The sequence below is a fragment of the Pseudomonas sp. S2_H10 genome, from assembly GCF_054668285.1.
Map to the genome: position 1 here is coordinate 1,206,919 of NZ_CP162754.1, position 115,343 is coordinate 1,322,261.

Here is a 115,343-nt window from a genome sequence, read left to right on the forward strand (position 1 = left end):
TTTGCCACGCCGATCACTTGTCCGGGCTGGGCAGCAAATCCTTCATCGCCGAACTGATGCCGCGCCAGCCGCTGTACACCTGCCTGCTGACCGAACAGGCGCAGGCGGTGATCGGCAAGGCCCACCCCAATACCGAACCGGCCCGGAAAATCCTCAGCGCCGAAGGTTTTGCCCATCAGGGCTACATCGATATCTTCGACGGCGGGCCGGTCATTGAAGCCCCGGTCAGCGATATCCGCACCGTGCGCGACAGCCAGGCGCTGCTACTGGCCATTGGCTCGGCGGACGCTGACGATCCGCTCTGGCTGATTCACAATCGCCGCCTGGAAAACTGCCGCATTACCTGTGCCCCGGCCCGACAGGTGGGCAACTGCCTGGTGGTCGATCGCCTGACCGCCAAGCGCTTGCAGCTGCAACCCGGCGACCTGGTGCGCGCCGTGACGCTGCTCAATCAGCGGCAACAGGCCGTGGCAGCGTGACCTGGCAGGTCCATTGTTGCGACGTCAATCGGCCTGACCCAGCAAATTCGTCATCATTCTCCCGCTGCGCGCGTGATAGCCTTTTATTTCTTCGGCGTTGACACTTTTGCTCAAGCCCTTCCATTCCATTGGTGGAACTCATATGTCCAGGCTTTCCCATCAAGATTTGCGCCGCAATTTTCGCCAACTGTTCGCTTCTGACGCGTGCTATCACACGGCCTCGGTGTTCGACCCGATGTCGGCGCGCATCGCCGCCGACCTGGGCTTCGAAGTCGGGATCCTTGGCGGTTCGGTCGCCTCGCTGCAAGTGCTGGGCGCTCCCGACTTTGCCCTGATCACCCTCAGCGAATTCGCCGAACAGGCCACGCGCATCGGCCGTGTCGCCCAGTTGCCGGTGATCGCCGACGCCGACCACGGCTACGGCAACGCGCTCAACGTCATGCGCACCATCGTCGAACTGGAACGCGCCGGCGTCGCCGCGCTGACCATCGAAGACACCCTGCTGCCCGCGCAGTTCGGCCGTAAATCCACCGACCTGATCACGGTCGCCGAAGGCGTCGGCAAGATCCGCGCGGCACTCGAGGCCCGCTGCGACAAGGAAATGGCGATCATCGCCCGCACCCACGCGGGGATTCTGCCGGTGCAGGAAATCATCAGCCGCACCCGCCAATACCAGCAAGCCGGCGCCGACGGCATCTGCATGGTGGGCGTCAAGGACTTCGACCATCTGGAGCAGATCGCCGAGCACCTGAGCGTGCCGCTGATGCTGGTGACCTACGGCAACCCGCTGCTGCGTGACGACAAGCGCCTGGCCGAACTGGGCGTGCGCGTGACCATCGACGGCCATGGCGCGTACTTCGCCGCGATCAAGGCGACCTACGACAGCCTGCGCGAGCAACGCCAGATCCTCACCCAGACGTCGGACCTGAGCGCGACCGAGCTGACCCACACCTACACGCAGCCGGAGGAATACATCCGCTACGCGGAAGAATTCATGAGCGTGAAGGAGTGATGGTTTAAACTGACACTCCGCCATCGCGAGCAGGCTCGCTCCCACAATGGATCGCGGGTAAGCGCAAATGAGGCGTTCACCGCAAACCCACTGTGGGAGCGAACTTGCTCCGGGCGGCGTTCCGACGATGAGGCCTTCACAGCCAACATCCATGTCGCCTGATACTCAGCCATCGCGAGCAAGCTCGCTCCCACAATTGATCGCGGGTAAGCGCAAATGAGGCGTTCACCGCAAATCCACTGTGGGAGCGAGCTTGCTTGCGATGGGGCCTTCACAGCCAACATCCCTGCCATCTGACACTCAGCCATCGTCGGAACGCCGCCCGGAGCAAGCTCGCTCCCACAGGTTTTGCTGTGGCCGGTCACACCGAGCCGAACAGTTCGCGACGGGGTTTGCCATTGCCGCAACAGATCACCCGGTTGCGCCCGGTGGTCTTGGCTTCGTATAGCGCATGATCGGCGTCGTTGAGCCAAAGCGTCGCATCGGTGTGGGCCGGGTTGAATGAGGCCAGGCCAATGCTCAGGCTGACTTTGAGCGCCGGATTCTGCTCGTAACCCAAGGTGGCGAAGCGATCACGCAGTGCATCCATGACCACGGCGGCGCGGTTCAGGGGCAGGTCCGGCAGGATCACGCAGAACTCGTCACCGCCGTAGCGCCCTGCCACATCGGTCGCGCGCAGGTTCTGCTTGAGCATTTTGCTCAGCTGACGCAAGACGATATCGCCGGCAACATGGCCGTAGGTGTCGTTGATGGCCTTGAAATGGTCGATGTCGATCAGGGCGATCGCCCCGCCTTTCTGTTGGCGCTTGCAACGCTGGAACTCGACCTCCAGCTGGTCTTTCCAGGTGCCATGGTTGAGCAGGCCCGTCAGGCTGTCGGTGCGGCTCAGTGCCAGCAGTTCACGTTTCTGACGGCCGAGGGTATGGGCCTGGCGAAAGCAGATCCAGCCCAGCGCCAACGGGTACAGGCACAGCAAGGGCAAACAGGCATAGAGCTGCAGCGGGCTGGTGGCGGGAATGAATGCCGGGGCGAAAAGCTGTAGACCGACACCGACGCCCAGCAATTGCGCGGCCGTCCCGGCCAACAGGAAGCGCATGCCGCCGATGGCCACGTTGTTCATGGCCATCATGGAAATGGTGGTCGCACTGGGCAGCGGATTGAAATGCATCGCGGCAATCCAGAAGCCGCCGAGAAAGGCATCGAGCAACAGATTGCGGTGTTCGGCGTGATAAGGCTTTTTCGCCCGGCGCGCCAATTGATACGCCAGGTGCGGCCAGATCAGGCCGTTGAACCACATGAATCCCCAGACCCATGGCGCCGGATCGAGTGGATACATCGCCGCGCTCACGCACACCAATCCCAGGGCCACCCCGAGGATTCGCGATGTATAGAGCCTCTTGGCCAATGAAAATCCTTTTCCTCCCGTCTTTACCATAGGGCCTCTGTGCCACTCGACGAAATGCGATTACAGCCTGAGCCTTTGCGTTGGAGTCTATCAGGGCGATCTTAAATAGCCATCACCGGCTGGCGGGCTGAATATCGCGACATCACGCGTGCATAAAAGCAAAAGCCTCGTCTCCAGAAACGGCTATACATGAAAGAAGGGGTTGATCGATGACCATAAGAGGAGGCCCATGCAGACCTTTCAAGTATTGATCATCGGCAGCGGGTTTGGCGGCCAATGTGCTGCAATCAATTTGCTCAAGGCCGGCATCGACGATTTCCGCCTGCTCGAACGCCGGGATTTCTTCGGCGGCACCTGGTGCCAGAACACCTACCCCGGCGCGGCAGTCGACGTTCCCTCGCCGTTGTACTCCTTGTCTTTCGCCCCGTATCGCTGGACGCAAATGTTCGCCGAACAGGCCGAACTGCACCGCTACACCCGCCACGTGGTGGAACACTTCGGCCTGCGCGACAAGGTGGAGCTGGACGCGAATGTCAAGCGCATCGAATGGGACGACACCGCCAAGCGCTGGACCGTATACACCGCCGGCAAGGGCACGTTCAGCGCGCAGTTCCTGATAAATGCGACCGGGCCGCTGAGCCAGCCGGTGGTGCCGCACTTCGAGGGACAGGAACGCTTTGGCGGAAAGACGTTCCACACCAACAACTGGGATCACGGCTATGACTACCGGCACAAACGCGTGGCCATCGTCGGCAGCGGCGCCAGCGCGGCCCAGGTGATTCCGGCGATTGCCGCGGATGTCGGGCACTTGCATGTGTTCCAGCGCACGCCGCACTGGGTGCTGCCCCGGACTGATCGCCGCTTTGGCCGCTTCCAGCGCTGGCTGCTGGGGCTCAAGCCGGCCTACAAGCTGCTGCGCTGGGGCATCTACTGGCAGTTCGAAACCCGGGTGATCGCCTTCAAGTATTCGAAGCCGGCGGTGCAGATGGTCCAGCGCCAGGCCCTGCGTTTTCTCAAGCGCCAGGTGCCGGACGCCGAGCTGCGGCGCAAGCTCACGCCGGACTACACCATCGGCTGCAAACGGGTGATCCTGTCCAGCACGCTGTACCCGGCACTGGCCCGCCGCAACGTGACATTGCACAGCCGCGAGCAGGGCATCGCGTCCATCGACGAAACCGGCATCGTCACCCTCGACGGCCAACACATCGACCTGGACCTGATCGTCTGGTCCACCGGCTACGACGCCACCGACGGGGTGATTTCCTACCCGGTGACGGGCAGGAACGGCACCCGTCTCAGGGAAGTCTGGGCACAATACCCGCGGGCCTACCTCGGCACCGCCCTGCCCGACTTTCCCAACCTGTTCATCGTCACCGGGCCGAACACCGGCATCGGCCACACCTCGGCGCTGTTCATCATCGAATCGCAGATGAATTACATCCTCGACTGCATTCGCACCTTGCAGACTCAAGGTTTGCGCAGCATCGAAGTTCGCCATGAAGCGGAACGTACCTACACTGAAATGATCCACCGGGAAATGGAACGTACCGTGTGGAAGTCCGGTGGTTGCCACAGTTGGTATCAAAGCAAGAGCGGTCATGTGATTGCGATGTTTCCGGGGTTCAGTTTCAGCTTTCATCGCTTGACCCGAGCGCTGAAACCCGCCGATCACATTTTGTCCTGAACAGATAGAAGGGAGACGCGTGATGCTTTTGTTGTTCGTCGTTCTCGCAGTTTTCGTCGCCTGGAGCTGGCTGACCTACCCGGCCGTCGGCTACTGGCTCTATGACCTGAACATGGCGGCCGAGGCCAAGCTGTACCGGCTGCACAAAATCGTCGTGCCCATCCCCGAGATGACCGTCTCGACCTGGCAAGGCGGGCCCTACGAAGCCACCAGCAGTGTGCTGATGCTGCATGGCTTCAGCGCCGACAAGAATCTCTGGCTGCGTTTCGCCCGGCATTTTGTCGGCAGCCATCGGGTGATCATCCCGGACATCGCCGGCCATGGCGAAACCGGCTTCAAGGCCGGTGGCGGCTACGACATCCCGTTGCAGGCCAAGCGCATGATCCAGCTGCTGGACGTGTGCGGCGTCGAGAAAGTCCATGTCATCGGCAATTCCATGGGCGGCTACATGGCGGCATGGCTCGCGGCCAATTACCCGGAACGCATCGTGTCCGTGGCGCTGATCGACCCGGCCGGGGTCACCGCGCCCGAACCCAGCGACCTGGAGCGGCATCTGGCCAAGGGCCACAATCCCTTCCTGATTCACTCGCGCGAAGAGTTCAAGCGTTTCTACGCCATGACCATGGCTTCGCCGCCCTGGGTACCCAAACTGGTGCTCGATGCCGTGGCCCAGCGCTATGAACAGTCCCGCGACGAGCTGGAAGAAATCTTCCGCGATTTCCGCGCCAGCCCGCCGATGGAGCCGCACCTGCCCGACATCATGGCCCCGGCGCTGTTGCTGTGGGGGCGCAAGGACCGGCTGATCGATGTCAGCAGCGTGGCGGTGTGGAGCAAGGGTATCGCCGACCTGCGGGTGCATATCTGGGACGCCATCGGGCACATGCCCATGGTGGAGGCGCCGACCGGTTCGGCGCGCCTGTATCGCGAGTTTTTGGCATCACTGCGATCGGAGAGCCCACAGGATCAACGACTGCACTAGGCATCCATGACTTTGCAGAATGAAGTTCGTCAGAAACTTCGTTTGTCGGCGTCGCTGAAGGCTGCGATCTTTCGTCCATCCTTTACGTCACCGCGCCAGGAATCCTGTTCATGAACCAGCCGAACTTCGTCAGCCCTGACCTGATCCGCCAACGCTTCTCCAAAGCGATGTCCGACATGTACCGCGAGGAAGTGCCGTTGTATGGCGCGCTGATGGAGCTGGTGGAGCAGACCAACCGTCACGTGCTCGACAGCGATCGGCAGGTCCTGCAGCAGCTCACGAGCACCGGGGAAATCGAGCGCCTGGACCTGGAGCGTCACGGCGCGATCCGCGTCGGTACGGCCGATGAACTGGCGACCCTCGCTCGCCTGTTCGCGGTGATGGGCATGCAACCGGTGGGTTACTACGACCTGACACCGGCCGGCGTACCCGTGCATTCCACGGCTTTTCGCGCAGTGCACGAAGCGTCGTTGCAGGTCAGTCCGTTCCGGGTGTTCACCTCGCTGTTGCGCCTGGAGTTGATCGAAGACCCGCAGCTGCGAGCGTTTGCCGAGTCGGTGCTCGAGCAGCGCGCGATCTTCACGCCCCTGGCCCTGACCCTCATCGACCGCGCTGAAAGCCAAGGTGGCCTGACCGAGCAGCAAGCCCCGGAATTCGTCGAACAGGCCCTGGAGACCTTTCGCTGGCACCACAGCGCCACCGTCACCGCCGAGCAGTATCAACAGCTCAGCGCCCAGCATCGGCTGATCGCCGACGTGGTGGCATTCAGGGGCCCGCACATCAACCACCTGACACCGCGAACCCTGGACATCGACATCGTCCAGGCGCAAATGCCGGCCCACGGCATCACCCCCAAAGCGGTGATCGAAGGCCCGCCCCGCCGGCAGTGCCCGATCCTGCTGCGCCAGACCAGTTTCAAGGCCCTGGACGAGCCGATTGCGTTCAGCGATCAACACGAGGCTCGCGGCAGCCACAGCGCCCGCTTCGGCGAGATCGAACAGCGTGGTGCCGCCCTCACGCCCAAAGGTCGCGCACTGTACGACCGCCTGCTGAATGCCGCGCGGGACGAACTCAAGGACTTCCCCAACGAAGCCAACGCCGCCCGTTACAACGCGCTCATGGCGCAGCACTTCAACGAATTCCCTGACACCTGGGAAGGCATGCGCCAACAGGACCTGGCTTACTTTCGCTACTTCGTGACGGAAAAAGGCCTGGCGGCGGGCGACCTGAAAAGCGCTGCCCTGGAAGAGCTGGTCAACGCTGGTTATCTGCGGGTTGAACCGCTGGTGTACGAAGACTTCCTGCCGGTCAGCGCGGCGGGGATTTTTCAGTCAAACCTGGGGGACGCGGCGCAAACCCGTTACGGCGTGCATTCCAATCAACAGGCATTCGAAAAGGCCCTGGGGCGTTCGACCATCGATGAGTTGGGGTTATATGCCCAGAGCCAGCAGCGTTCGATTGAACAGTGTTTCGCTGCATTGGGCCTGTAGGAGCCGGCTTGCCGGCGATGGACTCAAGTGCCCCGCGTTTAACCAGTTCATACGCGTTATCGTTAACGACCATCGCGAGCAGGCTCGCTCCTACGGGCGGGTGTCGCTCACAAGACCTGTAGGAGCCGGCTTGCTGGCGATGGACTCAAGTGCGCCGCGTTTATCCGGTTCATACGCGTTATCGTTAACGACCATCGCCAGCAAGCCGGCTCCTACATGGGACCGTGCCCACGTTCAAAATGAAGTGATCTCCAAGTCAGCGAAAGTCCCAAAAAAAGGGCGACCTGCAGGTCGCCCGTTTTTTATATTCGAAACTTTCAATACAGCAAATCAAAGTGTTCGCCCAGTGCAGTGGCCTCGGCAATCCATGCACTGGTAAAGAGCCGTAACACTGGGCGAACGGAAAGTATTCTAGTAGAAGAGAATTACTATGTCCGCATTGCAAAGATGAAATTTATCGACACAATATTTAATAAAATGTCGACTTAAATATTATGCAACCGGGCAGTAAAACCAACTATCCAGACCAAATGGGTTGATTATTCCTGTACAGAACTTGCACAAAAACAATCAACCCGTATAACGCCAGCATTCAATCTCAGTGCTTGCTGGTCACGGTCAATATGTCGGTGTAAACCACGTTGACGCTTTGCCCGACTTTCAAGTCCTTGAGTTTGGCCTGGACTTCAGGTCGCTTGACGTCGACGGTCTTGGACTTGCCTTCCGGGTTTTCGAAGGTCACCTGGTTTTTCTTCAGGTCAATGCCGGTGATTTTCAGCTGCACTTTCACCTGGCGATAAGCTTCGCCGCCAGGATTGGCGCTACCTGGCGCCGCGCGGATTTCACCGGTGGCTTCGGCGGTGCCGGGCAGGCCTTTGTCGACATCGGTGTCGAGGTAGGCGGCAACGGCGCTGGTGACCGTGATGTCGACCGTATCGCCAGCCTTGAGGTTATCGAGGTTTTTCGCCTTGTCGGTCAATTGCACCGGGAACTCATTACCCTGCGGGCCTTTAAGAACCACGGAATGGTTCGCGGCATCAACCGAAACGACTTTGGTGGAGACCTGATCAGCCACAACGACTTCGGACAACGGAATATCGGCGGCAACCGCGCCAAAACTGGCGGCAGACAGCAGGGTAGCGAGGGTGATGGCTTTGGTCAGTGCGTGGCGTTTCATAGGCAGAACATTCCCTGTGATAGATGGCAACAGACGACGTTGAAACCGGGTTCAACGCCATGTGTGCGAGTGAGCATAGACGCTGTTCTGCGAGTGGTCGCGCCGCAGCGGTGATTTTCCTTGCACGAGCGCCTAGTACCCGGTCATCTCCAGATAGCCCTGCCCTGCATGGCTGCCACTTAGGCGCACCGGGCCTTCCCAATAGGGAATGCGCAAATCCATCCAGGCCTGGGGATTGAGCGCGGTGATGACGATATCGAGATGTCTGGCGGGGATCTTTATCGACCAGCGCACGGGCATCTCGCGGCCGGCCACGCGGGCGGTGTCTTGCGGGGTGAGGCTGATGTCGCTGGCATCGAGCAATTGCGTCTGGCCCCGAGCGTCGATCCAGGTGCCGGTGAGGTACGGCTCGCCGTCCTTTTGCCGCATGCGATACAGCATCACCTGTTCGCCGCTGTCCAGGTGCAGGGAGAACCAGTCCCAGCCGCTCTGGTTGGCCGTCAGGGGCTGGCTGCTCCATTCGCGGTCGAGCCAGGCCGGGCCACTGACCGCAAAGGCCTGACCGTCGATGGTCAAGGTGCCGCTGGCCTGGAAAAACGGCTGGCTGTAGTAGTAGGAAGCCTGACCCTGCTCGGATTTCTGGCTGAAGCCCTTGTCCCCTTGCAGCACCAGCGGCCCTGTCGGGATCAACCGTAGCCGGTAGCTGAAACGCTGGTCGCTGGCGCTGAGTTGCAGGTCGGCCAACGGATCGTCGGCAGTCCCCTGGCTGCGCAGCTGCCAGTCGTCGATCCACGCATTGAACGGCGTGAGGCTGACGCCCGCCTGGCCGACGCCGCCACGGGCATAACGTTCGGCCGCGTGATGCACGGTCGCCGAGGTCACCGCCGCGTGGCCGAGCCAGATCGTCTGGTTCTGCCAGCCCGCCACTTCGGGGCTGGCTTTCAAGGCGCTGCGGAACAAGGTCCATTGCGCGCCGAACGCTTGCCCCTGCTCGTCCTTCAGGTTGGCCGTGATGTACCACCATTCGATGCGAAAGCCGTCGTGGGGGCCGTGATCCGCCGGGAAACCGAATACCCGACCGGGCACCACCGGGGTAAACGCAGCGGCCTGGTTGCCCAGCCCGGCAAAACCCTTTTCGACCGGTGCCGGTTGATCGCAACCGCTCGCCAGCAACGCCAGGAGCAAGACGCCGAACTTAATCTTCATGGGCGAATGTCCGCAGCAAATCCGCCGGTTGCGTGCGGTACAGGCGGTACAAAGGCCAGGCCGAGGCCAGCAATGTCGCCAGCAGCGCCAGCCCCATCAACTGCAACAGTTGCCATGGAAACACCCGCAACGGCAGACGCCAGCCAAAGGCCTGGACGTTGATCACCGTGTCCAGGCACCACGCCAGGGCGATGCCCAATGGCAACGCCAGCACCAGGGTCAGCAGCGCCAGCAACCAGGTTTGGCCGAGGTTGAGCAGCATCAATTGCTGGCGCGTCACGCCCAGCGCCCACAGCGGCGCCAGTTGCCCGAGACGGCTCTGGCTTTGCGTCAGCAAGCTGATGAACAGCGCCACCCCGGCCACGCACAGCGTCAGGCTGTTGAGCGCGGCAGTGGCGGCGAAGGTGCGTTCGAAGACTTGCGTGGACCAGCCCTTGAGCCGCGCCTGGTCGACGATGCGGCTGTCATCCAGGCTGAAACGCGTCTGCAACGCCGTCACGAACGCAGGGATCGACGCCGGTTCGATGCGCAGGTTGAAACGGCTCGGTGTCAGCTGCGGCCAGCCCCGCAGCAAGTGGCGAATGTTGACCAGGATGTGGCCCTTGGGATTGCCATAGTCGGCGTAGATCCCGACGATCCGTGGCGACCATGGGCCGGTGGGCGTCGGCAGCGTCAGGTGATCGCCCAGTTGCACTTTCAGGCGCCGGGCCAGTTGTTCGCTGATCATCACCGCGTCGTCCTTGGCCAGGCGCTGCCAAGGGTCGTCACCCAGGGCTTCGAGCAGCGGCCAGTGCTGGCGATAGGTCGGGTGGTCAATGATCCCGGACAGGTCCGTCGGCCAGCCCTGCAACTGGATCGACACTTGCCAGTTGGGCAGCACCGCCGCCAGTTTCGGCTGCTGGTTGAGCCAGCTCTGCAGCTCCCTGGCCTGGGCCGGGTTCTGCGGGTTGAGGTAAAGCTCGGCCGTCAGCCGTTGTTCGAGCCAGTCGCTGAAGGTCTGGCGAAACCCGGCGGTCATGCTGCCGGCGCCGATGTTCGCGGCCATGGCCAACAGCAGCGCCATCAAGGCCAGGCTCAACGCCGGCAGTTGCTGGCGGCAATCGGCGACAAACCATTGGCCCAACACCGAGCGACTGCGCTGCGAAGCCAGACCGAGCAGCGCACTGAGCACCACCGGCAACGCCAGCGCGGCACCGATCAACAGCGCCGCCATCAACACGAAACCACTGATCAGGCTGTCGCCGAAACCCAATGCCAACAGCGCGATCACCAAGGCCATGGCCGCCACCCAACCCTGTCGACGCAACCAGCGCGCATGGGCCTGATGCCAGGCCTGCGGGTCGGCCAGCGCCAACAATGGCAAGCGCGCCGCCCGCAGCAGGCTGTTGGCACCGGCCAGCAATGCGCCGATCAGGCTCAGGCCGATGCCGCTGAACCACCATAAGGGGCTGAGGCTCAACTGCCCCGCCACTTCGGCGCCATACAAACCACGCAGGCTGGCGGCGACATCCGGCAATAGCACGCCGGCCAGCAGGTAGCCGCTGACCACCCCGGCCAACCCGCCGAGCAGGGCCAACCCGGCCAGTTCGACGGCCAGGCAAGCGATCAGCATCCGCGCACTCACACCGCAGGCTCGCAGGGTCCGCAGCAAACCTCGCCGCTGCTCCAGCGCCAGCCCGATGGCGGCGTGCACGATAAACAGGCCGACCACGAACGACAGCACCCCGAGGGCATCGAGGTTCAGGTGAAAGCTTTCGGTCAGGCGCGTCAGGTTGTTTTCTTCACCGGCGCGCTTGAATTGCAGCTGCCCCTTGAACGCCTCCGGCAGCGGCGCGGTGAAATCCTTGGGCAACAGCAGCCGCGACAGTTGCTCCGGCAAGCCGAGCACCTGCTGGGCAAAACCGATGTCCACCAGCAGCACACCGGGCGCCATGTCAGCCTGCGCATGCAGCGGCGGCAGAGCCACGCCGGCCAGGTTCAACGGTCGGTCACCTTCACGCAAACCCAATGCCTGCAGGGTCTGCGGCGAAATCCAGGTGGTGCCCGGCGGGCTGAAAAAATCGACCACCTGTTCAATCGCCAGGGCCTGCCCGGCCACCGCCGCGCCCGCCGGCAACGACACCGGCTCGATGCCCATCAACTGCAGGCGCTGCGCTTCATGGCCCTTGAGCGTGATCCGGCCTTGCAGCACCGGTGACACGGGCCAGCCGGCGCGGCGCAGGTCGATGAACCATTGCTGCGCGAAGGTGCCACCACCCGGCGCGCCGAGGCTGGCCTGAGGTTCGCCGCCGATCAACTGACTGGCGCGGGCGTAACTGTCCCGCGCCTGGCTGTTGAGTGCCTGGACGCCGGTCAACAGGCTGGTGGCCAGCCACAACCCGGTCAGCACACTGAAAAACTGCACCGGGTGCTGTCGCCAATGACTGAGCAGCGCGCGCAGGGTTTCGCCGAAAATGCGCATGTCAGCGCTCGCCCGCACAGGCCAGTCGACCGCCGCTGAGCAAGGCTTTTTCCGCCAGCCGCGCCGCCACGCCGGGACTGTGGGTGACCATCAGCAGGCTGGTGGGACTGTCGTCGAGCAGCTCCAGCAATAACTGCAGCACCTCGGCGCCGGTGCTTTCATCGAGGCTGCCGGTGGGCTCGTCGGCCAGCAGCAATGGCGGCCGTGACGCCAGCGCCCGCCCCAGTGCGACCCGTTGTTGTTGGCCGCCGGACAGTTGCTCCGGGTAGCGCCGCAGCAGCTCGCCCAGGCCCAGGCGCCGCACCAGGTGCGCTTGCCAGCGAGGGTCATGACGCCCCGCCAGCCGTGCCTGAATCGCCAGGTTGTCTTCGACCCGCAGGCTGCCGATCAGGTTGAATTGCTGGAACACCAGGCCGATTTGCGTACGACGCCAGTGCGCCAGTTGTCCTTCATTCATCTGTTCCAGGCGATGCTCGCCACAGTGGATGCTGCCGCGATCGATCCTGTCCAGCCCGGCAATCAGGTGCAGCAAGGTGCTTTTGCCACTGCCCGACTCGCCCATCAGCGCCAGGCTGCTGCCGGGCCTGAGCGTCAGGTCGACGCCTTGCAGCACCGGCAGCGGCCCCTGCGCAGTGGCGTAGCTTTTGAAAACGCCGTGGACTTCAAGCATGGCTCACCTGTCGGGTATGCGAGGCCCAAGGATAGCGGCCCTGAATGGTTTTTGTCCGGTGACGCTCATCGCCCCGCCGCCCCACCACCCTACCCTCGAGGCTGGTCCAGCCATAACGATAAAAACGGAGACGCCATGCCTCGTTTCACCCTCAGCCCTCGCGGGCTGCTCGCTTGCCTGATCACTGCCTGCCTCGCACAAACGGTGGTCGCCGCCGATGCGCCGGTCGCGGTCAGCCCGCAGACCAAGGCCAGTAACGCCGCCGTGTTGCAACAACTGCCCTTCACCGACCGCACCGACTACGAGTCGGTCAGCAAGGGCCTGATCGCGCCGTTCAAGGGCCAGGTCAAGGACGCCTCGGGCAAGGTCATCTGGGACATCCAGGCCTACGATTTCCTCAGCAAGGACCAGGCCCCGGAGTCGGTCAACCCGAGTCTCTGGCGCCTGGCCCAGCTCAACGCCCACGCCGGTCTGTTCGAAGTCAGCCCACGCTTGTATCAGGTGCGCGGCCTCGACCTGGCGAACATGACCATCATCGAAGGCGACGACGGCCTGATCATCATCGACCCGCTGACCATGGCCGAAACCGCCAAGGCCGCGCTGGACCTGTACTACCAGAACCGTCCGCACAAACCGGTGGTGGCGGTGATCTACAGCCACACCCACGTCGACCACTTCGGCGGCGTGCGCGGGGTCATCGACGAGGCCGACGTCAAGGCCGGCAAGGTCAAGGTGTTCGCCCCCGCCGGGTTCATGGAACACGTGATGAGCGAGAACGTCTATGCCGGCACCGCCATGAGTCGCCGCGCGCAGTTCCAGTTCGGCAGCCTGCTGCCCCGTGGCGATCACGGCCAGGTAGACGCGGGCCTGGGCAAAAGCTCGCCGAGCGGCGGCACCGTCACCCTGATCCCGCCCACCGACCTGATCGACAAGGAACTGGAAACCCGCACCATCGCCGGCCTCGACGTGGAATTCCAGTTGACCCCGGGCACCGAGGCACCGGCGGAAATGAACCTGTACCTGCCGCAGTTGCGCGCCTTGTGCATGGCCGAAAACGCCACGCAAATGATGCACAACATCCTCACCCCGCGCGGCGCGCAAGTGCGCGACGCCAAGGCCTGGGCAGAGTACCTGGACAGCAGCCTGGCGCGTTACGGCGACAAGAGCGACGTGTTGTTCGCCCAGCACAACTGGCCGACCTGGGGCGGCGAACGCATCCGCACCTTCCTCGCCGACCAGCGCGACATGTACGCCTTCCTCAATGACCGCACCTTGCACCTGCTGAACCAGGGCCTGACCCCGCTGGAAATCGCCGACTCGATCAAGAAACTGCCCGGCAGCCTCGACCAGAAGTGGTACACCCGTGGCTACTACGGTTCCCTGAGCTTCAACACCCGCGCGGTGTATCAGCGCTACATGGGTTTCTATGACGGCAACCCGGCCAACCTCAATCCGCTGCCACCGGTAGAAACGGCCCGGCGCACGGTCGAGGCCATGGGCGGTGAAAACGCGGTGCTGGAAAAAATGCGTGGGGCGATCGCCAAGGGCGAATACCGCTGGGCCGCGCAACTGGGCAATCAGGTGCTGTTCGCCAACCCGGACAACGGAGAGGCGCGCAAAGCCCAGGCCGAGGCGCTGGAGCAAATGGGCTATCAAAGTGAAAACGCCACCTGGCGCAACATGTACCTGACCGGCGCCATGGAACTGCGCAACGGCGTGCCACCCCATGCGGGCACTTCGGTGTCGGTGGACATGGTGCGGGCGATGAGCCCCGAGATGTTCTTCGATTTCCTGGCGGTGCGCCTGGACAGTGAAAAGGCCGTGGGCCATGACCTGACCTTGAACTGGACCTTCGAAGACCTGAACAAAGACTTCAACCTGACCCTGCGCAATGGCGTGCTGACCCACCGTGCCGGGCTCAATGCTCAGGCGGATGCCGGTGTGAGCATGAGCAAGGCGACGCTGGAGCAGATCAGCCTCAAGCAGCTGGACATCCCGACGGCGATCCAGAAAGGCCTGATCAAGTTGCAAGGCAATGGCAAGAAGCTTGGGGAGCTGATGGGCAGCCTTGATACGTTTGCGCCGCAGTTCAATATCGTCACGCCTTGATACCGTCTTCGCGAGCAGGCTCGCTCCCACTGGAATCCATGCCGTTCACAGCATTTGTGAACGACACAGAACCACTGTAGGAGCGAGCCTGCTCGCGAAGGTCTGTCATTCGACGCTGGCTTGCGGGTGTACATATCCATTCCTGCGGTAACGGCCACCTAGGGTTCCGCCCTTACGGCGGGTGCCCACTGCGCAGAACCTGCGCTCGGCATCTCGATATAGGGCAAGAAAATCAAAAGCAAAAGCAAGGCGGCCGGATTCAACATCATCGTTGACTGACAGTCCGCCATCGCGGGCAAGCCCGCTCCCACAGGATCCCGGTTGTGCACAAAGATTTTGGCCGACACAGAACCACTGTAGGAGCGAGCTTGCTCGCGAAGGTCTGTCATTCGACGCTGGCTTGCGGGTGTACATATCCGTTCCTGCGGTACGGCCACCTATGGTTCCGCCCTTACGGCGGGTGCCCACTGCGCAGAACCTGCGCTCGGCATCTCGATATAGGGCAAGAAAATCAAAAGCAAAAGCAAGGCGGCCGGATTCAACATCATCGTTGACTGACAGTCCGCCATCGCGGGCAAGCCCGCTCCCACAGGGTCCCGGTTGTGCACAAAGATTTTGGCCGACACAGAACCACTGTAGGAGCGACGGTGCGGCGATCCGACTTGCTCGCGATGGCGGCCTGGCAGCCTGGCAGCCGCCCCAATACATCAAGGTGAGCGCCCCTCCCCAAAAATAGGCCGACCGGTAGGTCGCCTCGCTTTGGCTTTTGATTTGGCTTTTGATCTTCTTGCCCCATCGAGAGGCCGAGTGGAGGTTCTGCGCAGTGGGCAACCCGGCATGGATGCCGGGTTAGCCGCCCTCGGCCATGGATGGCCGATGGCGGCGGGCCCACGGAGCAGGACCGGAGCGAGGGAATGCCGAGCCTAGGCGAGGCACCGAACGAAAGGGGCAAGAGCCTTTGGTTACTTTGGGCTTTTCAAAGTGACCCGCCGTAAGGGCGGAACCATAGGTGGCCGTTACCGCAGCAATGGATATGTACACCCGCAAGCCAGCGTCGAATGACAGACCTTCGCGAGCAGGCTCGCTCCTACAGGGTCCCCCGTTGTGCACAAAGATTTTGTGCCGACGCAAATCCTCTGGAGGAGTGAGCCTGCCCGCGATGCTCTTCAAGCAGACACCACTTCAACCACCGGCATTTGCCAGCGCTGATTGACCACCTGCTGCCCAGGTCCATACAGGCGCAGGACCAGGCTGAACGCCCCGCTTGCAGGTGTCGGCAACCAGTTGCTCTGCGCAGTTGGAGCGGTATTCTGCAGGATCAACGTCATCCCGCCGTCCGCGTCCATCTGCAGTTGATCCCGGCTGCTCAGGCAGTAACGATTGATCGGGTTGGCCACCAGTTGCCGGTCCGGCAGGTCATACAAGGTCAGCGACCAGAACTCGCTGGCCGGCGGCAGTTGACCCGGTGCGAAGCGCAGGCGATAGCTTCGCCCGCCCTGCAAGGGTTGCCCCTGATTGTCCAGGCGAGTGCCGGTGTAGAAGGCCTCCTCCACGCTGTTGCCGTAGATGCCGACACTCGCCGCGACAGCGCGGTTGAGGTAGTTGCCGTTCAGCGCTGCGCGAGTGCCGAACAGGCCGAGGGTGGTGCGTACCTGGCTCACCGCGGCTTGCAGTTGCGCCTGGGCCTCCTGGATTCCGGCAAGCAGTGCCTCGCGCGTAGCTTGCGGCAACGTTGCCGGGTCGAAACCCTGGCCGGGCACGATACCGATTCGTGCAAAGCGTGCGCGCAAGGCTTGTTCGGAAGGTTGCGTGGGGCACAGGCTGAGGATCTGGTTGAGCGCCGCAATGAACTCCAACCCCAACCCGGTCTTGCTGTCCCAGGGGCGCCAGCCAATCACCGGTGCCGCTGCGGGCGGTGCACTGCCGATGTATTCATGCAACGAACGCAACCCGTATTGCTGCTGCAAGGCTCGCACCGCCGGCAGGTCCCCGGCGTTTTTCAGGCCCGTTCTTCCGAGCACCATGACGATTTCGGTTTCACTGCGCAGCACCGCCTGGACGCCGTCCGGTGTCGGGCCTTGCCAATCGGGGCCGGCGATCAGGTAATTGCCCGCTTCGCGCCCCGTGCTGAGCACGCCGACATAGGCAAAGTTGTGGGTGTACTGGTCGACCAGTTGAAGCACGTAATAGCGCTCGTCATCGACCGCCGGCACGCTCAGCACCTGGGGTTCGCTGCGCAGGTCGAGCCAGGCCCAGGAGTACGGCGTGTCGTTGTTCGGCGTGACGATGTCGCGGTTGTTCGGGGTAAACAACTCGCTGTAATGACGAAAGCGGTTGAAGCCGCCGACGTACTCCGGCGCAGCCGGGTGGAGCGCCTGTTTTTCCATGGTCTGGTAGTGCATGAGCATCGGATAGGCGTAGATCCACGCCTGCCGCGCAATGGTCCGAAGCTCATCGGCATCGGCATCGGCGGCCAGCAACCAGCCTGGCAACATCAGGCTTGCTCCCAGTCCCCCCATGCTGCCCAGCATCCGGCGGCGACTGAACATCAGGTTCATGATTCGATCCTCGTTATCGTCGGCAACTGATAACTTCCGTCCAATGCCCCGCCCTTGGGCAGGTACAGGCGCAGCAACAGGTTGAACGGACCTTGCGGTGTCGGCAGCCAGTTGCCCTGCGGCGCAGCCTTGGGCGTTTCGCCTTGCAGGATCAGGGTCAGGCCGCCGTCGGCATCGTATTGTAGACCAGGGCTGCGATCACCCAGGGCATAACGCTGGATAGGGTTGGCGGCGAGCAACTGGGTCTTGCCGTCATACAAGGTCAGCGACCAGAACGCATTCACCGGCGGCAATTGCCCGGCGGGGAAATGCAGGCGATAGGCGTGCCGGCCGTCGAGCATCTGCCCCTTTGCATCGTGCAGCGCCATCGGGTACAGCGCTTCCACCGCGTTGTTGGCATAGATGTAGCGCCAGGCGACCGCAGCGCGGGTCAGGTCATCGTCGCCAAACTTGCCGACGTTGGCCGGCGAAGGGAGCCAGCCCTGCTGCTCCACCGACAGCTGGCTGGAGGCTGCGCGCACCTGCTCGCGACCGGCTTCGGCACCCTGGGCGACGGCCTCGCTCAAGTCCGCCGGGGCCTGGAATGCAACGCCCGGCTTCACCCCGATGGCGGCGAAACGGGCGAGTTTTTCCTGCTCGCCGGCGCTCCACTGGTGCAGCGGCGCCAACGCGTTGAAGGTGCTGAACAGCGTCTGCGCCGGCCCCTGTCGGGTGTCCGCATAGGCTGGCAGTTGCAGCGCTGCCGACGGTTCAGGTGGCGCGCCGCCGCTGACTTTGGACAGTGGTTGCAATGCATAACCGGTCAGCACGTTGGCGGCGTCCTTCTGGTCGGCATCGCCCTTGACCTCGGTGCGTCCCAGCAGGAACACCAACCGGCTCGGCGAGCGGATTACGCCGCTGATGCCCGCCGGTACCTCACCCCGCCAATCCGGACCGGCAATCAGGTAGCGCCCCGCCTGATCACCCGTGGCGCGGGTGCCGATGTAGTCGAGGTTGTCGGTGCGCATGTCGACCAGCTGGAAGCTGTAGTAGCGACCTTGCACGGCCGGCACATCGAGCACCATCGGTTCGCTGCGCAGATCGAGCAAGGCGCGGGAGTAGAAGGTGTCGTTGTTCGGCGACACCACTTTGTTGTCTTGCGGGCCGAGCAGGCGCGGTTCGCTGTAGAGACGGTTGAACGGCAGCTTCGCGGCGATGGCGCTGAGCACCTTGTCGTGTTCGACGGTGGCGAAGGCGAACACGTAGGCCTCTTGCGCCAACGCCTTCGCCTGGGATTGATCAAGGGTTGTGGCGTGAACAGTGCCCAGGCTCGCGCCCAGGGCCAGTGCGGATATCCAGTGGCGCACGGTAGGTCTCCTTTGTGGAATCAACAATGCACCACAATCCCCTGTGGGAGCGGGCTTGCCCGCGATGGCGGTGTGTCAGACAGCAATGTCGTCGACTGACACTCCCACATCGCGGGCAAGCCCGCTCCCACAGGGACTTGCGGTGGTGCTGCAATACGATTTACTTGGCCCAGCGCCGCAGGTCAGACGGGGTGTAGTCGTCGGTCTTGGCGGCGAAGCCCACGCGCATCGGTTCGGTCTCTTCGTTGGCCAGGCCGCCGGCGTAGTAGCGCCCGGAAATCAGGTCGTATGAAGTTTCCAGCACGTTGTAGGTGAAGCCGTGGTCGTACTGTTGAATCGCGTGCAGTTCACCGCTACGCCACAGCTCACCGCGGCTGTCGTACTGGTCCGACTGCGCGATCTGCCAGCTGTCCTCGTCCACATAGAAGCGGCGCTTGGCATAGATGTGCCGGGCACCCGGCTTGAGGGTCGCCTCCACCACCCACACGCGGTGTTTCTCGTAGCGGGCCAGGTCCTGGTTGACGTGGTTGGGCTGGATCACGGTGTCGTACTTGAGGTCGCGGCTGCCGATCTTGTAGCTGTTGTAGGGGATGAACAGCTCTTGCTTGCCCACCAGTTTCCAGTCGAAACGGTCCGGTGCACCGTTGTAGCCGTCGATGTTGTCGGCGGTGATCAGGCCGTTGCTGTAACGGGCGCTGTTGTCGTAGGCGATCATCGGCGCACGACGCACGCGACGTTGCCCCGGCAGGTATTGCCAGGCCGAACGCGGCTCGGCGACCTGGTCGATCGGCTCATGCACCAGCACCGCCTCGCCGGACAGGCGCGCCGGTTCCAGCACCCGGCTCTTGAACATGAACAGGATGTTCGAGTTGGGTTCCAGCCCGCCGACGGTGTCGGCGAAGTTGATCAAGGACTGGTTGCGCACGTAGCTGGTGGCGCCGTTTTCACGCACCAGCGCCGAGCTGCTGATGCGCTCGTAACTGCCGCCGCGATAACGGGTCATGTGGTTCCACATCACCTCCAGGCCTTCGGTGGGCAATGGAAACGGAATACCCCTGGCGTAGTCGTGCAGGCCGTTGCCACCATCGGCCATGCTGGTCTTGGCCACGTTGTCGCGGCTCGCCGCCAGCACATCCTTGGGCAGGTTGGCGCTGCGATGGCTCGGGTAGATGTTCATCTTGTAGGTGTCGGGAAAACGCTTGAACAGCGCGACTTGCCCGGGGCTGAGAAACTTCTCGTACTGCGCCACGTTCTTCGCCGTGACGGTGAACAACGGTTTCTCGGCGGCATACGGGTCGCTGTAGCCGCCCTTGCTGTCGACGGTGCCGGCGTTGCTCGCCAGACCACCGGTCCAGGCCGGAATGCTGCCGTCGGCATTGGCCGCCATTTCCGAACCCATGGGGGTCAGGGTCTTGCCCAGGGCCGCCGAATCGGTGCCTTTGGCCTGAGCCAGGCCGACGGTGCAGGCCAGGGCCAGCACGCACAATTGCATACGCATAACGGTTCTCCTTAGAAGTCTGCCTTGAAGCTGACTGATGCGAAATCGCGGTCGTCGAGGGTGCTGTAGTCGTTAGAACCGAAGAATGTGTTGTAGGCCAGTTCCACGCTGTAGTCGTTCATGTAGACGCCGGTCAGGCTCAAGCCCAACGCTTGCTGGCCTTCCTGGAACGGCCCTTGCGGATCGTAGGAATAGCCCGAAACGTCATGCCGCCAGTTGACGGCCGGAATCAGGTTGATGCCCGGCAACACGTCGCTGTATTCGAGGCTGGCGCGCAGGCGATAACCCCACGACCAATCGGTGGCAAAACCCTTGTCGGTGCAGTATTGGTTGGTCACACCGGAAGCCACGGTGTTGCACGGCGTACCGTTGCGCGGTGCGCTGCGGCCGAACGCGGCGTTACGGCCCAGACGCTCGTCGCCGAGATCGTCGATGTGCACCACACCGGCTTCACCGAACAGGCTCAGGCGCGTGGCGCCCAGCACGTTGTCGATGGCCTGGGTGGCCGAGCCGGTCAACTGCCAGACGCCCTTGCGCTCCCATGCATCGAACTGGCTGCCATTGGTGGTGCTGAAGCCCGGCGGCAACTGCAACCAGGAACTGCCCCCGGGACCCGAAATCACCGCGACGTTGACGTCGGGTGCGTTGATCCCAAGCGGCATGTTCGGCCGGTAGCTCAACTCGCCGGCCAGGGAAATGCCGGTAACCGGCTCGACACCGTTGAGGCTGATGCCGTACAGGTGAATGTTTTCCGGAAAGGCCGCCGCATAGCTCGGCCCCTGGATGCCACCGGGGAAGGTGCCGGGCAAGGCGGTGTTCCTGGCATCGATGGTGAAGTACGGCAGGCGCGAGTGATAGTTGATGTAGTAGAACGCCGCTTCGGCATCGTTCAACGCCGGAATCATCTGACGCAACGCAAAGCCGAACTGGCCGTTGTCCGACGGCGATTCGTTGCCCCGCGAAGTGGCGTACAAACCGGCGGCCTGCATCTGTTGATCGGTCTGCACCTGGCTCAGGTAAAGCGGCCCGCAACCGGGCTGGATCGCATCACTGGTGGCGAAAAAGGTGCCGCAACCGTCGAGCACGCTGGGGCGCCAGTTGTACTGGTAGAAACCTTCGAGGTTGGTGGTGTCGGTCAGGCCGAAGCTGAAGGAGACCATCTCCACCGGCAACTGCCCTTCCTTGATCTCCACGCCCGGACGGTTGAACGCCGAGATGTCCAGCGGGTTGATCACGTTGATGCCGTTCTGGATCAACAGCGCCTCGCCCCAGGACAACACCTGGTTACCGACCTTCACGTTCAGTGGATGCCCGGCCAGCTGGAAGTCTTTCCAGACGTACGCATCGAGCACCTCGAAGCCCTTGAACCTGGACAGATCGTTCCAGCCCGAATCGTCGAAGTCCTTGAAGCGGCCATTGCCGGTTTCGTAGGCATGGTCGTACCAGTACTTGAAGCGCAGGAACGCACCCTGGCCCTGACCATCGAGACTGACATCGGTGAGCCCCTTGAACAGCTGCGAGATGGTGTCGCCCTTCTCGAAATTCAGCCGATTGTCGTCGGCGCTGACGCTGGTGCCATTGGCATTCACGCCCTGGGCCTGCAAGGCATTGGCGCGGGTCATCAGGCTTTTGTCGGGGTTCTGCGTCGACCAGCTGCTGCCCAGGCTCAGGCTGGTCTTGGTCGACAGGCTCCAGTCTTCGTTGAGGTCCCAGGTGGTGGCATGGGTCGGCCCCGTGAGTACGGCAAGAATCGCCAGCGCAAGCGGTTGCGGGCGAGTATGGCCAAGCCGGTGAAGTCGTTGGCGGACTCCGGCTGTGGCCGAGCGTTTTTTTATCATTATTGGGCTCCGGTCAGGTTTGCTCAGCCCGGACACGGTGCCCAACTATCGGTCATGACACGCAAGCGATGGCCGACAAAAAATAATCATTGGGGATCTGTGGGCGCTTCTGCTGTGGCTACCTGTAGGAGCGAGCCTGCTCGCGAAGGTCTGTCATTCGACGCTGGCTTGCGGGTGTACATATCCATTGCTGCTTTAACGGCTGCTTATGGTTCCGCCCTTACGGCGGGTCACTTTGGAAAAGCCTGCGCGGCCCGGCCCAAAGTAACCAAAGGGCTCTTGCCCCTGGCGTTCGGTGCCTCGCCTAGGCTCGGCATTCCCTCGCTCCGGTCCTGCTCCGTGGGCCCGCCGCCATCGGCCATCCATGGCCGGGGGCGGCTAACCCGGCATCCATGCCGGGTTGCCCACTGCGCAGAACCTCCACTCGGCCTCTCGATGGGGCAAGAAAATCAAAAGCAAAAGCGAGGCGGCCTGCCGGCCGGCCTGATCGCGAGGCTGTACATACCTCCTTTGTAGGAGCTGCGGTGCGGCGATCCGACTTGCCGGCGATGGCGCCATCCCAGCCAACCCTGCGGCACCTGACACACCGCCATCGCCGGCAAGCCGGGCTCCTACAGAGATTGAGTACATCTGCGAGAGATTGGTTGGCTTCCAGGCCGCCATCGCTAGCAAGCCAGCTCCTACAAGGGATCGACGTATGTCTGGGAGATATTGGTTGGCTTCCAGGTCGCCATCGCTAGCAAGCCAGCTCCTACAAGGGATCGACGTATGTCTGGGAGATATTGGTAGGCTTCCAGGTCGCCATCGCCAGCAGGCTGGCTCCCACAGAGGAGCAACAGCAGATCGGCGTGCATCCACGCTTTTCACCACTCACCAGGCCGAGCGTTAGCTCGCCTGCAGCTCTTGATCTTGATCCACCCGCCCCATCGGGAGGCTGAGTGGAGGTGTTCATCCGGGGATTGGCGCGCAGCGCCGTTCGACGCAGTCGAACTCATCGCATGTAGGTGCCAGCGAAGCCAACCGGAGGGCGATGCCCCCGGATGAATGCCGGAGCGAAGGAACCCCGAGCTCTAGCGAGGGGCCGTACGCAAGGGGCGAGACTTTTTGGTTCCTTTTGTGTCGTTTGACAAAAGGGACTCGCCGTAAGGGCGAAACCATAAGTCGCCGTTACCGCAGCAACGGATATGTACACCGACCCATCACCCTATAACCCAAGGCGAAACTGCTTAGGCGTAATCCCGAACTGCTTACGAAACGCCCGAATAAAATTACTCGGCTGCCGATACCCCAACCGCTCGGCGATCCGCTCGATCGGCTGATCCCCCGCCGTCAACCAATGCCGCGCCATCTCCAGGCTGTCACTGCGAGCATGCTGCACCGCAGCCGTCTGCCAGTGCCGCAACATGCTCTGATGCAAAAACGCATTCGCCCCCAACAACGGCTCATCAAGGCTGGCCGCGGGCAGGCTCAAGCACGGATGCGAACCCTCCAGCACCTCGACACCCACACTGCGCAACCACTTCCCGGCAGCCTGTCGCGGCGTCAGGTGGACCGCGACAAACACCTCGGCCGGCGCTCGCCCCAAGCGTCGGGCAATGTTACGCACCAACGTCAGCGTCGCCGCATCAAGGCCAAAAAAATGCGTCTGCTGGCCAACACTGCGCAAATGCAAACGAGCCTGCCCGCCGCCCTCCTCCAGTTCCGCCACCACACAGTTGGTCACCCGCGGCATGAACTCGGTAAAGCACGCCAGGCTCGCACGCAGGGTCGCGGCAGAGTCCAGCAAGATATTCAAGCCGCGCAACGTGGTGGTCGCCATGCCGTTGACCAGTTCACAGCCAAACGACGCCCCCGCCCCCGCTCGCTCGCACTCATTCCACAAACGTTCGACCAGATGCGCCGGCACGTGCAGGTCCTGCCCCTCGAGCAACGACAGGCAGATGCCGGCCCGTTGCAGCAACTGGTCCTGACACAAGCCGGACTGCCGGGCATGACTGAGAATGGTGCGGGTAAAGGCGCTGGAGATGAATGGTTGACTGGTCATGGCACGTTACGGCGAGAAGACAGGCGTGTACTTATGCCAGTCTCTATGCTATCGATCCAATGCATTAAAAGTATCCGCCAAATGCAGGAGACGCATGATGGACCTGAGACAACTCCGCCACCTTGTCGCCCTGGCCGATTACCGCAATTTCGGCCGGGCCGCCGAGGCGATCAATCTCAGCCAACCGGCCTTCAGCCGCAGCATCCAGACCCTGGAGCGCGACCTCGACTGCGCGCTGGTGGAGCGCGGCAGCCGTGAATTTCGCCTGACCGGCCAGGGCGAACTGGTGCTGCAACATGCCCGGCGCCTGCTCGCCGGCAGCCAGGCCCTGCACAACGAACTGACCCAATACAACGGCCTGACCGGTGGCGAATTGCACTTCGGCTGTGGCCCCTATCCGGCCCAGGTGCTGGTGCCCGAGGCGCTGGCGCAATTCATCCAGGCTCACCCGGCGATCCGTATCAGCTTCCATCAGGGCGACTGGGAACAACTGGCGGTCTGGCTGCGTGAGCAGCAGATCGAATTCCTCGTGGCCGACGCGCGCTACTTCACCGGCGACCCGCAATACCAGGTACAGCTGTTGCGACCCCGGCGCGGGCGGTTCTTTTGCCGGGTCGGCCATCCCCTGGTACAGCAGCACAACCTGTCCCTGCGCGCCCTGCTCGACTACGCGGTGGTCGGCACGCGAATGCCGCCGATGATCCGCAAGATCCTCGCCGACGTGCAGGGCGAGGCGGACTTCAACCCCAGCGTGGAATGCGCGCAGTTCGATGCCATCCGCCGCGTGGTGATGCACTCCGACGCCGTCGGCATCGCCACCGTGGAAGCCTTGGCCGAACTGGTCGACCAAGGCCTGATCCGCCTGCTGGAATTTGCCGATGTGCCCAAGGAGGATCCCGGCCTGCAACTGCACTACGGCATCGTCAGCCGCGCCGGCCACTCCCTGACACCGGCGGCACTGGCGATGGTCGATGCGGTGCTGTCGGTCGACCGGCGTTTGTTGGCGTCGAATTAGTCGAGTAACCACGGCCCCCTGTGGGAGCGAGCTTGCTCGCGATGGGGCCGGGTCAGTCAACATCACTTTTGACTGACCTGCCGCTATCGCGAGCAAGCTCGCTCCCACAGGGTTCGTCGCAGCTTTGAAGTCACGCACGCCGCGCCATGGCCTGCAACGCCCGAGGCTCTCCCAGCGCACGCAGCAGACAATGCATCGCCTCTTCGCGGCTGCGCTCGAAGCGATAGCGCGACTCGATGTACAGCGCCAGCTTCAGCTCAACGGGTTCGTCCAGGGGCAGCGGCGCCTGTTGCAGGCCCAGCACACTGGCGACCCGACTGGGCAGGCTGATGCCGAACGGCTGGCGGTCGGCGATCAGCTTCGCGGCCAGGGTGCTCTGGGTGCTCATCGCCACATTGCGCCGCAGGCCTTTCAAGCCAAGCTGCAAGTCCACCGGGCTGAGCCCGTCGCGGCGGCTCGACACCTGAATCTGCGGTTGCAGCAGAAACTCCTGCAGGGTGCGCGGCGGTTCCTTGAGCGCGGCGCCATAGGCGAACACGTAATGGTCGGCGGGCAATGTCTGTTTGTGCAGGCCGGCCAGCCCGGCCAGCGGCTGGTCGAGGTCGATCAGGATATCCAGCTTGCCGCTGGCCAGGTCCTGCAAGGCGTCACGGCGCCGGGGCTGGAAGTACCGCACCTGCCAATCGGCGTGGGGCGATTCGAGCAAGGCATCGAGCAGCACCGGTTGCAGGCAATCCAGGCAACTGATGCGCAGCAGCGGATTGTTCTGCCGTGCGGCGGGGATCATGCGCAAGCCGTCGCGCAGTGACTCGAGCGCGGCACGCACGAAGTCGGCCAGGCGATGGGCGACCAGCGTCGGCGTCACGCCCAGGCGACTTTTGATGAACAGCGGATCGCCGCACAATTCGCGCAGGCGACGCAACGCATTGCTCATGGCCGGCTGCGACAGGCACATCACCTCGGCGGCACGGGTGACGCTGCGCTGCTGGTAAATCGCATCGAAGGCGAGCAACAGGTTCAAATCGAGCTGGCGTAAATCAAGCATGGTCTTGCTCCGGCAAATCGCTTAACGTCGGGCAGCCTAACCAGTGTTCCGGAACAAGCTGTGAGCCCTACATGACAAAAAGCGATCAGCCACTGCACGCCCCATCGATACCCAATGCGTTCTACGCACCGACCCTGCTGCCGGCCATCGAAGAGTTGCTGGCCCGTGGCGTGAACCGGGACAGCATCGAAGGCCTGTTTCGGCGCAGCCTGTTCGAGTTGCGCACGCCATTCATGCGCATTCCGCTGTTCCTGTCGCGGCGCTTCTGGGCGTTTGCCCTGGAACAGAGCGGCGACCCGCTGATCGGCCTGGCGGCCGGTCGGCGTTTCGTTTCCACCGCCACCAACGGCCTGACGTACCTGTTCGACGTGGCCGATTCACTGGACAGCGCCTGCGAGTATTTCGTGCGCTTCTTTCCGTTCTTCAACGGGCACTTCCAGGCGCGGATCGTGCGTGGCGACGACAGCGTCGAACTGCAGTTGCTCGACCGCGGCAGCGTGAAAACCTGCGCGGCAACCACCGACTACATCCTCATCAGCCTGTGCAGCATGTTGCGGCGCAAGTTCCTCGCCAGTGGCCTGGAGCGTGATCCGATACTGGCTGTCGCGTTGGCCGGCCCCTGCACCGCCAACCCGCAGGATCACGAGCAAGCCTTCCGCGCCCCCGTGCAGTGGCAACAGGCACAACACGCGATCCGTCTCGATCCGCAGCTGTTCGTTATCCCCTTGACGCCGGGCAACCAGGAACTGGAAGGCACGCTGGTCGAACTGCTGGAGCAGACCCGACGCAACAGCGAACCGACCTTGCTGGAGCAAGTCTGCGACCATTTGATCGCCGACCTCGCCGCCGCCAACTGGCAGCAATTCTGTAGCACCCAGCACTTGCTCGAGCGCACCGCGGCCCGACGCTTGAAGGCGTTGGGCTGGAGTTTTTCCGAGTTGCTCGACGAGTACCGCCGCTACCGTGCCGAGGACTTTTTGCAGGGAACGGACCTGGAACTGGTGGAGATTTCCGACCGCCTGGGCTACAGCGATGTGCAAAGTTTCAACCGTGCATGCCTGCGGTGGCTGGGGTGCGCGCCGGGCGCCTGGCGAACCCGGCAAGGTCGATAAAAGCCACGCTCGTACGCCATTGATTTTTGCGTCCCACCAGTTTCCAGCTACAAATGATGGGTGGGTTGAATGTCCAGCGTCCTGACAGCGGATATCACGGGTCGGACATCGATGGATGGCTTCGGTTTTAGGGAAGGTCAGGCGCATGGCTCAAGGCAAGTACCGCTCCGACATCGATGGGCTGCGCGCTGTCGCAGTGATCGCAGTGCTGCTGCATCACCTCAAGGCCGGCCTGTTGCCCGGCGGCTACGTCGGCGTCGACATCTTCTTTGTCATCTCCGGGTTCCTGATCACGTCCCAGGTGTTTTCCGAGGTCAGGCGCAATGCGTTCTCGCTGAAGGGTTTTTATCAGCGGCGCATCAACCGCATCGTGCCGGCGCTGGCGACGGTGCTGCTGGCGACGGTGATCGTCGGCGCCTTCATCCTGTCGCCGGTCGACCTGGTGCGGCTCAACGTCAGCGCCCTGCTGTCGCTGCTGGGCGTTTCGAATATCTATATCTGGGTCAAGTACGGTAACTACTTCGCCGCCGATGCCAGCGAAGCGCCGTTGTTGCACACCTGGTCGCTGGGTATCGAAGAACAGTTCTACGTCATCTGGCCGCTGTTCATCGTGCTGCTGTATCGCCTGGCGCCGCGTTACGTGTTGCCCGTGCTGGCCATCGGCGTGGTGCTGGCGGTGGGCGTTTCCGAGTACGCAACCGGGGTCTTCGCCACGGCCGCCTACTACCTGCTGCCCACGCGTTTTTTCGAATTGATGCTGGGCGGGCTGCTCGCGGTCTACCTGCACCAGCCACGGGTCATCGGCAAGCTGGCGGGCCATGTTTTTGCGCTGGCGGGCTACCTGCTGATCGGCTTCTCGCTGTTTGCCTTGAACGCCAACTCCACCTTTCCCGGGATCAACGCTTTGATCCCCTGCCTGGGCGCCGCCCTGTTGATCCTGGCCGGCAGCGGCGAGCGTCATTCGCGCCTGCTCACCAGCCGGCCCATGGTGTTCATCGGCCTGATCTCCTACTCGCTGTACTTGTGGCACTGGCCGCTGATTGCCTTCCTCAACTACCTGGAAATCCCCATCGATCTGCGGGTGGGGGCGCTGCTGATCGGCGCTTCCATTCTGCTGTCGTGGCTGTCGTGGCGGTATGTCGAAGTGCCGTTTCGACGGACCGGGGCAAGTCTGCATTTTGCCCGGGTCTTCACCCGCCGGTTTGCCCTGCCGGCGTTGGGGCTGGCCGTGCTGGCGGGGCTGAGCGTGCAGTTCAACGGTTTTCCACAACGCTTCAACGCCAACGTCTCAGCGCTTGAAGCGATGACCCTGAACAAGCCCGCCGAGGTCCGCAGCGGCTGCCACGTCCCCAATGCGCTGTACCAGACCGAACCCAACGAGCGCTGCCGGTTGGGCGCGACCAAGGAGGCGCTGGACGGCATCATGATCGGCGATTCGTTCGCCAATCACTTCACCGGCATGGTCGATATTCTGGCCAAACCCAACAACATCATGCTGATGGACTACACCATGGACTCCTGCCCGCCGATCCTCGGCTACACCGCGGAAATGCCCCCGGTGTATGCGGCCCATTGCGCGAAACGCAACGAGCGGGTGTTCAGCCTGATCGAGCAGCACAAGTATCGCTACGTGGTACTGGCGGCGATCTGGCCCAAGGATGAGCGGGCCAGGGACCTGGTCGAAGCGAGCATCCGCCGGGTGGTGGAGAACAGCGGCCAGGTGATCGTCATCCTGAGCAACCAGCACATCGAAAAGGCGGCGAGTTGCCCGATTCGCCGACTGATGTTCGGCAACGAGCGCAACTGCTCGGTCGCCCGCAGTGCACCGGCGCCCTATTGGGCGGACGTGCGGGCCAGGTTCCCGCAAATACGCTTCATCGACCCCAACCAGGTGATCTGCCCGGCCGGCGTGTGCAGTCCGATCATCGAGGGTCAGTTGCTGTACCTGGACGACTCGCACTTGAACGAAGTGGGCTCGCGGTTCATCGGCCGCACCCTGCTCGAGCGTGGCTTCTCCCTGCTGCACGACCCTGAGGTCAAACCGCAAACCGCCGATGCCCGGATTGATCCCGCCGCAGTCAACTGATACCACCTCCCCGTTCAAGGGTGCCCGACCACAAGGGCGCCCGGCTCAGGAAAATGCCACTTCCCGGCGCTCCCGTCGACCTGTCGGATCATTGTATTTTGCAATGACCCGATGACCCCTTGCCAATGGATTGTCGGTCGATTCTTGACACTGGCATTGCGCCATCTGTACGTAAAAATTGTCTGACTTTTTGAAAAGCGTCAAAAAAACAATGACTCAAATCTGACACACTCGATCTGCTACAACCCTTGTATTTCGCGGCTTACGACCGTTTATCGCTTTCTTTGAATTCTCGCCGGCCCCTCAAAATCGGGGGAAAACCCAATAGTGGTGCGACTTTGATGGCAATTGGCCCCCCAGTTTTGGGGGTGTCTTGTCCATTTAACAGACGGTTTGTTGACACGGTTTGCCGAGGCTGGTCTATACCCCTTTTGACAGTTTTACTTCCCGACTCTTCACCGTCTTACGAGGCACGCCAATATGGACGTGAGCGTATTTGGTACGGGCTATGTTGGCCTGATACAAGCAGCGGCACTGGCCGATGTCGGACATCGCGTCCTGTGCGTCGACATCGATCCGAACAAGATCCGGCAACTGCAACAGGCCGTGCCACCGATCAGTGAGCCAGGGCTTTCGGGCACCCTTGAAGAGAACATCAAGGCCGGTCGCCTGCTCTTCACCACCCAGGCCAGCGATGCGGTGGAGCATGCCGACCTGATCTTCATCGCCGTCGGCACGCCCGCCGACGAAGACGGTTCGGCCGACCTCAGCCACGTGCTGAACGTGGCCCGGCAGATTGCCAGTTACATGGAGTCCGACCGCACGCTGATCATCAAGTCCACGGTACCGGTCGGGACGGCGGACCAGGTCAGCGCCACCGCCATCGAAGAGTTGCAACGCCGCGGCAAAGGCTCGCTGAAGGTACGGGTGGTGTCCAACCCGGAGTTTCTCAAGGAGGGCAGCGCCCTGGCCGACTGCATGCGCCCGGACCGGATCATCGTCGGCACCGCTGACGAAGAAGCCCGCAGCCAGATGAGCGAGCTCTACGCGCCGTTCTGCCGCAATCACGAAAAACTGATGTTCATGGACAACCGCAGCGCCGAGCTGACCAAGTACGCGGCGAACGCGATGCTGGCCACGCGCATCAGCTTCATGAACGAACTGGCCAACCTCACCGAGTTGCTCGGCGCCGATATCGAGTCCGTGCGCAAAGGCATCGGTTCAGACCCGCGCATCGGTTACCACTTCATCTACCCCGGTTGCGGCTTCGGCGGCTCCTGCTTCCCCAAGGACCTGCGCGCCCTGCTGCACACCGCCGAGCACAGCGGCATGCCCCTGCGCCTGCTGCGCAGCGTGACCGAGGTCAACGACAGCCAGCGGCATATCCTGTTCAGCAAACTCAAGGCGCGATTCCCGGGCGGACTGGCCGGCAAATCCATCGCCATGTGGGGCCTGGCGTTCAAGCCCAACACCGATGACATGCGCGAAGCGCCCAGCCGATATCTGATGGAGGCGCTCTGGGCCGAAGGCGCGAGCGTGCAGGCCTACGACCCGGAAGCCATGTCCGAATGCCGGCGCCTCTACGGCTACCGCGACGGCCTGCACCTGTGCGCCACCCGCGATGACACGCTCGAAGACGCCGATGCCCTGGTGATCTGCACCGAGTGGAAGAACTTTCGCGTGGTCGACTTCGACCTGCTGGCGAGCAAACTGCGCAGCCGGGTGATCGTCGACGGGCGCAACCTCTACAACCCGGAACAGGTGGCAGCCGCCGGCCTGCATTACAGCGGCATCGGCTTGCGCCACATCGTGCCCGAGGCCGTGCGTCCATGAAGATTCTCGTCACCGGAGCGGCCGGTTTCATCGGTGCCCATTGCGTGCTGCGACTGCTGCGCGATGGCCACCAGGTGTTCGGCCTGGACAACTTCAACAGCTACTACGACCCGCAACTCAAGCACGATCGCGTGCGTTGGGTGCAGGAGCAGGCACGCCCTTTCCAGCTCTCGACGGTTGACCTGGCCGATGCCACGGCCATAGAGACCCTGTTTGCCGAGGAACAACCCGACGTGGTGATCCACCTCGCGGCCCAGGCCGGTGTGCGTTACTCCCTGGAAAATCCGCGGGCGTACCTCGAGAGCAACCTGAGCGGCTTTTTGAACATTCTCGAAAGCTGCCGCAAGCACCCGGTCAAGCATCTGATCTACGCCTCGTCCAGCTCGGTGTATGGCGCCAACCAGCACACACCGTACTCGGTGAAGGACGGTGTCAATCATCCGCTGTCGCTGTACGCCGCGACCAAGAAGTCCAACGAGTTGATGGCCCACAGCTACAGCCACCTGTTCGGCATTCCCTGCACGGGGCTGCGCTTTTTCACGGTATACGGTCCCTGGGGCCGGCCTGACATGTCACCGATCCAGTTCGCCCGGGCCATTGCCGAAGAGCAGCCGCTGAAGCTGTTCAACTACGGTGAGCACCAGCGCGACTTCACCTACATCGACGACATCATCGAGAGCATCACGCGCCTGATCGAGTGCCCGCCGCAAGCCAACGACCAATGGGACCGCGAACACCCGGACCCGGCCACGAGCATGGCGCCCTGGCGGATCTTCAACATCGGCGGCCAGCACCCGGTGCAGCTCAAGGACTATCTGGCGCTGCTGGAAAAGCACATGGGGCAAAAAGCCCGGGTCGAACTGCTGCCCCTGCAGCCGGGCGATGTCCTCAACACCTGCGCCGATGCCAGCGACCTGGCCCGCGCAACCGATTACCAGCCACGGATCGAACTGGATGAGGGACTTGGGCACTTCGTTGCCTGGTTCCGCACTTACTACTAACTAACTAATTAACTAACAAAGTAATTAACCCGGCAACAACCCAGTAATACCTAAGTAGTAACCAAGCACTAACCAACTAATTAATTAATTGCGTAATTAATTAAATGACTGCCTATCGCCCACGCCGCACGCGGCTGAACTATGCGGAGGATTTATGACTGGACATGAGAAAAGTGTGCCCCTGGACAAAATGCGCAGGGACAAGCGCATGGACCCCGAGCACCGCATGCGCATGGACGCCGCCATTCACATGCAAGGCCGTGGCTGGTTGACCGGTCGCGACGGTGGCCGATCGTGGACCCTGTCGCGCACCAACCGCGTGCTGGCCTGCCTCGGTGCGCTGACGATCCTGGTGCTGATTGCGCCGGTGCTGCTGGGCCTGGCACTGGCCATCAAATGCACCAGCCCGGGACCGGTGATGTTCGTGCAGAAGCGCACCGGCTACCGCGGCCGCCTGTTCGGCATGTACAAGTTCCGCACCATGGTCACCAACGCCGAAGAGCTCAAGGAGTCCCTGCGGCACCTGAACAAGCACGGTGCCGACGCCATCGATTTCAAGATCGACAAGGACCCGCGCATCACCGGTATCGGCGGCTTCCTGCGGCGCACCAGTCTCGACGAGCTGCCGAACCTGTTCAACGTGGTGACCGGCGACATGCGTCTTGTCGGGCCCCGGCCGACTTCGTTCAACGCCTATCGCTACAAGGACAACCACCTCGCGCGCCTGAGCATCTACCCCGGCATGACCGGCCTGTGGCAGATCTCCGGGCGCAGCAATATCGACTTCGACCAGCGCGTCGAGCTGGACCTGACTTACATCGCCCAACAGAGCCTGCTGCTTGATTTGAAGATTCTGTTGAAAACCCCTTTCAAAGTGTTCAGCGGCCACGGAGCGAGTTAAATGGACGGTTCAACTGCTAAAAGTCTCAGCATTGCCAGCCCGAGCGAGTCCAACCTGACATCGACCGTGCTGGACCAGGACCTGCGGATCCTGTTCCTGACCGCCGCCAACCCCGGCGCAGGCACCACCACCAGCGCCCTCGCGCTGGCCAGTCAACTGGCGCAGATGAGCAGCGGCCTGGTGCTGCTGGTGGATGCCAGCCAGTCGGCGACCAACCTCACGCAACAGCTGGGGCTGACCCGGGAACGCGGGCTTCGCGACTTGTTGTTCAACACCCAGAGCCCGCCCTTGTTGCAGGACTGTGTGGTCAACGTGTCCAGCCTGCCGTTCCACGTCCTGCCGTTCGGCCGCCATTCCCGTGGCAACGAACACCTGACCCCCGAACGCCTGAGCCCGCTGCTCGATCAGCTCGTCAGCCAATACCGCTTCGTGGTGATCGACGGCGATGCGGTGTATTCGGATTCCGACACCCTGGTCATCAGCACCCAGGCGGACGGCGTGGTCATGGTCGTGAGCTGCGAAGACACCCGCTGGGAAGTGGCCCAGGCCGCGGCCCAGCGCCTGAGCCAGGCCGGCGCGAAACTGGTCGGCAGCGTGTTCAACCGACGCAAGTACTACATGCCCAAGTGGCTGTACAAAAACCTGTGAGCAACCAGATAAGGATGACGCCATGAACGCCAAGATGCTTGTCCTGCTGTTGCTGCCCCTCGCAGGTTGCTCCAGCACGCCCACCGAACAATCGCAAAGCATGCCGGTGCAGATCCTCACGGCCCCGCCGGCCAACGCCCAGGCCACTGACGTGCCCAAGGTCGAACAGACCTTGCGGCCGCAAGATGTGCTGGACGTGATCTTCCACATCAGCACCAGTGGTTCGGACGCCTATCGCGTGCAGTCCGGGGACATGATCGCGCTGAATTTCACCGCCGCCAGCCAGCTCAACGGCAACCAGTTGGTGCTGCCCGACGGCACCATCGAACTGCCGGGCGCCAACACCACGGTGAAAATCGAAGGCCTGACCCGCGATCAGGCACGGGAGGAAATTCAACGCGCCTACGATCGCAAACAGCTGTTCCAGCCCAACCGCAATCAGCTGTCGGTGATCCTGGTGACCCCGCTGACCAATGAGCAGAACCTCAAGTCCGTGCTCAACCACCCCGGCACCGGCATGAGCCGGGAAATCACCGTGGGCACCGACGGCTACGCCAGCTTCCCGGAAATCGGTTCCGTGCCGCTGCAAGGCATGACCGTCAACCAGTTGGAGGACTTCCTCAATAAACGCTACGCCAAACTGCCGGGGCGCATGACCGTGGACGTGCTGCTCAAGTCCACCGCCGGCAACGAAATCTATGTACTGGGTGAAGTCGGCCAACCGGGTTCCTACCCGATCCGCCGTCCGGTGTCGGTGCTCGAGGCCCTGACAATGGCGCGGGGTTCCAACGTCAAGGCCCGCCTGGACTCGGTGATGATCATGCGGCGCAACGGCAATCAGGTGGTCGCGCACCGTTACGACGTGGAAAAAGCCTTGTCCGGCGACGCCACCCAGATCGCCTACCTGCAAGCGGACGACATGCTGTACGTGCCCAAGACCAAACTGGCCAGCGCCGGCGAACTCGCCCGGCAACTGGCCGACGTGGTGTTGTTCCAGGGCGTGGGCATGAGCTTCAGCTACCGCGTCGACAACAAAGACAGCAATGACTAACTCACAGGTGACCGCCATGAATCCAAAGGAAAACTACCTGCATGAGTTCTTCAGGATCTTCTTCGCCAACAAGCAGTTGGTGAAGCGAGTCTTCCTGGTCTTTGCAGTGATCGCCGTGGTCTTGCCGCTGATGCTCAAGCAGAGCTTCGATATCACCGCTCAGGTGATCGTGCAGTCCAAGAAAATCTCCCAGGGGGATGCCACCAGCACCCTCAATCAGGAAAACGCGTCCTTCATTCCGCCGTCGCTGGCGGACATGGAGACCGAAAGCAACATCCTGCGTTCCCCGGCGTTGATTCGTCAGACCATCGGCCAGTTGCGCGAAAAGGGTGAGTACACGCCGCCCGTGAGCGTCTTCAACAAACTGCTGGTGCAACCGTTCAAACAGTTTGTGGTCAACCCCGTGCGCGAGCACGTGATCAACCCGCTGCGCAACACGCTCGGGCTGCAGACCGATCCGGTGCGCGACACCGTGCTCGATGTGCTCACGCAGGAAGCGGCCGACGCCCTCAAGGTGGAAACCTTGCCGGGCTCCAACGTGATCTCGATCGTCTACAGCTTTCCTGACCCGGCGCAAGGCACCAAATTCGTCGCGGCCCTGCTGCAGAACTACCTGGTCAGCCGCCAGGAAATGCAATCGATCGACCTGCCGCAGAGCTTCTACGAAACCAAGAAGCTGCAATACCAGGTGCGACTCAACGGCCTGGAAGCCAATCGCCTGGCCTTGCTCGAAAGCATCGGCTCGTCCGACCCCAAGGAAGAGATCACCTTCCGCCTCAACGCGATCAACACCGAGGAGCAGGCGCTCAACCTGTATCAGGACCGGCTGCTGCAAAGCCAGCGCTGGCTCGACTACCTGAAAACCAGCCTGGCGACCGCCAACAACGCCAGGTTCAATGACTACACCTTCCCCTACACCTTCACCACCACGGTCGACAACGTCGCTTTCGAAGACCGCGAGATCAAGCAACTGGGTGAGCAACTGACCACCCTGGTGAGCCGCTACATGAGCGACCTGGCGATCTTTCAGCCCGGCAGTGAACCGATGCTGCTGGCTCGCGAGCAAATCACCCGGACCCGTGGGCAATTTTTGAAGATCGTCAGCAACCGGATCCAGGAGCGCACCAGCGACCTGGCGACGATCGGTTCGGTCATCGACCAGAAAACCGCGCGCATCGCCGAGTTCAAGAACCGCATCCACCAGTTGCAGGAAACCCAGAGCAAGCTGCGGCAGATGGACACCGAGATCGACGCGCTGCATGCGGCGTTCTCCACCTATGCCCAGCGCTTCGCCGAAAGCAGCACCGCGCGCGCACTCGACAACGACCTGTCCAACGCCCGGGTGCTCAGCCCGCCGTTCGAACCGACCGAAGCGGCGTTTCCCAAACCGATGCTGATCATTCCGTTCGGGCTGTTCACCGGTCTGCTGCTGGCGATTGCCCTGGTCTACGTGCGTGAGTTCTTCGATCACCGCTTCAAGCACCCTGCGCAAATCACCCATGAACTGGGCTTGCCGGTGCTGCTGGTGATCAACGATCAAAACACCCTGCCGAACAATCCGCACCGCAACTGGAGCGTTCCTGCCCTCGTGCATTGGGTGCGCAATTGAACGCGGCGCTCGGCACCCCGCGCGACCTGCCGATCATTCATTTGCTCAGCAGCGGCGGCTTCTATGGGGCCGAGCGGATGCTGCTGGATCATTGCCTGGCGACGCCGGGGCAGCACCAGGTGCTGTTTCTCGATGCGCCGCCAGCGCTGATCGCGCGTTTTCGCGAGGCCGGCGTCGATTGCCTGGGATGCGCGGGCCTGGGTGCGTTGCTCGGGCACTTGCGCCAACGCCGGGACCAGCGGCCACTGATCAATACGCACAACTTCAAGGGCCTGTTGTTCGGCTGGGTGGGCGCCACGCTGTTGCGCCTGCCGCTGGTGATCACCCAACACGGCTTCACCCCGCGCAGCCGCAAGCAGAAGTTCTACACCTGGCTGAGCCTGCAGTTGTGCCGCACGGCTTCGGTGGATCGGGTGGTGTGCGTCGCCGAAAGCATCGCGGCGCTGCACCGCCAGGCCAACGTGAGCACGGACAAATTGCAGGTGATCCCCAACGGCCTGCCGGCAGCCAACGACCTGCTGCCGCACAGCGGCGCACGTCAACGTTTTCTGGCCGGCTACGTCGGGCGCCTGAGCAGCGAAAAGGGGCCTGACCTGTTTCTCGATGCACTGATCCCGTTGTGCCGGCAGTACCCGCAACTGGATGCGGTGATGCTCGGCGACGGACCGGAGCGCGAAAGCCTGCAGGCGCGCATCGACGCGGCCGGGTTGCAGGCGCGCATCGCCCTGCCCGGCTACCAGACCGACATGCGCGCCTGGTGGCGACAACTCGATGCGCTGGTGATCAGCTCGCGCACCGAAGGCACGCCGATGATCCTGCTCGAAGCGATGCAGGCCGGGGTGCCGGTGGTGGCCTTCGGCGTCGGCGGGATTCCCGATGTCTTGCAGGACCGCCACAACGGCCTGCTCGCCGCGCCCACCGACAGCGCCGCCCTCGCCCGCCAGATCGGCACGCTGCTGCGTGACCCGGCCCTGGCCGGCTATTTGGTCGACAACGCAAAACGTACGCAACGCGATCGCTACGACCTCAAGGCTTTGGCCGAACGCTGGTCGCAGCTGTATATCCGGACCGCACGGGAGGCACGCGCGTGATCTTTCCACTCTCGATCGTCAGTTTGCTCGGCCTGGTCTGCCTCGGTTTGCTGGCCAGCCCTTATCCGTTTCTGGCGCCGGGAGCGGTGCTCGGCCTGGTGGGTGTCGCGGTGCTGTACCGCAGGCCGACCTGGGGCCTGTTGGGGATTGTCGCCATCGTGCCGTTCGAGGGTCTGTTCAAGGACAACGCGTTTTCGGGCTCCAAGTTCCTCGGGGCCTCACTGGCGCTGATCCTGATGCTTCAACTGGCGATTCGCCAACTGCCGGCCGAGCGCCTGCGCAGCAATATCTGGCACTTGCTGGTCGGTTTCATGCTGCTGTACCTGCTCAGCCTGTTGAACACCGACGACATGGGCATTTCCCTGGGCCACCTGCGCGAATTGAGCGTCGGCCTGATTCTGTTTGTCATCACCCTGCTGGTGGCGCGTGAGTTGAATCTCGACATGTTCGCCCGACTGGTCGCCATCAGTGTCGCGGTGACCTGCGCCATGGCGATGTTCTCCACCAAATACCAGGACGCCGGCCGCGCCTCCGGGCTGCTCAAGGACCCGAACAATTTTGCCCTGATGATCGCCTTCGCCGTACCCATGGCGCTGTTGCTGGTGGTGCGCAGCCCGAACCTGTTGCACCGGTTGTTCTGGGGCGGCTGCACCCTCCTGCTGCTGGGCGGCATGACCAAGACCGAATCCCGTTCGGGGCTGGTGGTGTTGTTCCTCAGCCTGTTGATCGGCGCCTGGCATTACCGTGCGCAGTTGCCGCGCATTCGTCCACGCCACCTGGGCTTTGCCATGCTCGGCCTGGCGATCGTGATCCCGCTGGCACTCTATGCGATGCCGGCCGGCTACGTGGAGCGCATCCAGTCGCTGAGCATTCTCAGCTCCGGAGCGAAGAGCCAGGACCCGTCCCTGGGCCGTCGCGCCTCCTACATCGTGGTCGGCAGCGGCATGATCGCCGAGAACCCGTTGCTCGGCACCGGCCCGGGCACGTTCCCGCTGCACTACGCCATCACCGGTTACGCCAAGGCCTTTTCCATCAAGGGCGAGACCGCGGACCTGTACCGGCGCGCCCACAACACCTACCTGGAAATTTTCAGTGAACTGGGGATTCCCGCCGGCCTGATGTTCGTCGGCATGCTGGCACTGGGGCTGTACAACCTGCTGCGCGCCCGCCGCGCCTGGCTGTTACGCGGGGATGGAGCGCAGGCCGACGTGATGACCCACCTGGGCATGAGCTTCCTGTCGTTGACCCTGTTCCTGATGTTCCTCAGCGCGCCGAACCACAAGTACCTGTGGATCATGCTCGCAATGACCTGCGTGTTGCGCATGAGAGCCGAAGAAGCCCCGCACAAAGAGGTCAGGGCATGAACCGAATCAGTATCGTCATCCCTATGTACAACGAGGCCCGGCACATCGCCCGGACCCTGTTCGCGGCACAACATGCCGCCGATGCGGCCAATGTCGAATGCGAGTTGATCGTGGTCGACAACGGCTCCGACGATCAGGGCCCGCAGATTGCCCGGCAGTTCGGCGCCCAGGTGCTGGTGCTGCCCGGCCTGCTCATCGGCGCGTTGCGCAATCGCGGCGCAGCGCTCGCCACCGGTGAATGGCTGGCCTTCATCGATGCCGACATCGAGATGCCCGAGAACTGGTTCACGCTGCTGCCGGACCTCGAGTCCGGCGGCCAGGCCGATGTCATCGGCCTTGACCTGCACACCCCGGCCGAAGCGCCGTGGTACGCCGATGCCTGGCAGCGTCGTACCTTGCGCCCCGACACCCAGTCGCCGCATGTCGTGCAATGGCTGCCCAGTTCCAACCTGCTGATGCGCCGGCGCTGGTTCGACAAGGTCGGTGGTTTCAATGAACAGCTGCGCACCGGAGAGGACAAGGAACTGACCATGCGCCTGGCCGACGCCGGCGCCAAGCTGCTTTCGGTCAACCAGAGCGTGGCGCTGCACTGGGGCTACGAAGGCAGTTGGCGGGAATGGATGGGCAAGGAATTGTGGCGCCAGGGCAGTCATCTGCAACTGCTGCGCACCCATGGCCCGAGCCTGCGGCTGCTGCGTTTTCCGCTGCTGTCGATTGCCGCCTGGGTGATCGACTTCATGGCCCTTTCCGCCCTGCTCGACGGTTTCCCCCACCATGCGGCGCTGATGCTGCTGCTGACCGTCCTGCCTGCCCTGGGCCTGAGCCTGCGCCAGAGCGCCAAACACCACGATACGCTGCTGACCCTGCAACTCTGGGGCCTGCACTGGGTGCGCCTGCACCTGGCGGGCGCCGCGTTCATCCTCAGTCTTTGTCATTGGAATGCCAGGAGGCCCGCCCGTGGCTGAATTCATTTTCTGGTTGTGCCTGTTGCTGCCGGTTTACGCCTACCTCGGCTATCCCCTGCTGTTGACGTTGCTGGCGCCGCTGTACCCGGCACCGCGCCATGCACCGGCACAGCCCATGGACGTGAGCATCGTGATTGCCGCACACAACGAGGCGCGGCATATCGAAGAAAAATTGCGCACCGTGCTGGCCCAGGATTACCAGGCCCGCTCGCTGCACATCATCCTCGCCAGCGACGGCTCGACCGACGACACCGTGGCCTGCGCACGCAAGGTCGAAGACCCGCGCATCAGCGTGCTCGACCTGCCCCGCCAGGGGAAAGCGGCAACGCTCAATGCCGGGGTCGCGATCAGCAGCGGCGAAATCCTGGTGTTCACCGACGCCGACAACCAATGGTCCACCGACACCCTCGGCCACCTGCTCGCGCCGCTCAACGACCCGCAAGTCGGTGGCTGCGCCGGGCACATGGTGATCCCGGTGACCGGCAAGGGCCTGAGCATCGGTGACAGCCTGTATCGGCACTACGAAGGCTGGCTGCGCTACGTGGAAAATCGCACCGGCTGCATGGTTTCCGCCGACGGTGCCCTGCTCGCGCTGCGCCGCGAGCTGTTCCAGAACGTGCCGGCGGAGGTCAACGACGACTTCTTTATCAGCACCTGCGCGCCGGTCGCGTTCAAGAAGATTGTCTACGTGCCAGAGGCTAGGGTGATCGACCAGGGCGTGGACGAAGCCGACAAACAGTTCCGCCGCCGCCAGCGTGTCACCGTGGGCGGCCTGCAAAGCCTGGCCCAGCGCCGCGAGCTGCTCAATCCGCTGACCCACGGCCTGTATGCGCTTGCCTTGATCAGCCACAAGCTGATCCGGCGACTGGCGCCGGTCCTGTTGCTGCCGTTGCTGCTGAGCAATTTCTGGCTGTGGGGCGAACACGACTTTTATCGCCTGAGCCTGATCGCGCAACTGCTCGGTTACACGGTGGCCATTGCCGGCCTGCTGGATTCGCAACACCGCTTGCCCAAACCCTTTCGCCTCGCCGCGTTCCTTCTGGTGACCCTCGCCGGGATGAGCATCGGTCTGTGGCAGTTCCTGCGCGGCCAGCGTTACGCCCAATGGAACCCCGAGCAAAATCGATGAGAGGCGCGTGCCATGGCGATCAAGCAACTGTTAAAACGCACCAGTGGCTGGCTGTACCTCAACTCCCCGGTGGGGCGCAATCAACTGCACGGCGCCGGGGTGATCCTGATGCTGCACCGGGTGCTGGCCAGCGACCAGGCCGCCGCACTGCCCCACCGCAATGAACTGTGCGTGGGGCCAAAAGCCTTTGAACATCTGCTGGTGTGGTTGAAAAAACACTTCGACTGCGTGCCGCTGATGGACATTCTGCAACCCGGCGCATCGCGCTCGGAGCGGCCGAAAGTGGCGCTGACCTTCGACGACGGCTGGCGCGACAACGCCGTGAATGCCTTCCCGCTGCTGCAGAAATACCAGGTGCCGGCGAGCATTTTCCTGTCCACCGATTTCATCGGCAGCCGCCAGCGGTTCTGGTGGGAAAGCATCGGCGAAACCTTGTGGAACAGCCATGGCGAACAGGCACGCCGGCATTTGATCGAACGCTTGCAGCACCTCGGGCGCCAGTTGCCGACACTCTGCGATGACCCCGACGAGCAACGCCGTAGCCTGGCATTGCTGAACTTTCTACAGGGCCTGAAAACCCTGGCGCCGCAAGACCTCAATCACCTGACCGACGAATGCCCGCAGGAGTCGTTGCCCCAGGCGCTGGACTGGCAGCAGGTACGCACGCTCGAAGCGTCCGGCCTGGTGCGCTTCGGTCCCCACGGTGCCAGCCACGCCATCCTCACCGGTCTTGACGATCAACGCCTGGACGAAGAACTGAGCCGCAGCCGCGACGCACTGCTGCACGGCTGCAACCGACCGTTGCCGGTCTACTGCTACCCCAATGGCGACAACGATGCGCGGGTGCGCCAACAGGTCGCCCGGCATGATTTCCCGTTTGCCCTGGGCACCGGCACCGGCATTTATCGAGGGGCCGAAGATCCGCTGGCCCTGCCACGCTTCGGCGTCAGCCAGCGTACCGCGCGCAATCCCGAGTTGTTGTCGTGGCGCATCTACCGTGGGGCACGTCCATGAGCCGCAGCAACTACCTCAAGCACCTGGCCCTGAGCATGGGCACCAAGCTGGCGATGATCGCCCTGCGCTTGCTGCGCAACGTGTTGCTGGCGCGGATTCTCGGCCCCAGCGAACGCGGTTTGTTTGCCTTGCTCAGCACCCTGCCCGACCTGATCAGCGCCGCCACCAGCGGCGGCTTGAATTCGGCGGTGGGCTATCAGGCGGCCAAGCAACGACCGATGGGCCTGCTGCTCAGCCAGGTGCTGGTGTTCGGTTGCCTGCTGGCGGCGATGCTGACCTTGCTGGTGGTGGCGCTGACCCGCGAATTCGGCAGTGAACTGGACATCACCACGCAACTGGGCTTGCTCGCCTGGCTGTTGCTGCTGGCGGTGCCGCTGACCGTGCTCAAAAGCGGTTTGCTGACCCTGCACAACGCCTCGGGCGGCGTCGTCGCCTTCAATGCCTTGCGCCTGATCGAATCGCTGGCGCCGCTGCTGCTGTTCCTCGCCCTGTTCTGGATGTGGCAAAGCGCGGCGCTGGAAGCGGCGCTGATCAGTTGGCTGGCGGGCATCAGCCTGGTGGTGCTGGTCGGTTGGCTGTGGCTCAAGCGCAACCAGCCGCTGACCCTGCAATGGGACCGCGCCAGCCAGAACGAACTGCTGCGCTACAGCGCCCGCAGCCATCCGGACCTGCTGTTCCAGCAAGTGATCCTGCGCTCCGACTACCTGTTCATCGGCGCCCTGCTCGGCAGCACTGCGCTGGGTCACTACGCCATGGCCAGCGCCGCCGCCGAGTTGCTGCTGATCGTTCCGGAAGCGGTGACCACGCCGCTGATGAAACGCCTGCTGCAACAGGAAGAAGGCATCGAAAAAGTCACGCCATTGGCCTTGCGCCTGACCGCCACGGTGATGCTCGGCGCCTGCTTGTGCATGGCGCTGATCGGTGAATGGCTGATCGTCACCCTGTTCGGCGTGGCCTACCAACCGGCCTATCCGGCGTTGCTCGCGCTGCTGCCGGGCCTGCTCGGGTTGTGCTACGCGAGCATCCTGCGCCTGGACTTGCTGGGCAAGGATCGTCCCGGTTCGATTTCCCTGTTGATGGGCCTCGGTGCCTTGCTCAACCTGGCGCTGAACCTGGTGCTGATCCCGGCCTATGGCATCGTCGGCGCGGCGGCGGCCTCGTCCATCGCCTACCTGGCGGTGACGGTCGCCCTGCTGGTGATGTATTGCCGCCTGAGCCGGGTGCCGTTCTGGCAAACCCTGATCATCCTGCCCAGCGACATCGCGCCGATGCTGCTGGTCCTGCAACGGAAGTCGGCATGAAGTATTTCGCCCTGCTGATGGGCCTTGGCCTGAGCGTCGACGCGTACGCCGGGCCGATGCGCTGGGCCGATATCCGCGACGGCAGCCTGTACCTGCAAACCGATCGCCCCGACACCCTGACCGTGCAATGGGTGCCGGCGTGGCAGGCCGGTGCCAACGAAGAGCACCTGTACCTGCTCGATGGCCAGGGCAAGCTTGCGGGCGAACGGACGATCGCCGCCGCCGAGACCCAGGGCAACCAGAGCTGGTCACTGGCACCGGGTGCCAGCCCTTATCGCCTGGAGATTCCGGGCTACAGCTTCCGCCGCTACCGCGTGGAACACGACGAACGGACGGTGGCGCTGTTCGCCCCGGCCAAGGTGCATTTCAGCGCGGAAACCCGTGATGGTGATGAGCTGTATTTCAAGGTCGCGGCCGGGGAACACGCGGTGCTCGCCGGCAAGTTCCACGACGGCGTCGGCACCTTGCAAGCCCAGCGCGTGGGGGACGGCAAGCAACTGACGCTGGCTCTCAAGCCCTACCGTGCCTACTGGCAATTCGACAAGGTCGAACTGCCGGTCGCCGCCAGCGATCAGGTCTGGCGCCTGCGCCTGCAAGGCAGCGGCAAGGCGGCGTTCTGGCTCGACGGCACGGCCAACCTGTTCGCGCAGAATCCGCAACAGCTCAAGCCACTGGGCGAGGACGATGGCCGGACCCGGTTGACCCTGCACAAGGAACTGCTCGGCACTACACCGAACCTGGGCATCGCCCTGCCCTACGTGCTGCCCCCGCCTTCGAGCTTTGCCGTGCTCGATGCGCTCAAGCCCCAGGCGGCGACTTACTACAGCCTCGTCGACATCATGGCCACGCGGCCGCACTACGAAGATGCGTTCCGGCGTCTGTACCAGGAACGGTTCGGCATCACCCAGGACATCACCCTGTTGGCCGGCAGCCAACGCCAGGCCGAACTGCGTGCCGACAGCACCAGCAATGGCGGGCTCGAGGCCTGGCTGGCCGCGACCCGCGCCCTCGGCGGCAAGGGCACGCACTACATCGGATTTGCCGACGAACCGAACCTCAACTACCCGGACTACGCCAGTTTCCAGAGCGTGTTCAGCAGCATGGCCCGGCAGGTGCGCAGCAACCCGGACAACGCCAGGGCCGGCGTGCGCATCGTCATCCCGGCCAGTTCGCGGTTCGTCAACGGTCCACTGTCCGACAACGCCGGCGAGCGGCGCGGCATCGACTGGGCGCGGCGCCTGCTCAAGGACAACAGCGAGCAGATCGACGCCCTGGCCTGGCACGAATGGATGATCCGCGACCTGCTCGCCACCCGCGTCTATCGCGATAGCGTGCGCCGCGCGGCCGAACTGGTGGGGCTCGATGCCCGGGGCCGGCCACGCAAGGCGCTGTTGCTCGACCAGACCAACATGTCCAGCGGTGCCAGCCTCAGCCCTTACGATCAGGAAACCCACTACGCGTCATTGTGGTGGGCCTCGGTGGTGATCAATGCGTCGCAGGACGGCCTGCTCGACATGCTTGGCTGGTTCCAGGCGGCCGACGAGCCCGAGTACCCCAAAGGCATGCTGCGGGTGCTCGGCGACAATCATTTCGAACTCAAACCCGTCGGCCTGGCCCAGCAGTTCATCCGCCAGCACTGGCTGCACAACGTGCTGCGCCTGGACAACGATGCCTTCGAAGTCGACGTGCTGGCCATGGCCGACGACCAGAAGCGCACGCTGCTGGGGGTGAACAAGGGCACGCGCTTGCAGCGAGTCGACCTCAATGGCGCGACCTGCCCGCTGGGCAAGGGTTCCCTGCGTTATTTCGGCGCCGACAACCGCAGCCGCGACGCACCCTTCGACTGTCGGGACGGTCGCGTGAGCTTCGAGCTGCCCGGGCAAACCCTGTTCGCCCTCAGCTGGATCGCCTCATGACCGCCCCTCTTGTGTTTGGCCGTGTAGGCATTTCGCCGCACGCAGGAATCACTCCACTTACGGGCAAACCCGTCAGGAGCCAACAACATGAGTGCAATCAAAAAACTCAGCGAACACATCAAACAAAGGGGCCTGAGCGCCACCTTGAAAAAAGTCTGGAAGCACTACGTGTTTTCCCACCAGGAGCTACTGTGGATGGAGCGTGACCTGGTCAGCCCGGTACCACCGCACAAGCTCAAGGCCTACTCGCCGCTGCGGGTCGTGCGCATTACCCCCGAGAACGCCGTGGCCTTCACCCGCCACTTCGGTGACCGGGTCGAGACCATGGCGGAACTGGCCCGCGAGGGCTACACCGGGCAAATGCACCTGGACGACAAGGGTGACGCGGTGGCGTTCATCTGGGGGGCCGCGCGCAACTATCACGACAAGCACTACTACGGCTGCTGGTTCCCGGTGAAGCCAGGGGAATTCTTCGAGTTCGGTGGCGAACTGGCCAGGCCCTACTGGGGCACCAAGCTGTCGATGGACCTGCAGACCGAGCTGTGGAAAGCCATGCATGCCCAAGGCTGCAACAAGGTGGTGGACGTGTGCGAGTGGCACAACATCCCCGCGCTCAAGCTGCACATACGCACCGGCTACGACGAACAGGGACGCATCATGAACGTCTACGAACTGTTTGGCCGCTGGCGCTTCTTCCGCGAAACACGCTACACCGGCTCGCGCCTGGCAACCCTGCGCAAACCGGTGCGTGAACCTGCCACTGCCGAGGCGACGTGATCCCATGACGATACGATTCGAGTGGCGCACTTCGCTGTGCACCCACGACTTTCCCGCAGCGGCTTACGAAGCGTTGCGCCAGCGCGTGACGGACCACACGCCGTTCAACACCCTGGCCTGGCTGTGTGCATCGGAACAGGCACTCAAACCCGGCGAGCATCTGCACGTGCTGCTCGCCTGGCAGGGTGACGAACTGGCGCTGTGCCTGCCGCTGATGGCGTCCGTGGAGCGCTTTGCGCGTGTGCCATTTCGGGTCCTGCATCATTTGGGCTATCCCCTCGCCGACCGCCTCGCGCTTATGACGAGGCTGGACGGCGACTCTTTCAGCAAGGCGCTGACGCAGATCCGCCAGCGCCTGCCCCATGCCATGCTGCAACTCAACGAACTGGCCGGTGCCACGGCCCAGGCCCTGGCACCCTGGCAGGCACTGAGTTCGACCGCCGAACAGCGCCTCAGCTGTCGAGTGCCGGTGCACCTGATCAGCGAGGCCGACCATCAGGAAGTCTCTGGCGACCCGCGCTACAAACTGCGCCGCGCCCGCAAACGCATCGCCGCCTGTGGCGCCCAGGTACGCCGGATTATTCCCGACGCCTTGACCATGGGCCCGCTGTTGCAGGAAATCAGTGAAGTCGAAGCGGTAAGCTGGAAAGGCGATGAAGGCGTCGGGATCTTTTCCGATGCGCATCATCGCCAGTGGATGGACCGTGCCTTCAGCGCCCTGGCGGCTCGCGGCCTGGTGCGTGTGGTGGTGCTGGAACTGGAGGGGCGCTGCATCAGCTATCGTCTTGGTTTGCTGGAACAGGGTCGGCTGTACGACTACAACCTGGCATTCCTGCCGCAATATGCCGACCTGGGCAGTGGCCGGGTGCTGCTCGAGGAGTGGATTCGCTGGGGCCTGGAAGACAACTGGCAGTGGATCGATGCGTCTCGGGTCAGCCTGGAAAACTCCAGCCATCAACTGCACGAACGCATGAGCGGACAACTGGAGCACTGGCGCTGGAGTTTTTACTCCTGGCGCCCTGGCGGACTGGTGCTGGGGCTGGCCTTGCGGGTCTGGCAACGCGTCAAACCCCGATTGCAGCAATGGCGCGCCCGGCGCGCGGCGGCCGCAGTCGAAACCCCGGCGCCCGTCGCGACACCCGCGGCCAAAACACCGGCGTCTACGGAAAAATTCAAGGAGGGTGACCATGCCTCGGCAAGTGATAGTCAACGCTGACGACTTCGGCCTCAGTGCCTGTGAAAACGCGGTGATCCTCGGCGCATTCCAGGCGGGGCTCATCAGCTCCGCCACCGCCATGGCCAACATGCCGGCGTTCGAAGCGGCCTGCGTGCTGGCCCGGCACCCGTTGCTCGAAGGCCGCATCGGCCTGCACTTCAACCTCACCTACGGCCGTCCGCTGAGCCAGAGCATTGCGCAGCGCCCGATCTTTTGCGACGGTGCCGGGGCGTTCGACCTCAACCTGTCCCGCACCCGCCTCTGGCTCGGCCGACGGGATCGCCACGCCGTGCTCGAAGAACTCGAAGCCCAGTGGCAGCGTTGCCTGGACAACGGTTTGCGCCCCAGTCACCTGGACTCCCATCAACACGTGCACAACATCTGGCCGATCGGCGAGATCGTCGCGCGCTTCGCCGCCCGCCAGGGGGTGCCGGTGCGCCTGGCGCGCAACCTGGGGCAAAACCTCAGCCTGCCCAAGCGCGTGTTCAAAGTCCTGTTCAACCGCCGCCTGAGCAACCTGGCCGGCGCCACCGCCGACTACGTGTGCACCCCGGTGGACCTGCGCAACGCCGAGCCACCCGCCGACGGACTGCTGGAAATCGTCGCCCACCCGAACCAGCTCGGCGCCGACTTCGGCGATGCCTACCTGGAGCCGGGAGAATCCTTGAGTGCGTTGCTCGAACAGCGTTTGCCGGGGGTGCCGCGGGTGGCCTATAGCGCCGCTGGCGAAGGCGCGCTTCACCGCGCACAGGCAGTCCTGGAGTAACACCGCAATCCCCCTGTGGGAGCGAGCCTGCTCGCGAAGAGGCCGGTACATTCAACATCTTTGTTGACTGAACCACCGCCTTCGCGAGCAGGCTCGCTCCCACAGGTAATGCACCTTTCAATCGGCTGTTTTCCTCCCGAATGGGTTCGGGACGAGCAGCTTTTTGACGCCTGAAAATTGTGTCAAGACTGATACACAACTTGAAACATAATGCTGGCAAGGAGATGGCAATGCACTGGCCATCGGTGATCTATACCCATCAATACCTTCATCACGCACCATCAATCCTCGACAAAGGAGGGCTTCATGAGCGTACTCGACAAGCTTCAAGAACACATCAAGCGCAAGGGCCTGGGTCGCACGTTCGGTACCCTGTGGAAACGCTACGTGTTCTTCCATTGGGAGTTGCTGTGGATGGAGCGCGACCTGGTCAGCCCGGTGCCGCCGCACAAACTGCGGCCCTACTCTCCCGTGCGCCAGGTGACCATCACCCCGGAGAACGCCAGCGCATTCGCGAAGAACTTCGGCGACCGCGTCGGGACCATGGCCGAGCTCGCGGCCGAAGGTCACACCGGGCACATGTACCTGGATGAAGAAGGCCATGCGATCGGGTTCATCTGGGCCAGCACCCGGGACTATTACGATCGCCACTATTACGGCTGCATGTTCCCGGTCAAGGAAGGCGAATTCTTCGAGTTCGGCGGCGAAATGACCCGCGCCTACTTCGGCACCCGCCTGTCGGTGGATGTCCAGGTGGCTCTCTGGGAGACCATGGCGCTGCAAGGCTGCAACAAGGTGGTGGACGTCTGCGAGACCCACAACATCCCGGCGCTGAAACTGCACATTCGCATGGGCTACCAGGAACAGGGTCGCGTCACCCATGTCTACGGCCTGTTCGGCCGCTGGCGCTTCTTCCGCGAAACCCGCTACAGCGGCTCCCGCCTGGACCCGCTGCGCAAACCGGGGCGGCCGGTGGTGACGGCGGCGACGCAGGCGGAGGCTTGATCCCGGGGGAATCCGCAAGACCGCGTCGCGCCCATCGCGAGCAAGCTCGCTCCCACATTTGATCTGTGTCGTTCACAATTCGAGTGTGGGAGCGGGCTTGCTCCGGGCGGCGTTCCGACGAAGGCGTCGCCTACATACTCTTCAGAAAAAACCATCTGATCACGGAATTGTCTGACTGCTCATCTGTATCCACTTGGATACACTCGAGTAATGAATTATCTTATCCAGCAAACCGCTACTTTCGCAGCATGGCACGCCTCAGTTCGCGACTTGCGAGCCAAGGTCGCTATCGCTCGTCGTATTGACCGCGCATCTGCGGGTAATCTCGGCGATAACAAGCCTGTCGGTGATGGTGTTTCTGAAATGCGCGTGGACGTGGGTGCCGGATACCGGGTTTACTTCACGATGCGAGGTGGTGTCGTCATTGTCCTGCTAGCCGGAGGTGACAAGTCAACTCAAACCGCCGATATCCAACGAGCAAAAAAAATGGCAAAGGAAGTTTGACCATGAGCCAGACTTTGACGAATTTCGACATGGCAGCCCTGCTCGACAGTGATGAAGCCATTAGCGAGTACCTGTCTCAGGTGCTGGCAGACGGTGACAATGAGGAGTTTCTTCGCGCTATCGGCTATGTGGTGAAAGCCCGTGGCATGACACAGATAGCCAAAGACTCGGGAATGGGACGCGAAAGCCTGTACAAAGCCTTCGCGCCAGGAGCAAAACCACGTTTCGATACGGTGCTGAAGGTGATACATGCCTTGGGTATAGATCTCTGCGCGCAGCCAGGGCACACCGTCAATCATTCAAATGTCTGATTTGCTTCTTCGCTCTATGTCGCGGGCTTCACCACCACCCACGTAAAACACAACGGCAACTGCGCCACTTGCTGTTGATAGCGGTCATACAGTTCTTCGCGGTTGGAGTGCGGGTATTCCTGGAAGTGGCGGATCTGCAGGCCTGCCGCCAGGGCGGCGCTGAAGAGGTCGCCCAGGGTGTGGGCGAACCAGTAGGACGGCGCGGCCGGCTGTTCGATCTTGCCTTCGTAGACGATCGGCTCGTGCTGCACGAAGGGTTCGCGGCGAAAATATGAACTGGCCGGGCGAAAGGGATCGGCGGCCTCGGGGTCGAACATTTCCAGGTACGGGTGGGTTTCGTACACCACCAGCGCGCCACCCGGTTTCAGCGTGCGCGCCGCATGGCGGAAGAATTCGCCGATGTCCGGCATCCAGTTCAGCACCCCGATGGTGATCAGCGCCAGGTCGAAGCGCTCCTGCAGTTGCGCAGGCAAGTGATGAACGTCCGCTTCGATGAATTGCGGCGCATGGGGCGAACGCGACGCCAGTTCCCGCGCCTGTTCGAGGAATGCGCCGGACTGGTCGACGCCCACCACGCTGCGCGCGCCCAGGGCGAACAGCGACAGGCTTTCGCGGCCGTTGTTGCAACACAGTTGCAGCACGTCCTTGGCGTCGACACCGGTCCGGGTCAGCAAGTCGGTCAGGGTGTCATCCAGGCAGGAAAAATCCGCCTGTGCCACGCCCTCCAGCAAGGCTTGCCATTCCCTGGAGTCCTTGTGATGACGGGCGGAGTCATTCCAGGCCTCGCGGTTACTGGCGATGGCTTGTTCTTTTGTCGGCAGTTCCATTGCTCGCTCCAGGGTTCGGGTGGTCGATTTGACCGACCGGAGTCTAGATCAAGCTTGTTCTGGCAGCTGTTGCGAAGTTGTAATCCGCGCAGCGCCGACGGCTGCCCGCGGCCGCAGCTATAGTTAATGACCTTGGGGACATGTGGTTAAACCGATTTCGCAGGTGCTGCCATGAAAAAAACCGACCTGATGCTTGTGCTCGCCGTCAGCCTGAGCGCGACCGCTGTCGTCCATGCCGACGACATGCCCACCACCAACTACAGCAGTGAATTCAACTACTACGGCGCCGACCAACCCTTCGCCCACCCGGTGCCACAGTCCATGAGCACTGTGCCGCCGGGTTCGTACATCCCGACCGCACCCGGGGACTTCATTCCGGTTTCAAGTGCGCACGTGTTCTCCGACTCGCGCCTGCCGACCGTGGCCGACGCCACGGTCCGGGTGTTTATCCGCTCCTACGATGCGGAGCGTGGCGTGTACGTGAACCAGGAAGTCGAGAATCCCGGTTGCATGCTGTCCTGCCTGAGGGAAGGCCCGGTGTTGCAGTGAGACTGATTGAAAACACCCTTACCACTGGCGTTTGTCCGGACGGGCGAGGCCGAGTTTTTCGATCCGGTAGCGCAACATGTCACGGCTCAGACCCAGCAGGCGTGCCGATTTGGTGACGTTCCAGTCGGTCTTGTCGAGCATCTTGCGCACCATGTCGCGCTCCACTTCCGGCAGGTTCATCGATTCGCTGCCGTTGTAGGTCGGACGCTGCTCGCTGAAATGTTGCGGCTCCTGATGAAACATCGGTGGCTCATCCACCAGGCTCAGGCAGACGTTCAACTGGTTGGCGGCGATGGTGTCGCTTTGCGCCAGCAACACGGTTTGCTCGAGCATGTTGCGCAATTCGCGCACGTTGCCCGGCCAGCTGTAGCTGAGCAGCAATTCTTCGGCCTGGTTGCTGAAGTACAGGTTCGGCTTGCCATAACGTTTGCCGTGGGTCGCCAGGAAATGCCGGGCCAGCAGCAGGATGTCGGCGCCACGGGCATACAGGCGCGGCACCTTGATCGAAATGATGCGCAGGCGGAAAAACAGGTCGCGGCGGAACTTGCCCTGCTGGACCATCTGTTCGAGATTGCAGTTAGTGGCGCTGATCACCCGCAGATCGACCTTGCGCTCCTTCACCGAACCGACCCGGCGGATGGTCCGGTCTTCCAGCAGCTTGAGCAGCTTGGCTTGCAACAGCAGGTCCATTTCACCGATTTCATCGAGGAACAGCGTGCCGCCATCGGCCGCTTCCACCAGCCCCATGCGACGGTCCTTGGCGTCGGTGAAGGCGCCCTTCTCGTGGCCGAACAGTTCCGACTCCACCAGGTTGGACGGGATCGAAGCGCAGTTGAATTCAATGAACGGGCCCTTGCTGCGCGGACCGTCGAAATGCAGGGCGCGGGCCACCAGTTCCTTGCCGGTGCCGGTCTCGCCTTCCACCAGGACCGGCGGCAGATCGCTGTTGGCCATCCGCCGTTCGGCGTCGAGCAACTGGCTGATGGTGCCCTTGAGGTACATCATCGGTGCCGACTCGCCAATCAGCGCCTGAATCCCCGACTTCTGGGCCTCGCGCTCCTGGTAAAAGTTCAGCGTGCGCTCCATGCGGTCGGTCGCCAGGGCCTTGTCCAGCAACAGCTTGAGCTCTGGCAGGGCCACGGGTTTGGTGACGTAGTGAAAGGCGCCCTCTTTCATCGCCACCACGGCGTCTTCGACATTGCCGTAGCCGGTCATCATGATCACTTTCAGATCCGGTGCGCTCACACGCAACTTCTGGATCAGGTCGTGACCACTCATGCCCGGCAACGAGTTGTCGGTCAGTACCACGTCCGGAGCGAAAGAACCCAATTGCTCCAGTGCGTCTTCAGCCGAGTGGCAGACGGTCACCTCGAAGTCCTTGCGCTCCAGGTAAGTCTGAATATTCTCGGCGAGGATCTCGTCATCCTCGACCAGCAGAATGCTGTGCTCCATATACCCCTCCCGTTGCCACTTTGAAATTGAGACACACGCGGGTTCCTTCCTGCTCCCGGCTGGTCAGTTCGACCGAGCCGTCAAAACGCTCCATTATTCTTTTGACCAGGGCCAGCCCCACGCCCAAACCGCCTTGCTTGGTGGTGAAAAACGGCTTGAAGACCATTTGTTGCTGCTGCTTGGACATGCCCTTGCCGGTGTCGGTCAGGAGCATGGTCAGGTAGCCGGGCACCGAGGAGTCGATCTCGATCGTCAGCGTGCCGCCCTTGGGCATGGCTTCCAGTGCGTTAGCAAACAGGCTATTGAGTATTTGCGTCAGTAGCACCTGGTGGCTGACGACCGGTGGCACGCTGGCGGGAGAGAAGCTCACTTCGACGTTCGAGCGTTTGATCAGGGACTCGAAGGCACTCAAGGTGTCTTCGATGGCGAGCACCAGGTCGACCGTTTCAAAATCGTCATTCATCGGCCGCAACGACACCAGCAATTCACGGACCCAGCGCGACATGCGATCGACCTGATTGATGATGTCGCCAATGTTTTTCTGGGCCGGCTGGCTGGCGATGTCCTGGGCCAGTTCGGCGCTGGAGCGGATATTGGCCAGCGGATTGCGCAGACTGTGGGCGACCGCCGAGGACATTTCCCCCAGGGCGACGAAGGTTTCGTTGGCGATCAGCTGTTTTTGCTGGCTTTGCAAGAGTATCGCCGCACGCCGCACGATCCAGAACAGCCCCAGGTAGATCGCCGCCCCGCCAATCAGGGTCGCCAGCCAGATCGCCTTGAAGCCACGCTGGATGCGCCCCACCAGGTCCACCGGCTCCTTGTAGATCTCCACCATGGCAATCACTTTGCTTTTGTCGGCGCTGAACATCGGAATGTAGTTCTCGACGAACAGGTATTCCGGTTCGTGCAGCAGGCGCTGCTCGGGACGCTCCTCATCGATCTCGTGGTAGCTGGTGGAGACCGGCGATTTCATTTCGAAGGATTCATCCAGTTCCTCGTCGTCCTTGATGCGCACGCCGATCAACTCGGCGTTGGTCGACCAGACCACGGTGCGGTCCTGGGCATACACGGTCGCCAGCAGGATGTCCGGCAGATGTTCGACATGGTCGAGAAACTCGGCGCGCGCGGCGGCCCGGGATTCGGGGCTGACGTCGGCATAGGCATGATCCAGGCGCGGGTCGAGCATTTCGCCCATGGTTCTGCCTGGCGAAATCGCCGCATGACGGATTTCGGCCTCGCCTATGGCTTGAATGAACTGCGCGGTGAGCATCGAATCGCGCTCGATGCTTTCATCGACTACAAAGCGCGTGGAAATGTAACCCAGCCCCAACGCCACCACGGCAATGATGAAAAAACTGGCCAGGGAGAACCAGCGCAGCAAATTGAACTGTGGCTGCCAACCCTTGCGCATTGCTGCCGGAGCTGCCGGCGCAGGTACTTTTTGTTGTTCCAGTATCTGCATGGGGTCTGTCCTGAGTCCTTGAATCCAGCCTTTGCAGCCATGTATCACGTCAGTGTAGGTAACATTGATAGCAATTGGCTGGCCCACGTAACTATTTCGACACTATTGCACCGGCAAGGCCGGTTGCCCGACTGCGTGATGATGTTCGGGCTCGTCGTTACCGCTGACCAACGGCGCCACCGGTGGATGCTGACGGTCGGTTTCTTCCTGCAGGAAGTCGATGATGGATTGCGCGGATTTCGTATCCAGGCGCAGGTTGGGCATCGAAATCCTGTTGTAGCGTTCAAACAGTTCCATCGCGATCGGGTCCTTTTCCGCGAGCATGCGATCCGGCTCGCGGATCCAGCGGTTGAGCCACTGTGGATCGCGCTGGCGGGTCACGCCGATCAGGTCCGGGCCGATGCTGCGCAAACCGATGCCCTGTCCGTCCAGCGGGCCAAGGCTGTGGCACGACGCGCAGCGGGTGCGGAACAGCTCTTCGCCATTGCTTGGCGGGCGGATTTGCGGTGCATTGACGTAGCTTTCCTCGACGCTGGGCTGTTTCCAGTTCTGCAGGGTATTGGCCAGTTGGTCGGCGAGGATCCACGGGTTTTCGAACGGTGAGGCTTTCATCCAGCGGCCCGTTGCCTGGTTGCCGACGATCAGGCTCAGGTTGTGGTCCTTGCTGCGGCCGTTATCGACACCTTCGATGAACAGCCCCAGTTTCTTGCGCAGTTCGGTGACGTCGGCGAATTCCCCGGTGAGGAATTTCCAGCCCGGCCCGACCTGGAAGCGTTGTGCATAGGCCTTGAGCACCTCAGGGGTATCGCTCAAGGGGTCGATGCTGATGGAGTAGAAAAAAATGTCCTTGCCGACCCTGTCCCCCAGCAGTTTCTGCACCTGGCGCATACGCGCGGTTTCCAGGGGGCAGGAGTCGCTGCACGAGGTGAAGATGAAGTTGATCACCACCACCTTGCCTTTGATCATGTCATCGAAAAAACGCATCTGCCGGCCGTCCTGGTCGGTCAGCAGGGTGTTGGGGAAGTAGTCGCCCCCCCACGGGGTGACGTCTTCAACGACCGCCGTATCGGGTGTCGATCCGGGCTCGACTGCCGGAACAGTTGCGGGTGTCGACAACGGCTGGCTCGCGACCAGCAGCTGGCTGGTCAGCAGACCGGTCACCAGCATCAGCACCAGGTGCATGCCCAATGCTCGTGAGCGTGGTGAATGCAGTTTTTCATCCGGTGTTGAACGCTTGAATTTGCACCGCGCGCTTCTTTCCATCACCTGCCGCCTCGATGTCGTGAAGGGGGTGATGGGGGGACTGCAAGGAACTCGCCAGTTTTGGAACTGTTTTATACAAAGTATTAACTATCGATAAAACAATGGCTTATCAACATCAATGGGATACAAGGGTGGGTATTTGGCCGGGATTTCCCCAATAATGGGGATAGTTCATCCCCGTTTTCAGGGGACCAGCATAAACGCCAGGCGGACCGTGGTGCCCTCGCCTTCACGGCTATCGAGGGTGACCACACCGCCAAATCGCTCCATGATCCGCTTGACCAGCACCAGGCCGACGCCCAGCCCGCCCTGCTTGGTGGTGAAGAACGGCCGGAAGGCCATGGTGCGCTGTTCTTCGTTCATGCCTATGCCGGTATCGCTCACCGTCACGCTGACACGCTGGGCCTCGCGCGGCTCGATGCGGATGGTCAGCGTACCGCCCCTGTCCATGGCTTCCACCGCGTTGGACAGCAGGCTGTTGAGGATCTGCGTCAGTTGCACGTGCTGGCTCAGGACCATGGGCGTCTGGTCATACTCGAACACCACGTTGACCCTGGCCTTGGCGATCTGCTGCTCGTAAGCCAGCAGGCTGTCATGCAGTGCCGCCACCAGGTTCACCGGTTCAGCCTCGTCATTGAGCGGTCGCAGGGACTGCAGCAACTCGCGTACCCAATTGGACATGCGATCGACCTGACCGATGATGTTGTTGATGTTGCCGTGCGCCGGTCCGTCGTCGAACTCTATCGCCAGCTCGGCGCTTGAACGGATGTTCGCCAGCGGATTGCGCAGACTGTGGGCGACCGCCGAGGACATCTCCCCCAGTGCGACGAAGGTTTCGTTGGTGATCAATTGCTGCTGCTGCTCCGCCAGCAGGTTCGCCGCTCGCCGCACGATCCAGTACAGGCCCAGGTAAATCAGGCCGCCACCCAGGGCGGTCGCCAGCCAGATCAGCACCAGGCCGCGCTCCATGCGGTTGATAAGGTCCTGCGGTTCCTTGTAGATCTCGACCATCGCCGTGACGGTCTTGCCATCGGCGCCGAACAGGGGAATGTAATTTTCGATGAAGAGGTATTTGGGGGGCACCACGAACTTCTGTTCCTTGCGGGCCTTGTCCACATCGTGATAACCGGTCGACACGGAAGTCTTCGAGTGGAATGCCCGCTCGAGGTCTTCATCGTCACGAATAGTGGTACCCATCAGGGACGGATTGGTCGACCAGATCACCATGCGGTCGGGGGCATAGATATTGGCGAGGATCACGTCAGGCAGATTTTCGATATGGTCGAGGAACTCACCACGGGCACTGGCGCGGGCCAGCGGGTCGACGTCAGTAAAGTCCCTGTCCGTTCGCGGGTCGAGCAACTCGCCCATGGTCCGCACGTGGGGAATCGACACATGGCGCACCTCGGCGGAGGCGATCGCCTGAACGAATTGTGAGGTCAACAGCGCATCGCGCTGCACGCTTTCGGTAATCACGAACCGCGTGGACACCGCCCCCAGCGCCACTGCCACCGTGCCGATCACCGCCATGCTGATCAGCGAAAACCAGCGCAGCAGATCGAACGGCTGCTTGCGCGCTTTCAAGCGGACCTCGCTTTTGTTCGCAAACACTTTTGCGATCGTGGTCATGAACACGTTCCCGGTTACCCCCTATAGGTTTATAGCCCACTCATGGCCGTTTGCCCGAATCTGGGGACTTTGATTCCCCACCCGCCCCTGCGTCCCCATCACCCCCAATGTTGGGGACAACCGCCCGTTTGATTACTTCCCGGTCTATCGGCCGCGAATGCGCCAACGCCCGTATTCCGGGCCTCTTACGGGCGTTTTCGCGGATTGGTATGGAAGTTGCCAACTTCCCAGCCAACTGACCCATCCCCAAGGGGCAGGTACTTCGATAGAGGGAATACTCATGCACCCTTTACTGTGCAAAACCGCGACCGCCCTGGTCGTGACCGCTCTGGCCCAAGGCATCGCCCAGGCAGCGCTGTTTGCCGTAGACCCCGGACCCTACCTGCCAGCCAATGGCAATTTCGCCGCCTGGTACCAGGATGCACACGGCAGAACACTTGACCTGTGCTTGTCAAAGGCTGTCAGTTCCAGGGTTGCCAGCACGCCGGGCGCCCCGACTTACATGTGTTCGCTGATCCCTAACCCCGGTATTTTCGACGACACCAAACCGTTGGTCTTCCCGACCAATTTCCCCGACGAAGCGTTCTGGGCCACAGGCGAAACGACCATTGTCGATGCCACCCGAGGCATCGACCTGACCTATGTCTCGGCGCTCGAAGCCGCCTTCAGTGGCGGTGATCCGCTGGAGGGCGACCAGATCAGCTTCGCCCGTATCCGTATTCGCATCGACGTGCCCGTCGCCGGCACCTATGTCATCACCCACCCCTACGGCGTCGAAGTATTCAACGTCGACACCCCCGGCCGGCGGGCGATCAACATGACCCGGGACATCGGCATCGGTGCGCCAAAAACCTATAACGGCGCGCTCAAGGGCGACGTCGGACCGTTCCTGCGCAGCGTCAACGGCCCCTACACCGAGACCAACCCGACCACTGGCCAGGCGGAGAGATTCGTCGGCGATCCGAACCTCAACGAGGCCGTCACCGGCAGCCCGTTCAACACCAACTACGTGCGCATCGAAGGTCCCAATGGCCTGGACTTGCGCACCACCCTCTTCGCCGTTTCCGGCAAGTTGTCGACGGTAGTGCGGCCGACCCCGGTGATCGCCGAACGCAGCACCTACTCTCGACATGCCGGCGCCAGCGCGCCGGTGGCGCAGCAGGATGTGTTCGTGATGGCCCCGCCGCCACCGGCCAGCGTGACCCTGACCAGCAACAACCCGGTCCTGAACCTCTCCGAGGCGAACACCACCGGCCACTGGTATGCGCAGTCGCCGAACAACCCGACGCTGCCGAGCACCTTGCAGGTGACCGCCGACAACCACCTGGCCATCGCCAGCAGCACGCCGACCCTCCTGCCCATGCCGCTGACGGACCTGGTGACCATCTCACGGGCCGAGTACAGCCTGAGCACCGGGCAAATCAGCATCACGGCCTCGACCAGCGATGAAACGTCGCCACCGGTGCTCACCGCTACCACCGGCACCGGTATTGCCATCGGCGCCCTGAGTGGCGACGGCGCCGTGAAAAGCCTGGCCACCGGGATCACCCCGGTTCCGCCAGCCCAGGTTCGCGTGACGTCAGCCAATGGCGGCAGCGATACCGAAGAAGTGGTCATCGTGCAATGAACGCTCACATGCCCAGATCCTCATCAGGAGGCATCATGAACAAATGGCCACGCTTGGCGATCAACGCCCTGGGACTGACTCTATCGCTGTCCGGCAGTGCCTTCGCGCAACTCGCCGCCGTCGATCCCGGCCCCTACACCTTTGCCACCGGGAAATTCCCGATCTGGTATCAGGACAAAAATCTGCTGTCGATGGAGCTGTGCCAGTCCCGCGCCGTCAGCACCCGGGTAGGCGCCAGTGTGCCGCCGGCCTACATGTGTACCCTGCTGCCGACACCCGGCATTTTCGATGACACCCTGCCGATGGTGTTCCCGGATAACTGGCCGGACGAAGCCTTCTGGTTCCTTGCCGAGACCACCATCCCCAACAATGCCGCCGGCTATGGCATGGACGCCTATGTCGCCGGGATCGAGGCTGCATTTGCTGGCGGCGACCCGCTGGATGGCGACCAGATCAGCTTCGCGCGGATTCGCATGCGGATCAATATTCCTACTGCCGGGACCTACACCATTACCCACCCCTATGGTGTGGAAACGGTCAACGTCACCACCCCCGGCCGCCGTGCGATCAACATCACCCGGGACGTCGGCATCGGTGCACCGGGGGTTTTCACCGGTGCAGTCAACGGTGCGCTCGGGCCGTTCCTGCGTAGTGTCAACGGCCCCTACACCGCGGTGAACCCGGACACCGGCGCCGTCGAAACCTTCATCGGCGACCCGAACCTCACCGAGGCCGTGACCGGCAGCCCCAACAACACCAACTTCGTGCGCATCCAGGGCCCGGCCGGGACCATCCAGACCAACCTCTTCACCGTGGCCGGCAAGGTGCTCGACAGCCGCGCACAAACCGCTGTGGAAATGAGCCGTGCCACCTACCGGCGCATCGCCGGCACCGGTGGCAACAACACCCGGGTCGAAGTGTTCGCCAAAGCCGGCAATGGCTCGACCCTGTGCTTGCGCGAAAGCATCGCCCTGGTGCCCGGCCCGCCGGTGACGCCTTGCCAGACCACCATGGTCAGCGACAACAACGGCACGTTCTTCGCCCAGCATCTGCTGACCAATGGAACCGTGCCTCCGGTCGTGGTGGTCACCGCCACCAACCCGGCCGGCACCACCCGGCCGACAGCGGTGTCGAGCAAGCTCTCGGACGTGGTGAAAATCCAGACCGCTCAATACAGCTGGAGCAACCACAGCCTGCTGATCGAGGCCACCTCCACAGACGAAGTGGTGGTACCGGACATGGTCGCCCAGGGATACGGACGGCTGACGAAATCCGGCACCCTGCAACGCCTGACGGTGTCTGAGCTGACCCAACCCCCTGCAACCGTCACGGTGAAATCCGCTGCCGGCGGCAGTGATACCGAGCCGGTCGTTGTCGTCGGCACTGCACCGGACACCGGCGCGAATCAGGCACCGATCGCCGTCGCCGATACCGGCAGCACCAGCTTCGGCGTGCCGATCACCCTCAACCTGCTGGCCAACGACAGGGACCCTGACAACAACAATCCGCTGAGCATTACCGCGCTGACCCCACCGGCCACCGGCCAGGGCACCGTGGCATTGAGCGGCACGGCGGCAGTGGTCTACACCCCTCCTGCCGTGGTCAACGCGCCGCTGACTGCGACCTTCACCTACAAGGCCCAGGACGTCAAAGGCCTGGCCTCGACGACCGCGGCAACCGTGACCATTACCGTGGCGCCTAACCGGCCTGCGGTGGCAGTCGCCGATGCCGTCACGACACTGGGTGTGGCAATCCCGATCAGCGTGCTGGCCAACGACACCGATCCGGAAGGCAACCTGCCGCTCGCGGTCGCCAGCTTCACTCAACCACCGGTAAATCGCGGCACCGTCAGCAGTAACGGCACCGTGCTCACTTACACCCCACCGGGCAACGTCACCACGGCCTTCACTACGACCTTCACCTACTTCGCCCGGGACAGCTTCGGCGCCGTGTCGACAGCGCCGGCCACGGTCACGGTGCAGGTCTCGCCACGGCCTGCTGCGGAAACCTTCGCAGTGACCACCGCAACGGTGAGCGCCCGTTCCAACAACCGCTTCACCTGGGACTTTGCCGGCACCTCATCGGTGACCACCGGCAACACCATCACCATCAAGGTCACTACCCCTACCGGGCTGGTGACGCTGGGCACCACCACCGTACCGCTGAACGGTCGCTGGCGGTTGACGGTGAACAACATCACCACGGTGGTTCCGTCGGCGAACCCGACCGCCACGATCAGCTCGTCCCAAGGCTCCGTGCGTACGGTGCCGGTGATCGCCAACTGAGCCCGCGCCCCATCGACCGCGTCGGTTGATGGGGCCGGCTTGAACCCCAAGGACAAGACCATGAAAACATCGACCGCCGCCCTGCTCTGCCTGCTTTTGCTCTGCTGCAGCGCAGGCGTGCGCGCCGACGATTTGATGGAAAACGATGACCTGGGTCCCGGTGGCGATCTTGGTGAATTGCCACCACCGGTGGGTCAGCACGCGCTGATCAACCAGAACGGCCAGGCCAACGTCGCGATGCTGCAACAGAACGGTCAGTCGTTGCTCGGCACCATCGTCCAGTCGGGAAGCAATCAGGAGGCTTACATCCTGCAACAAGGAAGCGACTTGATGGCAATGATCAATCAACAAGGTACCGGTAACGATGCCTCGATTACCCAGACAGGCAGCCAAAACCGCGCCCAGATCTCGCAGAACGGCAATTACAACAGCGCCAGCATCGACCAGGCCGGCACGGGACTGCAAAGCGCCGTGAACCAGTCCGGGAACGGCATGAGCGTTTCGGTCAAACAATATCGCTAAAGCACTGCACGATACGGAGATTCAATCATGTTCAAATTGACGCCCCTCACCGCCGCGATCCTCGTCATGGTCAGTGCCCAGGCCATGGCCGACGACAGCATTTCCGACCAGTTTCAGGACGGCACCGCCAACATCGCCGACGTGAAGCAGACCGCGGCCCCGCTCAGTAGCGCCAATCAACAACAACAAGGTCTGGGCAACGATGCCGCGGCGGTGCAGGACAATGCCACCAGCACTATCGACCAGCGCCAGTCCGGCCAGTACAACGCCGGTTATGCCGAGCAACTGTTCGAAAACGGCAGCACCATCAATCAACTGCAGACCGGCACGTACAACTCCGTGCATGCCAGCCAGTCGATCGGCGTGGGCAGCAGCGAAGCCTTGCAGCAACAGGAAGGCAACGGCAACTTCTCGCTCATCTACCAGGACAGCCAGGACGGCACATCCGCCAGGAGCTTCCAGTTCGGTGACAACAACGAGGTCAACATCGAACAGACGGAGGTGGGCGTCGACAACAAGGCGACGGTCACCCAGCACGGTAACGAGAACTACGGCACCGCCGAACAGGTACTCCATAACGGTGCCCGGATGGACATCAACCAGAACGGCGACGGCAACTATGCCTATGGCGACCAGCGCAACGGCCAGGGCGGCAACCTGAACATCAACCAGTACGGCAACGGCAACGGCACCGAAGTCTGGCAAGAGACTCAGGTCACCAGCCAGGCCACCATCAATCAATACGGGAACACCAACGAAACCATCGTCGACCAGAGCTTTGGCGATAACAACGTGGCTTCGGTGATGCAGGTCGGCAACCTCAACGCCATCTATGCCGACCAGTACGAATCCACCAACGCGACCCTGGCGCTGTATCAACAAGGCAACAGCAACGTGCATTTCACCTACCAGAACGGCACGAACCAGGTACTCAATGTCAACACCACAGGTGACGGCAACAAGGTCTACGCCAGCAACTGGAAAGGCCCGCAGACCGGCGGCCAGTTCGGCAGCAACCAGCGTGCGACCATCAACCAGAACGGCCACGAAAACATCGCCAACTTCACCCAGAACGGCATTGGCCATATCGTCAAGACGAACCAGAGCGGTACCGGCAACAAGACCACCATCAGCCAGGCCGATTCGTACAACGAGCTGTACTTCGACCAGAACGGCAGCGACAACATCCTGATCTCCGACCAGCGCGGCGAGACCAACCTGGCCATCGGCAGCTCTAGCGGCATAGGCAACAGCACCGAGTTCAACCAGGAAGGCAGCAACAACCGCGCCTACACCGAACAGGTGTACGGCAGCGACAACATGATCACCGTCAAACAGGCCGACACCATGAACGTGGCCTACGTCACCCAGGGCGGCACCGGCAACATCGCCAGCGTCGATCAAAGCGGCATGACCCAGACCGCTACCGTGCAACAGTATGGCTCGGCCAACCAGGCAACCGTGCTGCAGCAGTAAAAGCGCGACACTTAAAACCGCGGCCCCGGAGGGGGGTCGCGGTTTTTTATTGATGGAAATGATTTGGCGGTGGTTGAGCTGCCATCATTTGGAGCGGAATAGATGGGTGGCTCGTAAGCCGCCATCGCTGGCAAGCCAGCTCCTACAGAAAAGCAAAAAGCAAAAAGCAAAACCCGCGCACACCCGCTGCTCTTCACCACTCATCAGGCCGAGCGTTAGCTCGCCTGCAGCTCTTGATCTTGACTCACCCGCCCCCTCGGAAGGCTGAGTGGAGGTGTTCATCCGGGGATGGGCGCGCAGCGCCGTTCGACGCAGTCGAACTCATCGCATGTAGGTGCCAGCGAAGCCAACCGGAGGGCGATGCCCCCGGATGAATGCCGGAGCGAAGGAACCCCGAGCTCTAGCGAGGGGCCGTACGCAAGGGGCGAGACCTTTTGGTTCCTTTTGGCTGGGCCGGCACTCCGGGCGTTTGCCAAAAGGGACTCGCCGTAAGGGCGAAACCGCCAGCCGCCGTTACCGAAGAAACGGATATTCACACACCCCCCCACCCAACCCACCCACCCCCAAAGAAAAAAAAGCGGACGGTTAGCGCACCAAGCGCTCGGCCAACGCCTTGGCCTGGCTCGCCACATCAGTGACGGCGGTACTTTCCCACCACATGCCGCGCAACGGCGGCCCCATGGCAAACAGGCGGCTGGCAGCCACCCCCTCGGCATTCAGCACCGCGCCATCAACCTGCGCCGCAATACCCAGGGCCAACGGCCCCGGCCGCACAAGGCCACGAGCGAGCAGTTGCCGGGGCAGCGGGCGCGCGACCCGGCGCCAATCGTATTCGATACCGCTGGAGTTGATCAGGGCGGCACCGCTGACCACACAGGCCTGCGCCTCGCCGCGCCGTCGCAGGCGAATACTCACCCCGCCCTCCGTCGCAGGTTCAAGGCCCTGAAAGGAGGCTGCATGAATACGCAACCTTCCTTCTTTATATAAGCGCTCGACCAGTTCGGCACTCAAGGGTGGCGAGCGGTGGTGATGGCTTTCCCACCATGGCCGCACGTGCCGCACGAACTGCCGACGCTGCACGTCCGTCGCCTGATGCCACAAGCGCCCGATATGAGCCCGCACCGTGTCCAGCGGCGCCTGCCAGTCGATGCCCTGGGCGATGGCTTCCCGGCAATGCCGATGAAGTTCGCGCAGCAATTGGCGAGGCGTGCGGATGCTCTGGTCCTCGGCGAGAAAATCCACCCAGGCCGGTGGCTGGCGGCGCACATGGGGCAGCAGGCCATGGCGGGAAAACACCTCGATCGGCCCGCGATGCCCGGCCTGCTCCAGGGAGACCACGGCGTCGACCATGGTCAGGCCCGAGCCGATGATCATGACCGTCGATTGCCCATCGAGCTGCTGCATGGCCGCCACGTCCCACGGATCGAGGGCGGCCGCGTTCAGGCCGCTGGACTCGGTTTGTGGCGTGCGCGCAGCGGGAAACATCCCGGTGGCCAGTACCGCAAAAGCGCCCTGCAGGCATCGGCCGTCGCTCAAGGTCAGCCGCACGGCATCGGCATCGGCCTGCAAATCGACCACCTCGGCTTGCACATGCTCGACCGTCGAACCGTTCAAGGCTCCCACTGCCTGCGCTTGTGCCAGGCGTTGCCGGGCGTACAGGCCGAAAATCCCCCGGGGCGGGAACAGTTCGCTGATCGGCACGTGCTGCCGGTCCGATTCCGGCCAGCCGCCCGCGGCGATGTATTCGGTCAGCCATTGGGTCAGGTCGTCGGGGTTGTCCGGGTCGACACTCATGCGCGCCGCGTTGCCGTTGAGCGTATGGCCCAACTCCACCGCGCTGTAGGCTTCGCCCCGCCCCAGTTCGGCCCGGGGCTCGATCACCAGCACCCGGCGCCGACCCGGCAAACGCATCAACTGCGCCGCCAGCATCGCGCCACTGAGGCCGCCGCCGACAATCAGGATGTCGGCGTCATTGGTCAAGGTCTGGCCCATCCTGCTCTCCCTGTTCAGATCACCACATTGCGCACAAACCGCGCCGCCACTGCCCCGTCGTTGCGATAACAGTGCGGCTGGTTGCTGGCGAACATGAAAAATTCACCCGCGGCGATCTGCTGTGGCTGGTCGCCGAGCATAACGGTCAGGCAACCTTCGAAGACATAAATCTGCTCGCTCCAGCCATCGGCGTCCGGTTCCGACGGATACACTTCGCCCGGTTGCAGGCACCACTCCCATTGTTCGACTTCGCGGCTGGCCTGGGCCTTGGAGAGCAACACGGCCTTGCTGCCGGGGATGCTGCCGGTCCAGGCCAGCTCGTTGATCCGGCTGGGATCGCGGGCGTCGGGCGCCTGGATCAAATCACTGAAGGCGACGTCGAGGGCTTCGGCCACCCGGTCGAGGGTGGTCAGGCTGACGTTCTTTTCCCCCGCCTCGATCGCCACCAGCATGCGCCGGCTGACGCCGGACTTTTCGGCCAGCGCGCTCTGGCTCAGGTCGGCGGCATGCCGCAAACGACGGACGTTCTGACTGACGTGCTGGAGGACCGAAGCCCGTTGAGTAGAATCTTTGTGCACTATATTGCTCACTGGGTGGGGTTGGGCAGTATACTGCGCAACATTGGACGCATTGTGCGTCCCCCTCCTGTAGCGTGCAAGGTCATGACGTCGGTGAACTCCCCAAAGGCTTCTTCCCGTTTTACAAGGTTCAGCAAGGCCGAATGCGTGCTGGTGCTGATCACGATGGTCTGGGGCGGCACCTTCCTGCTGGTCCAGCACGCGATGACCGTCAGCGGCCCGATGTTTTTCGTCGGCCTGCGCTTTGCCGCCGCCGCGAGCATCGTCGCCCTGTTTTCCTGGCGTCACCTGCGCGACCTGAGCCTGTTCGAAATCAAGGCCGGGTCGTTCATCGGCGTGGCGATCATGCTCGGTTATGGCTTGCAGACGGTCGGGCTGCAAAGCATTCCCAGCAGCCAGTCTGCGTTCATTACCGCGCTGTACGTGCCCTTTGTGCCGTTGCTGCAATGGCTGGTGCTGGGGCGGCGTCCGGGGTTGATGCCGAGCATCGGCATCATGCTGGCCTTTACCGGGTTGATGCTGTTGTCCGGGCCGGCCGGTGCGTCGTTCAACTTCAGCCCCGGCGAAATCGCCACCCTGATCAGCGCCGTGGCCATTGCCGCCGAGATCATCCTGATCAGCACCTATGCCGGCCAGGTCGATGTGCGCCGGGTGACGGTGGTGCAACTGGCGGTCACTTCGGTGCTGTCGTTCCTGATGGTGGTGCCGACCAACGAGGCGCTTCCGGATTTCTCCTGGCTGCTGCTGTGCAGCGCGCTGGGCCTGGGGGCGGCCAGCGCGGCGATCCAGGTGGCGATGAACTGGGCGCAGAAAAGCGTTTCACCGACCCGCGCCACGCTGATCTATGCCGGCGAGCCGGTGTGGGCCGGGATTGTCGGGCGCATTGCCGGGGAACGCCTGCCGGCGATTGCCCTGGTTGGCGCCGGGTTGATTGTGGCGGCGGTGATTGTCAGCGAGTTGAAGACCAAGGGTAAGGCGGCTGCGGCTGAGGAAGAGCTGGAGCAGGAGATACAGAGCTAGACTGTTGGTTTTGTGGTGCTCAATAGATAGCTATCGCGGGCAAGCCCGCTCCCACAGGGTCCGTAGGTGTGCATGCGTTTCTGTGTACGACCACAAACTCTGTGGGAGCGGGCTTGCCCGCGATGGGGCCAGTACTGACGAAACCCCTCCCCCTGAAACAATGTTAAACAGGCTTTTTCGGACTACCGTGTAGGATTCTGCGACAGCTTGGCGTTTGGCGATCCGGGAGCTGGCACGTATGATGCTTCACAAACTTCCGCAGATTAGAAGCCTATGTCCCTGATAGTTCTACTGCTTCTGCCTTTCATAGGCAGCTGTTTGGCGGCCGTGTTGCCGCACAACGCCCGTAACGCCGAATCCCTGTTGGCTGGCCTGATCGCCCTGATCGGCACCGTTCAGGTCGCGTTCCTGTACCCGCAGATCGCCCATGGCGGCGTGATTCGCGAAGAGTTTACCTGGCTGCCCAGCCTGGGCCTGAACTTCGTCCTGCGCATGGACGGTTTCGCCTGGCTGTTCTCCATGCTGGTGCTGGGCATCGGCACCCTGGTGTCGCTGTACGCGCGCTACTACATGTCGCCGAACGATCCGGTGCCGCGCTTCTTCGCGTTTTTCCTGGCCTTCATGGGCGCCATGCTCGGGCTGGTGATCGCCGGCAACCTGATCCAGATCGTGTTTTTCTGGGAGCTGACCAGCCTCTTCTCGTTCCTGCTGATCGGCTACTGGCACCATCGCGCCGATGCCCGGCGCGGCGCCTACATGGCGCTGATGGTGACCGGCGCGGGCGGTCTGTGCCTGCTGGCGGGGGTCATGCTGCTCGGCCATGTGGTCGGCAGCTATGACCTGGACAAGGTCCTGGCCGCCGGCGAACTGATTCGTGCCCATGCCCTCTATCCCATTCTGTTGCCCCTGATCCTGATCGGCGCCTTGAGCAAAAGTGCGCAATTCCCCTTCCACTTCTGGCTGCCCCACGCCATGGCCGCGCCGACACCCGTGTCGGCGTACCTGCACTCGGCGACCATGGTCAAGGCCGGGGTGTTCCTGCTTGCGCGGCTATGGCCGTCGCTTTCCGGCAGTGAAGAGTGGTTCTACATCGTCAGCGGCGCTGGCGCCTGCACCCTGTTGCTCGGGGCGTACTGCGCGATGTTCCAGAACGACCTCAAGGGCTTGCTGGCCTACTCGACCATCAGCCACCTCGGTCTGATCACTCTGCTTCTTGGCCTGAACAGTCCGCTGGCCGCGGTCGCCGCGGTGTTCCACATCCTCAACCACGCGACGTTCAAGGCCTCGTTGTTCATGGCCGCCGGCATCATCGACCACGAAAGCGGCACCCGTGACATCCGCAAGCTCAGCGGCCTGTACAAGCTGATGCCGTTCACCGCGACCCTGGCCATGGTCGCCAGCGCCTCGATGGCGGGTGTGCCGCTGCTCAACGGTTTCCTGTCCAAGGAAATGTTCTTCGCCGAAACCGTGTTCATCAATGCCACGCGCTGGGTCGAACTGAGCCTGCCGATCGTGGCAACGATTGCCGGCACTTTCAGCGTGGCCTACTCCCTGCGTTTCACCGTGGATGTGTTCTTCGGCCCGCCCGCGACCGACTTGCCGCACACCCCCCACGAGCCGCCGCGCTGGATGCGCGCGCCGGTCGAGCTGCTGGTGTTCGCCTGCCTGCTGGTGGGCATCTTCCCGGCCCAGATAGTCGGCCCGCTGCTCGCGGCGGCAGCGCAACCGGTGGTCGGCGGCACGCTGCCCGAATACAGCCTGGCCATCTGGCACGGCTTGAACGCGCCGATGATCATGAGCCTGATCGCCTTGTCCTGTGGCACCGTGCTCTATCTGCTGCTGCGCAATCAACTCAAGCGCGGACGCTTCAACCGCCCGCCCGTGATTGGTCGCCTGGACGGCAAGCATCTATTCGAATACGTACTGGTCGCCAGCATGCGCCTGGCCCGTCGCCTGGAGCCCCGGATTGGCACCCGGCGCCTGCAAATGCAATTGTTCCTGGTGGTGCTCGCCGCCGTGCTGGCCGGGTTGATACCCATGCTACACAGCAGCCTGCATTGGGGTGACCGGCCGAAGATCCCCGGGTCGATCGTCTTCGTCACCCTGTGGTTGCTGGCCATCGCCTGCGCCCTTGGCGCGGCTTATCAAGCCAAGTATCACCGTCTCGCGGCCCTGACCATGGTCAGCGTGTGCGGCCTGATGACCTGCATCACCTTCGTCTGGTTTTCCGCGCCGGACCTGGCCCTGACCCAACTGGCGGTCGAAGTGGTGACCACGGTGCTGATCCTGCTGGGCCTGCGCTGGCTGCCACGCCGGATCGAGGAAGTCTCGCCCTTGCCGGGCAGCCTGCGCCGGGCGCGGGTGCGGCGGATCCGCGACTTGCTGCTGTCGACCGCGGTCGGTGTCGGCATGGCGTTGCTGGCCTACGCCATGCTGACGCGCCAGACCCCCAACGACATTTCCTCCTTCTACCTGAGTCGCGCCTTGCCCGAGGGCGGCGGCAGCAACGTGGTCAACGTGATGCTGGTGGACTTCCGTGGTTTCGACACCCTCGGTGAAATCACCGTGCTGGTGGCCGTGGCCCTGACCGTGTACGCCCTGCTGCGCCGCTTCCGTCCACCGAAAGAAAGCCTGCAGCTGCCGGCCCAGCAACGCTTGCTCGCACCGGACGTGGTCACCGACCTGGTCAACCCGCGTCACGCCAGCGACACCGCGCTCGGTTTCATGATGGTGCCGGCGGTGCTGGTGCGCCTGCTGTTGCCGGTGGCGCTGGTGGTGTCGTTCTACCTGTTCATGCGTGGGCACAATCAACCGGGCGGCGGCTTTGTCGCCGGGCTGGTGATGTCGGTGGCGTTCATTCTGCAATACATGGTCGCCGGCACGCAGTGGGTCGAAGCACAGATGAGCCTGCGGCCGCTGCGCTGGATGGGCACGGGCCTGATGATTGCCACGGCCACGGGCCTGGGCGCGATGGTCGCCGGCTATCCGTTCCTGACCACCCACACGTGGCATTTCTCGCTGCCGCTGCTGGGTGACATTCACCTGGCCAGCGCGCTGTTCTTCGACATCGGCGTGTACGCCGTGGTGGTCGGCTCGACCCTGTTGATCCTCACCGCCCTCGCCCACCAATCGGTGCGGGGCCACAAAACCGCTGCCCAGCCCAAATCCGTTGCCGCCAAGGGAGCCGTCTGATGGAAGAAGTCATCGCAATCGCCATCGGCGTACTGGCCGCGTCCGGCGTCTGGCTGATCCTGCGTCCGCGGACGTTCCAGGTGGTCATGGGCCTGTGCCTGTTGTCCTACGGGGTCAATCTGTTCATTTTCAGCATGGGCAGCCTGTTCATCGGCAAGGAGCCGATCATCAAGGACGGCATACCCCAGGACCTGCTGCATTACACCGACCCGTTGCCACAGGCCCTGGTGTTGACCGCGATCGTTATCAGCTTCGCCATGACCGCGTTGTTCCTCGTGGTGTTGCTGGCTTCCCGGGGCCTGACCGGCACCGACCATGTGGATGGCCGGGAGCCTAAAGAATGATGGCGATGACCCACCTGATCGTCGCGCCCATTCTGCTGCCGTTGCTGACTGCTGCGATCATGTTGATGCTCGGCGAGAAGCACCGGCCGCTCAAGGCCGGGATCAATCTGTTCTCCAGCCTGCTCGGGCTGGGCATTGCCGTGGCGTTGCTGCAATGGACGCAAACCACCGGCGTGCCCGGCTCCATCGGCGTGTACCTGCCGAGCAACTGGCAAGTGCCGTTCGGCCTGGTGCTGGTGGTCGATCGCCTGTCGGCGCTGATGCTGGTGCTGACCGGCATCATCGGCGTCACGGCCCTGCTGTTTGCCATGGCCCGCTGGGACAGCGCCGGTTCGAGCTTTCACGCGCTGTTCCAGATCCAGTTGATGGGCCTGTACGGCGCATTCCTCACCGCCGACCTGTTCAACCTGTTCGTGTTCTTCGAGGTGTTGCTGGCGGCGTCCTACGGCTTGATGCTCCACGGCTCGGGCCGGGCGCGGGTATCGTCGGGGCTGCATTACATCTCGATCAACCTGCTGGCCTCGTCGCTGTTCCTGATTGGCGCGGCGCTGATCTATGGCGTCACCGGCACCCTGAACATGGCCGACCTGGCGGTAAAGGTCCCGTTGGTGTCCGCAGCCGATCGCGGCTTGCTGCACGCCGGCGCGGGGATTCTGGCCGTGGCGTTCCTGGCCAAGGCCGGCATGTGGCCGCTGAACTTCTGGCTGGTGCCGGCCTATTCCTCGGCCAGCGCACCGGTGGCGGCGATGTTCGCGATCATGACCAAGGTCGGCGTCTACACCTTGCTGCGCCTGTGGACGCTGCTGTTCTCCGCCCAGGCCGGGGCTTCGGCGTTCTTTGGCGGGCAGTGGCTGATCTACGGCGGCATGGCGACCATCGTCTGCGCCGCCATCGCGATCCTCGCCGCGCAACGCCTGGAGCGCATGGCCAGCCTGAGCATCCTGGTGTCGGCGGGCATTCTGTTGTCGACCATCGGTTTCGCCCAGCCGAACCTGGTCGGCGCGGCGTTGTTCTACCTGTTCAGTTCGACCCTGGCGTTGAGCGCGCTGTTCCTGCTGGCCGAACTGATCGAGCGCTCGCGCTCGGCCAACGAAGTGCTGCTCGAAGATGAAACCGAATTGCTGCCGCGGCCACTGGAATCCCTGCATCCGCCTAAAGGCATCAACCTCGACGACGAACAAAAAGCCGTGGTCGGCCAGGTGATTCCCTGGACCATGGCCTTTCTCGGCCTGAGTTTCATCGCCTGCGCCTTGCTGATCATCGGCATGCCGCCGCTCTCCGGGTTTATCGGCAAACTCGGGTTGATCGGCGCCCTGCTCAATCCATTGGGCCTGGGCAACAGCGGCGACACACCGGTTTCCAACGCTGCGTGGGGCTTGCTGGCATTGCTGATCCTGTCCGGGCTGGCGTCGTTGATCGCGTTCTCGCGCCTGGGCATCCAGCGCTTCTGGACGCCAGCCGAACGACCCTCGCCCCTGTTGCGACGCCTGGAATGCGTACCGATCTTCGCCCTGCTGGGCCTGAGCATTGCGCTGACCTTCATGGCCGATCCGCTGCTGCGCTACACCCAAGCGGCCGCCGATGCCTTGTACAGCCCGCAGCAATACGTGATGGCGGTGCTCGACACCCGCGCCGTGCCTAATCCGTCGGTCGAGACGACCCCGCAGGAGGTGCAACCATGAAGCGCCTGTTTCCGGCACCCTTGCTGTCGCTGGCCCTGTGCCTCCTGTGGCTGTTGCTGAACCTGTCGACAAGCCCCGGCAATCTGCTGCTGGGGGCGGCGCTGGGGTTTTGTGCACCGCTGATGATGCGCAGGCTGCGTCCGCTGCCGGTACGCATCCGTCGTCCCTGGGTGATCCTGCGCCTGGTCCTGCTGGTCGGGCGCGATGTGCTGGTGTCCAACCTCGCCGTGGCCTGGAGCGTGCTCAATGCGGGTCGCCGCCCGCCCCGCTCGCGATTCATCAAGGTGCCGCTGGACTTGCGCGATGCCAACGGCCTGGCCGCGCTGTCGATGATTACCACGGTGGTGCCCGGTACGGTCTGGTCGGAACTGGCGCTGGACCGCAGCATTTTGCTGTTGCATGTCTTCGACCTGGACGATGAGGCGCTGTTCATCCAGCACTTCAAGGCGGCCTACGAACGCCCGTTGATGGAGATCTTCGAATGAGCCCGTTGCTGGCGAATGCGATCCTGCTGAGCCTGTTCCTGTTTTCCCTGGCGATGATCCTGACGCTGATCCGCCTGTTCAAGGGGCCATCGGCCCAGGACCGGGTTCTGGCGCTGGATTACCTGTACATCGTCGCGATGCTGATGATGCTGACGTTGGGTATCCGTTATGCCAGCGACACGTACTTCGAAGCGGCGCTGCTGATCGCACTGTTCGGCTTCGTCGGCTCGTTCGCCCTGGCGAAATTTCTGCTGCGTGGTGAGGTGATCGAATGAATGCGCCCTTGTCGATGTGGGTGGAAATCCCCGTGGCGATCCTGCTGGTGCTCGGCGGCCTGCTTGCGCTGATCGGCGCCACGGGACTGCTGCGCATGAAGGACTACTTCCAGCGCATGCACCCACCGGCCCTGGCGTCGACGCTCGGGGCCTGGTGCGTGGCGCTGGCCTCGATCATCTACTTTTCGGCGCTCAAGTCCTCGCCGGTACTGCACGCCTGGCTGATTCCGATCCTGCTGGCGCTTACCGTACCGGTGACGACCTTGCTGCTGGCCCGGGCGGCGTTGTTTCGCAAACGCATGGCAGGCGATGATGTGCCGGCCGAGGTGAGCAGCCGGCGGACCGAGAGCGGTAGTTAGACCAAGGATTTGTATTGCCTGGACCGGCCTCATCGCTGGCAAGCCAGCTCCCACAGGGTTCAGCGCAATTCCTGTGGGAGCTGGCTTGCCAGCGATGGCGATGGACCGGTCAATGCATCATGACCGGCCTGCCTCAGACCCACGCCACCGCCAACAACCCCGCCCCCAGCACCACACACAACGGCGAATAAACCCAGGTATCGAGCCGGGCAAATTTCGAGCCTTTGACCTCTTTGAAAAAACCCACCAGTTCCGAATCGCCGATGGCCCGGGCAAACAGCAAAATCGCAATCGCGCTGATCACCCACTGCAACCACCAGTGATGCAAGGGTGGCAACCACCAACCCACCCGCCAGCACACCAGTACGGCAATCAACAGCAACAGCGCAGCCACCACCAGCGTGATCCAGCCTCGTGGCTTGAACGCCGGTCGCAGCTGTACGCTGCCCTCCTGCGGTACTTGCGGGACCGCCGCCACCGCTGCCCACTCACCACCCAGCGCCCAATACACATGCATCAGACTGATCGCTGCGAAGATCGTCACCAGCCACTGAGCCAACAGCAAGGTCATGGTTCAGAGATCCTTGAAAGGGATATGAACAGAACAGGCTAGTCGGCTTTTCGCGTAATGCGCGGACAAGTGCAAGACCAAAAGTTCATACCGGCGGCCGCTCACATTCCGGCAGAGACTTTATCCGCCACGTCCTTGGGCAGCCAGGCCCGCCAGACGTCCGGGTGAGCCTTCATGAACGCCTCTGCGGCCTGGCGCGGTGGCGTATGTTTCTCGCTCATCTCGGCCAGCGCCTTGTTCAGCGGGTCGATCGGAAAGTCGACCTTGGCGAAGAATTCGGCGATCTGCGGGTATTGCTTCTGGAAGGGAGTGGACACCCCGATCGACAACTTCGAGGCCAGGGAACGGGTGGGTTGCGGGTTGGGGTTGTCCGCGTCGGTCAGGGTCTTCCAGGCTTCGGCGTCGAACGGTGGTTCTTCGAGCTGGATCAGCTTGAAGCGGCCGAGCAGCGGCGTGGGCGACCAGTAGTAAAACAGTACCGGCTTGCCGCGATGAATCGACGAGCTGATCTCGGCATCCAGTGCCGCGCCCGAGCCGCTGCGAAAGTTCACGTAGCTGTCTTCCAGGCCATACGCCTTGAGCTTCTGTTTGTTGACCACTTCCGAGGTCCAGCCGATGGGGCTGTTGAGGAAACGCCCCTTGGTCGGCGCTTCCGGGTCCTTGAACACGTCTTTGTATTTCGCCAGGTCGCTGACACTGCGCAGGTCCGGCGCCAGCGGCTTGATGCCCTTGGCCGGGTCGCCCTTGATCACGTACTCCGGCACCCACCAGCCTTCGGTTGCGCCCTTGACCGTGTCGCCGAGGCTGACGACCTTGCCTTCGGCTTCCGCCTTGACCCAGACCGGGCTGCGGCCGGCCCATTCTTCGCCAATGACCTGGATGTCATTGTTGGCCAGCGCGGTTTCCAGGGTAATGGTGGTGCCCGGCAAGGTATCGGTGGGCAGCCCGTAGCCCTTTTCGACAATGATGCGCAGGACATCGGTGATCAGGCTGCCGCTTTCCCAGTTCAGGTCGGCGAAGTGGATCGGCTTCTGGGCGGCAATTACCGTGGCGGGTGTCGCGAGCAAAGCGAAAGTGGCCAGGACAGCAGCCAGCAACCGTCGAAATCCGTTCATGCTTTTGCACCTCGTGCTGTTCAGGCAATAGCGGGATGGCCTGGCAGTAGACCGCGAAGCCTCTGAATACTCAGTCCACTGACTGTAGTAGAGGTTCCTGCTTTCGAGGTGCGTGGATCAGTTTTCCGAAATTTCCTGCAGACGCATCAGCTCTCGCCTGACCATGCTGGCGTAGGGCGCCGGTTGCAGTTGGTAAAGCTGTGACGCCACCCAGTTCAACCAGGCGCCCTGCAGAATGCTCTTGTGCCCGAACAGCCGCCGCGCTTCGTCTTGAGCGCTGGCCAGGTTCTGTTCGTGAAAGTCGGCGCGGGTCAGGGTCGTCACTCGCTGGCCTTGAAGGTCACCAGCTCGCCCTTGCGCCACTTGGCCACTTTGGTGGTCACGGCCTTGAGGGTCTTGGTCAGGCCTTCCTGCAATTGTTGGTGAGCGGCAAAGACCATCACCACGCTGTGACCTTCCTTGAACACGACCCCCTGGCCGTCGGCCGTGGTCACGAAGGCGTAATCGCCGATTCCGTAGACCGTCAGCTTGATGTCGCGGAACCTGATGTCCAGCTTGCCGCCTTCGCGACTGGGCAGCACGGACGCGCTGAAATGATCGCCGACCTTGAGCTTGAGTCCGGGTTTGTCGTCCACCACCAGGGCTGATTCGGTGTCGATTTCGGCAATGTAGATGCCTTCAGCGTTCTGTTCGGTGATGTAGACGAAACGCGACTGAAACTGCTTGACCAGCTTTGCGCGCAGGTCGCCCAGCACGAACAAGGCATGCATATCGAGATTACTTACTGCCAAGGAAACATCCCCACATCTGAAAAATGGTGCCGTGCGCGAAAAGTGAACGCACAGGCAAAAAAGCGGCAATGCCGAAGGTGCAGCCAAAGTACCCGGATTGAAGTCCTGAATGAGCAGTGCACTCATTCATCACGAAACTTGAGAAGACTACTGGAACGTCACTCGCGTCGTCCTGACTGGCGTTCGTCAAAGGCTGAAGGAAAACGCCCTTCCTGTTGCCAGAAAATTATGGACTATCAACTTCGGGGAAAAATCTCATGAAGAGAAAAAATTTCCTACATATCGTCAGCAAAAAATTGCTTTAGATAAACATCAATCACCCGCCAATGAGGGTGATTCTAGAGCAGCGATGCTCTTGGAGACTAGCCAAAACGACGTACATACGTCGATAAACCATGAAAAGGACTTCATATGTGCACGCTGACTCACTTTGCTTATCCCTTGGTGCCTGACACACAAACACCACCGTCCTCGCACCCGGTACGGTTGCGTCACCCCGAATTGCTGCCCGATGTCCCGGCCCGCCCGCGATTCCAGGTGGTGATGGCGGGCATTGCCTTCTTTCATATCAAGGATATTTCTACAGGCTATGTAAGAGGTTTCCGAGCCAATCATAACGAAGCCTGCGCCCTCGCCCGGTTTCTCGAGTCTCGCGGTTGACATGTCCACCCCGCTCATCTCCATAGACGTTTGGTCTGCCCGTCGACTTATCTGAGCCGTCGACGGGCAACTACTGCCATACTGCCCGCCATATAAAACGGATCCGCGAAAAATCGGGTTACGTTGACAACAACAATGTATGTCCAGGGGAAGTCTGCAACGTGACGGAATTTGATATCGGCGAGTTTTTTATCCGCGGTGAAGCCAGAGAAGTCGACGGTGAATTCCAGGCCGTGATTGTCATGCGCGCCAAGCCACCGCTCAAGACCGTGACCTATCACCAGGTCGAAAAGGATCGCTGGTTCAAAACCCCGGATGTCGCCGCCGTCGCGGCCCAGGAGTCGGCCAGGGAACTGAAGGCCGCCGTCGATGCCGGGGCCCTGAAAGCCTGATTGTCCGCCTGGCGGTCTATGCTCATTGTTGCGTTTGAACATCGTGATCGAACTCCACCCGTGCGGCGCCCTCGAAACCAGGGTAACGCGCTTCGCTTTCCGACCCGACTGATGACCTGCAAGGAGATGAAGATGGAATCACCGACACACGACTTGAAAGGCCTGTTCGACCAGCTCGGCCTGGACTCCAGCCAGAAAGCGATCGACGACTTCATTGCCGTCCATTTCCTGCCTGACGACAAGAAACTCATCGACGCCGAGTTCTGGTCACCGCAGCAGGCCGCCTTCCTCAAAGAGCAATTACGCGAAGACGCCGATTGGGCGCGGGTGGTCGACGACCTGAACCTGCGCATGCACCAGACGCACTGACAACTTCAATGCAGGCTGCCGGGTCTTTCGGCGCTCAATTGCGCCAACCAGGCAGCCTTGCACTCCTCCGCTTCGTCGCGACTTGCGAACGCCGTACCCCGGCGCTCGCCATTGAGCAACACCACCCAGCAAACCTTGCGCCCCATGGAACGCAGATCGGCAGGCACGCCGCTGCCGATCATGACCGCGACATCAACTTTGCCTTGCATGCTGACCTCCCGAACTTCATTAGCAACCTAATTAATAGGTATGTTAATTAATCTTCCGGCAAGGAAAAAGCAAAACCCTGCACAGGTCAGTTGCAGGATCGGTAACAATCGCCCGGCAGCCCGCAGTGCTTAACGCGGCTGTTCCGGTTTGTAGCCCAGGCGCAGACCGCCCCAATGCCGGCCCTTGAGCATGATCGGCACCGAGAGATCGTGCATCAGCTCGCCGGTGTCGCGGGTATAGGTTTGCAGCAGCACGGCCTTCTGATGGCTGCCACAGCGGATCCCGGTGCGGTCGGCGAACTTGCGTTTGGTCCGGTTCTGCAAGGCATCGACCTGTGCGTCTCCCGTCAGCGGCTGACTGAACGCATGGTTGTGGGTCGGCACATAACCTTGTTGGGTGCAGGCGATGGCAAACACCAATCCTTCGTGGCGCGGTAACAACGGTTCCTGGATCGTGGGCAAAACCTGATCGGTGTAGCGGTCGAAACGCGTCTGGTACTTGGCCGGGCTGGTATTGGCGATGACCTGGTAATTACGGTCGAACAGATCGTCGAGACTGATTCGACCGGCATCGATGTCCGCTTCGAAACGCTGCGCAATCCGGCTCGCGCCCTCCCGGGCCAGGTCATAGACCCGCTGGTGATAATCATCCAGCCCCACCTCGGCCAGGCGTTCGCTGATGGTTTCGGCCTGCCCTTCCATTTGCACCGCCGCCTGGGCCAGGCGTTGAGTCTGCTGGTCGCTGACCGCCAGGTCGCTGCGCATCTGTTCGATGGCAAGAAACAGGCTGTCGAGCTGCTCACGGTTGGTGTCTGCACCCTGGGCGATTTCCCCGACCTGGGACTCGACACTGGCTGCCAGACGGGCAATGTTTTCCAAGTGCTGCCCCGTTCGTTCGACCTGCCCGACACCGCTATCGAGGTCGCTGGACAGTTGGCGGATCTGCTCCACCACCTGCGCCGTACGCTGCTGGATGTCGGCCACCATCTCGCCGACTTCGCCGGTGGCGGCCGCCGTGCGTGCGGCCAGCCCGCGAACCTCGTCGGCCACCACGGCAAATCCGCGACCGTGCTCCCCTGCCCGCGCCGCTTCGATGGCGGCGTTCAACGCCAGCAGATTGGTCTGGCTGGCGATGGACTGAATCACCAGGGTCACGCGCTGGATATCGTCGCTGCGCACGCTCAAGGCTTCGATCAGTTCACGGCTGTTGCTGGCGCGCTGGCTGAGCTGATGCATGCGGGCAATGGACTCGATCAGTTCCGTACGCCCCACCGCACCGCTTTGATGAGCCTCGCTGGCGGCACTCAGCGCCTGGCGACTGAGCGTCGAAGTGGCGCGTTCGGTGATGATCATGACCTCGGCGTTGCTGACGATCCGGGCCGCCGCCGTGAGCTGCGATTGCAGTTTTTCCGCCAGTTGCCGAACAGAGAACGCCACACCGGCGGCTGACAGCGCGTTATGGCTGGTGGTGTAGGAAAGATCCCGGGTCAACTCGCCGATGGCATCGAGGTTGTCGAGGGACGCAGCCTCCGGGGTCGCGCGTGAACGCAGGCGAGGCAGCCAGATAATCACCACGGCCAGGGGCAGGCCAAGGTAAAGCGACCAGCCGCCCAACGTCATGCCACATAACAACAGCATCAGGGCGATGCTTTGCAGCGTCGGTGTGAGCCAGCGGTTTTTTGGCAACAGCACTGGTACAGGCACTGCCGCCACCAGAGACCCGTCTCTCGTCATCATCGTCACCCCGGAAAACTTCTAATTGTTGTCTTCGCATTAAACGCCACCATAAAGCCATTATCCATGAGCCTTTAGTCGCGAACGGTGCAGCAGATCAATAGAAGAATCGGGAAATCGAAGACGGCAAAAAGCAAAGATCGCAGCCTGCGCCGGCACCCTGCTTCGATTGCGCAGGGGCTGGCGCAGGCCGCGATCTTGTCAAAGGCAGCCCGGATTCAAGGGCTGCCTCGCAGAATCAGGCCTGACGCTGGTGCTTGTCGATTTGCTCGTGACGCTCTTGAGCTTCGATGCAGTACTTGGTGGTCGGGCTGATCAGCAGGCGCTTGAGGCCAATCGCCTCGCCGCTGTCGTCGCACCAGCCAAAGCTGTCTTCCTTGATGCGCTCAAGGGCTTGTTCCAACTGAGGCAACATGCGCTGGTCGCGATCGATCGCGTTCACCAGCCAGGTGCGCTCTTCTTCGACCGAAGCCGCGTCTGCCGGATCGGCCGGGGTGTCCAGGCTTTCGATGGCGATGCGGTTCTGTTCGATGCGCTCATGGGTTTCGACTTTCATGTTCTGCAACAGCTCGGAGAAAAAAGCATGTTGCTCGGCATTCATGTAGTCATCCGCCGGCATGGCCAGCAACTTGTCCTTTGTCATTGATATCTCTATAAAAAAACGTGCATTAAGGCGAATAAGGGAGCGTTCCGGCAGACCTGGGCAGGCCATCGGAAAGGCGCCGTTTGTTCCAAGCGCCACCCGGCACTCAATTTACGAGGGGCGGCAGTCTACGGCCGACTTGAGGCCTCAGCAACTGAAAAGACAGCGAATTTGTCCGACAAAGCCCTGAAAATGCTCTATGGCAGGCTTATAGGCGGTAATCGGAGTGCGTTTATAGCAAGAAATTCAATCGAGCGGAGGTATATAGAAGACAAACGGCCTGCACCGGGCAATTTTCACTGTCATTTGCAGGGCTGCGAACCTCAGCTAAGGTTGTCCCTCCCGAAATGGCCATATAAAGGAAAGGACCATGAAGCTGATCGGTATGCTGGACTCGCCCTATGTCAGGCGCACCGCCATTTCTGCCAAATGCCTGGGAATCACCCTGGAACATCAATCGGTCTCGGTGTTCCGCCACTTCGAACAATTCCGCCAGGTCAACCCGGTGGTCAAGGCGCCCACCCTGGTGCTGGATGACGGTGAGGTGTTGATGGATTCGTCGCTGATCATCGACTACCTGGAAACCCTCGCCGGCAACAGCCTGATGCCCGTCGAGCCGAACCAGCGCCTGCGCGCGTTGCGCCTGATCGGCCTGGCCCTGGCCGCCAGCGAAAAATCCGTGCAGCTTTATTACGAGCGCAACCTGCGACCCGAGGAGATTCAATTCGAGCCTTGGGTGCAGCGGGTAGAAGGACAGTTGGCTGCGGCATATTCGGCACTGGAGCGGGAGCTGGAAAAGCAGGCGCTGAAGACTGACGGATCGATCGAACAGGACGGCATCACGCTGGCGGTGGCCTGGAGCTTCAGCAATCTGGTGGTGCCGGACCAGGTGAGTGCCGCACAGTTTCCGCGGATCGCCGCCTTCACGGCGTATGCCGAGGGGCTTGAGGTGTTTGTGAGTACACCGATCGAGTAAGCGTCGCTCGATCAAAAACGCCGCTTCCACACGGGGTGGAAGCGGCTGCGAGGTCAATGCACAAACAACGCAATCAAGATAATGATCGGAATGGGCACGCCGAGAAAGAACAGCAGTAATGAACGCATGATGATTCTCCTGGGTTAGCGAACAGGGATCGAGGTGACGTAAGCATCGGATTGCAGATACACCACCGCATCCCGGCGACGACCGCCGAAGGTCGCGGCAAGGCTGGCGAAAAACGCACCGGCCAACAGCGCAACGAACATCCACAGCGTGGTCCACGCGGCCACTTTCGCGGCGGTGTCAGCCGCCTGTTGTGCGGCCTGCTTGGCGTCGGCCACGGCTTTTTGGGTACGGGCATAGACCTCATCGACACGACGTTCGGCGTCGGCCTGCGTCAGGTTGGTCCGCTGCGCGACCAGTTGCGCCAGATAGGTCCGGTCTTCGGGGGTCAATCCGCCCACACTCAGGGAACGTACAAAGATCCGGCTGACAGCGCCCCGGGCCGCATCATCGTTGACGGCAACCGGGCGATCGTCACGGAACAGGCTGTCGACGAAGTAACCGTACTCATCGCCCTGGGTATTGCCCGCCGCAGTGCCCACGGCCTGGGTCGCGACACTGGCGGCACCGCCGACGACATTCGCTCCGGCCTGCACGCCACCGCCCACCACGCTGCTGACCGAGCCGGCGACCAGCGTGGCCGTCACCAGCGTCGCCACGCACCAGGCCAGAAAACCATGGGCCGTGTCGCGAAAGTAGACTTCATCGCCATGCATGTTCGCCCACTTCACCCGCAGCCGGCCGGCGATGTAGCCGCCAAGTCCGGACGCGATGATCTGGGTGAAGGCCAGCCAGACAATGGTCGATATTCCCAGGCCCTTGGCGCTCACGCCTTCATTGGCCCAGGGCGATACCGCCGAGAAACCCAGGCCGAAGCCCAGCAATACGAGGATCAGCGACAACGCCGCCGCGGCCGCGGCACCCGCGAAAATCGCGCCCCAGGACACGCCGGACAGGCTGGTGGACTCTTCCATGGCAGGATAGAAACCGTCAGAGGATCTATTCATTGTTGTATCGCTCCAGGCAGAAAGATGGTGTTACAACTCTTCAGGGAAGGAATTGCAGTCACCGTGCCAGTCGCGTACTTTGAATAAATCTCAGCGTTTCAATTACTTAGAAATTTTGAACTTCTCGCAGCCATGCAAACTGCAACGAACAGGTCGATCCAGCGGGTTTTATGCATTGGTTATTTGCGCTTGTAGCTTTCCTGGATAAACCCTTGCGGGCGTGCCTGGACATAGCTCAATGACATCAATGCCACAGGCAGCGACCCCGGCCAGATGAAAGTTAATTTATTAAGTCGCGGGTTTTTCTTGGCAAAATGCGCGTTACTTCGTATTGAACTGCATATCAGGCCAGCCTTATGACCCGCATCTTGACCATCGAAGACGACGTTGTGACCGCCCGGGAAATTGTCGCCGAACTGAGCAACCACGGCCTCGACGTCGACTGGGTCGACAATGGCCGTGAAGGGCTGGAGCGTGCGGTCAGCGGCAACTATGACCTGATCACCCTCGACCGCATGTTGCCCGAGCTCGATGGCCTGGCGATTGTCACCACGCTGCGCACCATGGGCGTGGCCACGCCGATCCTGATGATCAGCGCCCTGTCCGACGTCGACGAGCGCGTGCGCGGCTTGCGCGCCGGCGGCGACGACTACCTGACCAAACCCTTCGCCACCGATGAAATGGCCGCCCGGGTCGAAGTCCTACTGCGCCGGCAGAACACCGTGACCGCCCAGGCCACCACGCTGCGGGTGGCGGATCTGGAGCTGAACCTGATCAGCCACGAGGCCAGCCGCGACGGTCAACTGCTGACGCTGTTGCCCACCGAGTACAAGCTGCTGGAGTTCCTGATGCGCAATACCGGGCAAATCCTCTCGCGGATGATGATTTTCGAAGAAGTCTGGGGCTATCACTTCGACCCCGGCACCAACCTGATCGATGTGCACATCGGCCGTCTGCGCAAGAAGATCGACCCGCCTGGCAATGCTCCACTGATTCGAACCGTGCGAGGCTCGGGTTATGTCATTGCCGAACCCGTCTAAAGGCTGGCGCTCCTCCAGCAGCCGGTTGCTGGCGCTCTACAGTTCGCTGTTCGTGATCTGGAGCGCGATCCTCATGGGGGTCATGTACTACGAGGTGTCCGCCTACCTGGACAACCTCGCCAAGCATTCGCTGATGCAGCGCCAGCACCTGTTTTCGCGCTTCTCGGGCGAACAACTGGTGGACGCCCTCGCCGTCAGCATGACCTTCGATATCCGCGGCCTCGACGCCTACGGCCTGTTCGATGCCGACCACCGTTACCTCAGCGGCGCCCTGCGCTACATCCCCGATGGCTTGCCGCTCGATGGCAAGATCCACATGCTGCGCGACTGCGACGCCTCTGACGACAACGACGACCAGACACTGCCCGCCGACAGTTGCGACGCCGTGGCGACCCGCACCCACGACGGCCGCTGGTTGGTGCTGGTGCGCGACAACGGTTCGCTGTTCGCCGTCACCCGGATCATCCTTCACGCCCTGTTCTGGGGGGTGACCCTGACCATCGTGCCGGGCATCGTCGGCTGGTATCTGCTGCGACGCCGGCCGTTGCGGCGCATTCGCGGGATCCAGGCCAGTGCCGAAGCCATAGTCGCGGGCGACCTGAGCCATCGTCTGCCACTGTCCAATCGGCGTGATGAACTGGACATGCTCGCCGCCATCGTCAACGCCATGCTCGAACGCATCGAGCGCCTGATGAACGAGGTCAAGGGCGTCTGCGACAACATCGCCCATGACTTGCGCACGCCCCTGACCCGTCTGCGCGCGCAGCTTTACCGCATGCAGCAGCAAGCCGGGGAAGGTTCGCCGCAGGCCATGCAACTGGACCTGGTGCTGGCCGAGGCCGATACGCTGATGGCGCGTTTCCGTGGTTTGTTGCGGATTTCCGAACTGGAAGATCGCCAGCGCCGAACCGGTTTCGTGCAGCTGGACCCGGTGTCGTTGTTGCAGGAACTGCATGAGTTCTACCTGCCCCTGGCCGAAGACGACGGGCTGGTGTTCCAACTGCACCTGCCCGCGTCACTGCCTTCGCTCAATGGCGACCGGGCGTTGCTGTTTGAAGCGCTGGCGAACCTGCTCAGCAACTCGATCAAATTCACCCCGCCAGGTGGCGCGGTGATCTTGCGCGGGGTCAATGCGGGCGGGCACACGCGGATCGAAGTGCTCGACTCCGGCCCGGGCATTCCCGAGGTGGAGCGCGAAGCGGTGTTCCAGCGTTTTTATCGTGCCGAGGCGGGCAATCAGAAAAGCGGCTTCGGGCTCGGGCTGTCCATCGTCGCGGCGATTGTCAGCCTGCACGGGTTCACGCTGGAAGTGGGCAGCAGCGAACTGGGCGGCGCGCGGCTGGTGCTCGATTGTCGGGAGAGCCTGATTCCGCAGGCCTGATGCAGGCTTCAATCTGACGCATAACCTGTGGGAGCGAGCTTGCTCGCGATGACGGTGTATCAGGTAAAAATGTATCGCCTGACACTCCGCTATCGCGAGCAAGCTCGCTCCCACAGGGATGGGTGGCATGCCTGTCAGGCCGGGTAATTCGCCCGCAGCGCCTCAAGCCCACCTTGATAGATGCCGGTAAACAACGCCTCCACCTCCTCGTTGCTCACACCTACCGGTTCGAACCGCCCGGACCAGGTCACCCGCGCGCCATCGCCTTGCGCCTCGACCTTGATCGTCGCCAGATAATCCGTCGCCGGAAACGGCGCCTGCTCAATCGAGTAGCTGTAGGTCCGGCCCGCGTTGTCGAACGTCTGCAGGCGCTCGATCACCACCGCGCCGTCCGCCGTTTGCAGGCTGCGCACGCGCCCGCCTTCGCTGAGTTCACTCTTGGGAATGAACGGCAGCCAGTCCGGCAGCGAGTTGAATCCGCCGATCAATTGCCAGACCTGTTCGGCCGAAGCCGGGATGTCGATGAAGGCTGATGCAGTTGCCATGTAGGGTTCTCTCTATCAATAAGGTTCAGATGGCCAGGCTGTCGACGACACCGCCGTCGACCCGCAACGCGGCACCGGTGGTGGCCGAGGATAACGGCGAAGCGATGTAGGCCACCAGATTGGCGACTTCCGCGACGTCCGCCACGCGCTGGATGATCGACGTCGGCCGGGCCTTGCGCACGAAGGCGTCGGCCTCTTCCTGAACACTGCGACCGGACGCGGCCATGGCATCCTTGAGCATCAACTCCACGCCATCGGTCAACGTCGGGCCCGGCAGGATCGCATTGACCGTGACCCCAGTGCCCGCCAGCCGTTTGGCCAGGCCGTGGGACACCGCCAGGTTGGCGCTTTTGGTCACACCATAATTGAGCATGTCGGCCGGGATCGCGATCCCCGATTCCGAGGACAGGAAAATCACCCGCCCCCAGCCCTGCTTGACCATGTCCGGCACGTAATGCCGGGACAGGCGCACGCCGGAGATCACGTTGACCTCATAGAAGCGCGTCCACTCGCTGTCGGGCGTATCGAAGAAATCCACTGCGTCGTAGATCCCCAGGTTGTTCACCAGAATGTCTGCCCGTGGTTCGGCGGCGAACAGTTTTTCCGCGCCTTGCGCCGTACCGAGGTCGGCCGTCAGCCCACGCAGTTGCGCGCCAGGCACCTGCTGGCGAATGCTCGCCAGCGCCTGCTCGACCTTGCTCGTGTCACGGCCGATCACCACCACCGTAGCGCCGGATTCGGCCAGTGCCTTGCTGATGCCCAGGCCGATGCCGGCGGTGCTGCCGCTGACGATGGCCAATTTTCCGCTCAAATCAATCTTCATGCTCAAGCTCCAATGAGGGGTAAGGGTGCGCGCTCGGAAACCAGCTTCGCCTCACGCATGGCCTGCCAGAACGCAACCGGAATCACCGCAGCGACTGCCGGGTTAGCCAACGAAAACTGCAATGCCGCGGCCTTGACGTCGACACCATGGGCCGCCGCGATGCACTTGATCTGCTCGACCTTGCTGATGATCGCCGGGCTGGCCTTCTGATACTCGAAGTGCGCGCCACCGGCCAGGATGCCGGAGCTGCAAGGCGCGGTCATGGTCGAGAAGAGTGTAGCGACCCGCCAGCAGAAAACCGTCCGGCTGCGCTTCGCTCAGATCAAGGGTCAGCTCGCATGTTGCCCAGTGGCGTGGTACCAAAACCCAGCGCGCCGGGAAGTTTGTCTTTCAAGCTCATGGATGAATCCTCTCGATTGTCAGGTAACCCTGTAGGAGCCGGCTTGCTGGCGATAGCGGTTCTTCAGGCGACACCTGTGTCGACTGTTCCGGCGCCATCGCCAGCAAGCCGGCTCCTACAGAGGGGTCATCGGTTTGCAGATGACCATTGAGCAGATGCTGGATTGCGAGGGTCGGGAAATCCCTCGGCAAGCGCCTGGGGCGTGGTGAAGAAGGCGGCCTGTGCATCGGCCACATCGAAAACGCCATGCACGCCGGCGTGCTGCCCAATGCCTTGCGGGTACTGCGGGTCGACCGGCCGAACGTACACGTAGCGCTATACAACCTGCGTTCGGCCACACCAGAATGTCGCCAGCCGCGAAACCTTCGTCAGCGCCTGCATCCGCGCAGGCTTCACCCCGGATATCCGCATGGAAGCCACCGGCCACTTCACCGCCATGGCTCTGGTGGCTTCAGGGCTGGGCATCGCCATGATTCAGAAAGGCTTGAGCCGCAACGCACAGCCAGGCGTGGTGCTGCGGGAAGTGCCGTGGATTTCCCTGAGCAGACCGCTGTGGGCGGCGTGGCACCGGATAAATTTGCGGACTTTGGTAGAAACCTTCCGCAAAATGCTCACGGAACCTGAATCCAACACAGAACCCTGTGGGAGCGGGCTTGCCCGCGATTGCGATCTACCTGCCAATAAAACCGTCCGCTGACACTCCGCCATCGCGGGCAAGCCCGCTCCCACAGGTCATCAGCGAACGGTAGATTGCACAGGGTTTGGTGCTTTACTGAAAACACCTCAGCCCCCTGCGAGCCCTCCCCCATGAACCGCAACGACCTGCGCCGCGTGGACATGAACCTGCTGGTGATTTTCGAAACCCTGATGTTCGAGAGGAACCTGACCCGCGCCGGGGAAAAACTGTTCCTCGGCCAGCCCGCTGTCAGCGCATCGCTGGCAAAGTTGCGCGACCTGAGTGTGAAGATCCTGCGCGGCGATGACCGTCCCGGCCAACTGACCCTCGACGAGTTCTGCGAACGCCCCCACGCGCTGGTGTCGTTTTCCGGGGATCTGAGCGGCGCCATCGACAATGACCTGGCACGGATCGGCCGTTCACGCCGGGTGGTGCTGGCGGTGCCACAGTTCGCAGGGTTGCGTGCCTTGCTGGCGGGCACCGACATGCTCGCCACGGTGCCCGATTATGCGGCCAGTGCCTTGATCGACGGCAGCAGCCAGCTACGGGCCGACGATGCGCCGTTCGAGATCAACCTGTCCGAACTGTCGATGGTCTGGAACGGGGTCAACGATAACGATCCGGCAGAACGCTGGTTGCGCTCGAAAATTGCACAGCACATGGCGGCGCCACTATCGGCGCATTGATCGACTGCAGGAGCACCGGCTCGGACTCGCGCAGATACACCGGCATGTCGGTCACCGGTGGCATGGCCGGAATCTCGAAGTACATCTGCACCACCCAGCCACGGTGATAGCTGGCGTGGTTGACCACGTGCATCAGCATCGCGCCGGCGCTCATGGTGCCGCTTTCGCCCGAGACAAAGGTGAATTCCAGGAGCTTGTCCAGGGAGGCCTCGGTTTGCCGGGCGCTCCAGTCGCAGTACCAGCTATCGATGTCTTTTTGCGCCTGGCGCAGTTCGCCCAGATCGGCATGCAGCAGGTCGTGTGAAGTCTTGAAACCATGTCCCCGGCCTTCAAGGTGCGCCTGCCAGATGCAATCAACCACATAGACGTGATTGAGGGTGCCGATCATGTTGTTGAACACCGACACCCGTTGTTTCTTGACTTCGCCCGGTGGAAGCGCGGCAAGGCTGTCAAACAGGCGCTGATTGGCCCAGCGTTTGTAATCGGCCAGCAGACAGGCAGTGCGTACGGTGATCATCAGAGTTCTCCGATGGCGGTAAGCGCACTTCCCAGCATAGACCCGATGGGCGCAAGGCAGCGCCAGCACTGATCATCGGTCGTTCAGGCGCCCTCCACTGTTTCGCCAATGACGCAACGGAGCTCTCTGCACGGAACTCTCGTCGACTGCCAGGTATCCTAAACTATGTGGTACTTCCCTTATGCTTCATGCTGTCGGAGGACACCGTCATGCGCCGCATGTTTATCATTTCTACGCTGGTACTTTGTTTGCCCGCAGGCTCCGCTCTGGCCGACGTGGATGCAGGTGACGTCGCCACTTCCGCCGGGGTTTCCGCCTCGCTGTACTCGACGTTCAAAGACCACAAACTCATGATTCCCGCCCGGGATGACGCCTCCAGCTTCGTGGCCAGTGGCGGTGAGATCCGTGGTGCCTATCTGGAGGCGGTGTTGAAAAAAGTCCGTCAGGATAATCCTGCGCTCATCAACGCAAGCGACGAAGACCTGGCACGCGCCATCCTCGTCCAGGAAGGCGTTGCCGCCGATCACTGAAGATCGTCATCGCCAGCGGTGGGGCTTGTAATAGCGCGATAGCGTTTGCGGCCCTCCCTGGCGTGCACGTCGGTGGACAGGCGTGCCCGCCCGGCCACGAGCTGGGCGTTGACCCTGACCCCGCCATGGCTTGGTTCACCAGGCACCGGGGCAACCGCCACAGGTGATTCTCCGCAATGTCAGAGCAGAGATATCTGTGTAGGAGCCGGCTTGCCGCGATTGCCTCTCAAGCCAGTGTTGCGTCTGGAAACGCCATCGCTGGCAAGTCGGGACCCCGCATCGCAGCTCCTACAATGAGAGAAGGGGCTATGCCGCATGTGAGGCATTTATGAAAATCTCGGCCAAACTGGCGTTTTTCGCCGTCGTCAGCACCCTCGCCTACCTCGCCCTGGCGATCTGGGGGCTGGGTGGTTTCGCGGCCTGGTTCAGCCACGGTTCACTGGTGGTCGTGACCCTGGCTACCCTGGTCATGGCCGTCGCGTCGCTGTTCACCGAGGTCAACCTGAGCTCGGGAGAGCGTGAAGACCGGGCCAATCGCTGGGTCCTCCCGGCCTTCGGCGTGATCGGTGTGCTGAGCGGTTTTGTCCCGGCCTATACAGACCGCATCGATTTCTGGACCTTTGGCGGTGAGGGCGTGCGCTGGCTGGGGGCGCTGCTGTTCATCGTCGGAGGCGCGCTGCGGTTGTGGCCGGTGTTCGTGCTGGGCAAGCGTTTCAGCGGGCTGGTGGCCATTCAGCCGGGGCATCGACTGGTCACCGAAGGCATCTACCGGCGCCTGCGCAACCCCAGTTATCTGGGGATGATGGTCATCGCCGTGGGCTGGGCACTGGCGTTTCGTTCGGGGGTCGGAATGTTGCTGGCAGCACTGACCCTGATTCCGCTGGTTGCGCGGATTCACTCGGAAGAAGCCTTGCTGAGGGCGCAGTTCGGCAGTGAATACGACGCCTATTGCAGTCGTACCTGGCGGTTGATCCCCGGACTTTACTGACAGGAACACTGATCCCACATCAGGCGGTGCACAGGCGCAGATCTGCGGCATCCACCTGAACCTGCACCGTTTCATAACTGGCCAACGTCCCATGCGGGGTCTCGATCGGCTGCTCATGAGTCGCCGTGACAATCATCAAGTCCGCCCCCGCCGCCTCGGCCGCGTGAATCCCCACCGTGGCGTCTTCAAAAACCAGACACTGCTCAGGCTCGACACCCAGGCGCCGGGCCGCGAGGCGGTACCCCGCCGGATCGGGTTTACCGGCCGTGACGTCCTCGGCAGTCACCATCACCTCAGGCTCGGGAATCCCCGCCGCGGCCATCCGCCGCAACGCCAGCTCCCGCGGGGCGGAAGTGACAATGGCCCACTGCCTGGCTGGCAAGGACCGCAGGAATGTCGCCGCGCCAGGCACTTCGAAGACCCCGTCGACATCCTCGATTTCCGCTTCGGTGATCCACGCGGCTTCGGCCTCGGCATCCACCCCGGGCAAGTCCAGGCGCCGGATGGTGTCGATGGCGCGGGCGCCGTGGATGGTCGGCAGGAAGGTTTCGACATCCACACCATGGCGCACGGCCCAGGTGGTCCAGACCCGCTCGGCGGCGGCAATGGACGTCAGGACGGTGCCGTCCATGTCGAACAGAAAGGCCCGGTAGGCCGAATTGAATACAGGATGATCAGACAAGGAAAATGACCTCGCGGGTGCCGGACGGATTTGCCCGGCAATGTAGCACCTGCACGCGCGTCAGTTGAGTCGTTTGGACTTGAAGGTCTGGCCCACACAATCGAGCAACCCGCCGATCATCCAGGGCTTCTTGATGAACGAGACGCTGTGTCGCACGCCTGAGCTTTGCGGCGTTTCAAAGCCGGACATGATCATGATCGGCTTGTCCGGCCAGCGATCGCCGAACTGGTTGGCCAGGTCCGCGCCATTGAGCGTGCCGGGCATGGTGATGTCCGTGAGCAGCATGCCCACCCGCGAGGCATGCTGCTCCAGATAGACCGCCGCCGCGTCCGCACTGACGTGCGGCTCCACGACAAAGCCCTCCTCCTGAAGAATTTCACAGAGAAACTCCAAAATCAGCGGGTCGTCCTCAACCACCAGAATCAATCCGCCAGGAAGATCTCCACCCGTCGTCGGTTCTCGACTCATGACCGTGCCGCTCCCTGAATGCGTCAATGATTTCGCGGAATTGGATCCGCTGCCTTACAGGTATGAGCAGCACAGACCGCGGAAATTCATTTTTGATACAGCAGATCGACAATGGGAAAAACCTGTGGGAGCGAGTTTGCTCCCACAGGGTCTGCGATGGTGGGACTTACTGCGACATTTCGCTTTTCTTCATTGCATCCTTGGACATTGCGTCTTTTTTCATCGCGTCTTTGGACATTGCATCCTTGGACATGCTGTCTTTGGACATCGAATCGGTCTTCTTCATCGCGTCTTTTTTCATCGCATCCTTGGACATGGCGTCCTTGGACATTGAATCCTTGCTCATGCTGTCGTTGCTCATCGTGTCAGCAGCGAACACGGAGGCAGCACCAACGGCCAGGCACATGGACAGAACAACGGTGGTCAACTTTTTCATGATGAAACTCCTTGAAGCGTGGGTTTGCGGAGGGTGAAGTCTCGGGCGTTCATCAGCTGCCACCGAACCAGTTGTAGCCCTGGTCTTCCCAGTAGCCGCCGCTGTAGGTGTTGCTGACGAAAATCGCCTGAATGTGTTTGGGGTTCTTGTAGCCAAGCTTGGTGGGCATGCGCAGCTTCATCGGGAAGCCGTATTCGCGCGGCAGCACTGCACCGTCATAAGTCAGGGACAGCTGTGTTTGCGCATGCAGTGCGGTGGCCATGTCGATGCTGGTGTAGTAGTCGTCGGCACATTTGAAGCCGACGTATTTGGCGTCGGTGTCGGCGCCGATGCGCTTGAGGAAGTCGCTGAAGCGCACGCCGCCCCAACGCCCGATCGCACTCCAGCCTTCGACGCAGATGTGCCGGGTGATCTGCTCGGTCTGGGCCATGGCGCGCAGTTCTTCGAGGCGCCAGCTGCGCTTGTCGGCAACCAGGCCGGTGACTTCCAGGCGATAGCTGTCCTCCTCCACCGACGGCGCTTCGTCGATGCCGTAGAAAGCATTGAAGGGAAACGGCCGGGTGATCATCGACTGCGGATAAGTCGGCGCCATGGCGTTGGGGTTGAACAGCCAGCCTTGCACGCGGTCGTTGAAACGCGACATGGACGACAGCGCAGTCTCGACGCTTTCGTTGTCGGTGATGTTGCAGCCGGACAACATGGCCACGCTGCCAAGGGTCAGGCCCCGCAGCAAAAACGAGCGGCGCGAGCGGTCTTCGATTTGCGGGGCGAGGATCTTGCGGGCATCGGTGAGGATCGAAGCCTCGTCCAGCCCCGGGATCTGAATGCGCTTTTTCATACCTGCTCCTTGCGGCCGACGATCATGGCCAACAACGTTTTCGGGACCAGCGCGACCATCAGCAGATGCACCGCCACAAAGGCCACCAACAGCGCCATGGCGAAGAAGTGCACACGGCGCGCGCCTTCGTAGCCGAACAACAATTCACGCAACAGCGGGAACTGCACCGACTTCCACAACACCAATCCGGAAAGCACCAGCAGGAGGATGTCGACCATCACGAACAGGTAGGCAAAGCGTTGCACCTGGTTGTAATGACTGAGGTCGGCGTGCCCGAGTTTTCCGCGCAAGGCGGCCCAGAGGTCATGCAGCACGCCCTTGGGTGAAACCGGGAAAAAACGCCGTTTCAGGCGACCGCTGAACAGGTTGAAGGCCAGGTAGATCAGGCCGTTGATCGCCAGGAACCACATCGCCGCGAAATGCCATTGCAACGCGCCGCCCAGCCAGCCGCCGAGGGTGATCGACTTGGGAAAACTGAATTCGTAGATCGGCGAGGCGTTGTAGATGCGCCAGCCGCTCGTGACCATCACCAGCACCGCCAAGGCGTTTAGCCAATGGGTCAGGCGTAGCCAGCGTGGATGACTGGACTTGGGTGAAGCAGTGCTCTGCGACATGTCCGGCTCCGGTTTGTTGTTGTTCGTTGGGAGCCGAGTATAGGAGCGGAAAGATCGCCAAATCCTCACGTAAAGTTAAAGTAAATGTGATAACTGGCCCGCAAGGCCACCGCAAAACCTGTAGGAGCGAGCCTGCTCGCGATGGTGTATCAGGCACCGTTGTGTCGTCTGACACACCATCGCGTTCAGGCTCGCTCCCACAAGGTGTTGTGTAGACCGCAAGATGGGCATTTATGGTTAAATGCCGCCCCTTTCCACGCCATTGACTCGATCCAATGAACCCTGAAGCTCTCGCTACCCTGCGCGAACACCTGCTGACCGCCCTGGCAGCCGCCCCCGCCGAAACCCGCCGCCTGTTCCACGGCCGTGGCCGCTGCTGGCCGGGGCTGGAGCAAGTGACCGTGGACTGGTTGCAGGGCGTGGTGCTGGTGGCGTTGTTCAAGGAGCCGGAGGCGACACAGCTTGAGGAGCTAAAACGGTTGCTGATGGCGATCCCCGAGTCAGAACAGTGGGCGCAATCGGGTGCCCATACGCTGTTGCTGCAACACCGCTACCTGCTGCAAAGCACCACCGAATGGCTGCTCGGGGACGTCATCGAGGAAATGACCATCACCGAAGGCGGGCTGAAGTACCGGGTGGACCTGGGCCGCAAACAGAACACCGGGCTGTTCCTCGACATGCGCTACGGCCGCGATTGGGTCCGCGCCAATGCACAGGGCAAACGGGTGCTGAACCTGTTCGCCTACACCTGCGGCTTCTCGGTGGCGGCCATCGAAGGCGGCGCGACCCATGTGGTCAACCTCGACATGTCCAGCCCGGCCTTGAACCGTGGCCGCGACAACCACCGGCTCAACGGCCACGACATGAGCAAGGTGAGCTTCCTCGGCCACGACCTGTTCAAGTCCTGGGGCAAAGTGATCGGCAAAGGCCCTTACGACCTGGTGATCATCGATCCGCCGTCGTTCCAGAAAGGCAGCTTCCTGCTGACCAAGGACTACCAGCGCGTGCTGCGCCGCCTTCCGGAATTGCTCGGCCCTCAGGGTACCGTACTGGCGTGCATGAACGACCCGGCGTTTGGTGCCGACTTCCTGATTGATGGCGTGACACGTGAGGCGCCGAGCCTGCGGTTCGAGCAGCGGCTGGAGAACCCGCCGGAGTTTGCGGATGCGGATGTGGAGTGTGGGTTGAAGGCGTTGGTGTTCAGGCTGGAAGGATGAGATTAATTCTGTCTATTGATAGCTTGCTTACTAGGGGGGACTGATTAGAGTTTCATACCCGCTACCGATAGGTTGTGCGCAACTTGAGGCGGCTTGTTTTCAAGTTTTGAATTTACTCCGCGGTTCATTACCTGAACAACACCACGGGCATTTTCAATCGAAGCACGAATTGAGAATCTCACATCAACGTAAAAATCAACCGCACGAAAAAATTTTTCTCCATCTTCAACAAAATACGGTATCACTTCAGGGTCTTGCCTAAAGCCTGTAGCGACAAGCTTGAAATCATCCATGATTCTTTTGGTTGACTTCCCATTAGGGGTTCCATTTAAAAAAATTTCCATCCTCTCTTCGGAAGTCCCTTCCGCCTCATGCATCACTCTGAGCGTGTCTTGATTGATAACATAATCTCTTTTTAAAACAAAAGGAAGAAATCCAAAAAAATCATTTTCCCGAGAAACAGCAGCGTACTGAAACTTCGCAACATCACTTGCAAAATACTCACGAGTTTCACTCTCCTTAAAGTTGTATTTCATAATCCATTCATATTTATCATATAAATTCCTAAACTCATCCTCCTCACCATATATCGACTCAATTGCCCTCGTATCATAACTAGATGAGTGCTGCATCTTATTAGCAACAAAATCGAGCCGTCTTTTTTCCTGCGCATCCGAAGGGTCATAACGCATATATAAATCAGGATCAAAATTTTTAGTTTCCCCTCCGGTTACAACAATAACTTTGAACGCATACCTCCACAACTTTATGGCGCTTTCCCTGTCCAGACCTTCCTGATCAAAAAACACTACCGGATTATTTTTTACCATTAAGTACCTGTTGAGGTCGGAAACATCACCCGCCGGGTCCGGACAAATCCAGCGTTGCAACCACGGTGCGTAATAGCGGTAGCCATAGTAATAAAGTCCCGTGGCATCCCGCTCCTTGCCCGAGTAGCGAATGGTCTTGTACTTGGCCACCAAGGCACTTTTACCCGCCCAGCACGCCGTGCCGCCAAAGGGGTAATAGTGTTCCCGGGTCAGCACGCCCGCCTCGTCGTCCAGTTCCAGGGTGCTGGAGCCGAGGTGATCGCTGAGGCTGTAGCGCAGTTGATCGTCGTGAACACCAGAGGGCCAATGCAATGTCCGAACATTGCTGCGTCCGGCTTCGATGCTGATGACGTGGTGTTCTTCGCCACCGGCCTGGCGGTGGATTTCCAGACTGGGAAGGTAACGGACCTCGGTACGCAAGGTGCGGCCGCTGGTATGGGCGAACCCCGTTTTGCGCAAGCGGTGGCCGGGGCGGTCGTAGCGGTAGCATTCGTAGTCGTCGGGGTCGGCTTCGCGGTTAACCAAAGTCACGCGGTGCAATTGGTTGCGAATGTCCCAAAGCATGGCTTGCCCGCGCTGCAGTTCCTGTTGATTGCCAGCGGCATCGAAACCCGAGGCGATATCGGGCTCGCCCGGAAACGAACCATCGTCCCGCTGCCCGAGGCTGCGGTTGCTGCTTGCCGAGGTAAACATCGAGAAGCCCGGCGCACCGCTGTGCTGGCGGGTGATCAAGTTCCCACCCCGGTCGTACTCGAAACGTTGGGTGTAATTGCGCCGTTGGTTGGGGTCCAGCGGAGTGGGCAGCAGTGTCGGCAGGGCCGGGCCATGGCTCGGCTGGCTGACTTCCCAGCCCTGGGCTTCGACCAGTTGGTACAGGCTGTCGTAACGGTAGCGGTTGATCGGGTCGATGCGCTGATTGTTGAAATGGGTCACGGGTTGGGACAGGTCATGCAACTCGACGATGTTGCCCGAAGCGTCGTAGACGTAGTTCAGATCCTGCAAGGGGTTCCGGTTGCCGACCGCCGCCACCAGCCGGATCAGCCGGCCGTCATCGGCAGCGTACTCGATGCGGGTCACCACACCATTGCCGGCGGTTTCGCGTTCGACCTGGTCCTGGGCGTTGTAACGGATGTCGCTGACCGGGCGTTGCGGCGGTTTCCCAGGGTCAGCCATTTGCAGCCAGACCACACTCAACTTGCCGGCCACGTCGTAGCTAAAGGTGCGAACGTTGCCCACCGCATCGGTTTGTCGCTGAAGTTCTGCGCCGGGATTGAAGGTGTGGCGGGTGATGAACGATTGAGCTTCCAGCCATGTCTCGCGCTCATCGAGATCCAAGGGCCAATCCGGTGTTTCGAGATCAGAGAGAAAGCGTTGCTCTTCAACCAACACTGCACCTAAAAGCCCGTAGTCAAAGGCGCATTGCGTACCTGCCGGATGATCATGACGGATCAACTGCCCGCAACGGTTGTGCTCGGCGAAAACAGGTCCGGAATCTCCGTAGGTCATGCGCTCCACCACACGCAGTCGATCACCCGCAGCCTGTTCGGTGACAGTGACGGGCCGCTGCTGATCATCAAACTCTGTGTGACGCTGACTGCCGCGTGCATCCCAGAACGAACAGGGCAAACCCATCTGATCCGGCAAACTCAACTGCCACCCGGCATCCACGCTGTCCGTCAGCAACGGTTGCCCGCTCAAGCCGTAGCGCGTGGTCAGGTTCGGTTTCGGTGCCGAGCCCCACAAGCGTGGGTCCCACGACTCGACCAACCGCCCCGCCGCGTCGAAACGTTGCCGGGTGATGCGCGGATCAATCTCCGGGCTGTCAGGATGACGGCAATAGCCGATGCTGCGAACCGTCAGGGCGCGTGGATCGATGACCGACAGCGTTGGTGTCGCGGCATGGTGATGAGTGTTCACGGCATTGACGGTCCTTCGCTCTGACTGAGGAAAGACTGGGCCTTTTGTCGCCGGAGCGAAACTGTAAGAAGTTACAGGTCAGCGCCTGTGACATCGCCATGGTGGGCAAAGCTTTTTCCATTCAAGCGGATGAGACGCAGGGCTGCCAATTCAACGCGGCTGCAACACCAGTGCGAACAACTCGCCATGCCCGTTGACGTTGAGCTTGTGATAGAGGTTGCGCCGGTGCACTTTCACCGTCTCCGGCGAAATGCCCAGTTGCTGGGCGATGGCCTTGCTGGAGAAGCCCTGGAGAATCAAGCGCGCGGTTTCGATTTCGCGCTGCGTCAGGCGTGCATCGAAGCGGTCGAGCAAGGTCGCCAGATCACCCGCCGGCAGTTCGGCGACCGGCCCTTCCAGCGGCAGCAGATCCAGGTGCCGGCGCATCGCTGACAGCACCCAGTCACGCACGCACAGCAGGCGGCCCTGTTCCTCGAGGCCAAAGCGCACCGAGCGACCGAGGGACAGGCCGAGCACGGCGCCATCGACGTTGACCATGAACTGCAACTCGTCCCCGCCGACCACCGTCCTGAAGTAACTCAGGTAGTACTCGCTGTGCTGGAACTGGTCGGGCGCCACCGAATCGAGGCTGTGCAAGCCGTCGGCGATGCCCGCACAGGCGGCCTGATAGAACGGGTCGAGCAGGTACATGCCGGCGCGGTAGTCCGCCAGTTCTTCCTGCTCGTCAGCATTGCCCATGGCATCGAAATCAATCAGCAGACGCGGCGCATGGCCCGGGCGCATCAGCGCCACCAGCGCGTTGTCCAGCGGCACCAACAAGCGCAGGGTATCGACCAGCGCCCGCCAGAAGCTCTCCCGCCCCACCGCCGTGAACACCCGCGCCAGCCCCTGGTGCACCGGCAACTCTTTCAACAACGCGTCCACGCACTACCCCTTTTGTGTAACCCATGTTGGGAATGGGTGAAGAGCACCCCGGTCGATACGCTGCAATCTCCTGATTACCACCGGCCGCAACAGGCCAGGAGTGCCGCATCATGAGTCGTCACCGCTCGTATTTCAATCTGGGGTTTGGCGCCAGCCTGGCGGTATCGCTGTCGGCTTTTGCCGTCGAAGCCCCGACGGTGCACGTGTACAACTGGTACGACTACATCGGCCCCACCACCCTGCAGGATTTCAAGCGTGACACCGGGATTGTGCCGGTCTACGACACCTTCGACAGCGCCGAAGTGCTCGAAGGCAAGTTGCTCACCAGCCGCAGCGGCTACGACGTGGTGGTGGCCAGCAACTTCAGTTTGCCCACGCTGATCAAGGCCGGCGCCCTCGCCCCGTTGCCCCGTGCGCAGATGCCGGACTTCAAGAACATGGACACCGATCTGCTGGCGAAACTGGCCAACAACGACCCGGGCAACCAGTACGCCGTGCCCTACCTGTGGGGCACCAACGGCATCGGCTACAACATCGACAAAGTGCGCGCGGTGCTGGGCGACAAGGCGCCGGTGGATTCCTGGGACCTGGTGTTCAAGGAAGAGAACCTGGCCAGGCTCGGCGAATGCGGCGTGGCCATGCTCGACTCGCCGTCGGAGATGCTGCCGGTCGCCCTGCACTACCTCGGCCTGCCGCCCAACAGCACCAACCCCGAAGACTACAAGAAAGCCGAAGCGCTACTTCTCAAGTTGCGTCCGCACATCGCCTACTTCAACTCGTCGAAGTTCATCAGCGACCTGTCCAACGGCAACATCTGCGTGGCGGTCGGCTGGTCCGGCGCGATGCTTGAAGCCAAGGCCACCGCCGAGCAGGCCGGCAACGGCGTGAAGATCGCCTACAGCCTGCCGAAGGAAGGCGCGCCGGTGTGGTTCGACACGCTGGTGCTGCTCAAGGACGCACCGCACCCCGAGCAAGGCATGGCCTTCATCGATTACCTGATGCGCCCCGAAGTCATCGCCCCGGTCAGCGACCACCTCAACTACCCCAACGGCAACCGCAGCGCGACCACGCTGGTGGCCGAAGCAACCCGCAGCAATCCGGCCGTCTACCCGTCAGCCGAAGCCATGGCCACCCTGTTCACCCTGCAACCACTGCCGCCTGCTACCGAGCGCGTGCGCACGCGGATCTGGAGCAAGGTCAAAAACGGCCAATAACACACCACTGACCCTGTGGGAGCGGGCTTGCCCGCGATGAGGCCAGCACATTCAACATTGATGTTGACCTATCCACCGCTTTCGCGGGCAAGCCCGCTCCCACAGGTAGAGCATCCGCCCCGCCAATTTTTTCTGCCACGAATCGAAGATGAGAAAACCATGAAACCACGTGCCCGCGACCTGAACATCCAGTTCGGCCAACTGCAACCCGGCCCGCTCAACGCCATCACCGACGTTCCCGGCGTACGGATCGGCCACAGCGATGTACGAGGCCGCACCACCAATGGCCGTGACATCCTCACCGGCGTCACCGTCATCGAGCCGCGCGCCGGTTCCACCAGCCAGCATCCGTGCTTTGCCGGTGTCCATGTGCTCAACGGCAATGGCGACGCCACGGGGCTGGAGTGGATTCGCGAAGCGGGCCTGCTGACCAGCCCCATCGCTTTCACCAACACCCACAGCCTGGGCGTGGTGCGCGATGCGCTGATCGTGCTCGACCGCGAGCAGCAGCCGGATGACGGGCGCCTGTACTGGAACATGCCGGTGGTGCTGGAAACCTTCGACGGCTTGCTCAACGACATCAACGGCTTTCACGTCAAGCCCGAGCACGTGGCCCAGGCCCTGCGCTCGGCAACGGGCGGGCCGGTGACCGAAGGCAACGTCGGCGGTGGCAGCGGCATGATCTGCCACGAATTCAAGGGCGGCATCGGCACCGCGTCGCGACGCCTGAGCAGCGCCCAGGGCGGCTGGACGGTCGGCGCGATTGTCCAGGCCAACCATGGCATCCGTAACGAACTGCGCGTTGACGGCTACCCGGTCGGACGCTACATGGAACAGGTCGATTCGCCGTTCCTCAAGGCCTCGCTGCCCCATCCGGGCATGGGTTCGATCGTGGTCTGCCTGGCCACCGATGCGCCGTTGCTGCCACACCAGTGCACCCGCCTGGCCCAGCGCGCCAGCCTCGGCCTGGCCCGCACCGGGGGCGGCAATGAAGACCACAGCGGCGACATTTTCATCGCTTTCGCTACCGGTAATGATGTGCCACCGGCGGCCTACGAGAGCAAGAAAGCGCCGACCACCGACCACCTGAGCATGGTCAACAACGACCACATCAGCGAGCTGTTCCTGGCCGCCACCGAAGCTGTGGAAGAAGCCATCATCAATGCCCTGCTCGCCGGCGAAACGGCCGAAGGCAACGGGCATGCGGTATCGGGGCTGGATGCCGACACCTTGCTCGAGGCCTTGCGCCGCGCCGGCTGGCCGGGGGATGCGACTAGTGGTACTTGAGTGAAATACTCGGACTTTTTAGGATGAACTTACGCAGTCGCTTGGTTGCTCGACAAGCCGCTGCGTAGGTGGTGAGTGCACTGAACCCCTACCAAGCTCACCGCCTGCTTCATGCGCATCTTGAGCCTCAACGGCTCTACTTCCTCCCCATCAAAGAGCTTTTGAGGCTCTTTTTTTTGCTTGTGAAAATCACACATTTCCTGGGGGAACGGGCTTGCTCCGGGCGGCGATCCGACGAAAAACCGCTGGACTACGCGGTCATTCAGGTAGCCCGCGTTATCGTTGGCGTCCATCGCGAGCAGGGCTCGCTCCTACAAGGGATTTTCATTGGGGCACAGGGAACGCCAGGCCGCCTGCGCCAGCATGTCCCGGTACGCCTTCGGGCTACCCTTGACCCGGCCCGACAGCCAGGCGCGGCAGTAACTGTCGGCCTGGCCGATGATCAACGACAGTAACAACTCCGTCGGAAAACCACCCAGCCCGTCCCCCTGTGCGCCCAGCCATGCCAGCAACTGCTTGTTGCGCGCCTTGTTGCGCGTGGCGAGCTCGTCCTTGAACGGTCCCTTGGTCACGGCAAACCGCGCGTGGTACTGGAACCGCGCCCACTCCGGCTGGCTGTCGACCCAATCCACATAGCTGTGCACCAGCGCGTACACACCAGTTTGAGTGGTGCTTGCCTCAGCCAGGTAGCTGTCGCGCAGACGCGCCTGATCGTCGAGGGCGGTAAAAAACAGCGCCGCCACCAGGCCTTCCTTGTTGCCGAAATGGTGATAGATCGCGCCGACACTGGTGTCGCATTCAGCGCGGATCATTTCGATGGTGGTGGCCTCGATCCCCTGTTCGTTGAACAGGCTCAGGGCCTTTCTGAAGATGTCGCGCTTGAGTTCGGCGCGTCGTCCGGGGTAGCAGCGTTCGAGCAGATCGGCGGTTTCCATGGGTAAAAACAGTCCGCAAAAATCATGGGTGGAGGCTGGCGCTTGCCAGCGCACAAGTGACGTCAGGTTGACAGATTTCCTCTCGACAGAATACTGTTCCGTCATAGAATAATATTCTGTAACGGAACAATATTCTGTAAACCATCATCCTCGAGAGGCAAAAAAATGAGTCAGTTCCTCAGCATGTTCAACAGCGCCGGGCCAGAAGCGTTCAGCAATTTGGCCTGCCAGGTGGCGCCCTACTTCTCCACCATCAATCCGCTGGTCAAGGATTTGCGCAAAGGCTCGGCCACCGTGCACGTGCCGTTTGCCCGGGAAATCACCAATCATTTGGGGACGGTGCACGCGATCGCCATGTGCAACGCCGCCGAACTGGCCGCCGGGATGATGACCGACGTTTCCATTCCCGCCGGCGCCCGCTGGATTCCCAAGGGCATGACCGTTGAATACCTGGCCAAGGCCAAGAGCGATGTGACGGCGGTCGCCGAGGGTGAGGCCGTGGACTGGACCAGTGAAGGCGACAAGATCGTGCCGGTGGACATTCACGATGCCGAAGGCAAGAAGGTGTTCACGGCGCGGATCACCATGAATGTGAAGCTGGCGTGAGCACTCCCCGGGCTCTCGCGGGCAGCCGATGAGCGTAGGAGCCGGCTTGCTGGCGAAGGCGTCTCCAAAAACGGCGCATGACTTGAGGCAGCCATCGCCGGCAAGCCGGCTCCTACAAGGGATTTGCGGTGTCACACAAACATTGTGCGACACCGCGAAGGTGTCAGTCGCGGCGGCAAAAATTACCAGTCGTACGTCATCTCGACCGACGCCACCCGCTCTTGTCCGTAATAGCAACCGAACGAATAGTTGCAGTCCGATACATATTCACGGTCGAAGATGTTCTGCACGTTCAGGCGGGTCTGCAAACCGCGCAGGCTCGCGTCCAGCTTGCTCATGTCGTAGCTGACGGTGGCGTCATAGACGACCCAGGACGGCACGTCGAACGAGTTGGCCGCATCGCCCGGTTTGCGCCCGGTGTAGCGCGCACCGGCACCGAAGGTCAGGCCGTTGAGGTTGGCCTGGGTGAAGTGATAGTCGACCCACATCGATGCCGACACCGGCGACTGCGCTTCGTTGCGGTTGTCCTGACTGCCCCAGGTGTCCTTGGTGTAGAACGAATCCATGTAGCTGGCAGCCGCCATCACATCGATGTTGTCGAGGCTGGACTTGACCTCCAGCTCGATACCCCGCGAGCGCACTTCGCCGCTCTGGGCCATGTATTCCGGGTACACGACGTCGCCGGTCAACACGTTCTTCTGCTTGACCTCATAGACCGAAGCGGTAATCAGCGTCTTCTCGAACGGCTGGTACTTCACGCCGATTTCGTATTGCTCGCCCTTGGTCGGCTCGAACGCCTTGCCGCCGCGCTCGGGCGCCGCCGTGCCGAGGGTCGGCAGGAACGATTCGGAGTAGCTGACATACGGCGCCAGGCCGAAATCGGTCACGTAGGTCAGGCCCACCCGCCCGGTGAACTGGCTGTCGCGCTTGGTTTCATGGGTGGACGCCAGCAAGTCCTTGTTGTCGATTTCCGCCCAGTCCTGACGGCCACCGATGGTCAGGATCCACTTGTCCAGCTTGATCTGGTCCTGCAGGTACAGGCCGGTCTGGCGCAGGGTGTTGTCCCACTGGGTGGTCAGCGTCGGCGTGACGCTGGCGGTGTCGTAGTTGTTCTTGCCATACAGGTCGACCGGCAACACGTTGTTGGCGTTGTAGCCATCGTACTTGCGGCTGAAATGGCGATAGTCCACGCCCATCAACGTGGTGTGCTCCAGGGCGCCGGTGTTGAATTTGTATTCCAGGTTGTTATCGATGGTGTACGCGATGTTGTGCTGGCGCCAGTCGACCTTGGCGCGGTTGGCCCGGGTGTAGTCGGTCACGCCGTCAGCACCGGTGACAAAGCTGCGCAGGTAGAAACCCTTATAGCGGTCACGCACGTCGGTGTAGCGCGCGCTGGAGCGGTATTTCAGGTCTTCGCTGAAATCGTGGGTGAAGTCGTAGCCGAAGACGTACTGATCGCGCTTGTAATCGTTGAAGTTCGTATCGCCGGAGAAGAAGTGCCGGTTGATCCGCTCACCGTTCGGACCGCGGTCGAGGGAACCGATCCTCGGCAGCGACTGATAATCCGGCACGCCGTCGTCGCGCTGGACCTGCGCCAGCAGGGTCAGGGCAGTGTCGTCGTTCATGTTCCAGGTCAGGCTCGGCGCCAACAGCATGCGCTGGCTGTTGTTGTGATCGACCTGTTCATTGCCCTTGTCGGCGACGCCGACGAGGCGATAGAGGAACTGTTTCTGCTCGTCGAGCGGGCCACTGGTGTCGAAGGCGCCGTTGACCCGGTTGTAGCTGCCCGCACCGAGCTTGACCTGGTTTTGCTGCTCGCTGGTCGGGCGCTTGGAGACCATGTTGATCAGGCCGCCCGGCTGGTTCTGCCCGTAGAGCACCGACGACGGCCCCTTGAGCACTTCGATGCGTTCCAGGGTGTACGGATCGATTTGCGGCGCACCGCCCAGGCTCCCCGCATACGGAATGTAAGCGCCGTCCAGGTACAGCGGCGTCGGCGCGAAGCCACGGCTGGTGATCTCGTCGGCGATCGAATTGCGGTCGGTGAAACCGCCGGTGTTCAGCCCCGGCGTGTAGCGCAGGGCCTGGGTCAGGTTGCGCGCACCCTGGGTTTCCACCTGGTCAGCGGTGACCACGTTGATGGTCTGCGGGATCTCCAGGATCGGCGTGTCGGTCTTGGTGGCGGTGGCACTGCGGGTGGCGACGTAGCCGTCTACCGGACCATAGGCCGACTCGGTCAACGCTCCGGTAATGCTGGTGGCGCCCAACTGCACTGCCGCACCGCTGGCCACGATCGGCAACAGCGAATAGCTGCCATTGTCGTGGCGCACCGCTTCCAGTTTGCTCCCGGCCAACAGCTGGCGCAGGCCGGCATCGACGCTATAGCGGCCCTGCAACCCGGCGGTTTGCTGGCCGTTGGCATGGGCCGGGTCGAAGGAAACGGTCACCCCGGCGATGGAGGCAAACCGGGTCAGCGCTGAACCCAGCGGGCCGGCCGCGATATTGAATTGCGTTTCGACATCTGTTTGCGCCCACGCAGGCGCTGCCACCAGCGTCATCCCCAATGGAACGGCCAGCGCCATCCCCAGCACGGCCGCTTGTACGGCGCGATTCAGCGGTTTGACGGGGGACTGGCGAGGTGAATTGCGGTGTTGGGGATTGCGAGGGGTCATGCAGTTTCCTTTCGCCCGTTGGCAGTGAGTGGCGGCGTCTGTTGCACCTGTAACTACCAAGTCGAACGAGAATCAAAATCAACAACACCCGCGACGAATTTTTTTTCGATCATGCTCAAACCGGTTCCACCGAGACCCAGTAGCGGCTGAACCGACGAATGCGCACGGGCAAGGTGGACGTCAGGTTGTCCAGCACCGTATCGGTATTGCCCAGATGAAACGCCCCGGAAATCCGCAAGGCGGCGACCGCCGGACCACACCCCAGGTGTCCGCTGCGATAACGCTGCAACTGCGCGATGAAGTCGCCCAGGCGCCAGTCGTCGGCCACCAGCATGTCGCGGGTCCAGGCATCGGCCTGGGGATTGGCCGGTTGCAGCGTCTCGATACTGTCCTGGCGAAAACCCAGTTGCTGACCGGCATCGACCCGCACCACCGGCCCCGACAGATTGCTCATGCGCACCTCCACGGCATGCTCCTGCACGCTGACTTCGCTGCGCCCTGCTTCGCTGCGCACCACGAACCGCGTGCCCAGGGCGCGAATGCTGCCTTCGGCGGTGTGCACGATGAAGGGACGCGCGTGGGGGTCGCGGGCGGTTTCGATCTGGATCTCGCCCCTGAGCAACCGTACTTCGCGCAGGCGTTCGCTGTAGCGCACGTCCACGGCTGTCGCGGTGTTGAGTTGCAGTTGCGTGCCATCGTCCAGGCGCACGCGGCGGCGCTCACCGGTGGCGGTGCGTTGATCGGCCATGAGGGTTGGCAGCGCCGTGGTGTTCCAGGCCAGCGTGCCCGCCCCGCCCGCCACCAGCAAGATCGACAACACCTTGAGCACGTCGCGGCGCCTGGCCCGGGCGCTGGTCAGGGTCGACCGGCCGATGGCGGGGTTGATCTGCCCTATCTTGTCCTGCAGGCGCGCCAAGCGTTCCCACGCTTGCCGATGGCGCGGATCGTGTTCCAACCAACGCTGGTGCGCCGCGCAAACAGCCGCGTCCGACGCCTCGTCGCGCAAGTCGACATACCAGCGCGCCGCGGCTTCGAGGGTGGCGTGGTCCAGTGGATGCGGGTTTGCCACGCCTCAGTCCTCGATCAGCAGCAGGCAGTGGGTCAAGGCGCGCACCGCATGCTTCTTCACTGTGTTGACCGAGACCTGCAAACGCCGACCAATTTCGACGTAACTCAAGCCATCGAGCTGCGCCAGCAGGAAAATTTCCCGAGTGCGCTCGCCCAGGCCATCGAGCAGGCGGTCAATCTCCATCAAGGTCTCGATGATCAATTCGCGGGTTTCCGGCGACACCGCCACGGGCTCGGGGATGGCCGCCAGGGTTTGCAGGTACGCCTGCTCCAGCGCCCGTCGACGGAACGAGTCGATCATCAGGCTGCGGGCAATGGTGCTCAGGTAGGCACGCGGCTCACGCAACTCGAGGTTCTTGCGTTGAGTGAGCACGCGAATGAAGGTGTCCTGGGCCAGGTCCGCGGCATGGTCGACGCAGCCAAGCCGTTTGCGCAGCCAGCCGCACAACCAACCGTGATGGTCCTCGTACAGCCTGTGCACGGAGTGTTGCAGCGAGAGATCAGCGGATGACATGGAAACGACCCGTCACAAGAGTTATTTGATAATGACTCTCATTTTCTTCGAAGCCGGCACCGTTTGGCAAGACCGCTGAAATCCGCCGGGCAATCCCTCAGACCAGACGCAACCGAGGGCCAGTCGCCGGCACCGCATCGTCACCCAAGCGCTCGCGCACACACTCATTGGCTTTGCGCGTCAACTGGTCGAGGTGTCGGTCACGCTGTTTCTCCGCATCGGTCATGGCGCGCTTGCCATGCTTTTGCAGCAGGTAGGCATGAATCTGCCGCACCTCCAGCGAGCTGTAGATCGACGCCACATCCAGCAACGCCATCAAGCCATCGGTGACGTGGTCGCGGGTGTTCATCAACACCTGGGTCGCGCGCACGCCCACGACCTGAAAGCCCATCGCCTCGAAATACGGCACCTTGGCCACCGCGCAGGTCAGTTCGGCATGGGGATAGCGGCCGACCATTTCCCGCAGCATCCGCCGGGCCACGCCCTGGCGCCGAGACTCGGCCTGTACCGCCATGTACGCCACGCCGCACGCATCGGGATCGTCCTGCACCGGCAGGTACAGCAAAAAGCCCAGGACCTTTTCCGGATCGTCTTCGTCGGTGGCGACGATCAACTCCACGGCAATGCCTTTTTCACCGTTCAGCGCCTGCAGATACAGGTGCACCTCATAGCCGATCGCATATTGATAAAGGTTGTACAGCAGGTTGCTGGGCGGGATCGCGACCATGCTGACGTCGGTCAGGTTGTCGACCACCATCTGCAGGATCTGGCTGTTGATGTGCTCGGGGCACGGGGTCTTGAAATGGCTGATCAGGGGCATTGCGATGACAGGCTCCGGGGTCGAGGGCTGCCTATGATAGCGCGCCTGATACCTGCGGTCCGAGGGGTGATGGTGGCGTGACAGGTGACTGGGGAAATGGGTGGGTGAAGGCCCCCGGTTTTGAGGATTGCCACCCACTGCGGCGCTTCAGTTACAACCTTCAATATCTTGAAACAATTCAAACTCCAGCTTCCCGCGGATGTTGCAGCGCTTGGCACAGCTATTGCGTTGACCGTTTTGCGTACGTCAGCCACATCGGCGCGCCCCCGAGGGAAACACTATGAAAAGCATGCCTGACCTCAAATCGCTTGGCTTCAGCAAACCGGGCATCGCCGTTGTGGTGCTCATCAACATCAGCCTCGGCACCGTCAACGCCGCACCGCTGGACGACGTCGACTATCCGCCTCCTACAGATCCTTCAGCGTATACCAATCCTGCGGCCGACCCCAAGGCCGCACTGGATGGCTTGCTGACCATGCCACCCACCAACCTGGGTTCCATCGCCTATCCCAATGGAGTGTATGGCAATCGCGGCACGCCAACAGGCGATAACGTGCTGCCGCCCGCCCTGCAGACATCGTTCAAGATCCCCACCAACGGCAAGCCCAGCCCGTTGTTCGGGGCCTTGCCGTACACGCAACAACTGCTGCTGTTCGAAGAATTCGGCACGGAAAAACTCGACCCGACACTGCCGGCACCGCCCCTGACCTTCCCGGTTCCGACTGTCGGCCCGGCGCCCACGCAGGACCCCAACAGCATCGCCCGCAGTGGCCCGGCGGCCGCGGCGCTGGAAGCCTTCATGCGCCAGCCGGGGCTCTACCCGTTTCCGTCACAGTACTCCAACGTGCTGGACCGCAACCCGTGGAAAGCGCAAATCGAAGCCTTCCTCAACCGCCATCCGGTCGGCTCGCCGGCTGAAGGCCGTCCGCCAGGAAAAGGCTGGTCGCACCAGCGCTGGAACGAGTTCTACCCACAGGTCGCCTTCAAGACCGTGCAAGCGGGCGCCAAGCTCAACGGCGGCATGCGCGACCGTCGCCAGCTGCACAACTACGCCGTCGGCGAGTTCGGACCGGGCGGGCTGTACTACCAGACCTCGGACATCCCGGCCACCACGGGCACCACCAAAGGCATCGACACGCGTTTTCACCCCAACATGCCGATCCAGAACCACAAGGCGCTGTGGACGTTCGACGGCACCTTTCCGGTAAAACTGCTGATGGTGCGCTACGGCCAACCGACGCTGATGCGGCACTACAACGCCCTGCCGATCGATCCGTCGGCCAACTCGGGTTTTGGCCTGCACACCATCACCACCCACGAACACAACGGTCACTCTCCGGCAGAAAGCGACGGCTATGCCAATGCGTTCTTCTTCCCGGGGCAGTACTACGACTATCGCTGGCCGATGCAACTGGCCGGGTACGACACCATCAACACCAAGGCTGAAGATCCGCGCGCAGCATTCCCCTGCGCCCCGGGCGAAACCCTGTACGTCAACGACGCCACGCCAGGCCTGAAGACCTGCAACAACGGCAGCATCAAGATCCGTGGCGACTGGCATGAAACCATGAGCACCCACTGGTTCCATGACCACATGCTCGATTTCACCGCGCAGAACGTCTACAAGGGCAACGCGGTGATGATGAATTACTACAGCGCCCTGGACCGCGGTAACGAAGCCTTCCAGGACGGCGTCAACCTGCGTCTGCCCAGCGGCTCGGCATTGCCCTGGGGCAACCGCGACTATGACGTCAACCTGCTGGTGGCCGACAAGGCCTGGGACGCCAATGGCCAACTGTGGTTCAACCCGTTCAACACCGACGGCTTCCTCGGCGACCAGATCCTCGTCAACTGGCAGTACCAGCCGCGCCTGAAAGTGCGTGCGCGCAGCTATCGGTTCCGCATCCTCAACGGCTCGGTGTCGCGCTACTTCAGGATCGCGCTGGTGCGTGAAGTCGCCGGCACCGGGGGTGAATTCCCCGGCCCGGCAGGTTCCGGCGTGTCCTATACCCGCGTGCCGTTCCACATGATCGCCAACGACGGCAACCTCATGGAACACGCCGTGCCGTTCGACGGCAGCATGGACCTGGACGGTGACGGCGATGTGCAGGACCACAACGCCATCCTGCCCACCCAGGGCATTGCCGAGCGCTTCGACATCATCGTCAACTTTGCGAAGAACGGGATCTCTGTCGGCGACAAGCTGTACTTCGTCAACCTGATGGAGCATCAGACCGGCAAGCAACCGGAAAAAACCCCGCTGAGCCTGGCCGATGTGCTGTCCGAGAAATACAAAGCGGTGCTCAAGCAAGGCAGCAAAGGGCTGGAATGGGACAAGGGCGACCCGGTGGTGGGCAAGTTCCTGCAACTGATTGTCCAGCCTTATGCCGGCCAGGACGTGAGCATGAACCCCGCCGACTACGAACCCGCCAAACCGGGTAAACCGGTGGGCAAGGTGATGATCCCGCTGACCATCAACCGCGACGATCCGGTGATGCAGGCCAAGATCAAGGCCGCGCGGCATCGCGAGTTCATCTTCGGCCGCTCCGACGGCACCGACGAAGCCCCCTGGACCATCAAGACCGACGGCGGCCTGGGCTACAACATGGACACACGACGGGTCAGCGCTGCGCCGCAACTGGCCAACGGTCCGACCGATGCCGGCTTCTCCGGCGACGGCACCCTGGAAGTGTGGAAAATCAAGAACGGCGGCAACGGCTGGAACCACCCGGTGCACGTGCACTTCGAAGAAGGCACCATCCTCAGCCGCGACGGCAAGGCGCCACCGGAATGGGAAAAATGGGCACGCAAGGACGTCTATCGCATCGGCGAGGGCATCGACAGTTCGGTGGACGTGGAAATGGCGATCCGCTTCCGCGAATTCGCCGGGACCTACATGGAGCACTGCCACAACACCCAGCACGAAGACAACTCGATGCTGCTGCGCTGGGATATCGAGCACCCTGGCCAGTTCCAGCTGATGCCAACGCCCCTGCCCGGCTGGGACGGCGTCTCCTATGTGAACTCGGCCGCGTTGCCAACCTTCCGCACCGGCGATACCCGCAACAACAACGAGGGTGATAACAAGAAACCGCTCGCCAACCCCGACAGCGCCACCAGCAACGGCCAACCGGTGACCATCAACGTGCTGGCCAACGACAGCGACCCTGACGGCAACGTGCCGCTCAAAGTGGTGGGCCTGGAGCAACCGGACTCGGGCAAAGGCACGGTGACTACCGATGGTGCGCGCGTGATCTACACACCACCGGCCACGATCCCCGCGCCGTTCACCGCGACCTTTACCTATAAGGCCGCCGATGCCAAGGGTGCGGAGTCGGCACCGGCGACGGTGTCCGTGGCGGTCTCGGCAGCGGTGGTCGAGAACCTGATCGTCACCAGCGCGACCGTCACCGCCCGCAGCAACGGCCGTTACTACTGGGTGCTGTCCGGCACCACCTCGCGTGGCCCGGGCAACAGCATCACGGCGACGGCCACGACCACCACCGGTACGGTGAACCTTGGCGCCGCCACCCTGACGCCTACGGCGACAGGCGCGCGCTGGAACATAGCGGTGACGACCGTCGGTAGCCCGCCATCGCCCAGCCCGACCGCGACCATCACATCGGCCTTCGGCAAAACCGTGACGGTGCCTGTGCACTAGAGCGAATTGATCGGCGCCCGGTCCGCGGCGCCCGGTCCATGCAATGTGGACCGGGCGCTTTTTTTTGGGCCTTCACTGATTTGAAGATCACTTGTAGGAGCCGGCTTGCTGGCGATGGTCGTTAACGAAAACGCGTGTGAACTGGATAAACGCGGCGCGCTTGAGTCCATCGCCAGCAAGCCGGCTCCTACAAGGTTTGAGGGTCACGCGATCGCGTTATCGGGCAGGCTCCAGTCAGCGCTGCGGCGCCACCATCCGAAAGCGGATTTTGATCTCGTTGGACACCACGCTGCTCGCAAACTCGCCCTCGCCCATCTTGAAGTCGTCACGCTTGAGCACCAGTTCGCCATCGAAGATGCCGACGGAGCTCCCCGATTTCAGCAGCACCGGCACGCTCACCTCCCGAGTGAGCCCGCGCAGGGACAGGTTGCCGGTGAAGGTATAGCGGTTATCGCCAAGGGACTTGATGGTCGTCGACTCGAAGGTCGCCACCGGATAAGTTGCGGTATCGAACCACGCTGGTTTTTGCAGTTCGGTGTTGGCGTCGCTGCTGCCGGCGTCGATGCTGTTCAGGTCGATGGTCAGCACGGCGTGGGCACCGCCGGGGTTATCGGTGTCGAAGTCCAGATTGGCCTTGAACTTGCTAAAGGTGCCGTAGGCTCTCGAACCCATCTGCTCATAGGTGAAACTCAAGGTGCTGGCCCTGGCGTTCACCGCCTTGTATTCCACGGCCTCGGCGAACGATACCGGGCCGAACAGCAAGGTGCCGGCCAGAGCGACGCAACGCGCGGATCGAAGGTTCATGGCACTCTCCGGGAGGGCTCCCGTCCTGAGTTGGCGTGCCGCGCAAGAATGCCGGCACCAGATGGACTAAAGCAAACAACCGGCGTTTATTCCACCTTGCCCACTGATTTGCGACCACCTGTCGCTACCCGCAGTCCTCGCGCTGCCACGCCCGCCGCAACAGTTCGATCACCTCGGCATCCCGGGTCTGGGAAAAGTCCATGTACCAATGGCCAATCGACGTGAACCACTCGGGCATCAGCGGGCAGACCAGTTCATCCACCTCGCTGCGCAGGGCCTCCAATGTCTCGATCGGCGCCACCGGCACCGCCACCACGATGCGCGCTGGCGCCTGCAGCTTCAGCGTCTGGATCGCCGCACGCATCGAAGCGCCGGTGGCCAGGCCGTCGTCGATCAGGATCACCACCTGGTCCTTGAGCTGCACCGGCGGCCGCGTGCCACGGTAGACCTGCTCGCGGCGCAGCAGCTCGCGGGTTTCCCGCTCGACCACGGCGTCGAATTCGCCGCGAGCGATCGGGTGCGCGCGCAGTGCCTCTTCGTTACGGACCAGGATACCGCCGCTGGCAATCGCACCCATGGCGTACTCCGGACGGGACGGCACGCCGAGCTTGCGCACCAGCATCAGGTCCAGGCGAACCTTCAGCGCCGTGGCCACCTCATAGGCCACCGGCACGCCGCCACGGGGCAAGGCCAGAACGATGACTTCGGGGCGATTGGCGTAAGGCAGCAGCGGCTCTATCAAACGCCGCCCGGCCGCCGGCCGGTCTTGCAGGATGGAATGGGACAAGGGGTTCATCTCCCCAGGCGATTGCGCCTGTCTTTTTCAGTCACACCGTCCTTTTGTGGCGAGGGTTTTGTGGCGAGGGGGCTTGCCCCCGTTGGGCTGCGCAGCAGCCCCCAAAAATATCGCGATCAGTACAATTTTTTGCGAGCGCTTCGCACTCGAACGGGGGCAAGCCCCCTCGCCACAAAGTTCAGTGAACAGCATGCCCCTCCCGCTGCGTCCCGCCTACACCAACCGCTCAATCTTCTGATGCTGCCACACCAGTTTGTAATACAGCGTCTGCAACACCAGCATCCCCAGATACGCCACCGGAAACGCCATCCACACCCCTTGCAGCCCGAACTTCGCATCCAGCAGATACGCCGCCGGCAACTGAATCCCCACCACGCAGACAATGGAAATCGCCACCGGCACCATCACCGTGCCGCTGGCACGCATGATGCCGCCGATGATCGCCTGGAAGCCGAACACCAACAGGCTCCAGAGCATGATGTGCAACAGGTGCTCAGCCATGTTGAGTGTCGCCTCCTCGGTCAGGAACGACGCCAGCAACCAGCTCGACAACAAGTACCCGAGCACCACCAGGCCACCGGTCAGGCACACGTTGATCAACAGCCCGGTCTTCAGGATCGGCCCGATGCGCTCGATGCGCCCTGCCCCGATCGCCTGCGCGCCAAGGATCGACGCGGTAATCGCAATCGACAACGCGGGAAACTGCACGTAATTGACGATCTGCGTCACCGCGCCATACGCCGCCGTCGCCTGGGAACCGTGCTGGTTCACCAGCGCCAGAATCACCAGCTCCGACAACGACAACACCACCATCTGCAACCCGGTGGGCAAACCGATGCGCAGCACCTTGCCGAGGATCGCCATGTCCAGCTTCATCGCCGCAAAGAACTCGCGGTCCGGCGCCAGCGGATGGCCCTTGCCAATCAAGCGCCACGCCAGCAACCCCATCGCCACCAGGTTACCCACCAGCCCCGCAATCGCCGCACTCTGAATGCCCATCGGCGCAAAACCCAACCACCCGCGAATCAACGCCGGCGTCAGCGCCAGCCCGACCATGGTCGACACCACCAGCGCCAACAACGGCGACAACGTATCGCTGACCCCGCGCAACAACTGCGTGAACAGCACAAACACCAACAGCGACGGCATGATCCACAACATCACATGGGCATACGCCACCGCATCGTCCAGCACATCCGCCGGCGTGCCCAACCCGACCAACGCCGACCGCGCAAACACACTCCCCACCACCGCCGCCACCAACCCGATCAACACCCCCAACAACACCGTCGCCCCGGCAATCGCTTTCACCAGATGCGTCTCCCGTGCCCCCCACGCCTGCCCGATCAACACCCCCGCGCCCGCACCGAGGCCGATCACCAGGGCAATGAAAAAGAACACGATGGGGAACATCCCCGACACCGCCGCCAACGCCTGGGTACCGAGCATCTGGCCGATGTAGATGCTGTTGACCGTGCCGGACATCGATTGCAGGAAGTTCGACAGGACCATCGGGGCGAGGAAAAACAGGTAGGTTTTCCAGAGGGAGCGTTGGGGGCTGGGGGTTTGCATGGGCGAAGATCCATCTCGAGGGCGGGAGCGATGATTAAGGATAGCGTTGGTGGCTGGAAGCAAGGGGCGAAGACCATCTCAGGTCTGTGTTCATATTTCCAGCGACCTGAGGTGAAAGGTCTGAAGTGGCGCCCGATTTTTTGTCCGATCAGTAAAGTCTTGAAAGCTGCTGGTATCTCGGCAGCGCTATTTGAATTGCCGCTTATACTGATCGAGCAACCTGGGTTTGCCATCCGTGTCGTATTCTCCTCGCACAGTGTCGCGTTCGGAGTGACATCTTCGGGCAAGACAAAGACTTACAGGTAGACAAAAAGCGCGATGGGTCATCAGATCGTGAACAGCGCGACCTTTCATATCGCCTGACTAATGATCAGTAGATCGATTCACTATCCGATTCAAGGAATGGAGAAGCAGGTTTATGAAAGAACCACTACCTAGAGCCTTTGGCTGTGCGATGTTATTGCTCGCCTCTTTGACATCCACCCTCACCCACGCAACGGACATTACTCCCGCCGAAACGAAAGCCATCGCCGAGGAGGGCTACGTCTACGGTCTGCCCATCGTGATGAACTACGCGATCATGTACGAGTACGCAGTGGACAAGAACTCCAGCCAGTACAAGGCGCCGTTCAACCAGATCGATAGCTTGCATCACGTCGCGACCTACAAGGACACGGCCATCGTCTCACCGAACAGCGACACGCCCTATTCCATGCTGTTCATGGACCTGCGCAGCGAGCCGATCGTGCTCTCGGTACCAGCGGTAGAGAAACCGCGGTACTACACGGTGCAACTTATCGATGGCAACACTTACAACTTCGGTTACATCGGCAGCCGTACCACCGGCGATGAAGCCGGCGATTACATGGTAGCCGGCCCCGAATGGAAAGGCGCGACTCCGCCGGGCATCAAGAAGGTGTTTCATTCCCGCACGCAACTGCCCTTCGCGGTCTTCCGGACCCAGCTCTTCAACTCGGCGGATATGCCCAATGTCGTAAAGATCCAGTCCGGCTACAAGGCACAACCGCTTTCCGCCTATCTCAAGCAACCCGCGCCACCTGCCCCGCCACCGATTGATTTCCCGAAGATCGACAAAGACCTGGTGAAGACCGACTTCTTCAAGTACCTGGGCTTTGCCTTGCAGTTCGATCCCGCCGCACCGGATGAAGTGGCGATCCGCGAGAAACTTGCACGAATCGGCGTAGGGAAGGATTTTAACTTCCAGGCTCTATCGGCCGAGCAGAAGTCCGCCATCGTTCAGGGCATGCAGGCCGGGCATGCGAAGGTCGCGGATGGGATCAAGAATCTCGGCACGAAGATCAACGGCTGGAACATTGCCGGTGCCGGTGGCAACAGTGCCTTTTATAACGGCGACTGGCTGAAGCGCGCTGCCGTGGCGCAAGCGGGCATCTATGCCAACGACGCCGATGAGGCCACGTATCCGATAACCAGTACCTTACCCAATGGCGAGCGACTCGACGGCAGCAAACACAACTACACGATCACCTTTGCTGCCGGGCAACTCCCTCCAGTCAATGCTTTCTGGTCGGTGACGATGTACGACGGCAAGTCGCAACTGCTGATCAAGAATCCGATCAATCGCTACCTCATCAACGCGCCGATGCTACCCGACATGAAGAAGAACGCCGACGGCTCGCTGACGCTGTACATCCAGAAGGATTCACCCGGCGCAGACAAGGAAAGCAACTGGCTACCTGCACCGAATGATCTGATCTACATGGTGATGCGCCTGTATTGGCCGAAGACGCAAGCACCTTCCATCCTGCCTCCTGGCAAAGGGACATGGAGTCCACCGCAGATCGTCAAAGTTACCTGACCCACCAACGACCGTATCCAGCGGACGGCCCTGATGAGCCGCCGCTGGCCGCCGGCTTGGTGCGTTGCCCAGGCTTTGCAATGGAGCCCGTGGTACTCCCCGTCACTTCAGCATTACTTGCCTCTATATCGGACATTGTTTTCCACAAGCGACGTCGTATCGGCCAAGAATGATGGCCAAGGGCTACGCTCTCCACGATTTCTCAAATACACCGCGTCCATGCCGGCAATCGATTTGCCTCCATGGCTTAAGCGATAAAACCTGTGGCGAGGGGGCAAGCTCCCTCGCCACAGTGAGAGGCTCGTCTTCAGGTATCAGTCCTGCCCCAGTTTCCCGGTTCGAATACATGGAGTAAGCGTACATGCCCTTCCCCCCTCGTTTCCTCGACCACTACCGTAAAGCCGACCGCATCATGCTGGGGCTGATCTGGCTGATGTTCGTGTTCGCGGTGGGCCTGGCATTCTGGCACGACACGTTCAAGCAGGCGTTGCTGGTCGGCGGTGGCACCAGTGTGCTGTTGACCCTGCTGTATCGCGCCATCGGCGGGTCGCGGTTGATGCGTTGTTTGCTCGGCGTGGGCTTGATGGTAATGGCGGCATTGCACATCAATCAGGCCGAGGGGGTCATTGAGTCGCACTTCGGGATTTTTGCGTTGTTGGCGGTGTTGACGTTTTATCGGGACTGGCTGCCGATCCTGGTGGCGGCGCTGACGATTGCGCTGCATCACGTGGTGTTTCATGTGCTGCAGCATCAGGGTTTTCCGGTGTTTGTGATGGCCCATCACGGTGGCTGGACGATGGTGTTCGTCCACGCCTTTTATGTGGTGATGGAGACGGTCGCGCTGCTCTATCTGGCGCTGCACAGCCAGGCCGATGCG

General features: G+C 62.0%; 101 protein-coding genes and 2 pseudogenes (2 of these 103 only partly in view). 57 read left to right on the forward strand and 46 right to left on the reverse strand.

Annotated features, from left to right (window positions below; all coding sequences use genetic code 11):
* On the forward strand, nt 1-479 hold the 3' end of the coding sequence (gene astA, locus AB4O16_RS05305) for an arginine N-succinyltransferase (protein WP_460157212.1). It extends 556 nt beyond the left edge of the window; 479 of the gene's 1,035 nt are visible here — the last part of the coding sequence; the start codon falls outside the window, past its left edge; its stop codon occupies nt 477-479.
* A 142-nt stretch (nt 480-621) separates the two neighbouring features.
* The gene (locus AB4O16_RS05310) at nt 622-1,491 is read left to right on the forward strand and encodes an isocitrate lyase/PEP mutase family protein (protein ID WP_160387994.1); all 870 of its coding nucleotides are present in this window, start codon (nt 622-624) and stop codon (nt 1,489-1,491) included.
* A 361-nt stretch (nt 1,492-1,852) separates the two neighbouring features.
* Here AB4O16_RS05310 and AB4O16_RS05315 read toward each other — a convergent pair whose 3' ends face one another.
* The gene (locus AB4O16_RS05315; RefSeq protein ID WP_460157213.1) at nt 1,853-2,926 is read right to left on the reverse strand and encodes a diguanylate cyclase; all 1,074 of its coding nucleotides are present in this window, start codon (nt 2,924-2,926) and stop codon (nt 1,853-1,855) included.
* 199 nt (nt 2,927-3,125) lie between these two features.
* Here AB4O16_RS05315 and AB4O16_RS05320 point away from each other — a divergent pair, with 199 nt between their 5' ends.
* The 3 genes from AB4O16_RS05320 (at nt 3,126) to hglS (ending at nt 7,049) form a co-directional block, all read left to right on the forward strand.
* The gene (locus AB4O16_RS05320; protein ID WP_160387996.1) at nt 3,126-4,580 is read left to right on the forward strand and encodes a flavin-containing monooxygenase; all 1,455 of its coding nucleotides are present in this window, start codon (nt 3,126-3,128) and stop codon (nt 4,578-4,580) included.
* 22 nt (nt 4,581-4,602) lie between these two features.
* Complete coding sequence (locus AB4O16_RS05325; protein WP_160387997.1) at nt 4,603-5,559, forward strand: alpha/beta fold hydrolase; 957 nt, start codon at nt 4,603-4,605, stop codon at nt 5,557-5,559.
* Nucleotides 5,560-5,669: 110 nt separating this feature from the next.
* The gene (gene hglS / locus AB4O16_RS05330; RefSeq protein WP_460157214.1) at nt 5,670-7,049 is read left to right on the forward strand and encodes a 2-oxoadipate dioxygenase/decarboxylase HglS; all 1,380 of its coding nucleotides are present in this window, start codon (nt 5,670-5,672) and stop codon (nt 7,047-7,049) included.
* Nucleotides 7,050-7,647: 598 nt separating this feature from the next.
* On the opposite strand, the gene AB4O16_RS05335 is transcribed toward hglS, so the two are convergent.
* The 4 genes from AB4O16_RS05335 to AB4O16_RS05350 form a co-directional block, all read right to left on the reverse strand.
* On the reverse strand, nt 7,648-8,226 hold the full coding sequence (locus AB4O16_RS05335; RefSeq protein WP_160387999.1) for a hypothetical protein: 579 nt from the start codon (nt 8,224-8,226) through the stop codon (nt 7,648-7,650).
* A gap of 132 nt (nt 8,227-8,358) precedes the next feature.
* Nucleotides 8,359-9,432, reverse strand: coding sequence for a lipocalin-like domain-containing protein (locus AB4O16_RS05340; RefSeq protein WP_160388000.1), 1,074 nt, complete (start codon nt 9,430-9,432; stop codon nt 8,359-8,361).
* Nucleotides 9,422-11,893 carry an ABC transporter permease gene (locus tag AB4O16_RS05345; protein WP_460157215.1) on the reverse strand — a complete coding sequence of 824 codons (2,472 nt, stop codon included), beginning with the start codon at nt 11,891-11,893 and terminating at the stop codon, nt 9,422-9,424. Before AB4O16_RS05345 ends, AB4O16_RS05340 begins: the two co-directional genes overlap by 11 nt.
* 1 nt (nt 11,894) lies before the next feature.
* Nucleotides 11,895-12,563, reverse strand: a complete 669-nt coding sequence (locus tag AB4O16_RS05350; RefSeq protein WP_160388002.1) for an ABC transporter ATP-binding protein — start codon at nt 12,561-12,563, stop codon at nt 11,895-11,897.
* Nucleotides 12,564-12,698: 135 nt separating this feature from the next.
* Between AB4O16_RS05350 and AB4O16_RS05355 the strand changes: the two genes are divergently transcribed.
* Nucleotides 12,699-14,672, forward strand: a complete 1,974-nt coding sequence (locus AB4O16_RS05355; protein WP_460157216.1) for an alkyl/aryl-sulfatase — start codon at nt 12,699-12,701, stop codon at nt 14,670-14,672.
* 1,166 nt (nt 14,673-15,838) lie between these two features.
* Here the strand turns inward: AB4O16_RS05355 and AB4O16_RS05360 are convergent.
* From AB4O16_RS05360 to AB4O16_RS05380, 5 genes are all read right to left on the reverse strand, one after another.
* Nucleotides 15,839-17,230, reverse strand: coding sequence for a DUF1254 domain-containing protein (locus tag AB4O16_RS05360; RefSeq protein ID WP_460157217.1), 1,392 nt, complete (start codon nt 17,228-17,230; stop codon nt 15,839-15,841).
* Nucleotides 17,227-18,576 (reverse strand): DUF1254 domain-containing protein, encoded by a 1,350-nt coding sequence (locus AB4O16_RS05365; protein WP_460157218.1) that lies wholly within the window; start codon nt 18,574-18,576, stop codon nt 17,227-17,229. Before AB4O16_RS05365 ends, AB4O16_RS05360 begins: the two co-directional genes overlap by 4 nt.
* Nucleotides 18,577-18,736: 160 nt before the next feature.
* Nucleotides 18,737-20,074: a DUF1329 domain-containing protein gene (locus AB4O16_RS05370; RefSeq protein ID WP_460157219.1), complete on the reverse strand. Its 1,338-nt coding sequence runs from the start codon at nt 20,072-20,074 to the stop codon at nt 18,737-18,739.
* A gap of 11 nt (nt 20,075-20,085) precedes the next feature.
* A complete protein-coding gene (locus AB4O16_RS05375; RefSeq protein WP_460157220.1) occupies nt 20,086-21,912 on the reverse strand; it encodes a DUF1302 domain-containing protein in 1,827 nt (608 codons plus the stop codon).
* Between the two features lie 1,204 nt (nt 21,913-23,116).
* Nucleotides 23,117-23,956, reverse strand: coding sequence for an AraC family transcriptional regulator (locus AB4O16_RS05380; protein ID WP_160389014.1), 840 nt, complete (start codon nt 23,954-23,956; stop codon nt 23,117-23,119).
* Nucleotides 23,957-24,053: 97 nt separating this feature from the next.
* Here AB4O16_RS05380 and AB4O16_RS05385 point away from each other — a divergent pair, with 97 nt between their 5' ends.
* Nucleotides 24,054-24,971 (forward strand): LysR family transcriptional regulator, encoded by a 918-nt coding sequence (locus AB4O16_RS05385; RefSeq protein ID WP_460157221.1) that lies wholly within the window; start codon nt 24,054-24,056, stop codon nt 24,969-24,971.
* Between the two features lie 130 nt (nt 24,972-25,101).
* Here AB4O16_RS05385 and AB4O16_RS05390 read toward each other — a convergent pair whose 3' ends face one another.
* Nucleotides 25,102-26,016 carry a LysR family transcriptional regulator gene (locus AB4O16_RS05390; protein ID WP_460157222.1) on the reverse strand — a complete coding sequence of 305 codons (915 nt, stop codon included), beginning with the start codon at nt 26,014-26,016 and terminating at the stop codon, nt 25,102-25,104.
* A 71-nt stretch (nt 26,017-26,087) separates the two neighbouring features.
* Here AB4O16_RS05390 and AB4O16_RS05395 point away from each other — a divergent pair, with 71 nt between their 5' ends.
* The 21 genes from AB4O16_RS05395 (at nt 26,088) to AB4O16_RS05495 (ending at nt 49,616) form a co-directional block, all read left to right on the forward strand.
* On the forward strand, nt 26,088-27,128 hold the full coding sequence (locus tag AB4O16_RS05395; protein ID WP_460157223.1) for an AraC family transcriptional regulator ligand-binding domain-containing protein: 1,041 nt from the start codon (nt 26,088-26,090) through the stop codon (nt 27,126-27,128).
* A gap of 145 nt (nt 27,129-27,273) precedes the next feature.
* The gene (locus tag AB4O16_RS05400) at nt 27,274-29,214 is read left to right on the forward strand and encodes an acyltransferase family protein (protein WP_460157224.1); all 1,941 of its coding nucleotides are present in this window, start codon (nt 27,274-27,276) and stop codon (nt 29,212-29,214) included.
* Nucleotides 29,215-29,694: 480 nt separating this feature from the next.
* Entirely contained in the window at nt 29,695-31,047 is a 1,353-nt protein-coding gene (locus AB4O16_RS05405) for a UDP-glucose dehydrogenase family protein (RefSeq protein WP_460157225.1), read from the forward strand.
* Nucleotides 31,044-32,048, forward strand: a complete 1,005-nt coding sequence (locus AB4O16_RS05410; protein WP_460157226.1) for an NAD-dependent epimerase — start codon at nt 31,044-31,046, stop codon at nt 32,046-32,048. Before AB4O16_RS05405 ends, AB4O16_RS05410 begins: the two co-directional genes overlap by 4 nt.
* 154 nt (nt 32,049-32,202) lie before the next feature.
* Nucleotides 32,203-32,949, forward strand: a complete 747-nt coding sequence (locus AB4O16_RS05415; protein WP_150718881.1) for a sugar transferase — start codon at nt 32,203-32,205, stop codon at nt 32,947-32,949.
* Entirely contained in the window at nt 32,950-33,597 is a 648-nt protein-coding gene (locus AB4O16_RS05420; RefSeq protein ID WP_160389007.1) for a CpsD/CapB family tyrosine-protein kinase, read from the forward strand.
* Between the two features lie 22 nt (nt 33,598-33,619).
* Entirely contained in the window at nt 33,620-34,648 is a 1,029-nt protein-coding gene (locus AB4O16_RS05425; RefSeq protein WP_460157227.1) for a polysaccharide biosynthesis/export family protein, read from the forward strand.
* 16 nt (nt 34,649-34,664) lie between these two features.
* Complete coding sequence (locus AB4O16_RS05430; protein WP_460157228.1) at nt 34,665-36,257, forward strand: GumC family protein; 1,593 nt, start codon at nt 34,665-34,667, stop codon at nt 36,255-36,257.
* Complete coding sequence (locus AB4O16_RS05435; protein WP_460157229.1) at nt 36,254-37,348, forward strand: glycosyltransferase family 4 protein; 1,095 nt, start codon at nt 36,254-36,256, stop codon at nt 37,346-37,348. The genes AB4O16_RS05430 and AB4O16_RS05435 overlap by 4 nt, the downstream gene beginning before the upstream one ends.
* Nucleotides 37,345-38,712 carry an O-antigen ligase family protein gene (locus AB4O16_RS05440; protein WP_460157230.1) on the forward strand — a complete coding sequence of 456 codons (1,368 nt, stop codon included), beginning with the start codon at nt 37,345-37,347 and terminating at the stop codon, nt 38,710-38,712. The genes AB4O16_RS05435 and AB4O16_RS05440 overlap by 4 nt, the downstream gene beginning before the upstream one ends.
* The gene (locus AB4O16_RS05445; RefSeq protein ID WP_460157231.1) at nt 38,709-39,677 is read left to right on the forward strand and encodes a glycosyltransferase family 2 protein; all 969 of its coding nucleotides are present in this window, start codon (nt 38,709-38,711) and stop codon (nt 39,675-39,677) included. The genes AB4O16_RS05440 and AB4O16_RS05445 overlap by 4 nt, the downstream gene beginning before the upstream one ends.
* Nucleotides 39,670-40,806, forward strand: a complete 1,137-nt coding sequence (locus tag AB4O16_RS05450) for a glycosyltransferase (RefSeq protein ID WP_460157232.1) — start codon at nt 39,670-39,672, stop codon at nt 40,804-40,806. Before AB4O16_RS05445 ends, AB4O16_RS05450 begins: the two co-directional genes overlap by 8 nt.
* A gap of 12 nt (nt 40,807-40,818) precedes the next feature.
* Complete coding sequence (locus AB4O16_RS05455; protein ID WP_460157233.1) at nt 40,819-41,820, forward strand: polysaccharide deacetylase family protein; 1,002 nt, start codon at nt 40,819-40,821, stop codon at nt 41,818-41,820.
* The gene (locus AB4O16_RS05460; RefSeq protein WP_160388999.1) at nt 41,817-43,121 is read left to right on the forward strand and encodes a lipopolysaccharide biosynthesis protein; all 1,305 of its coding nucleotides are present in this window, start codon (nt 41,817-41,819) and stop codon (nt 43,119-43,121) included. The genes AB4O16_RS05455 and AB4O16_RS05460 overlap by 4 nt, the downstream gene beginning before the upstream one ends.
* A complete protein-coding gene (locus AB4O16_RS05465) occupies nt 43,118-45,037 on the forward strand; it encodes a hypothetical protein (protein ID WP_460157234.1) in 1,920 nt (639 codons plus the stop codon). Before AB4O16_RS05460 ends, AB4O16_RS05465 begins: the two co-directional genes overlap by 4 nt.
* Before the next feature lie 87 nt (nt 45,038-45,124).
* Nucleotides 45,125-45,814: an N-acetyltransferase gene (locus AB4O16_RS05470; protein WP_160388997.1), complete on the forward strand. Its 690-nt coding sequence runs from the start codon at nt 45,125-45,127 to the stop codon at nt 45,812-45,814.
* 4 nt (nt 45,815-45,818) lie between these two features.
* Nucleotides 45,819-47,030, forward strand: coding sequence for a GNAT family N-acetyltransferase (locus tag AB4O16_RS05475; RefSeq protein WP_460157235.1), 1,212 nt, complete (start codon nt 45,819-45,821; stop codon nt 47,028-47,030).
* Nucleotides 47,002-47,796, forward strand: a complete 795-nt coding sequence (locus tag AB4O16_RS05480) for a ChbG/HpnK family deacetylase (protein ID WP_160388995.1) — start codon at nt 47,002-47,004, stop codon at nt 47,794-47,796. The genes AB4O16_RS05475 and AB4O16_RS05480 overlap by 29 nt, the downstream gene beginning before the upstream one ends.
* A gap of 306 nt (nt 47,797-48,102) precedes the next feature.
* On the forward strand, nt 48,103-48,801 hold the full coding sequence (locus AB4O16_RS05485) for a GNAT family N-acetyltransferase (RefSeq protein ID WP_160388994.1): 699 nt from the start codon (nt 48,103-48,105) through the stop codon (nt 48,799-48,801).
* A 210-nt stretch (nt 48,802-49,011) separates the two neighbouring features.
* On the forward strand, nt 49,012-49,305 hold the full coding sequence (locus AB4O16_RS05490; RefSeq protein WP_460157236.1) for a type II toxin-antitoxin system RelE/ParE family toxin: 294 nt from the start codon (nt 49,012-49,014) through the stop codon (nt 49,303-49,305).
* Between the two features lie 2 nt (nt 49,306-49,307).
* Entirely contained in the window at nt 49,308-49,616 is a 309-nt protein-coding gene (locus tag AB4O16_RS05495; protein WP_460157237.1) for an addiction module antidote protein, read from the forward strand.
* A 14-nt stretch (nt 49,617-49,630) separates the two neighbouring features.
* On the opposite strand, the gene AB4O16_RS05500 is transcribed toward AB4O16_RS05495, so the two are convergent.
* A complete protein-coding gene (locus AB4O16_RS05500; protein ID WP_460157238.1) occupies nt 49,631-50,443 on the reverse strand; it encodes a class I SAM-dependent methyltransferase in 813 nt (270 codons plus the stop codon).
* Between the two features lie 171 nt (nt 50,444-50,614).
* Between AB4O16_RS05500 and AB4O16_RS05505 the strand changes: the two genes are divergently transcribed.
* A complete protein-coding gene (locus tag AB4O16_RS05505) occupies nt 50,615-50,992 on the forward strand; it encodes a hypothetical protein (protein ID WP_160388992.1) in 378 nt (125 codons plus the stop codon).
* A gap of 18 nt (nt 50,993-51,010) precedes the next feature.
* Here the strand turns inward: AB4O16_RS05505 and AB4O16_RS05510 are convergent, their stop codons facing one another.
* The 4 genes from AB4O16_RS05510 to AB4O16_RS05525 all read right to left on the reverse strand — a co-directional run bounded on the left by AB4O16_RS05510 (nt 51,011) and on the right by AB4O16_RS05525 (nt 56,798).
* A complete protein-coding gene (locus tag AB4O16_RS05510; RefSeq protein ID WP_460157239.1) occupies nt 51,011-52,444 on the reverse strand; it encodes a sigma-54-dependent transcriptional regulator in 1,434 nt (477 codons plus the stop codon).
* A complete protein-coding gene (locus AB4O16_RS05515; protein WP_160388990.1) occupies nt 52,413-53,906 on the reverse strand; it encodes a sensor histidine kinase in 1,494 nt (497 codons plus the stop codon). The genes AB4O16_RS05510 and AB4O16_RS05515 overlap by 32 nt, the downstream gene beginning before the upstream one ends.
* A 102-nt stretch (nt 53,907-54,008) precedes the next feature.
* On the reverse strand, nt 54,009-55,088 hold the full coding sequence (locus AB4O16_RS05520; protein ID WP_460157240.1) for an SCO family protein: 1,080 nt from the start codon (nt 55,086-55,088) through the stop codon (nt 54,009-54,011).
* 264 nt (nt 55,089-55,352) lie between these two features.
* On the reverse strand, nt 55,353-56,798 hold the full coding sequence (locus AB4O16_RS05525; RefSeq protein ID WP_460157241.1) for a sensor histidine kinase: 1,446 nt from the start codon (nt 56,796-56,798) through the stop codon (nt 55,353-55,355).
* A 280-nt stretch (nt 56,799-57,078) separates the two neighbouring features.
* On the opposite strand from AB4O16_RS05525, the gene AB4O16_RS05530 reads away from it, so the two are divergent.
* The 4 genes from AB4O16_RS05530 to AB4O16_RS05545 are packed head-to-tail and all read left to right on the forward strand — an operon-like array spanning nt 57,079 to nt 62,708.
* On the forward strand, nt 57,079-58,425 hold the full coding sequence (locus AB4O16_RS05530) for a hypothetical protein (protein ID WP_460157242.1): 1,347 nt from the start codon (nt 57,079-57,081) through the stop codon (nt 58,423-58,425).
* Between the two features lie 35 nt (nt 58,426-58,460).
* Entirely contained in the window at nt 58,461-60,710 is a 2,250-nt protein-coding gene (locus AB4O16_RS05535) for an Ig-like domain-containing protein (protein WP_160388986.1), read from the forward strand.
* A 60-nt stretch (nt 60,711-60,770) separates the two neighbouring features.
* Nucleotides 60,771-61,232 carry a curlin gene (locus AB4O16_RS05540; protein ID WP_160388985.1) on the forward strand — a complete coding sequence of 154 codons (462 nt, stop codon included), beginning with the start codon at nt 60,771-60,773 and terminating at the stop codon, nt 61,230-61,232.
* A 27-nt stretch (nt 61,233-61,259) separates the two neighbouring features.
* Nucleotides 61,260-62,708 (forward strand): curlin, encoded by a 1,449-nt coding sequence (locus AB4O16_RS05545; RefSeq protein ID WP_160388984.1) that lies wholly within the window; start codon nt 61,260-61,262, stop codon nt 62,706-62,708.
* Between the two features lie 585 nt (nt 62,709-63,293).
* Here AB4O16_RS05545 and AB4O16_RS05550 read toward each other — a convergent pair.
* Nucleotides 63,294-64,700 (reverse strand): FAD/NAD(P)-binding protein, encoded by a 1,407-nt coding sequence (locus AB4O16_RS05550; protein WP_160389643.1) that lies wholly within the window; start codon nt 64,698-64,700, stop codon nt 63,294-63,296.
* 14 nt (nt 64,701-64,714) lie between these two features.
* Nucleotides 64,715-65,278, reverse strand: coding sequence for a helix-turn-helix domain-containing protein (locus AB4O16_RS05555; protein WP_160389642.1), 564 nt, complete (start codon nt 65,276-65,278; stop codon nt 64,715-64,717).
* Here AB4O16_RS05555 and AB4O16_RS05560 point away from each other — a divergent pair.
* From AB4O16_RS05560 to AB4O16_RS05590, 7 genes are all read left to right on the forward strand, one after another.
* Nucleotides 65,273-66,298 carry a DMT family transporter gene (locus AB4O16_RS05560; protein ID WP_160389641.1) on the forward strand — a complete coding sequence of 342 codons (1,026 nt, stop codon included), beginning with the start codon at nt 65,273-65,275 and terminating at the stop codon, nt 66,296-66,298. The two genes, AB4O16_RS05555 and AB4O16_RS05560, sit on opposite strands and share 6 nt — an antisense overlap.
* 273 nt (nt 66,299-66,571) lie before the next feature.
* Entirely contained in the window at nt 66,572-69,490 is a 2,919-nt protein-coding gene (locus AB4O16_RS05565) for a monovalent cation/H+ antiporter subunit A (RefSeq protein WP_160389640.1), read from the forward strand.
* On the forward strand, nt 69,490-69,834 hold the full coding sequence (locus AB4O16_RS05570; RefSeq protein ID WP_160389639.1) for a Na+/H+ antiporter subunit C: 345 nt from the start codon (nt 69,490-69,492) through the stop codon (nt 69,832-69,834). The genes AB4O16_RS05565 and AB4O16_RS05570 overlap by 1 nt, the downstream gene beginning before the upstream one ends.
* A complete protein-coding gene (locus AB4O16_RS05575; RefSeq protein ID WP_460157243.1) occupies nt 69,831-71,516 on the forward strand; it encodes a monovalent cation/H+ antiporter subunit D in 1,686 nt (561 codons plus the stop codon). The genes AB4O16_RS05570 and AB4O16_RS05575 overlap by 4 nt, the downstream gene beginning before the upstream one ends.
* Nucleotides 71,513-72,001: a Na+/H+ antiporter subunit E gene (locus tag AB4O16_RS05580; protein WP_160389637.1), complete on the forward strand. Its 489-nt coding sequence runs from the start codon at nt 71,513-71,515 to the stop codon at nt 71,999-72,001. Before AB4O16_RS05575 ends, AB4O16_RS05580 begins: the two co-directional genes overlap by 4 nt.
* Entirely contained in the window at nt 71,998-72,276 is a 279-nt protein-coding gene (locus AB4O16_RS05585) for a K+/H+ antiporter subunit F (protein ID WP_007973773.1), read from the forward strand. The genes AB4O16_RS05580 and AB4O16_RS05585 overlap by 4 nt, the downstream gene beginning before the upstream one ends.
* Nucleotides 72,273-72,635: a Na+/H+ antiporter subunit G gene (locus AB4O16_RS05590; protein ID WP_160389636.1), complete on the forward strand. Its 363-nt coding sequence runs from the start codon at nt 72,273-72,275 to the stop codon at nt 72,633-72,635. The genes AB4O16_RS05585 and AB4O16_RS05590 overlap by 4 nt, the downstream gene beginning before the upstream one ends.
* Before the next feature lie 133 nt (nt 72,636-72,768).
* Here AB4O16_RS05590 and AB4O16_RS05595 read toward each other — a convergent pair whose 3' ends face one another.
* The 4 genes from AB4O16_RS05595 to AB4O16_RS05610 form a co-directional block, all read right to left on the reverse strand.
* Nucleotides 72,769-73,206 (reverse strand): DUF3995 domain-containing protein, encoded by a 438-nt coding sequence (locus tag AB4O16_RS05595; RefSeq protein WP_160389635.1) that lies wholly within the window; start codon nt 73,204-73,206, stop codon nt 72,769-72,771.
* A gap of 101 nt (nt 73,207-73,307) precedes the next feature.
* On the reverse strand, nt 73,308-74,321 hold the full coding sequence (locus AB4O16_RS05600; protein WP_460157244.1) for an ABC transporter substrate-binding protein: 1,014 nt from the start codon (nt 74,319-74,321) through the stop codon (nt 73,308-73,310).
* A gap of 117 nt (nt 74,322-74,438) precedes the next feature.
* Nucleotides 74,439-74,645, reverse strand: a complete 207-nt coding sequence (locus tag AB4O16_RS05605) for a hypothetical protein (protein WP_160389633.1) — start codon at nt 74,643-74,645, stop codon at nt 74,439-74,441.
* A complete protein-coding gene (locus tag AB4O16_RS05610) occupies nt 74,642-75,091 on the reverse strand; it encodes a hypothetical protein (RefSeq protein ID WP_177325113.1) in 450 nt (149 codons plus the stop codon). The genes AB4O16_RS05605 and AB4O16_RS05610 overlap by 4 nt, the downstream gene beginning before the upstream one ends.
* A 432-nt stretch (nt 75,092-75,523) precedes the next feature.
* On the opposite strand from AB4O16_RS05610, the gene AB4O16_RS05615 reads away from it, so the two are divergent.
* The 3 genes from AB4O16_RS05615 to AB4O16_RS05625 all read left to right on the forward strand — a co-directional run bounded on the left by AB4O16_RS05615 (nt 75,524) and on the right by AB4O16_RS05625 (nt 76,533).
* Nucleotides 75,524-75,772: a hypothetical protein gene (locus AB4O16_RS05615; RefSeq protein ID WP_256678346.1), complete on the forward strand. Its 249-nt coding sequence runs from the start codon at nt 75,524-75,526 to the stop codon at nt 75,770-75,772.
* A gap of 161 nt (nt 75,773-75,933) precedes the next feature.
* Nucleotides 75,934-76,164, forward strand: a complete 231-nt coding sequence (locus tag AB4O16_RS05620; RefSeq protein WP_150719036.1) for a hypothetical protein — start codon at nt 75,934-75,936, stop codon at nt 76,162-76,164.
* A 132-nt stretch (nt 76,165-76,296) separates the two neighbouring features.
* The gene (locus AB4O16_RS05625; protein WP_160389632.1) at nt 76,297-76,533 is read left to right on the forward strand and encodes a DUF2789 domain-containing protein; all 237 of its coding nucleotides are present in this window, start codon (nt 76,297-76,299) and stop codon (nt 76,531-76,533) included.
* Nucleotides 76,534-76,538: 5 nt separating this feature from the next.
* On the opposite strand, the gene AB4O16_RS05630 is transcribed toward AB4O16_RS05625, so the two are convergent.
* The 3 genes from AB4O16_RS05630 to AB4O16_RS05640 form a co-directional block, all read right to left on the reverse strand.
* The gene (locus AB4O16_RS05630; RefSeq protein ID WP_460157245.1) at nt 76,539-76,742 is read right to left on the reverse strand and encodes a hypothetical protein; all 204 of its coding nucleotides are present in this window, start codon (nt 76,740-76,742) and stop codon (nt 76,539-76,541) included.
* Nucleotides 76,743-76,871: 129 nt separating this feature from the next.
* On the reverse strand, nt 76,872-78,479 hold the full coding sequence (locus AB4O16_RS05635) for a methyl-accepting chemotaxis protein (protein WP_460157246.1): 1,608 nt from the start codon (nt 78,477-78,479) through the stop codon (nt 76,872-76,874).
* A 235-nt stretch (nt 78,480-78,714) separates the two neighbouring features.
* Nucleotides 78,715-79,119: a TraR/DksA family transcriptional regulator gene (locus AB4O16_RS05640; RefSeq protein WP_007907888.1), complete on the reverse strand. Its 405-nt coding sequence runs from the start codon at nt 79,117-79,119 to the stop codon at nt 78,715-78,717.
* A gap of 370 nt (nt 79,120-79,489) precedes the next feature.
* Here AB4O16_RS05640 and AB4O16_RS05645 point away from each other — a divergent pair, with 370 nt between their 5' ends.
* Complete coding sequence (locus AB4O16_RS05645; RefSeq protein ID WP_460157247.1) at nt 79,490-80,095, forward strand: glutathione S-transferase; 606 nt, start codon at nt 79,490-79,492, stop codon at nt 80,093-80,095.
* 143 nt (nt 80,096-80,238) lie between these two features.
* Here the strand turns inward: AB4O16_RS05645 and AB4O16_RS05650 are convergent, their stop codons facing one another.
* Complete coding sequence (locus tag AB4O16_RS05650; protein ID WP_160389628.1) at nt 80,239-81,168, reverse strand: hypothetical protein; 930 nt, start codon at nt 81,166-81,168, stop codon at nt 80,239-80,241.
* 356 nt (nt 81,169-81,524) lie between these two features.
* Between AB4O16_RS05650 and AB4O16_RS05655 the strand changes: the two genes are divergently transcribed.
* Nucleotides 81,525-82,208, forward strand: coding sequence for a response regulator transcription factor (locus AB4O16_RS05655; protein WP_160389627.1), 684 nt, complete (start codon nt 81,525-81,527; stop codon nt 82,206-82,208).
* Entirely contained in the window at nt 82,186-83,589 is a 1,404-nt protein-coding gene (locus tag AB4O16_RS05660; RefSeq protein ID WP_460157248.1) for a sensor histidine kinase, read from the forward strand. Before AB4O16_RS05655 ends, AB4O16_RS05660 begins: the two co-directional genes overlap by 23 nt.
* Before the next feature lie 134 nt (nt 83,590-83,723).
* Here AB4O16_RS05660 and AB4O16_RS05665 read toward each other — a convergent pair whose 3' ends face one another.
* The 3 genes and pseudogenes from AB4O16_RS05665 to AB4O16_RS05675 form a co-directional block, all read right to left on the reverse strand.
* Nucleotides 83,724-84,134 (reverse strand): SRPBCC family protein, encoded by a 411-nt coding sequence (locus tag AB4O16_RS05665; protein ID WP_460157249.1) that lies wholly within the window; start codon nt 84,132-84,134, stop codon nt 83,724-83,726.
* 25 nt (nt 84,135-84,159) lie between these two features.
* Nucleotides 84,160-84,957: an SDR family NAD(P)-dependent oxidoreductase gene (locus tag AB4O16_RS05670; RefSeq protein WP_160389624.1), complete on the reverse strand. Its 798-nt coding sequence runs from the start codon at nt 84,955-84,957 to the stop codon at nt 84,160-84,162.
* Nucleotides 84,958-84,959: 2 nt separating this feature from the next.
* Nucleotides 84,960-85,326: pseudogene (locus tag AB4O16_RS05675) on the reverse strand (aldo/keto reductase); the annotation flags it as partial.
* 208 nt (nt 85,327-85,534) lie between these two features.
* Between AB4O16_RS05675 and AB4O16_RS05680 the strand changes: the two are divergent.
* Nucleotides 85,535-86,054, forward strand: a pseudogene (locus tag AB4O16_RS05680) (LysR substrate-binding domain-containing protein); the annotation flags it as partial.
* Nucleotides 86,055-86,164: 110 nt separating this feature from the next.
* On the forward strand, nt 86,165-86,719 hold the full coding sequence (locus AB4O16_RS05685; RefSeq protein WP_460157250.1) for a LysR substrate-binding domain-containing protein: 555 nt from the start codon (nt 86,165-86,167) through the stop codon (nt 86,717-86,719).
* Here AB4O16_RS05685 and AB4O16_RS05690 read toward each other — a convergent pair.
* On the reverse strand, nt 86,640-87,236 hold the full coding sequence (locus tag AB4O16_RS05690; RefSeq protein ID WP_460157251.1) for a DinB family protein: 597 nt from the start codon (nt 87,234-87,236) through the stop codon (nt 86,640-86,642). The two genes, AB4O16_RS05685 and AB4O16_RS05690, sit on opposite strands and share 80 nt — an antisense overlap.
* Nucleotides 87,237-87,445: 209 nt before the next feature.
* Here AB4O16_RS05690 and AB4O16_RS05695 point away from each other — a divergent pair, with 209 nt between their 5' ends.
* Together AB4O16_RS05695 and AB4O16_RS05700 are read left to right on the forward strand one after the other, a co-directional pair.
* Nucleotides 87,446-87,766, forward strand: a complete 321-nt coding sequence (locus AB4O16_RS05695) for a DUF2388 domain-containing protein (protein ID WP_160389621.1) — start codon at nt 87,446-87,448, stop codon at nt 87,764-87,766.
* A 328-nt stretch (nt 87,767-88,094) separates the two neighbouring features.
* Nucleotides 88,095-88,754: a methyltransferase family protein gene (locus AB4O16_RS05700; protein WP_460157252.1), complete on the forward strand. Its 660-nt coding sequence runs from the start codon at nt 88,095-88,097 to the stop codon at nt 88,752-88,754.
* Between the two features lie 19 nt (nt 88,755-88,773).
* Here AB4O16_RS05700 and AB4O16_RS05705 read toward each other — a convergent pair whose 3' ends face one another.
* The 5 genes from AB4O16_RS05705 to AB4O16_RS05725 form a co-directional block, all read right to left on the reverse strand.
* Nucleotides 88,774-89,436, reverse strand: a complete 663-nt coding sequence (locus AB4O16_RS05705) for an HAD family hydrolase (RefSeq protein ID WP_460157253.1) — start codon at nt 89,434-89,436, stop codon at nt 88,774-88,776.
* 60 nt (nt 89,437-89,496) lie between these two features.
* Nucleotides 89,497-89,904 (reverse strand): response regulator, encoded by a 408-nt coding sequence (locus AB4O16_RS05710; RefSeq protein ID WP_160389618.1) that lies wholly within the window; start codon nt 89,902-89,904, stop codon nt 89,497-89,499.
* 166 nt (nt 89,905-90,070) lie between these two features.
* Complete coding sequence (locus AB4O16_RS05715) at nt 90,071-90,340, reverse strand: pentapeptide MXKDX repeat protein (protein WP_460157254.1); 270 nt, start codon at nt 90,338-90,340, stop codon at nt 90,071-90,073.
* 52 nt (nt 90,341-90,392) lie between these two features.
* The gene (locus AB4O16_RS05720) at nt 90,393-91,178 is read right to left on the reverse strand and encodes a molybdopterin-dependent oxidoreductase (protein WP_160389616.1); all 786 of its coding nucleotides are present in this window, start codon (nt 91,176-91,178) and stop codon (nt 90,393-90,395) included.
* Nucleotides 91,175-91,792, reverse strand: coding sequence for a cytochrome b/b6 domain-containing protein (locus AB4O16_RS05725; protein WP_460157255.1), 618 nt, complete (start codon nt 91,790-91,792; stop codon nt 91,175-91,177). Before AB4O16_RS05725 ends, AB4O16_RS05720 begins: the two co-directional genes overlap by 4 nt.
* Before the next feature lie 275 nt (nt 91,793-92,067).
* Between AB4O16_RS05725 and AB4O16_RS05730 the strand changes: the two genes are divergently transcribed.
* Complete coding sequence (locus tag AB4O16_RS05730; RefSeq protein WP_160389614.1) at nt 92,068-93,009, forward strand: class I SAM-dependent methyltransferase; 942 nt, start codon at nt 92,068-92,070, stop codon at nt 93,007-93,009.
* Nucleotides 93,010-93,053: 44 nt separating this feature from the next.
* Here AB4O16_RS05730 and AB4O16_RS05735 read toward each other — a convergent pair whose 3' ends face one another.
* Nucleotides 93,054-95,756: an RHS repeat domain-containing protein gene (locus tag AB4O16_RS05735; RefSeq protein WP_460157256.1), complete on the reverse strand. Its 2,703-nt coding sequence runs from the start codon at nt 95,754-95,756 to the stop codon at nt 93,054-93,056.
* A gap of 150 nt (nt 95,757-95,906) precedes the next feature.
* Nucleotides 95,907-96,680 (reverse strand): helix-turn-helix transcriptional regulator, encoded by a 774-nt coding sequence (locus AB4O16_RS05740; RefSeq protein WP_460157257.1) that lies wholly within the window; start codon nt 96,678-96,680, stop codon nt 95,907-95,909.
* A 110-nt stretch (nt 96,681-96,790) separates the two neighbouring features.
* Between AB4O16_RS05740 and AB4O16_RS05745 the strand changes: the two genes are divergently transcribed.
* Nucleotides 96,791-97,894, forward strand: a complete 1,104-nt coding sequence (locus AB4O16_RS05745; protein ID WP_460157258.1) for a polyamine ABC transporter substrate-binding protein — start codon at nt 96,791-96,793, stop codon at nt 97,892-97,894.
* A gap of 159 nt (nt 97,895-98,053) precedes the next feature.
* A complete protein-coding gene (locus AB4O16_RS05750) occupies nt 98,054-99,181 on the forward strand; it encodes a DmpA family aminopeptidase (RefSeq protein ID WP_460157259.1) in 1,128 nt (375 codons plus the stop codon).
* Nucleotides 99,182-99,210: 29 nt separating this feature from the next.
* Here the strand turns inward: AB4O16_RS05750 and AB4O16_RS05755 are convergent, their stop codons facing one another.
* Together AB4O16_RS05755 and AB4O16_RS05760 are read right to left on the reverse strand one after the other, a co-directional pair.
* Nucleotides 99,211-99,474 carry a hypothetical protein gene (locus AB4O16_RS05755; protein WP_160389610.1) on the reverse strand — a complete coding sequence of 88 codons (264 nt, stop codon included), beginning with the start codon at nt 99,472-99,474 and terminating at the stop codon, nt 99,211-99,213.
* Nucleotides 99,475-99,492: 18 nt separating this feature from the next.
* Entirely contained in the window at nt 99,493-100,116 is a 624-nt protein-coding gene (locus AB4O16_RS05760; RefSeq protein WP_160389609.1) for a TetR/AcrR family transcriptional regulator, read from the reverse strand.
* Nucleotides 100,117-100,281: 165 nt separating this feature from the next.
* Between AB4O16_RS05760 and AB4O16_RS05765 the strand changes: the two genes are divergently transcribed.
* Nucleotides 100,282-100,722, forward strand: coding sequence for a hotdog fold domain-containing protein (locus tag AB4O16_RS05765; RefSeq protein WP_460157260.1), 441 nt, complete (start codon nt 100,282-100,284; stop codon nt 100,720-100,722).
* A 182-nt stretch (nt 100,723-100,904) separates the two neighbouring features.
* Here the strand turns inward: AB4O16_RS05765 and AB4O16_RS05770 are convergent, their stop codons facing one another.
* The 4 genes from AB4O16_RS05770 to AB4O16_RS05785 form a co-directional block, all read right to left on the reverse strand.
* Nucleotides 100,905-103,394: a TonB-dependent siderophore receptor gene (locus AB4O16_RS05770; protein ID WP_160389607.1), complete on the reverse strand. Its 2,490-nt coding sequence runs from the start codon at nt 103,392-103,394 to the stop codon at nt 100,905-100,907.
* A 115-nt stretch (nt 103,395-103,509) separates the two neighbouring features.
* Nucleotides 103,510-104,463, reverse strand: a complete 954-nt coding sequence (locus tag AB4O16_RS05775) for a FecR domain-containing protein (protein WP_460157261.1) — start codon at nt 104,461-104,463, stop codon at nt 103,510-103,512.
* Nucleotides 104,464-104,466: 3 nt separating this feature from the next.
* Nucleotides 104,467-104,976: a sigma-70 family RNA polymerase sigma factor gene (locus AB4O16_RS05780; RefSeq protein WP_160389605.1), complete on the reverse strand. Its 510-nt coding sequence runs from the start codon at nt 104,974-104,976 to the stop codon at nt 104,467-104,469.
* A 97-nt stretch (nt 104,977-105,073) separates the two neighbouring features.
* Nucleotides 105,074-105,796 carry a GNAT family N-acetyltransferase gene (locus AB4O16_RS05785; protein WP_460157262.1) on the reverse strand — a complete coding sequence of 241 codons (723 nt, stop codon included), beginning with the start codon at nt 105,794-105,796 and terminating at the stop codon, nt 105,074-105,076.
* Between the two features lie 280 nt (nt 105,797-106,076).
* On the opposite strand from AB4O16_RS05785, the gene AB4O16_RS05790 reads away from it, so the two are divergent.
* Nucleotides 106,077-109,457 (forward strand): Ig-like domain-containing protein, encoded by a 3,381-nt coding sequence (locus tag AB4O16_RS05790; protein ID WP_460157263.1) that lies wholly within the window; start codon nt 106,077-106,079, stop codon nt 109,455-109,457.
* Nucleotides 109,458-109,691: 234 nt separating this feature from the next.
* On the opposite strand, the gene AB4O16_RS05795 is transcribed toward AB4O16_RS05790, so the two are convergent.
* The 3 genes from AB4O16_RS05795 to AB4O16_RS05805 all read right to left on the reverse strand — a co-directional run bounded on the left by AB4O16_RS05795 (nt 109,692) and on the right by AB4O16_RS05805 (nt 112,629).
* The gene (locus AB4O16_RS05795) at nt 109,692-110,261 is read right to left on the reverse strand and encodes a YceI family protein (RefSeq protein ID WP_460157264.1); all 570 of its coding nucleotides are present in this window, start codon (nt 110,259-110,261) and stop codon (nt 109,692-109,694) included.
* A 124-nt stretch (nt 110,262-110,385) separates the two neighbouring features.
* Nucleotides 110,386-111,057, reverse strand: a complete 672-nt coding sequence (locus AB4O16_RS05800; RefSeq protein WP_460157265.1) for a phosphoribosyltransferase — start codon at nt 111,055-111,057, stop codon at nt 110,386-110,388.
* A 213-nt stretch (nt 111,058-111,270) separates the two neighbouring features.
* Nucleotides 111,271-112,629 carry an MATE family efflux transporter gene (locus AB4O16_RS05805; RefSeq protein ID WP_160390092.1) on the reverse strand — a complete coding sequence of 453 codons (1,359 nt, stop codon included), beginning with the start codon at nt 112,627-112,629 and terminating at the stop codon, nt 111,271-111,273.
* A 418-nt stretch (nt 112,630-113,047) separates the two neighbouring features.
* Between AB4O16_RS05805 and AB4O16_RS05810 the strand changes: the two genes are divergently transcribed.
* Together AB4O16_RS05810 and AB4O16_RS05815 are read left to right on the forward strand one after the other, a co-directional pair.
* Nucleotides 113,048-114,466 (forward strand): DUF1254 domain-containing protein, encoded by a 1,419-nt coding sequence (locus tag AB4O16_RS05810; protein WP_160390091.1) that lies wholly within the window; start codon nt 113,048-113,050, stop codon nt 114,464-114,466.
* A 361-nt stretch (nt 114,467-114,827) separates the two neighbouring features.
* Nucleotides 114,828-115,343, forward strand: partial view of a methyl-accepting chemotaxis protein gene (locus AB4O16_RS05815; RefSeq protein ID WP_160390090.1) — the 5' end (the start) only. 981 nt of this gene lie beyond the right edge of the window; only the first 516 of its 1,497 coding nucleotides appear in the window; it begins with the start codon at nt 114,828-114,830; its stop codon lies beyond the right edge, outside the window.

Bases quoted from the DNA above. Each gene is read 5' to 3' on its own strand.
- AB4O16_RS05745 (WP_460157258.1), top strand. From the start codon at position 96,791: ATGAGTCGTCACCGCTCGTATTTCAATCTGGGGTTTGGCGCCAGCCTG.
- AB4O16_RS05750 (WP_460157259.1), top strand. From the start codon at position 98,054: ATGAAACCACGTGCCCGCGACCTGAACATCCAGTTCGGCCAACTGCAA.
- AB4O16_RS05730 (WP_160389614.1), top strand. From the start codon at position 92,068: ATGAACCCTGAAGCTCTCGCTACCCTGCGCGAACACCTGCTGACCGCC.
- AB4O16_RS05505 (WP_160388992.1), top strand. From the start codon at position 50,615: ATGAAAAAAACCGACCTGATGCTTGTGCTCGCCGTCAGCCTGAGCGCG.
- AB4O16_RS05320 (WP_160387996.1), top strand. From the start codon at position 3,126: ATGCAGACCTTTCAAGTATTGATCATCGGCAGCGGGTTTGGCGGCCAA.
- AB4O16_RS05455 (WP_460157233.1), top strand. From the start codon at position 40,819: ATGGCGATCAAGCAACTGTTAAAACGCACCAGTGGCTGGCTGTACCTC.
- AB4O16_RS05375 (WP_460157220.1), bottom strand. From the start codon at position 21,912: ATGATAAAAAAACGCTCGGCCACAGCCGGAGTCCGCCAACGACTTCAC.
- AB4O16_RS05720 (WP_160389616.1), bottom strand. From the start codon at position 91,178: ATGAAAAAGCGCATTCAGATCCCGGGGCTGGACGAGGCTTCGATCCTC.
- AB4O16_RS05660 (WP_460157248.1), top strand. From the start codon at position 82,186: ATGTCATTGCCGAACCCGTCTAAAGGCTGGCGCTCCTCCAGCAGCCGG.
- AB4O16_RS05385 (WP_460157221.1), top strand. From the start codon at position 24,054: ATGGACCTGAGACAACTCCGCCACCTTGTCGCCCTGGCCGATTACCGC.
- AB4O16_RS05515 (WP_160388990.1), bottom strand. From the start codon at position 53,906: ATGCAGATACTGGAACAACAAAAAGTACCTGCGCCGGCAGCTCCGGCA.
- AB4O16_RS05465 (WP_460157234.1), top strand. From the start codon at position 43,118: ATGAAGTATTTCGCCCTGCTGATGGGCCTTGGCCTGAGCGTCGACGCG.
- AB4O16_RS05655 (WP_160389627.1), top strand. From the start codon at position 81,525: ATGACCCGCATCTTGACCATCGAAGACGACGTTGTGACCGCCCGGGAA.
- AB4O16_RS05630 (WP_460157245.1), bottom strand. From the start codon at position 76,742: ATGCAAGGCAAAGTTGATGTCGCGGTCATGATCGGCAGCGGCGTGCCT.
- AB4O16_RS05335 (WP_160387999.1), bottom strand. From the start codon at position 8,226: ATGAAACGCCACGCACTGACCAAAGCCATCACCCTCGCTACCCTGCTG.
- AB4O16_RS05800 (WP_460157265.1), bottom strand. From the start codon at position 111,057: ATGAACCCCTTGTCCCATTCCATCCTGCAAGACCGGCCGGCGGCCGGG.
- AB4O16_RS05325 (WP_160387997.1), top strand. From the start codon at position 4,603: ATGCTTTTGTTGTTCGTCGTTCTCGCAGTTTTCGTCGCCTGGAGCTGG.
- AB4O16_RS05395 (WP_460157223.1), top strand. From the start codon at position 26,088: ATGACAAAAAGCGATCAGCCACTGCACGCCCCATCGATACCCAATGCG.
- AB4O16_RS05350 (WP_160388002.1), bottom strand. From the start codon at position 12,563: ATGCTTGAAGTCCACGGCGTTTTCAAAAGCTACGCCACTGCGCAGGGG.
- AB4O16_RS05715 (WP_460157254.1), bottom strand. From the start codon at position 90,340: ATGAAAAAGTTGACCACCGTTGTTCTGTCCATGTGCCTGGCCGTTGGT.
- AB4O16_RS05635 (WP_460157246.1), bottom strand. From the start codon at position 78,479: ATGATGACGAGAGACGGGTCTCTGGTGGCGGCAGTGCCTGTACCAGTG.
- AB4O16_RS05760 (WP_160389609.1), bottom strand. From the start codon at position 100,116: ATGGAAACCGCCGATCTGCTCGAACGCTGCTACCCCGGACGACGCGCC.
- AB4O16_RS05355 (WP_460157216.1), top strand. From the start codon at position 12,699: ATGCCTCGTTTCACCCTCAGCCCTCGCGGGCTGCTCGCTTGCCTGATC.
- AB4O16_RS05430 (WP_460157228.1), top strand. From the start codon at position 34,665: ATGAATCCAAAGGAAAACTACCTGCATGAGTTCTTCAGGATCTTCTTC.
- AB4O16_RS05615 (WP_256678346.1), top strand. From the start codon at position 75,524: ATGTGCACGCTGACTCACTTTGCTTATCCCTTGGTGCCTGACACACAA.
- AB4O16_RS05370 (WP_460157219.1), bottom strand. From the start codon at position 20,074: ATGCGTATGCAATTGTGCGTGCTGGCCCTGGCCTGCACCGTCGGCCTG.
- AB4O16_RS05640 (WP_007907888.1), bottom strand. From the start codon at position 79,119: ATGACAAAGGACAAGTTGCTGGCCATGCCGGCGGATGACTACATGAAT.
- AB4O16_RS05575 (WP_460157243.1), top strand. From the start codon at position 69,831: ATGATGGCGATGACCCACCTGATCGTCGCGCCCATTCTGCTGCCGTTG.
- AB4O16_RS05650 (WP_160389628.1), bottom strand. From the start codon at position 81,168: ATGAATAGATCCTCTGACGGTTTCTATCCTGCCATGGAAGAGTCCACC.
- AB4O16_RS05390 (WP_460157222.1), bottom strand. From the start codon at position 26,016: ATGCTTGATTTACGCCAGCTCGATTTGAACCTGTTGCTCGCCTTCGAT.
- AB4O16_RS05755 (WP_160389610.1), bottom strand. From the start codon at position 99,474: ATGGACGCCAACGATAACGCGGGCTACCTGAATGACCGCGTAGTCCAG.
- AB4O16_RS05380 (WP_160389014.1), bottom strand. From the start codon at position 23,956: ATGACCAGTCAACCATTCATCTCCAGCGCCTTTACCCGCACCATTCTC.
- AB4O16_RS05420 (WP_160389007.1), top strand. From the start codon at position 32,950: ATGGACGGTTCAACTGCTAAAAGTCTCAGCATTGCCAGCCCGAGCGAG.
- AB4O16_RS05600 (WP_460157244.1), bottom strand. From the start codon at position 74,321: ATGAACGGATTTCGACGGTTGCTGGCTGCTGTCCTGGCCACTTTCGCT.
- AB4O16_RS05480 (WP_160388995.1), top strand. From the start codon at position 47,002: ATGCCTCGGCAAGTGATAGTCAACGCTGACGACTTCGGCCTCAGTGCC.
- AB4O16_RS05580 (WP_160389637.1), top strand. From the start codon at position 71,513: ATGAAGCGCCTGTTTCCGGCACCCTTGCTGTCGCTGGCCCTGTGCCTC.
- AB4O16_RS05550 (WP_160389643.1), bottom strand. From the start codon at position 64,700: ATGGGCCAGACCTTGACCAATGACGCCGACATCCTGATTGTCGGCGGC.
- AB4O16_RS05795 (WP_460157264.1), bottom strand. From the start codon at position 110,261: ATGAACCTTCGATCCGCGCGTTGCGTCGCTCTGGCCGGCACCTTGCTG.
- AB4O16_RS05510 (WP_460157239.1), bottom strand. From the start codon at position 52,444: ATGGAGCACAGCATTCTGCTGGTCGAGGATGACGAGATCCTCGCCGAG.
- AB4O16_RS05810 (WP_160390091.1), top strand. From the start codon at position 113,048: ATGAAAGAACCACTACCTAGAGCCTTTGGCTGTGCGATGTTATTGCTC.
- AB4O16_RS05790 (WP_460157263.1), top strand. From the start codon at position 106,077: ATGAAAAGCATGCCTGACCTCAAATCGCTTGGCTTCAGCAAACCGGGC.
- AB4O16_RS05500 (WP_460157238.1), bottom strand. From the start codon at position 50,443: ATGGAACTGCCGACAAAAGAACAAGCCATCGCCAGTAACCGCGAGGCC.
- AB4O16_RS05670 (WP_160389624.1), bottom strand. From the start codon at position 84,957: ATGAAGATTGATTTGAGCGGAAAATTGGCCATCGTCAGCGGCAGCACC.
- AB4O16_RS05710 (WP_160389618.1), bottom strand. From the start codon at position 89,904: ATGAGTCGAGAACCGACGACGGGTGGAGATCTTCCTGGCGGATTGATT.
- AB4O16_RS05770 (WP_160389607.1), bottom strand. From the start codon at position 103,394: ATGACCCCTCGCAATCCCCAACACCGCAATTCACCTCGCCAGTCCCCC.
- AB4O16_RS05495 (WP_460157237.1), top strand. From the start codon at position 49,308: ATGAGCCAGACTTTGACGAATTTCGACATGGCAGCCCTGCTCGACAGT.
- AB4O16_RS05540 (WP_160388985.1), top strand. From the start codon at position 60,771: ATGAAAACATCGACCGCCGCCCTGCTCTGCCTGCTTTTGCTCTGCTGC.
- AB4O16_RS05725 (WP_460157255.1), bottom strand. From the start codon at position 91,792: ATGTCGCAGAGCACTGCTTCACCCAAGTCCAGTCATCCACGCTGGCTA.
- AB4O16_RS05565 (WP_160389640.1), top strand. From the start codon at position 66,572: ATGTCCCTGATAGTTCTACTGCTTCTGCCTTTCATAGGCAGCTGTTTG.
- AB4O16_RS05780 (WP_160389605.1), bottom strand. From the start codon at position 104,976: ATGTCATCCGCTGATCTCTCGCTGCAACACTCCGTGCACAGGCTGTAC.
- AB4O16_RS05415 (WP_150718881.1), top strand. From the start codon at position 32,203: ATGACTGGACATGAGAAAAGTGTGCCCCTGGACAAAATGCGCAGGGAC.
- AB4O16_RS05805 (WP_160390092.1), bottom strand. From the start codon at position 112,629: ATGCAAACCCCCAGCCCCCAACGCTCCCTCTGGAAAACCTACCTGTTT.
- AB4O16_RS05475 (WP_460157235.1), top strand. From the start codon at position 45,819: ATGACGATACGATTCGAGTGGCGCACTTCGCTGTGCACCCACGACTTT.
- AB4O16_RS05410 (WP_460157226.1), top strand. From the start codon at position 31,044: ATGAAGATTCTCGTCACCGGAGCGGCCGGTTTCATCGGTGCCCATTGC.
- AB4O16_RS05625 (WP_160389632.1), top strand. From the start codon at position 76,297: ATGGAATCACCGACACACGACTTGAAAGGCCTGTTCGACCAGCTCGGC.
- AB4O16_RS05590 (WP_160389636.1), top strand. From the start codon at position 72,273: ATGAATGCGCCCTTGTCGATGTGGGTGGAAATCCCCGTGGCGATCCTG.
- AB4O16_RS05310 (WP_160387994.1), top strand. From the start codon at position 622: ATGTCCAGGCTTTCCCATCAAGATTTGCGCCGCAATTTTCGCCAACTG.
- AB4O16_RS05535 (WP_160388986.1), top strand. From the start codon at position 58,461: ATGAACAAATGGCCACGCTTGGCGATCAACGCCCTGGGACTGACTCTA.
- AB4O16_RS05425 (WP_460157227.1), top strand. From the start codon at position 33,620: ATGAACGCCAAGATGCTTGTCCTGCTGTTGCTGCCCCTCGCAGGTTGC.
- AB4O16_RS05545 (WP_160388984.1), top strand. From the start codon at position 61,260: ATGTTCAAATTGACGCCCCTCACCGCCGCGATCCTCGTCATGGTCAGT.
- AB4O16_RS05530 (WP_460157242.1), top strand. From the start codon at position 57,079: ATGCACCCTTTACTGTGCAAAACCGCGACCGCCCTGGTCGTGACCGCT.
- AB4O16_RS05345 (WP_460157215.1), bottom strand. From the start codon at position 11,893: ATGCGCATTTTCGGCGAAACCCTGCGCGCGCTGCTCAGTCATTGGCGA.
- AB4O16_RS05665 (WP_460157249.1), bottom strand. From the start codon at position 84,134: ATGGCAACTGCATCAGCCTTCATCGACATCCCGGCTTCGGCCGAACAG.
- AB4O16_RS05405 (WP_460157225.1), top strand. From the start codon at position 29,695: ATGGACGTGAGCGTATTTGGTACGGGCTATGTTGGCCTGATACAAGCA.
- AB4O16_RS05645 (WP_460157247.1), top strand. From the start codon at position 79,490: ATGAAGCTGATCGGTATGCTGGACTCGCCCTATGTCAGGCGCACCGCC.
- AB4O16_RS05610 (WP_177325113.1), bottom strand. From the start codon at position 75,091: ATGCATGCCTTGTTCGTGCTGGGCGACCTGCGCGCAAAGCTGGTCAAG.
- AB4O16_RS05785 (WP_460157262.1), bottom strand. From the start codon at position 105,796: ATGCCCCTGATCAGCCATTTCAAGACCCCGTGCCCCGAGCACATCAAC.
- hglS (WP_460157214.1), top strand. From the start codon at position 5,670: ATGAACCAGCCGAACTTCGTCAGCCCTGACCTGATCCGCCAACGCTTC.
- AB4O16_RS05525 (WP_460157241.1), bottom strand. From the start codon at position 56,798: ATGACCACGATCGCAAAAGTGTTTGCGAACAAAAGCGAGGTCCGCTTG.
- AB4O16_RS05400 (WP_460157224.1), top strand. From the start codon at position 27,274: ATGGCTCAAGGCAAGTACCGCTCCGACATCGATGGGCTGCGCGCTGTC.
- AB4O16_RS05700 (WP_460157252.1), top strand. From the start codon at position 88,095: ATGAAAATCTCGGCCAAACTGGCGTTTTTCGCCGTCGTCAGCACCCTC.
- AB4O16_RS05685 (WP_460157250.1), top strand. From the start codon at position 86,165: ATGAACCGCAACGACCTGCGCCGCGTGGACATGAACCTGCTGGTGATT.
- AB4O16_RS05360 (WP_460157217.1), bottom strand. From the start codon at position 17,230: ATGAACCTGATGTTCAGTCGCCGCCGGATGCTGGGCAGCATGGGGGGA.
- AB4O16_RS05695 (WP_160389621.1), top strand. From the start codon at position 87,446: ATGCGCCGCATGTTTATCATTTCTACGCTGGTACTTTGTTTGCCCGCA.
- AB4O16_RS05460 (WP_160388999.1), top strand. From the start codon at position 41,817: ATGAGCCGCAGCAACTACCTCAAGCACCTGGCCCTGAGCATGGGCACC.
- AB4O16_RS05595 (WP_160389635.1), bottom strand. From the start codon at position 73,206: ATGACCTTGCTGTTGGCTCAGTGGCTGGTGACGATCTTCGCAGCGATC.
- AB4O16_RS05445 (WP_460157231.1), top strand. From the start codon at position 38,709: ATGAACCGAATCAGTATCGTCATCCCTATGTACAACGAGGCCCGGCAC.
- AB4O16_RS05690 (WP_460157251.1), bottom strand. From the start codon at position 87,236: ATGATCACCGTACGCACTGCCTGTCTGCTGGCCGATTACAAACGCTGG.
- AB4O16_RS05340 (WP_160388000.1), bottom strand. From the start codon at position 9,432: ATGAAGATTAAGTTCGGCGTCTTGCTCCTGGCGTTGCTGGCGAGCGGT.
- AB4O16_RS05570 (WP_160389639.1), top strand. From the start codon at position 69,490: ATGGAAGAAGTCATCGCAATCGCCATCGGCGTACTGGCCGCGTCCGGC.
- AB4O16_RS05490 (WP_460157236.1), top strand. From the start codon at position 49,012: ATGAATTATCTTATCCAGCAAACCGCTACTTTCGCAGCATGGCACGCC.
- AB4O16_RS05470 (WP_160388997.1), top strand. From the start codon at position 45,125: ATGAGTGCAATCAAAAAACTCAGCGAACACATCAAACAAAGGGGCCTG.
- AB4O16_RS05485 (WP_160388994.1), top strand. From the start codon at position 48,103: ATGAGCGTACTCGACAAGCTTCAAGAACACATCAAGCGCAAGGGCCTG.
- AB4O16_RS05315 (WP_460157213.1), bottom strand. From the start codon at position 2,926: ATGGTAAAGACGGGAGGAAAAGGATTTTCATTGGCCAAGAGGCTCTAT.
- AB4O16_RS05585 (WP_007973773.1), top strand. From the start codon at position 71,998: ATGAGCCCGTTGCTGGCGAATGCGATCCTGCTGAGCCTGTTCCTGTTT.
- AB4O16_RS05520 (WP_460157240.1), bottom strand. From the start codon at position 55,088: ATGCACCTGGTGCTGATGCTGGTGACCGGTCTGCTGACCAGCCAGCTG.
- AB4O16_RS05765 (WP_460157260.1), top strand. From the start codon at position 100,282: ATGAGTCAGTTCCTCAGCATGTTCAACAGCGCCGGGCCAGAAGCGTTC.